We start from the raw sequence: 115,343 nt of genomic DNA on the forward strand, positions 1-115,343 counted from the left end.
GGTGCTCAAGCAGAACCTACAGAAGTGGTAAAATCCGAATGTAGGCTCGACTTTAGTCGGGCGGGCTTGTTTACGACGCCGCAATAATCTTTTTGCGTTTCGAGGGTTTGATTTGGGCCCATTTGTTCATATCAAAGCGGGAGCCGTGCACAAGGAAAGACATGGCCACGTTATCCATATCGATAAGCTCGTCTTCTTTGATATTGTGGAAGTTGGAGTAACGCATTTTTGGGCGTTGAACATGACCACAATACCTAAATCATATGCACTGGACACGTCCGCGTTCCATCAAGTGGTTATCGATTGTGGTTTTAGCAGGTTGTTTGAATAGCTCTGTAAAAATCTGCTCTCACATACAGGTATCCGTTAGGCTTTCGGCAAACTTATAAACAGGGTTGTACCCGTCTCTTCAGAGCTTTCGAAGTCAATTTTACCTTTTTGTACTTCGGCCATCATTTTGGCTGCATAGGTGCCAATGCCTGTACCGTGTTTTTTGCCGGAGGTGACATATTTATCAAAAAATGAAGTCATGATGTCCTCTGGTACTGCACCAAAGTTATGGATCGCTAGAGTGTGGAATTGTTCAGTGCTATGTACTGATATTTTTATAGCAGAACCTCTCGGCGCGGCTTCTACAGCATTCTTAAATAAGTTCGAAATTAACGAGATGGTTAATAGTTCTTCGCCATCAATTTGCAATTTTTCATGTAATTCATTGTGTATTTCAAGCTTTTTACGACCATAAGAAGTGGTGAACATTGTAAGTACATCATCTACCAAGGAGTTCAGCTCGAGCGTAATCGGTTTTAATTGATATGAGCCTTCCTCGATTTTACCCAAGGTAAGCATGTTATCTACCATCTGCGCTAGCTGCGATACCGACGCTTTTATTGCGCCTGTGGATTGTTTGACTCTGCCTGGATCGCGTAAGTGTCTTTCTATAAAAACCAAGCATTGAGATATTTCATCCAGCGGCAGCTTTAAATCGTTTTTCGCGACTCGGTCAAACTCTTCTTTTAATCGCGCCATTTCCATTAGGGTGTCTACCTGATCTCGCATTTGTTTATTGGCTTCGATTACTTTGCTGTGAGTCTTAACGCGGGCCTTCACAATGGCGGGTTGAATGGGTTTTGTGATGTAGTCTACGGCACCTAATTCTAAGCCTTTAACAATGTCTTGAGTTTGGTCTAATGCGGTTAAAAAAATCACGGTAATATGTTGAGTTTTACTACTGGATTTTAAGCGTTTACACACTTCAATTCCGTCCATTTTTGGCATCATAATATCCAAAAGGACTAAATCTGGAGCCTGTTCTGAAGCGCATATTTTCAGCGCTAGTTCACCGTTAGTGGCTGCTTTTACTTTGTAGTCTGCTTTCAGCAATTCGCTGATCACTTCAATGTTATCGGGAATATCATCCACGACCAGGACTTTCAGTTTTTCTGTTTTTTCTGAATCTTGCACACCAGTTTGGGCTTTCACATAACTGGCGGTATGTTTGATGGGATTTAAGATGGCCTTTTTAATGCGTTGGGTCAGAATTTTGGCCGAAAATGGCTTTACCACATATTCTGATACCCCGTTTTTTATGGCCCTGATCACTTCATTTTGTTCAATGGTAGCGGAGGTCATAACAAAGGGCGTTTTTTTGTTTTTCGGATCTAACCGCACTTTACGCAGTAATTCCACACCATCCATTTTGGGGAGTTGTGATTCAGAAAGAATCAGTTGAATAGAGTGTTTTTGAATTATATTCAGGGCCTCTTCGCCATTTGTAGCTTGCACTACTTTTTTAAAGCCCATTTCAATCAACATGGTTACGACCGTTGAACGCAAACTGTCCATGTTGTCCACAACTAAAACACACATGCTTTTGAATTGCGTGTTGTCTGTAACAGATGGGGTTAAAGGGTTCATTTTCTTGTCTCCCTGCGCTCAGCTTAAAGCTCTAAATTTTGAAATGCTTCTGTCAGCTCTTTTACTTTTACTTCGGCATCTTCAAAGTCATAAGCAAAAATTGCCTCACTCAATGGTTTTAACTGATCATTTAAGGATGTGTTTTTGAGCAGCGCTGCTAACGCTTCAATGGTTTCTGCTGCATCAGTATCAAATTCATCCACCTGTTCGCTTAATTTTTCCAGTAATAAGACAACTTGCGTTGCATCAAAACTGGTTGATTCGCACTCGGGTTCTTGCAACGTGCTGAGTACACTCAGTATTTCAGAGAGGCTAATGGTCAACTCCCCTAAAACATTGTCTAATCCTGTCAGGCTATTCTTTGCTTTTATCTCCAGTTCCCTTGCTAATTCAAATACCTGGGTTGCTCCTATGTTACCTGCGGTGCCTTTTAATGTATGAGCCAAACGCACGGCCAGTTCCTGGTCTTGAGTTTCTATTGCCTGATTAAAGTCATTAACAAAGCATTCATTTGAACTATTAAAACGACGTAATAATTTTAGATACAGAGGTTTGTTATTCTGTGTAGTAGCCAGACCCGCTTTGATGTCAATGCCATTTAGCTCTGGGATGTGGACATCTTCATTTGTTTGCGTCTTTTCTATCGATTTCGGATGTATCGGGTTGGCTGGAGTTATCCACTTCGCCATAGTGATAAACATGTCGTTTACTGATATGGGTTTGGCGATATGGTCGTTCATACCTACATCCAATACTTTTTCCCGGTCTCCTGCCATGGCATTGGCTGTCATGGCAAGTATCGGGAGCGACTGGAATTCGGGTTGTTGCCTGATGGCCTTGGTGGCACTGTAGCCGTCCATCACTGGCATCTGACAGTCCATCAATATCCCGTCAAAGGCTTTGCCTTCACGGTGATAAGTCGTAAGCGTATCAATCGCCTCTTGACCATTCTCAGCTAAGGTCACTTTAATATTGTTCAGCGTGAGTAATTCGGTGGCGAGCTCCTGATTCATCTGGTTATCTTCCACCAATAAAATATCAGCGCCAGCTAGATTGTTGACGGCGTCTTCAGCGCGTTTGTCCGATTTGTCTTCATTGCGGTGATTTACCACATCCTTGCCCATCGCCATCAATATCCCATCTAGCATGTGGGAAGGGGTGACAGGTTTGGTTAAAAAGCCTTTTATTTCAACGCCTTCAGAGGCACCGGCTGCCTCTTCCCTACCGTAAGCCGTCACCATAATAATGGTAGGGGGGTGTGCCGTAGAGTCATTTTCCTGAATCTCTTGTGCAGTGCGTACACCGTCTTTTCCCGGCATTTTCCAGTCCATCAACACCAGTTGGAATGGGTCGCTATTGTCAGCTTCGTTCACCATGGCAATAGCTTCATCACCACTGGCGGCCTGATCAACGCGAAAGCCAAATTGTGCAATCATTTGCGATAAGATCTCTCGCGCTGTGCTGTTGTCGTCGACCACCAAAATTCGAAGAACTCCAAGATCACTGACGGCAGGACGACGTTTCGATACTTCTCCCGATTGCACCTCAGTTGTGATGGTGAAGGAAAAGGTACTTCCAATGTCTTTTTCGCTCTCTACCCAAATTTCACCCTGCATCATTTCAGTCAGTTTGCGGGAAATGGTGAGACCCAATCCGGTGCCGCCATATTTACGCGTGGTTGAACTGTCTGCCTGAGAAAATGATTGAAACAGTTTGGCTTGTTGTTCCGGCGTCATGCCAATCCCGGTGTCTTGCACATCAAATTGCAAAGTCACCTTGTCGGATTCAACTCCTTTACTTGTGACTCTGATAATGACTTCACCACCTGATTCCGTAAATTTAACTGCGTTGTTACCCAGGTTTATCAGTATTTGGCCCAATCGAAGCGGATCGCCAATTAACGCCATCGGGGCTTGAGGGTCGATATCGTAGTGCAACTCAATACCTTTTTCTTCCGCCTTTAAACCCACCAGATTGGCCAGGTTATCCATCACATCCTCGAGTCGGAAGGGAATAAATTCAATGTCTAATTTGCCGGCTTCGATTTTGGAAAAGTCCAGAATATCGTTAATAATACCGAGTAAAGATTCTGCGCTTCTGTGTACTTTTTCAATGTAATTCTTCTGTTTCTTGGTGAGGTCTGTCTGAAGTGCCAAGTGGCTCATGCCAATAATGGCATTCATGGGAGTGCGAATTTCATGACTCATATTGGCCAGAAAATCTGACTTTGCCTGATTTGCTGCTTCGGCTGCGCGCTCAGATTTAATTAAATCATTTTCTATATGTCGTTGCCGTGTTACATCCCGTATTCCAGCAATGACAAAGAGCTGCTCATCCACGTGAATCGGACTCAGATTGATTTCTACCCACAACCGTTGGCCGGATTTTGTAACTGCTTCAATATCTCTGCGCTGAGACATGTCCATGCGTTTCGGGCTGTGCATAAAGCTGCTTATGTGATGCTGATGTCCTTGGTGATAGTCTTGTGGAATAAACAGCTCAACCGGCTGATTTAAAACTTCTTTGTAGCTGTATCCAAATACCCGGCATGTGGCTTCGTTGAGCTCAACAATAATGCCTTTATCATTGACCACCAAGATGGGGTCTGGAGTGGCTTCCAGAAGTTTATTAGAACGTTCTTGCGCATCCTTCAACAACTGCTCCGTCTGTTTTAAGGAAGTGACATCCGCTGCGCATCCAATAAATCTCAGAGCTTTACCTTGTTTGTCACGTTTTATTACCCTGCCTCTATCTTCTACCCAGTACTCCTTGCCTAAAGGTGAGATGATACGGTGGGTGCTTCTATAAGGGGTGTCTTCTTTCAGACTACTGATAATTTTTTCATGCACCCTTAGTTTATCGTCATCATGCACTGCCTCGGCAAACTCTGACATTTTGATAAGGAGACTAGCATCTCGGTTTTCTTGGAAGCTTAACCAGTTTTGGTTTAATTGGATTTGGTCAGTGCTGAGATCCCAATCCCAAATAATATCGCCTGATACATCTACGGCATAATCATAACGCTCTTCAGAATCTTTTAGTGCTTGTTCCGCTTCTTGACGTTTTTGCGTCATCAGATTAATTGATTGGGCAAGCATATCCTGTTCGCAACGACTTTTTACTTGTTTGGAAAAGTCGCCTTTTGCAATTGCACCGCAGACATCTGCAATACTGCTAAAGGCATTAGAGACTTGCTGGTGGGCTTGCATTAACTCGCGAAATTCAGAAATGATCAACTTACCATCTGGTTGTGCATCATGGTGTTTGCCCAATGCTAAGGCTTTTGCTGATTCCACGACTCGGGTAATTTGGGAGACTAAACGTGATGAAAATGATGCAATTAAAAATACGATAGCCAGTACACCAAAGAAAGCAAGCAGCATACTGTTACGAATATTATTGATGGGGTTGCTGAGCACCGTTTCATGTGAAACGCTGATGATTATTTTCCAACTACCGGTGGGAATGCGAGATTTGATGTAAAAGTGTGGTTGCTCAGTCTGTGGATCAACATCATCAATGATTTGCAATTCTTCGGTAAGCTTGGATTTGATGGCAGCATAGTCAGTATCGTTTATCGATTTGGTTTTGATATCGGTGCTTTCAAGAGTAGATGCGATAACATTGTCTTGGCGACTCAGAAGGATTATTTCGACATTTTTTTCTTCGGCTATTTCCGCGATCAGACTCTCCAAGCTGTCGAGTGATCTGTCTACGCCTGCAATGCCTTTAAATTGATTATCGATGACAATTGGCCAGGTATATTCGACAATTAGTTTACCCTGATATGTGTAGGGCTCTGTGATCATAAATTGTGGTGTTTGAGTGGCCAGATATTGCTTTTTTTGACCTCCATAATAGAGGCTTGACTCCATGTCTTTCAGTGGCTCCAGTAACAATTGCTGATCGTCTTCAATACTGCGATACCAATAAGGTAAAAACCGGCCATCTTGGTCAATACTGCTCGGAACAACCGATGGCATTAAATCCTTGCCATCTGCGTTTGGCTCGTAGCCAAAATAGACACCGGTAAACGTTGGATTTTCCTGTAATATGCGACGCGCCAGATCGACTGATTTTAGGCGATAACCAAACATTATCTCTTCCTGAGTCAGGGCCATCATCTTTGCTGCTAACACGGCTTCTTGATTTTCCTTCTCAATCTTTTCACCCAATTTTTTCGCTAGCAGCTGTAAATGACGTTTCGATTCAGACAAGGAATGGTGATAATTCACCCAGCCATTGTATGCTACCATCGCAACAACAATGGTCACCAATGGCATTACGAGCAATACAAACATCCGGCCTGAAAATGAACGAGGATTGAGAAACTTATACAAACTCATTGTCATTAATCTCCTTGTTCAGCCATATCGGAATATTGTTGTTGAATTTTACGGATTCTGGGCAGGCACTGGATAAAGAGCGGTACTAAATGGGGATCAAAGTGCTCGCCAGCTTCTTCTTCCAGTAGTTGGATAACTTTTTCTTCTGGCCAAGCTTTTTTGTAGGGTCTTTCGCTAGTTAGCGCGTCGAAGACATCCGCAATGGCGACAATACGCGCTGATAGCGGAATATCATAACCCTCTAAACCATTGGGATAACCTTTTCCATTCCATTTCTCATGGTGGAAGAGGGCCACTTCTCTTGCTAATTGCAGCAGTGGTGAAGGGTGATCACCAATAATCTCTCCGCCATATTCGGCATGTTTTTGCATAACAAGCCATTCTTGCTCATCTAGCTTTCCCGGTTTTAGCAGGATGCGATCAGGGATACCGATTTTACCGATATCATGCATTGGTGCTGCGTTGTATAGTAATTCACACCAGTCTTCTGGTTCACCTATCTCTTCTGCCAAAAAGCGACTAAACCAACTCATGCGAATAACATGCATACCGGTTTCATTGTCTTTGAATTCCGCAGCTCTACCCAAGCGACGAATTATCTCTACACGGGTGTCGTGCAGCTCTTTGGTACGTTGTATCACTAATTGTTCAAGATGGCGTGATTGATCGTATAAAGCTAGTTGGGTTCTAACCCGAGCCAATACCAGAGGCGGACTAACCGGCTTGGTTATGTAGTCCACGGCACCTAAGAGAAAGCCTTTTTTTTCGTCTTCCACTTCTGATTTGGCGGTGACGAAAATCACTGGAATTTTGGCGGCGTATGGGTCAGATTTCAAGCGTTCACAAACCTCGTAACCATCCATTTCAGGCATCATTACATCTAGCAGAATTAAATCTGGGGGCTTATTCCCCATAGCAATTTTTAAGGCGAGGCGACCGTTTAAAGCGGCTTGTACTTTATAGTCTTGGCTCAGGATGCCAGTGAGGACATCAATGTTTTCAGGCGTATCATCTACCACCAATATGCTGGCCTTATTACTGCTGACCATCTTGAGCTCCCCCTATAATTGTTTCAATCTCAGATAAAAGTAACTGGCTTTCGATAGGCTTTTTTACAAAAGCAAGAATTCCTAGTTCTTTTAGTGATTCGATTTGATTTGGATCTGTTTCTCCTGAAACGATAATCACTGGGAGCGCAGTTAATTTAGGATCATTTCGAATTTCGCGTAATGTTTGGAAGCCATCCATGCCTGGCATGACGAGATCAAGAATAACTAAATCGGGTTTACTTTTTTGCAGTTGCTTCAATGCAATTTGGCCGTTAATTGCGGCTTTGCATTTACAGTTATTGGGTAACAGGCCCTTTATCAGTTCGATGTTTGCTGGTTCATCATCAACTATCAATACCACCTTGTTCACATATTTCTCCCATGTAATTCCCTTGCAATTCTCTTTCTGTCCAATCAAGTGGGTACATCAAGTTGAATCCGCGTGTTTTAATTAATGTAGACAAAGTTCTTGGAAAATCACGCTTATCGCGCATTAACATGTTCAATAAATTGGGTAAGTGGGATGTGATGTGGATTACATCAACCATTTCGCGTTGAAGGGTAAATACTTACACGGAAGAATCGTTATTAAGGAGCTTTAAGATGACGAACCCAGAGTGGTCGGGTTCGTCTTTTCAGTAGTTACGAAGCTGCAATAATTTTCTTGCGCTTCGAAGGTTTGATTTGGGCCCATTTGTTCATATCAAAGCGGGAGCCGTGCACAAGGAAAGACATGGCCACGTTATCCATATCGATAAGTTCGTCTTCTTTAATGTTGTGGAAGTTGGAGTAACGCATTTTGTCGGCGTTGAACATCACTACAATGCCGGAACCAAACACTTCCAGTTTGTCATCTGGGGTAATAAAAGCGGCGGTATCTTCACCCACTCCGATGCCGCGTTTGCTGTAACCTGAGGCCATAAAGGCACAAATACGTGGGATGCGGCCGCGCTCCATAAAGTGGGTATCGACCGTGGTACTGGCGGTGATGCCAAAACCCGGTTCAAAGAATACTGCGCCTTTTTGGAAGTCTTTGCCGTCGCCTTCATAAATCAGCGGGTCGCTCATTACCATGGCGCCAGCGCTTGTACCGGCTAAATGCAGGCCCGATAAGAAGTGACGGTTTTTGATGATCTTTAATAATTCTGTATGTAAGAACACATGGGCCAGTTTTACCTGGTCGCCACCAGTAAAGAAGATCAGATCGGCCTCTTTGGCGATTTCCAGAAAACGCTCGTTTTCGGTATCGCGGCGTTCTTTAATATCCAGAATTTCGATTTTTTCTACACCCAGGCGACGAAAGGTGTCTTTGTATTCATCGCCCAGCTCGTAGCCATACATGGAGGCGGTAGGTACCACAGCCACATAACGGGCTTTGGTTTTGTCTACCAGGTTTCGGAGCACGCCACTGTTGCTGTTTCTATCTTCTGCGCCTCCGATTAGGGTTAAAGTACCTTTGTTATTATGCATTACGTTAAACACCAATTTTTCTACCTATACTGCTAAGGATCTGGCGGTCCTTAAAGGGTTGCCGGTTGTAAGATGATTTTTTTGCCAAAGTGGGCTTTGATTTCGTGTAGTACCAGGGAAAAGAATTCATCCTCGAATTCTACTTGCATGGTTTCAGGCTCAGCATCGCCGCGGCGAATTTCTACATCGTTGCCTTTACGGATCATCACTATGGCGCCGGGTTCCATATCTTCTGCCAGAATCATTTCTGTCTCGTTGGGATCTTCGAGCACCAATAAATCCGAGCTATTGTAATACATTCCTTCCGTTTCGTAGACCGCTAATGGCATTTCAGCCATCAACATTTCTACTCTGGGATTTCTCAGCACGTTGCGCATATTGGCGTTGTAATCAGGATTTACTGGAAACTCGTGCTTTTTCAGGAACATACCGTCAGTACAGACGCCTGCCGGGTAACGACAGATATCGTGGTGCATGATGTAATCGATAATGCGCTTCATGCCTGGTTTGCTGAGTTTATTGAAGGTCAGGATAGGAATGCGGGCATCCAGGCTTTCATCAAAGAAGGTTTCGATGATGCGGGTGGGTACATCGATGGAACGTCCATAGGCGGGTTTTAAGTGCATATAAATGCCCGGTGCCGCGTTGATCTCGATGATACCGAAGTTGGCGCGTTTTTGGCCTTTTACTGGTTTCCAGTCGTTAGCGATATCATCGGTGATCACATCCAGGGCGAAAACCGTCAGTTTAAAATGTTGTGCTATAGCACGACTCATGGCGATGATTTCGGGGTGTACGATATCTGTTACATCTTCGCTCACTCCGCCCAACGACAGGTTGGCCACTTTGCGCAGATGGACTTTTTCGCCGCGCTCTAATACTGAGTCACGGGTCAAGCCCGCATCACTTAACGTATTATCCATCACATCATCTGTCAGGATTTTACCTAGTGGTGAGGTGGCTGTATCGGCGCGAATTTCTTTGCCGTTTTCGATATTAATTAGCTCCATGATGGTGGACTCACCATCGCCAATTACATAGGCCGCTTCTCGTTTTAAGGCTGCCACAAACTCGCCATCTACACATAAAATACGATGGTCGTTACCGGTAACGAAGGTTTCCACAATAATAGACTGCGGTTCGCCTTCTGGCACTGCGGCTACGGCATTAATAAAGGCTTTGCGCAGCTGATCTTCGTTTTCAATATTGGCCGTAACACCAATACCCTTGTGTCCCACTACCGGTTTGCACACCACCGGGTAGCCGATATCTTCGGCAACTTCAATAGCTTCTTCTAGTTCATATACCACTTCGCCTTCGGGTACCGGGAAGCCATATTCCGCCAGAAAGGCTTTGCAATCGTCTTTGCGACAGGTGAAGTCAGAGTCGACGTGGCTATCCACATCAAAGGTTGTGGCGATACCGCGGATCATGCTTTTGCCATAGCCGTATTGAAACAGGCCTTCGTCCCATAAATAGGTGACGGGTACGTGTTTTTTGGCGGCAGCTTTAAGCAGGCTATAGGAAGTAGGGCCGCCAAATACCGAACGATTGAAGGACTCCTGCAATTCCGCAAACTGGGCATCGTAATCAAATTCGTTGTTGTCTGGATCGCAGATGTATTCAAACCAATCCCAGACAAAATAAACCACTTTCCAGGACGTGGTTTTGTGGATCACCTGAAAGGCGATACGGGCACCGTGTTCTTTTTCCTGTACTTCCCATTTTTCCATGTGCAGGTTGAGATCCAGGCGGTTAACCACAGACACCGTATGGCCAAACAGTTGTGCGTAGTTTTCACACTCTACCTTGGCCAGTTCTGGTAAACGCTCTGCCACCGCCGAATGGATGTCGTTCAACGGCGCAGGTTTGGGGTGACCAGTAAAGGCAAAATCAAACGCCAACGCTTCGCAGGACAAATCCGGGTTGGGCCCAACATAGTGACGTAAATTAAATACATCAAATGCGTCTGAGTCTTTCGCATTTGTTCGAGAAGTTTGTTCTGCCACGAAGTCAGTCATGAGGTTGTCCTATAGCGTATTAGCTGAGTATTGGATTGCGCAAATTTGAACCCTGTCTGGTTCAAGCTATCAAATGTCTTTAAGCATAGCAATAAAGGAAAAATTACCAATTTTTATCCCGTAAATAGCCATTCATAAGCTGTGAAATCTTATGCGTAAATCATTGCAATTCAGTGATATGAGAGCGATTGCAGAAAAATTGTTGAATAACTATGCAATCGAAATAATTTAGCCATAAAAAGCCCCTAGTCTGGTGGCAATCGTTTTTTCCTGAACTAGGCTAAAAAAGGAGTAGCGCACATTGTCTTACACAGAGGGTTTCATGAGCATCGAGCAGGACTTTAAGCTTTTTTCGGGTAATTCCTTTTCGGAGTTATTCGCCAATGACATTCAGGACGGAAAATACGGCTATTATGTGTCTTATCCCAGTACCGCGGGTTGGAGTCATTTTCCCAATGATCAGAAGTACCTGATCCAGGATGGCAACTCTGAAGAGAGCAAAGTCCCCTACAATAAAACGGCCCAGATGGAACCCTGGCGGGTATTGTCGGTGATGGGGGATGGCATTCCCGCTATCTTGATGGAAAAGCCCTCCGATCCCCTTTTGACTTACTGGCGGGAGCATTTTGGTTTTAAGTACGACAATCTGGATGTTTATCCTCACCAAAACATATTTAATGAACTGAACGAGTCAGATAAATATGACAAGATCCTGTCGTTGTTTCCCTTTGATCATCTCAAAAAAGAAAAGCACGCTATCGACCCCGATGAACACTATCGATTATTGAGCAAAGTAACACTGGCTGAGATGGGAGTGCATTATCCCAAATTTACTCACTACGATTTAACCCAGGTGGATATCAGTCAGGTGAAAGTGCCCGATGAATATCCGTTTTTGGTGAAGGTGTCTCATGGCCTGGCGGGTGAAGGCACTTATATCATTCGCAACCAGGAAGACCTGGATTTTTGCTCAATCGATATCCGTCAGTACATTAAAGCGGGTCTGGTGCGCACGGTATTGGTATCGGAATTTGTACTCAACGAAGTGGGTAACTACTGTGTCCAGTTTTATGTGGATCGAGAGGGCAAAGCCACACTATTAGGTGCAACTAATCAGATGGTCACCGAAGACGGTGAAATGATCGGTGGTGTGATCCGTTATAGCGATACGATGGATAAGTTTCAGCACAAAATAGCTGTACTCAGTCGATTCCTGCATAAACACGGTTATTTTGGTGTAGTGGGCGTAGACGTATTGGAAAATGCCGAAGGCGAAATGTTTGTGATTGATGCCAACATACGCATTAATGGCTCAACGCCTTTATGCGTTTTGCGCCGCAATCTTCAGCAGGAAAAGAAAGAGTACGCTAAGTTTTCCACCGGCTATTCGGTGGATTGCAGTCTGGATGAGGCCATGGTGCGTTTACATCGGGATCTGGAGCACAAAGACTTTGTGATTGTGTCTGCCAATGAGTATATCGAAGATAAAAAATTGAAGACGCATATCTACGGCATTATCGCTGGTGAGACCCTCGATCAGATGTTTGCCATTGAAAATCGGTTGAGAATGTTGGGGGTACACGGGTAGTATCGGAGCTCAATGCAATGCGAAGCGAAACTATTCCAACCCAACAGGAACGATAATGATAAGAAAACTCACATTGGCGCTTAGCGCGATCTTTGCGGTTCATGCCACGGCAGACATCGCCATTCAGGCGGAAAAATTAGAGCCAAAAACGGTTGAATGGCGTCGTCATTTCCATCAAAACCCGGAGTTATCCAACCGCGAGTTTGAAACAGCAAAGTATATTGCTAGCTATATGCGAGAACTGGGCTTTGAGGTACAAACTGGTGTAGCAATTACTGGTGTTGTCGCTGTGTTAGATAGCGGCAAACCCGGTCCGGTTGTGGGGCTTCGAGCCGATATGGATGCCCTGCCAGTGCAGGAAGTTAACGATTTATCCTGGAAGTCCACCGCCCGTGGCGAGTACAACGGCAACGACGTCCCCGTGAGTCATGCTTGTGGCCACGATACCCACATGGCCATGTTGATGGGTGCAGCAACATTATTGGCGCAAAACAAAGATAAATTAAAAGGCAAAGTGAAGTTTATCTTTCAGCCTGCTGAAGAAGGTGCCCCTGCCGGTGAGCGCGGTGGCGCAGAAGTGATGGTAGAAGAGGGTGTGCTAAAAAATCCTGATGTGGATGTGATTTTTGGTTTGCACATCTGGGCTGGCCTGGAAGTGGATACCGTGGCGTATCGCGCTGGAGGCATCATGGCCGCGGTGGACCCCTTCAAAGTGGTGGTTAAAGGTAAACAGGCACACGGTGCTTACCCCTGGATGAGTGTTGACCCCGTGGTGACTTCAGCTCAAATTATTATGGGCCTGCAAACTATTGTCAGCCGCGAACTAGAGCTGGTTGAAGATGGCGCAGTGGTCACTGTAGGTAAAATCCAGGGCGGAGTTCGCTCTAATATCATTCCCAACGAAGTGGAAATGGTGGGTACCATTCGCACTTTAAACGATGCAGCTCGAGAGCATATTTATGAGTCGTTACCGCGCAAGGTAAAAGCCATTGCCGAAAGCATGGGGGCGACAGCTGAGGTGACCTTGCCACTGGATTACAATTATCCGGTGACTTACAACGATCCTGAATTGATGGGCGAGATGCTGGACACGCTAGTGCGTACTGCAGGTAAAGATAATGTGATCAGCCGCAAACCCACTACAGGCGCGGAAGATTTCTCCTTCTTCCAGAAAGAAATTCCTGGTCTGTATCTATTCCTGGGGGGCAAACCCAAAGACGTACCAGACAGCGAAGCCCCAGCTCACCATACACCAGAGTTTTACGTGGATGATGAAGGTATGAATCTAGGGGTTAAATTACTGACGAACCTCACCATGGATTATATGAACAAGCATTAATCCACAAAGCTATTAATCGCTTTTACAAGGCAGCCAATCGGCTGCCCTATTCTTTTGAGAGTGACTATCAGTTCAAATTGTAAACAAATTTTTGTAACCATTGATGTCTGAGAGCGGCGAAATATTCCCGATTGATTAAGCTTGGGGAATGTCTTCCTTTGGAAATGGTTATGAATAAGCTACAAAAAACCTCTGTTTTTGGTTTTGTACTCTTAGTTGTCACTGCGCTGGGTGTGACCAGTTGCGGCGGCGGCTCTTCCACCACAACCAGCAATACGCCCGGTACTCCTTCAACGCCTACCACACCTACTACTCCTGGCGCCCCAACACCACCAGAGCCTGGCATAGCGGCCAGCGAATTTGCAGACTTGATTCAGGATATGGATTTAAATGCCATTCTGGATACGGCGTGGCCGATACTGTCACTGCGAGATCCGGAAAGTGTTTTAGGCTTAGGCCTAGCTGAAGCGTACCAACTAGATACGTTGTCGCTGACGCCTATCGACTTTCCTTATCAGGTGACTACCATTGCCATGTGGCAGGCACTTTTTGAGCGATTACAGGTAATCGACAGAGATAGTTTAGATACGGCACAGCAAGTTAATTACGATAGCCTTTTTTGGCTTGCTCAGCGCAATGCTGAAATGCGGGATTTTATCTATTTTGATTATCAGGCCACTTATTTTCTCACGGGCGTTCCCAGCGGTACGCAATTGTTTTTTTCTGATCTGCATCCCTTGCAAACAGAATCCGATGTGCAAGATTATTTAACGCGACTGACTTTCGTAGATGAAAAGTTCACCCAACTTATTACTAACTTACAGGAAATGGAGGCCTTCGGTGTTGTTGAGCCGCTATTTACATTAGATGTTTCAATTAATGTGCACGGCAATGCCGTCAGTAATATTGATGGGTCGGCGTATTTCGCCAACTTCAGCAGTAAACTGGATGACATCAGCAGTTTAACCAACACTCAAAAAGAGAGCTTTCGCGATACCGCCAGAGCCACCATCAGAGATGAGATTGTGCCAGCCTACAACCAGCTTGTGAGTTTTCTGCAAGCACAACGCAATCGCGCACCCCAGCAGATTGGTGTAGGGCAATTTCCCGGCGGTGATGCTTATTATCAGCAACGCTTGCGTTATCACACCACTACTGATTTAACTGCACTGGAAATTCACGAACTGGGACTGCAGGAGATAGAGAGAATTCACAGCGAATTGCGGCAGCGATTTGATGAGCTGGGCTATCCGGCTACCGAATCGCTACAGCAGCTCTTTTCGCGCGTAGCACAAGATGGCGGTTTTATTGCACCTTCTCAGATCATCAATACCTATGAACAGCTAATTGCCGACGCAGAGACCAGGATGGTGCCGCTATTCAATCGTTTTCCGGTACAACAAGTGAGAGTGGTGGGCGGACCAACGGGTGGTTTTTACGTCAGAGGGTCGTTGGATGGTTCTCGCGATGGGGCGTTTTTTGCTCAGAATGTCAATTCAGAAGCGTATTTTATTATGCCCACCCTGGCCTATCACGAGGCGATGCCTGGTCATCACATGCAAATTGCGCTTGCCCAGGAAACAGCTTTGCCAGATTTTCGTCGTAACTTTCCGGCTACCGGTTATATCGAAGGCTGGGGGTTGTATGCAGAGCGTCTGGCGGGGGATTACAACTGGTATGCCAATGATATCTATGGCGATATCGGCCGGCTTAATTTTGAAGCGTTGAGAGCGGCGCGACTGGTTGTAGATACCGGCATTCACGCATTTGGCTGGAGTCAAACAAGGGCGGTAGCCTGGTTTGAAGAAAACGTCGGAGTAAGTAACAACAGTGCTTTGGGTAACATTGCCCGGTATAGCATCTATACCGGGCAGGCCACGGCCTATATGACTGGCATGTTAAAGATAGTAGAACTGCGCGAGCGCATGCGAGAGGCGCAGGGCGACAGTTTTGATATCAGGGCCTTTCATGACTTGGTACTGGATAATGGTGCCTTGCCGCTGACTGTCCTGGAGGCACAAGTGGACCGAACCATTGCCAATGATTGAAGCGTAGTGACTTTTTCTTAATCAATTACAAACAAAGCTCAACAGGTTCTGACAGATCAGAGCTTTGTTGCGGCTGCTTGTCAGGTATACTGCCGTTAATCAGTAGCTACAACGACAATTAAACTATGCCAGAAATCCAATTACTGCTCGACAATAATGTTAAATGGGCAGAACAGATTGATGAAGAAAAACCCGATTTTTTCGATAAGTTGTCGAAACAGCAAAAACCCAAGTACCTCTGGATTGGTTGTGCTGACAGTCGCGTACCTGCAAATGAAATTGTGGGGCTGCTACCGGGTGAACTCTTTGTGCACCGCAATGTAGCTAACATGGTGGTCCACACCGATCTGAATTGTTTATCGGTTTTACAATTTGCAGTTGATGTCCTGAAAGTAAAACACATCATTGTTTGCGGCCATTATGGTTGTGGAGGCATAACAGCGGCTTTAAAAGGCGAACCGCTGGGACTGATAGACAATTGGCTTGGCCATATTCAGGATGTTGCGGTGAAGTATGCCGATGAACTTGAAGGCCTGGAAGGCGAAGCGAAAGATGATCGCATGTGTGAGCTCAATGTACGCGAGCAAGCCCTGAATGTACTGCGCACTTCTGTAGTTAAATCGGCCAAATCTGCCGGACAGGATATTCAAGTACACAGCTTTATCTACAGTATTAAAAACGGACGTCTGAAAAAACTTGGACAGGATATGACCTTACCCGCCTGAGGTTAGCTGATGTAGTTGCAGGTTTGGTTTGCTGTGCAGCAAACCACTTTTACCGGCCGATAAAGACAAGCTTTTTGCAAGTCCCGCTGCATACAATCGCCGGTAAAAGGGCAGGGTTTCTTCATAGTAAGGTAATAATTCGGCAAACGAGCTGGCGCCATCTACTTTGGTTTGCAGTGCATTAACGAAATCATGCAGCCATGTCAGCGCATGATTGCTCAGGTTTTCTCGTGTTTTGAGTGCTACTTGCCAAGTGAGATCCTCTTGTAGTGCGCAAACGGCGATACATTCCACATCCCTAATTTGGCATTTTTCTTCAGGTATTAAACTGAGCCTTAATTGCCCTTTCCATAAGTACAAGAAATATTCGTTCCCTGTTACGGGTTTGAAAGCAAACTCGGCGCTTAGCACCAGCATAGATAAGGCATAATCGCTGATAATTTCGACATTGGATTTTGAATTAAGCTCGATAGCAGGAAACCAAAGCGTGCTCAATAAATGACCGCCTTTTCCCTGAGGATTTGCAATTTTTGCCACAATAACTACCCCAAATCGCTTGCCAATAGCACCTTAAAAAATCGCCAGGTGCCATTTTCTAATTTTACGCCAAATAATCAAAAATAATTGTAAATCAAATGTTTAACCTGACCACAAGGTCAATCGGATCGTATAAAAATACAACAGTTTTTTAAAAATTTTGTTAAAAAACTTTGATCCAAAAATAGTTTTCACTCATAATTCATTCAACTGGTCGGATGTCAGATGAGTGAATATTATGAGTATACGTACAACCTTTAAGAAAGTTTTACCCCCAATTTCTGTTACAGAGCAGGAAGCGCTGGATGCTGGCGATGTTTGGCTGGAAGCTTCAGTGTATCGCGGTGTACCTGATATGGCGGCATTGAGAAATGTGCCAAAAGCAACATTAAGTGCAGATGAGCAAGCCTTTATCGATGGCCCGCTGCGCGAACTAATTGAAATGGTAGATGACTACCGTCTGCAAGAAGACGGTGTGCATGTACCACAAGAAATTCTGGATTTCTTAGGCAAGAACAAATTCTTCGCTTTGATTATTCCAAAAGCATACGGTGGTCTGGAGTTCAGCCCCTACGCAAATTCGACTATCGTATCAAAAATTGCTTCTCGTAGCTGTGCGGTAGCGGTAACCGTTATGGTACCTAACTCACTGGGTCCGGGTGAGCTGTTAATGCACTATGGTACTAAAGCACAGCAAGAGCAGTGGTTGCCGAAATTGGCTGTTGGTCAAGACATGCCTTGTTTTGCTTTAACAGGTCCAGACGCTGGCTCTGATGCGGGTGCTATCCCTGATGTAGGTGTGGTGACCAAAGGTACATGGGAAGGCAAAGAAGTTTTAGGTCTTTCCGTAACTTGGGACAAGCGTTATATCACCCTTGCACCGATTGCTACTGTATTGGGTTTGGCGTTTAAGTGTTTAGATCCAGATGGTTTGTTGGGTGACAAAGTAGAGCTGGGTATTACCTGTGCCTTGATCCCTAAATCTCACCCTGGCGTGCAGTTGGGTAACCGTCATGACCCAATGGGCATGCGTTTTTACAACGGTACCACGCGTGGTAAGGATGTGTTTATTCCGATGGATTTCATCATCGGTGGACAAAAGAACATCGGACGTGGCTGGCAGATGCTGGTGAGCTGTTTAGGGGCCGGTCGTGGTATATCCCTACCCGCTCTGGGAACCTCTTCAGCGCAGTCGGCGTTCAAGGCGGCTACTGAGTACTCTTTCGTACGTGAACAGTTCGGTGTGCCAATCGGTCGCTTCGAAGGTATTCAGGAAAAATTAGCAGATATGGCAGGTAAAACCTATTTGCTAGAAGCGATGCGTCAGTTGACCACAGAAGGTCTAGGATTAGGTCTGAAGCCTTCAGTTGTGACGGCTATGGCTAAATACCACATGACTGAACTCGGCCGTGAAGTTTTGCAACACGGTATGGACATCACTGCGGGTAAAGCTATCCAGCAAGGTCCGCAAAATACTATGGCAAATGGTTACAAAGCCCAGCCTATTGCTATCACGGTAGAAGGTGCCAACATCCTGACTCGTAGCTTGATGATTTTTGGACAAGGTACGATGCGTTGCCACCCTTATATGAAAGAGTTGGTTGAACAGATTCACAGCAATGAAAAAGGTGCTGATGCCAAGTTCAATTCTCTGTTGCGCAAGACTATTGGCTTCAGTGTTGCTAACGCTTTCCGCAGCTTAGGTAAGAGTTATTTACCTTTCACGCGCGGTAGTTCCAGTAAACTACCTGAGGTTAGAAAGTACGAGAAGCGCCTGAACAAAGTTGCCTCTAATCTGGCTACTATGGCGGACTTGGCACTGTTGGTGTTGGGTGGTGACCTGAAGAAAGCTGAAATGTTATCTGCCCGTTTAGGTGACATGATGAGCTACGGTTACATGTCGATGGCGGCAATCCGCTTTTACGAGCAAAAGGTGAGTGAAACCAATCGCGTTGATGCTAAGCCTTATTTTGAGTACGGTATTCAGTGGGCGTTACAGCAAGCTGAGCAAGCACAGAAAGCCTTTGTGGCGAACTTCCCGAACACTGCTGTTCGTGGATTGATGCGCTTGCTAACCGCAACTTACAGCAATAGCACTCACGCTATTTCTGATGACCTGGTGCGTGAATTATCAGAAGTGAGTTTGCAGAACAATGCGTTCCGCAAAGAGATCACTCATCTGGTAGAAACCAAGCCAGGCGATGGCTACGACATCAACTATCAGGCATTTGTAGCGAAACACGCAGTAATGCCTATGTTGCGCAAAATCCAGAAAGCGTTGCGTGCACAGCCTGTTGCACCTGCAACTGACTTCGCCGGGATCGTAACCGAAATGCAGAAGCGCGGTGTATTGAACCAGACTGAAGCAGACGCAGTATTAGATTATGATGCTAAGCGTCGTGTAGCAGTTCGAGTAGATGAATATGATTTTGATTTGAATCTACTGACTGATGAAGTTCCTGCTGAAGTTGAGCACAAACCTGCTGCTTAATCGAAGCAAAGAAACTTGAAAAGGCGACATTGTGTCGCCTTTTTTGTTTCCGCAAGTTATTGCTAATGGGTAGTAGAGGTATTGATTTTATGTTGGATAAAAGTGCGCTCCAATACAGCAAAAGCGCTAACACTAGTGAGGAAGAAATCGCGCGATTTGATGCGCTCGCTGAGGCCTGGTGGGATCCCAACGGTCAATATCGACGTGTATTGGAGTTTAATGCCTGTCGCTGGCACGTCATAGAGCAGCAAATCCGGCAGCACTTTAAGGAAAAAGCCTTGTCTGAATTAAGTGCCCTGGACGTTGGTTGTGGTGGTGGTCTTTTATGTGAGCCGCTAGCGCAATTGGGCGTTACGGTTACTGGAATTGATGCCAGTGAAATGAGTATTAAGGTGGCTCAGCGTCACGCTAAATCGTATGGTTTGAGCATTAACTATCGACACTGTTTGTCTGAGGTGTTAGTGGATGAGTCACGCCAGTTTGATATCGTAATGAATACCGAAGTGATAGAACATGTCCCGGATCAAGCACAGTTAATCGCGGAATGTTGTGCATTGTTAAAGCCCGGTGGATTACTGGTGCTAGCAACACTGAATCGCACCTTTAAGTCGTTTTTGTTTGGCATCATTGGTGCGGAGTATGTTCTGCGCTTGCTTCCTGTGGGCACTCACAGCTGGAAAGCGTTTGTAAAACCCGCAGAGCTACAGGGTATGATCACCGAAAATGGACTGAGTACAGGTGCGATTTCAGGAATGAGTTTCAATCCTTTCACTAATAGTTGGCGCACCAGTAGAGACACTTCGGTTAATTATCTTCTATTTGCTACTAAATAACGGGAACATCGGTAAAATTTGCTGCGTATTTAGCGACATTTGGGTTACGCTAGGAGTCAATGGATAAAATGACCTCGGATGGTAACTTGATATTTCCTGAGAGGTACGCGTTTGTTCAGATCACGCCGTTGTGCGATTACCAAAACACTATCCTGTATGGTTTGCGCATTTATATCTTCACAAGCTATTGCCCAGTCCACTCCCGCTGAATTTGCCGAGATGAGTCTGCAAGAGTTATTTAGTGCATCAACGGAAGACGCAAAGCCGAATAGTCAAAATTGGACCTGGTCGCTGCGTTATCAGCAAGCCGAATTTGATGGTTATCTCAAAGGGTCCGATAAACTCTCGCTGGACGAGGTGTTGTTCACTCCTGGGGCAGAACCGCGCACTGACAGTAACTTTCCCGTGGTGCCAACCGTCATTAAGCAGCGAGCGTCAATTCTAGGCATTCAATATCAATGGCGTCCAGAGTGGCAATTTAATCTGGTACTGCCTTATATCCAGCAGGAAACCGATCATATTTCTGCTGTACCTGGCTATGAGACGTTTTTGTTAAAAAGTCATGGACCCGGTGACTTATCTCTGGGAGCAAGGTATGTACTAGCACAACAGTTATCACATCAATGGGCCTTGCAGGTTAAGCTGAGTATACCCACTGGCTCTATTGACGAGCGGGGCGATACCCCAAGAGCACCGGGCGATCAGCAGCTTCCTTACACGATGCAATTAGGTTCGGGCACCTGGGATATACCACTGACATTGAGCTATCAATCGCCCGGAGAGCATCAGCTCGAAGTAGATTTATCTGCCACTATTCGCACCGGTAAAAACGACAGGGATTATCGATTGGGAAATCGGTACAGTGTTAAGGGTAAATATAGATACCAAAACAGTGAGTCATTGGATACCATCTTGGGACTTGAATATGTGCATTCTCAATCCATACAGGGGGCAGATACAGCGCTGCTGGTGGCGCAAACTAATCCCTATCCCGCGAGTATCACTAATCCAGATTTATACGGTGGTAAAAAGTTACTGGCCAGTATTGGAATTCGATGGCGCTTTAGTGATACATACAGTCTTGGATTAGAGATGGCCAAGCCTTTGTATCAGTATTTAAATGGTCCACAACCCAAAGAAAACTGGCGAGCTGGTATCGCTTTTTCCAGTTCGATGTAGGGAATTAATCCGGTGTTGTTGCAAACTTTATCAAAGTCTTTTCGCTCTCGATATTTAAATCGGGTGTTACTGACTATGATGTTGGGTTTGGCAGTCAGTGGTAGCTATGCTCAGTCTCAGGATTACCCACAGCTCACTCGACTTGATAAGTTAAAAGCTGCATATATTTTCAACTTCACTAAGTTTATTAGTTGGCAGGACTTAGATACACGTACCCCCAGAGAAACGGTTGTGGTATGCCTGGCTGAAGACGACCCACTATTGGGTTTTTTGCAAGCCTTGGTTGCAAATCGCACAGTTGGCGAACAGCAGCTGCGCGTTGAGGTTAAACTCATAGCTTACAATAATCGCTGCGATCTCGCCTATTTAAGCAAAGCACAGCAACCGATTCTGGATGTCTTGAAAGAAGTATTAATTGTTTCCTCAGATACTTCTATTTTTCAAAATGTCGCCACTTTTTCTTTTTATGAAGAAGGAAAACGGCTACGCTTTGAAATAGACATGCAACGATTAAATGCCCTGGAGCTGGAAATCAGCTCAGAGTTATTAAAACTGGCCCGAATCAAGAAAACATGAAAAAGCTAATTGCCAAATACGAGCAGCTCTCTTTTTTTAAGAAGCAGCTCTTAGTGGCGACTGTCGTTACCAGCATTACCCTGGCGTTGGCCTCAGTGTTACTTTATGGCAAATATGTTTCTGATCACAAAACCCGCTTGTTAGAAAACCTCTACGGTAAAGCACAACTTATGGCAGCGACCTCTCGTTCGGCATTGTTGTTTGGTGATACGCAAGCTGCCAGTGAAGTTTTATCCTCACTGAAATCCTTTCCGGCTACCCAATATGCAATGTTACTGGATAAGGACAATAACCTGTTTGCCAGTTATCAGCGGGATCCTGAAAAGCGTCTGCCGGATTATCAGGAGTTGCAAAACAAGCTTGATAGCAGCACTTACCTGACGGTGCACCACCCTGTACGCATGGACAATGAAGTGATTGGCTATGTGATCATGGAATCCGATAGTGATGCTTTGTCGGATCAACGAGGCAATTATTTATTGATTCTCGCACTGGTATTTATTGTCAGTCTGTCGGTGTCTTTTTTCTTACATTGGCGATTGCAGGCTTTCCTGGCGGCCCCCATGAACAAGCTGGTGGAACTGGTAGGCTATGTGGCCCGGAATCGCCGTTATAACCGTCGTGTCAGGCTAAAAGGCAGTGATGAGCTGGGCACATTGATTACCGGCGTAAATAGCATGCTGGATACGATTGAAGAGCATGAGAAGCAACTGCATGCCCATAGCGAAAGATTGGAATCTTTAGTGGCCTTGCGTACGGAACAACTGTTTAACCGCGCCAATTACGATGCCCTGACACAATTGCCCAATCGCCATTTATTGGTGGACCGACTTAATCATGGTATCGATAACGCCAGCCGCGAAAACTCGCAAATGGCATTGATGTTTCTGGACCTGGACAGGTTTAAGTACGTCAATGATAACCTTGGTCATGCAGTTGGTGATGACTTACTGGTTCAGGTGGCAGAAAAGCTCTCGTCTGTGGTGCGAAAAGCCGATTCCGTGTGTCGTTGGGGCGGTGATGAATTTATTATTTTGTTGGAGCATTTGCACAGTAAAGAAGACATCATCCCGCTGGCTGAACAAATCATTTTTACTCTCAGTGAGCCTATTGAACTGTCCGGCAACCAGTTACATATTTCCACCAGTATCGGTATTGCGCGCTTCCCGGATGATGGCACTGATGCCTCTACTTTGCTGCGTCATGCTGACGTTGCCATGTATCGGGCCAAAGAGAAGGGCTTGAGTCAGTATTGCTTCTTTGAACACGACATGATTGATGGCTCACTGGAACGACTGACTCTTGAGCACAAATTGCGTTTAGCGCTGGAAAACAAGAGCTTTCATCTGGTGTATCAACCGCAAATTTGCACTGAAACTGGCCGGGTTTGTGGCATTGAAGCCCTTATTCGCTGGCAAGATGATGAGCTAGGCTTACTCAATCCTGTGCAGTTTTTGCCCGTGGCTGAAGATGTGGGGCTCATGCATTCTTTGAGTCTTTGGGTGTTGGAAGAGGCGTGTGGCCAGAATGCCAGTTGGCAAGCACTAGGTTGTGAGCAGACTCGTGTGGCGGTTAATTTGCCTGCTTCTTTTATCATGCACCCCAATGCTGTTGAGCAAATCACTCAAATCTTGGAGAAAACCGGCTTATCAGCAAAGAGTCTGGAAATTGAGATCACTGAAAATACCTTTATCTCCAACACCGAACACGCCATCCGGGTTTTAGAACAGTTGCGTCAAATGGGGATCAATATCGCGGTGGACGATTTTGGTACAGGATATTCCAGTATGAGTTACCTTCGGGATTTACCTGTGGGTACCTTAAAAATCGATGGTAGTTTCGTGCGTCAGATGGGAGTGGACAATATTAACGACGGTATCATTCAGTCAATCATCACCTTGGGCAAGAGCTTAGGATTGAGTCTGATTGCAGAGTGCGTGGAAAACCAACAGCAGGCTTCTCAGTTGAAGGATATGGGCTGTGACATGATCCAAGGTTATTATTTTAGCCGTCCTTTGTCGGTGGAAGATACCACCGAGTTTTTACTGGCCAGAGTAGCGCAATAAGTTTACTACCCGCAATGATTACAAGGCTCTCACCGGAGCCTTGAATACTTCATTAAAACCAGGTTAACTGGCAACCAAATCACTGGTTAAAACCAGGTTTTTGACTTTCGCATTTACCTGTTTTTTGCGCTTGAGTTTCCTGATAAAGCTATTGTTGACGCGATTTAAAGCGGAATTCACAGCGGCAATCCAATTACTCTTTTTATCGATAACTACGATCAGCGGCATGTTGTCGGATTTCAGTTTTACCTTCACTTGTTTATCCGGGCCGCCTTTTGGTCCATTGACATCACTGAGGGTGATGGTGAGTGATTGAATGGCGTCTACGGTGCGATGAAAAACACTGCTCACGCGTTTTTTAACCGTTTCTCTGTGAGCTTCTTGCAGGTTTAAGTTTGCAGATTTGACGATGAGTCTCATAACGTTCTCCTGACATAACAAGATGTTGAGTGCCCGACAAATTCGCCTGTTGCATTGCAAGACACCTGTGATGTTGAATTTATAGCCTTAAATTTCAACCTGGTATATTCGAAGATTAAGCGTTTATATATCGAAAAAAGTATATGCATATCTTTTTTGAGTGCTATTTCTTTGCTGATATACAAAGAGTGATTAATATGGTATTTCGAAATATTCGATATAATAGTGGGTGCGATCAGGTTGTTTTACTATGACATTAAGCAGGTGAATAAACTGTACCTTAGTACAGTTTCACATTGCCCACTTATCCGTTTAAATTGACTGACCGAATAACTTCAAGGGAATCATGGATGATGTTCCGATTAGTTTATCAATTCACTTTGGGGCAGATCACGGCTGTCTGTATTGTGTGCTCGGCGCTGCTGTTGTGTAGTTTTATGGGCAGTTACTATTATTTCGAAGCCGGGGTTGCGGAGCAAAATGCCTTGTTAGGTTGCTCCGCTATCTTGTTGTTTATTAGCCAGTGTTTTGCGGTACTGATGGTCAGCTTTGGTAACCCGACACTGGCGAAATTGTTAGAGCGAGGCTAGCTTTTCTTTGATGAGTTGTTCGTGATTGGCTTGCCATTGCTCTAAAGTCAGAGCGGCATCTTTATCCCGGCGTTTTTTACCAATTTCGTAGACCTCTGATGCTAGCGCTTTGGGGATAACAGCAATGCCTTCCTCATCGGCCACCACAATGTCGCCGGGATGTACGGTAACCCCGCCACACTGAATGGTTTGGTTGAGTGGTGATTTGACTTTTTTGGCACCGGGCTTCGGGCAAACGCCTTTAGCAAATACCGGAAACTTCGCTTCCCGTACTTCGGCGACATCCCGGATGACACCGTCAACTATCATGCCCGCAATGCCGCGTTTTTGCGCAATGGCACAGACGTTACCGCCACTCACAGCAAAGCGCTCATCTGCCTGGCAGACAATCACATCGCCAGGATTCGCTTCATAAATCGCAGCGTGCAACATCAGGTGATCTCCTGGGGCGCATTTCACGGTAAATGCAGGGCCAGCAATTCGGGGGATACCCTGCCATAACGGCTTGATATAAAAATCCATAAACTGCTCTCGTGGCAGTCCATCCGCATAATCGCAGGGGGAAACTTCGGCAAAGTTATTAGCTGACATAGGTTGTCCTTCCTTCAATCTTTTTAGACATTTACGCAAATAACTAATCAAGAAGCAATTGCTCTTCTGCTACTTGTTTCTAAACTTAAAGGATGTTTCGCGTGTTTTCATTCAAACAATCCTTTGCAAGCCCCACTCATTTCATGGGTCTTGTACTATTTTTGTGGACTGTTCAGTGTAGCGCAGCAGACGCTGTTGTTCACGAGTTGTGTACCGCTTCGAATTACAAGGTGGTATTTTTCAGACCTGATGCCAAAAGAAACAACTTTTGGATGCAAGCGGATAAGTTTGCCTATGCCGTTGCTGAGGACCTGTCGATATCGCTGGAAATCGTCACCATCAATGATAGCAATGAGCAGTGGAATAGCTTTGATAATCAGATAGAAGCTATTTTAAAGCGACAAGACCCACCTGATGCCATTGTTAGCGTGTTATATGGGGCACGAGAATACGCCCAAATAGCAAAGTTTGATAAGTACAATATACCGCTATTCACCATTAACGTGAGCCTTGAAGAAAAGGTACTCAAATTAACTTCTAAGCCCAGAAATCTTTTTCAAAATTGGCTAGGTCATATGTCACCCGATGAAGTCAGTGCTGGTGCTCAGCTTGTGCAGATACTCCATGAAAGCCGAGCAGGCAACCGAATTGCCTTCGTTTCTGGCTCATCAAGCTCCAGAGTCAATGCACATCGCCTTAAGGGGGCTATACAAAAAGCAGAGCAGTTAGGTTTGGATATTATTCCCGCTATCTATACAGATTGGAGTTCAGGCATTGCTGAACAAGCGGCTACAACCCTGTTAAGGAGAGTTGCAGAGGTCGATATTCTGTGGACAGCGGGCCCTGATATCGCAGTGGGGGTTGATCGCATTTTTTCAAAACAATCTGCCCGTACAAAGTCAGGTAGTTTTGACTGGGCCCCAGTGAATATTGAAATGCTTGAATCAGGCAGGCTGCAGGCGAGTTTAGGCGGTCATTTTATGGAGGCGGGTTGGGCCCTTGTTCTATTGTTTGATTATCTGTCAGGAATGGATTTTAAGGACGATAGAGGATTACTTATGCACTCTAACCTGGAAGTTATGAATGCTGATAATGCGCAACAGGTTTTGCAAATCTTGTCAGCAGAGTATTTGCGTGCAATAAACTTTCGGCGCTATTCCCGTTGTTTAAACCCCGGGCAAAAGTCCTATGATTTAAAACTCCCCATACCTCAATCAGAGGCGCAGTCGAATTGATCAGGAAGCTGAGTTTCGATCTCTGCCAATAGATCATAGTTGTACCAGTTTGCATAAGTTTGGGAAAGCGCGCCATAAAGTTGAAATGAGTAGCCCATGTAGGGCAGTGACTCATTAGACAGGGTGCGATAACCAAATTGTTCTACAAGGCATCCAGGCACATTTAAGGGTAAGATAAGGTGATGATTGTGCACGGCGATAAAGCGAAAATCTCCGTTTTCAATCGTTTGCTTAGCGTCCTGTTTGGGCTGAGCGTTGAATAAAGCATCTAGTTTTTGTTGATGAGGATCTACCGGCTCATCAGAGCAGGCCAGTAATAGCGTGGCAAGAAGGGCAATAATAAGGTTTTTGATGGGCCAATTCTCTTTTTAGGTTTGCTAATTCAAGAGTGAGTTTATAGAAATGACGCTCATTAGAGCGCCATCAAATTGCGTTTTTGCGAGATCAGCTTGTGGTTTTTAAATAGGTGTAACCTTCCAGACAAGCCTCATAAAAGTCGATGAGCTTAACGCCGTCGCGGGGTTTGAGCTCACCATCGGCAATCTTTTTATCGATTACGCGTTTTACATCCTGGGCCATGGATTTGGGATGGTATTGCATGATATTCAGGACATGTTCTACCGAAGAACCACGGACAATTTCTTCAATGTAAAAGTCTTCCGGGTCGTCATCGTAACTGAAGATGTGTACTTCGTTAAGGCGACCGAACAGGTTGTGCATGTCTCCCATAACATCTTGATAAGCCCCGGTCAGGAATAAGCCCACATAATAATGCTCGTTGGGCTTTAACGGATGCATCTTAATCGTGGGGGAAATACCGTCTTCACCGATAAAGTTGTCAATCTTGCCGTCACTATCACAGGTAATATCTGCGATAGAGCAGGTGATAGTGGGTTTTTCGTTCATACGAGTAATAGGCACCACTGGCAGTATCTGATCGATAGCCCAGGTATCGGCTGCCGATTGAAACACCGAAAAATTCCCCAGGTACTGAGAGGCCATTTGTAATTCGATTTCTTTCAGTTCTTCCGGGACAAACTCGTCTTTTTCCAGGCGAGTTTGAATCACCTGCATGATTTGCCAATAGAGAGTTTCGACGGTAGCCAGCTGTTCAAGGTTGAGCACCCCCAATTTAAAAGCATTAAGTGCTTGCTCTTTCCAGTCTCCCGCATCGTTGTAGACTTCTTGCGAGTTAGGGTACTTTTCCAGATTTTCTGACAATTCCCGCATATTGCTGACGATGAAGTGCTCATCGGGATCACTGGTATGAATCGCCTGGCTGCCTTGTGGTTTGATTTCACTGACGACTTCAGTCACCACGCAGCTGTGATGAGCGGTCAGGGCGCGACCGCTTTCGCTGACCAAGTTCGGGTGCGGCACTTCTTCGGCGTCGCAGATTTCCTGCATACCATAAACAATGTCGCCCACGTATTCTTTGATGCTGTAGTTGCGGGAGGATTCGTTGGTGGAGGCACTACCGTCATAGTCAATGCCCAAGCCACCGCCCACATCCACAAATTCCAGATTCGCGCCGAGATGGCGCAGTTCGGCGTAGATGCGCGCACCTTCGGTAATGGCATCCTTGATGGCGCGAATATCAGTTAGCTGACTACCAATGTGAAAGTGCAGCAACTTCAGGCGTTCATCTAAACCTTCGTCTTTCAGGTATTTTACCGCAGCCACCAACTCTGAAGTGGATAAACCAAACTTGGCTCGGTCGCCTGCGGAACCTGCCCATTTGCCTCGGCCCTTAACCGACATTTTAGCTCTTAAGCCGATTTCCGGACTGATGCCTAACTCTTTAGCCAATTTAGCAATGGTATACAATTCGCTGAACTTCTCCACAACGATAATGATGCGGCGGCCCATCAACAAACCCATAAAGGCAAGACGCATAAATTCTTCGTCTTTGTAGCCGTTGAGAATCGTTAAGGCGCCGGGATTGGTGTTGTACGCCATAACGGTTAAAAGCTCTGCTTTTGAACCTGCCTCAAGGCCAAATTGAAAGGGTTCACCAGCATCCACAACTTCTTCGACGACTTCACGCATCTGGTTGACTTTAACCGGATACACGCCCATATAGTTGCCTTGATATTCCGCAGCTGAAATGGTGTCTCTGAATACCTGATTGAGTTTGGCTACTTGCGCGCGCAAAATGTCGTGGAAGCGCACAACCACTGGAAACTGAATACCTTCGGCCCGAATCTCATCAATGACGGATTTGAAATCAATGCGCAGACTTTCGTTATTCTGCGAAGGCGTGATCTTTAGATTACCGTTTTCACCAATTTCAAAGTAACCCGCACCCCAGCGCTTTACCCGGTAAAGCTCTTCGGCATCTTCAATAGTCCAGTTGTTCAAATTCGTTGTCTCTCAATGCGAAAGTGCTCCGATGGGGAGCACTTCGTTTATTCACATAAAATTATTGCTGCAAGTATAGTTTTGTTGTGCTTTAAAGCCAATATCAGGCCAATAGTCTTTTGGCCAAATCCTGCAATAACCACTCGACTCTTTCACTGTCTTCGGATTGCACTACCAGGCTGGCGTAGCCATCAGCTTGATATCGATATTTAATCTCGTCTTCAGCAAAGCTGTCGATGTCGGGTTGAGCTTCGTGCCAGGGGCAAGCCACCAAGCCTGCATAGTCGTTGCGCAAATCCGGCAAGCTATAGTGTTCATTGCGAAAATCAGCCAACTCCATTTTGGCGGCTTCCTGCCAGATTTTCAGGTTAGAAGCACATTCGATGGTATGTTCAATGTTACCACCCGCCACACGAGCGGAAGTTTCCAGGAAGCGGAATTCACCGTCTTCGCCTTTGATGAATTCACTGTGGCTTGGACCGTATTCTCGTCCGAAGGCAGATAATAATTGACGATTGTGTTCGATGAGTTTCAGGCTGTCTTCGCTGTCTCGCGGTAAAACTCTGGTGGAGAAAATGCCTTGTCCCTGCAGCATGGTGAGTGGTGGCGCGCCATAGCGGCTGACTTGCGCAAAGATCACTTCTCCTTTCCAGCACAGTGAATCTACGTGATAGACATCACCACTGACAAACTCTTCCAGCAAAAAATACGACTGGCGGTCACCCAATGCCTCAAGTTTTTGCCAAAGGTCTTCTTGTTGGTAAAACTTTTCAATCCCTTCTGAGCCCGCCAAAGTGCGTGGCTTGAGAATCCAGGGGACAGGTACCGATTCCATAAACTCGTAAACCTGATGATGGTTGAGAATACCGGTGAAGCGCGGTTGTGGTAATTGGTGTTGCAGCGCGGCATCCCGCATGGCCAGTTTATCTCTAAACAGCCGGGCGCTTGTGTGCTTCATGCCAGGTAAACGCGTGTGCTCTCTGAGGTCGGCGCTGTGCTCTACGTCATAATCATCCAACGCTACAATGCGGTCAATTTGATGATGACGCATCAACCAGGCAACGGTGTGAGTAAGGTCCGGCTGTATCCGCAAGTCTTGCATGGTGTGGAAGCGGTCTATGCAGTCCCATGGCCAAGGATGATCTTTGAAGCGCTCATTGGCGATAACAAAGATTTCACAGCCCTGGCGTTTGCATTCGCGGATAAATTCAGCGCCTTTAAATTCACTGGCCAATGCCAGAATGGTTGGATTTTGCTTCATATTTGGATAACCACTTTCCACATTAACAGGTTTGTCATTTGCCATTGAAGGGGTTTTTAAGGTAGAAAGTATCAACAACAGCACAAATTATAAAATCAATAAGATCCTTCAGGACGTTCAAAACCAGCATACAGCATAAAGCGACAGATTGTATTTTTGCCGAGAAATGCAGACAATTTAGCAAATTCTTGTAATTTAATTACAAAATGAGGTAAGTTTAACGGCTTTCTGTGGTGAAATTCCGCAAAAACTGAAATTTTATTAAATTCGGAGAACCTATGTCAGACGCTATGGAAAATCAGCTAAGGGATACTGTTCGTCAATTGGGCAGCACCTTGGGCACCACCATCAAAGATCAGTTGGGTGAAGCATGGCTAGAGCGCATCGAAACTATCCGTAAAGCGGGTCGCAAGTCTAACCAAGGCGAGCAAGAAGCAACAGAACAGCTTCAAGCGCTTTTTTCTGAACTGGAAAACGAGCAGTTACTCACGGTCGCACGCGCTTTTACCCAATTTCTAAATTTAGCCAATATTGTAGAGCAAGAACACAATAGTCATGCTCAGATAGACGATCCCATGGAAGCCTTGTTAGCGCGATTACAAGACATGGATTTCTCACAAAGCTCATTTGCCGATACGGTCGCAAAATTAGACATTGATTTGGTACTCACTGCGCACCCCACTGAAGTCTATCGTCGTACCTTTATTCATAAGTATTCTGAATTAACTCAATGCGTAAAACGCTTGCGTAGTGATGAACTCAGTGCCGTACAGCGCAGATCGCTGGAACTGCGCATTGCTGATCTTATCACTCAGGCCTGGCACTCGGAAGAAGTGCGCGCGGTGCGTCCAACTCCTGTAGATGAAGCGCAATGGGGTTTTGCGGTCATTGAAAACTCCCTTTGGGAGGCTGTCCCCGATTTTATTCGAGAATTAGATGGCAAACTGCAAGCCCAGTTTGCTCAGAGTTTACCGCTGGATGCTTCACCGGTGCACTTTAGTAGCTGGATGGGGGGCGACCGGGATGGTAACCCTAACGTTACCGCTAAGGTTACTCAAAAAGTCTTACTATTGGCCAGAAAGCGCGCTGCGCGATTATTCGCAGATGACATTGAGCGTTTAGTGGTGGAACTATCCATGACCGATTGCGATGACTATGTGCGCAGTATTGTCGGTGACGATGCCCTTGAGCCGTATCGCGCCTTGTTACGCCCGGTGTGGGATCAACTGATCCTGACGCGTGATGGTATTGCCAGCCACCTGGAAGGGTTTCCGGTAGATCAGGAAGACTGGATCCAGTCAGATGAAGAGATTCTGGCGCCACTGATGGCTTGTTACAACTCATTATACGCCTGTGGCATGAGTAACGTTGCCGACAGTTTGTTGCTGGATACCATTCGACGGGCTCATTGTTTTGGCGTGCACCTGTTACGCCTGGACGTTAGACAAGACTCCGAGCGCCACGCTAATGTGTTTGGTGAGCTCACCCGCCATTTGGGTATCGGCGACTATAACCAGTGGACAGAAGCCGACAAGCAAGCGTTTTTATTGCACGAATTAAATTCCAAGCGCCCATTGTTCCCCACTAATTGGCAGCCCAGCGCGGAAGTCAAAGAGGTGATTGATACCTGTAAAGTTATTGCGCAAAACAATCGCGAGGCCTTTGGTATTTACATTATTTCCATGGCTAGTTTGCCCTCTGATGTGATGGCAGTGCAGTTGTTGCTGCAGGAAATGAATGTAGGCTGGGCTATGCCTGTAGCGCCTTTGTTTGAAACCCTGGACGATTTGAACAATGCGCCTAAAGTGATGAGTGATTTGTTGGCCATTGACTGGTATCGCGGTTACATCAAAGGCCAGCAATATGTGATGATTGGATATTCCGATTCTGCCAAAGATGCTGGGGCACTGGCCGCAGGTTGGGCGCAATACGAGTCGCAAGAAGCGCTGGTGGCGATAGCACAAGAAAACGATATCAAGCTCACCTTGTTCCACGGTCGCGGTGGCACAATAGGACGTGGCGGCTTGCCAGCACATTCCGCTATCTTGTCTCAGCCTCCGGGGTCACTGGATGGTGGCTTCAGGGTTACCGAGCAAGGCGAGACCATTCGCTATAAGTTTGGCATGCCGGCGCTGGCCAAGCGCAGTCTGAACTTATACGCCAGTGCTATCCTGGAAGCCTTTATTTTACCGCCTCCCGAGCCAAAACCTGAGTGGCGTCAAGCGATCACAGATATGGCGGCCGATGCCAGAGACAATTATCGTAAAGTGGTGCGCCACGATGCGGATTTTGTACCTTATTTCCGCGTGGCCACACCAGAGCAAGAGTTAGGCAAGTTGCCTTTGGGTAGTCGCCCTGCAAAACGCAAACCCACAGGTGGTATTGAGAGTTTGCGCGCTATTCCCTGGATTTTCGCCTGGGCCCAAACCCGGATGGTATTGCCTTCCTGGCTCGGTGTGATGCCAGCCGTACAAAAAGCGTTAGATAAGGGCAATGAGCCATTATTGCAGGATATGTTGGCCAGTTGGCCATTTTTCCGCTCGCGTTTGTCCATGCTGGACATGGTATTTTACAAGGCCGATACCCGAGTGGGTAAGGCTTATGATGACAAACTCGTTCCTGCGGAATTGCAGCATTTTGGCGATAAACTTCGCGCCGAGTTAAGCGACAGTATTGCCTTGTTGTTGAAATTGTTAGGACAACAAGCAGTGATGGAGTCTGATCCGAAGGGCAAACAGTCTATGTCTATTCGCGCGGATTATTTACAACCGCTACATTATTTGCAAATGGAGCTGTTACAGCGCATCAGGGTGTTGGATGATACCCAGGAAGACAGAACGCTGGAAAAAGCCATGATGGTGACCATTACAGGTATTGCTGTGGGAATGCGTAATACAGGCTAACGGAAAGCCTTGCTGCAGATACAAAAAGAGTCGCTATAGCGACTCTTTTTTTGCCTTGAATTAAGAGTATTTAATTTACTAACTTTTAATTCTTGGCTCTTAATTTTTCCCATACTGCTTTGGGAAATTGAAATTGGGCTTCCAGCCTGGGCTGTGCCTCTTTCATTTTTGAAAGCTTCGGTTGACACTGATAGTGTTCCAGAAGCTCTTGCGTCAGCTCTTGCCGTTTGGGCTGGCGCGTTGTGTCAGGGGTTGTCATTTTTCGAACTCTTGTATTTATAATTTACAGTACGAAAATGTCATTTCACTGATTATATTATTGTTATTATTTAGGCGGCCCTGTACTACATAATCTGGCCCACGAATTTGCTCATTATCCTTGCATTACTACTAACCTTTGGTCAGCAAAATTACCATTCGTAATTTACGCGGGTAACTCTGCCAGATAATTGACGGGAAGGCAATTTATTTTTGACACCCCCGAATCAACAGCGGCTTGAGCTACAGCTGTTGCCACTCTGCGACATAATCTGGGATCCATCGGCTTGGGAATAATGTAGTCCTTGCCGAATTCCAGATGATTTACATGGGCCGCAGCGAGTACCTCATGGGGGACTTCTTCCTTGGCTAGTTGACGAATAGCTTCAACTGCAGCCACTTTCATTGCATCGTTGATAACCGTGGCGCGTACATCCAATGCCCCCCTGAAAATAAAGGGAAAGCACAGCACGTTATTCACCTGGTTGGGATAATCTGAGCGGCCGGTAGCGATTATAAGATCCTCGCGCTCCTCTTTTGCGAGTGCCGGTTTGATTTCCGGATCCGGATTCGCACAGGCAAATACTACCGGGTTGGGAGCCATTTTGCGCAAGGCTTCAACACTTAACAGATTAGCGCCAGACACACCCAAAAAGGCATCAGCGCCGTCAATGGCATCCTCTAAGGTACGCTTGTCTGTTTCGTTAGAGAATTTTTGTTTGTGAGCAGGTAAGTTTTCTCGTTCGGAGTGGATTACGCCTTTGCTGTCTAACATGAAAATGTTGTGTCGTTTGGCACCACAGGTTACCAGCATATCCATACAGGCCACCGCGGCTGCGCCCGCGCCCAAACATACGATTTTAGCATCGGACAGGGTTTTGCCTTGAATTTCCAGCGCGTTCAACATGCCGGCTGCAGTAACAATAGCAGTACCGTGTTGATCATCGTGAAACACTGGAATATCACAGCGCTCGATGAGGGCTTGCTCAATTTCAAAGCACTCGGGTGCTTTGATATCTTCCAGATTGATACCCCCAAAAGATATGGAGATATTGGCAACAGTATCAATAAACTCCTGTACGGAATCGTGCTGCACTTCAATATCGATTGAGTCGATACCCGCGAAGCGCTTAAACAGCAAGGATTTACCCTCCATAACGGGTTTTGAAGCCAAAGGTCCCAGATTTCCTAATCCTAAAATCGCTGTACCATTTGAAATAACAGCAACAAGGTTACCTTTAACTGTGTACTTGTAAGCATTTTCCGGATCGGCGGCAATTTCTTTAACGGGTTCAGCTACGCCTGGGCTGTATGCCAGGGCTAAATGCTCAACGGTTTCAGCTTGCGTGGTAAGTTCTACACTGATTTTTCCGGGTTTCGGGAAGGCGTGATAATCCAGTGCCTTTTGACGTAGATCAGACATAAAGTTGTAGGGCCTCAGTAAAATATCTAATAAATAGGTTTTGTTATGTCGTCGTCGGTACTTGCTGCTTTTAAAGCTTATTTAAATAATTGGGTGATTGTTTAAAACAATTCTTTTTGTGCTGAGAACTGTAACATAACAGGTGGGGTTACAGCTATGGCAAATTTAGGTAGTCGGAGCAGGGTTGGAAGTTTGTACAGAGGTATGATCTGTGGCAGTTATTCTGTGTTTCAAAAACAAAAAACCCGGCATCAGCCGGGTTTTTCACGTAACTTGTGTAACGGACAATCTTATTTTTTGCCCAGTACAGAGAAACGTTTCTTGAAGCGATCAACGCGACCACCAGTATCAAGGATCTTTTGCTTACCAGTGTAGAAAGGGTGGCAAGCTGAACATACGTCAAGAGCCAGGTCTTTTTTCAAAGTAGAACGGATCTTGAAGCTGTTACCGCAAGAGCAGTTAGCGTTGATTTCGTTGTATTCTGGGTGAATACCTTGTTGCATGGGGCACCTCATTATTAAGGCCGTATCGCTAACCAACCCGAAGCTGGCCACCATACGATGTTAATTACAAAAAATCTTTCTCCATTTGCCCCTTGAGGCAAAGAGGCGCGCATATTAATGTATCGCCTTTCGGGGATCAAGCAAAAATGCTTAAAAATTAAGCGTGGTGTTGCATTATTTGTTATGCGACACCTTAACTCCCATTGGAATCAATCCACTCAACCGCGCTGAAATGACCAATAAGATTGCAGAAATTGCGCTTGCGATACCTAAACGGCAGGCCTTCGACTATCAAATACCGGATGAAATGGTAGGTAAACTACTACCCGGTATGCGCGTAAAAGTGCCTTATGCACATGGTGAAAAAATTGGCATTGTGCTTAACACAAAGGCGCAATCACAGTGGCCGATAGAAAAGCTCAAACCCATACTTAGTGCCCCGGATGAGGCACCGCTATTCAGTGCAAGCATGCTTGAGCTACTGTTTTGGGCCGCCGCTTATTATTGTCACCCCATTGGTGATGTCTTGCTCACCGCCATACCCGCCAAATTGCGCAAGGGCGAGCCTGATAGCCGCGCCACCGAACGTTTATGGCGCACAGCAGATGATGTTTGCTTAGACAGCTTAGAAAAGTTGCGTAAAGCACCAAAACAGCAGGCGTTATTGCAAGTGCTATTAGATGGACCAGTCGCGGAAGCAGAGCTTTTGCGCCAATTCAACAAGCCAGTATTACGCGCATTGCACAAACAAGACTTGATCATCTGCGAAGAGCGCATTAGCAAAGTCGATCACAGCTGGACTAAATCTCTAAAGGTAGCATCGCGCCCTTTTGCCAGCACCGAGCAGGCGTTGGCTATCAGTGCCATCAATAGCACCCAAGGATTTCAGCCCTTTTTAATAGAAGGGGTAACAGGTAGCGGTAAGACCGAAGTTTATCTGCAGGCTATTGAGAGTCAGCTACAGCAACAACGTCAGGTGATTGTACTGGTACCTGAAATTAGCTTAACACCGCAGACATTGGCCCGCTTCGAAGAGCGTTTTGCAATCGATATTGGCGTGTGGCACTCAGGTCTTACAGATAATGAGCGTTTGGCTGTATGGCAAAAAGCCCGTGATGGCGAAGTGGGGATTATTATCGGCACTCGTTCTGCGGTGTTTTTACCTCTTAAATGGCCGGGCATGATAGTGGTGGATGAAGAGCATGATAGCTCTTTCAAACAACAAGACGGCTTTCGTTATCACGCCCGAGACCTGGCCATCATGCGCGCCAAGCAGTTGGATATTCCGTTAGTGTTGGGTTCTGCCACACCGTCATTGGAAACACTGAATAATGCCCTGACTTCCCGCTATCGACATTTGCACTTGCGTGAAAAGGTGGTGAAAGGCAGCAAGGTTATTCAGCAATTGTTGGATATTAGAGAGCAATATCTGGATGCCGGGCTAAGCCCTTATCTTATAGAGCGCATTAACTTACATCTCAGGCAACAGCAGCAGGTGATGATATTTATTAATCGTCGCGGTTATTCACCTGCCTTAATGTGCTCCGATTGCGGTTATGTGGATAGCTGCAAACATTGTGATAAACCCTACACTTGGCACAAATCCACACAACAATTGCATTGTCATCATTGCGGCTCTGTAAAAAGACGCCAACCAGGCTGCCAATCCTGTGGTAGCAATAATGTCAGTGCCAGCGGCGTAGGCACTGAGCAATTGGAAGAAGCGCTGTCGAGACTGTTTCCCAATTATCAGGTAGCCAGAGTAGACAGCGACAGTATGTCTGGCAAGCGCTCTTTAAATGAAACGCTCGAAGCCATTAACCAGCGCAAGTATCAGATATTGGTGGGCACCCAAATTCTGGCTAAAGGGCATCATTTTAAACACCTTGCTATGGTGGCAATTTTAGATGTGGATGCGGCGCTGTACAGTGCTGATTTCAGAGCCACTGAGCAGTTGGCACAGTTGATCACTCAGGTAGCTGGTAGGACCGGACGAGCAGGTAGCGAAGGCGAAATGTGGCTGCAATCTTGTCATCCCGACAATGGTTTGTTGTTGGATTTATTGCACAATGGCTACGGCCACTTTGCCCGTACCACATTAAAAGAACGACAAGCGGCGCAATTACCGCCTTTTGAGTTTCAGATATTGCTCAAGTCGGAATCTATTAGTCTTGCTGACAGCCATCAGTTTTTATTGCAGGTGGCAAAAATGTTCCATATGGAACAATCACTTAATGAGCCTGCACTCAAAGTGATTGGCCCGTTTCCTTCGTTAATGGAAAAACGCCAGGGACGTTTCAGAATGCAGCTATTACTGTCTCATTTACAGCGCTTACCCCTACATAGAGCATTAAATAAGCATTTACCTACATTGGAAAATCTTGCAACAAAACACAAAGTGCGCTGGTCTATTGATGTGGATCCTACTGATTTTTATTAACTTTATGTCAATCAGTCGCTAATGGCTTTAGTTTTTAACTTTGAAGTGGTTTTCACCACAGTTTATAAGCGGTAAGATCCGCCAGCGCTAAAAACTAAACAAACACAATACTAATTATTCTATGGCACCTAAAGACTACGTGGCCAGGGACAGAGTTCCCCCAAAGAAAACCACAAAAGCAAAACCTACTCCCAAAAAACGGGCGTCTTCCCCGCGCGCAAAAAGTGGTGGCTCAGCTGCACCTGCTGCGACACAGCAGGCCAGCAATGGCCAGGCAACACCTTGGTTTCGTATTGTATTTACCTTAGCTGTGGTTATAGGCTTTGGGATTTTCCTGTGGAATATAAAGGATGCCTCTGAAGGCAATAAAGCCACGCTGCAAAAGCAGGAAACGCCAGTTAAGAAAGAGGATGAATTGCCAGAAGCACCTAAAGAAGAGTGGGAATTTATGACCACTTTGACGGACCCCGATTACGAAGTTGAAGTGGACCTGCCGGAAGAAACCCAAGCTTCTACCCAGGAATATATTCTGCAATGCGGCTCTTTTCGCAAGCAAGAGCAGGCTGAAAGTATGCGCGCCCGCATCGCTTTCCAGGGGATTGAATCTAATATCAAAGAAAGTAACGGCGAAAATGGTCGTTGGTATCGAGTGGTGATGGGGCCGTATGAGCGCAAGCGCATGGCTGAAAAAGACCGCCATACACTACAGCGTGCCGGCTTTACAACGTGCCGAATCTGGTAAAAATTAGCGCTGTTGTTTTGGCTTTGTTGCTGATTTGGTTTGGTTGGCAGCAATGGGCACAAGACCAATTCTATAGTTCGCAACAATCTTCGGTTGATACTGCAGCTCAGAGCAAACCAGAAAATGTGGTCAATACACCGCTATCTTCGGCGACTGATACTTCGCCCAAATTTGTAGAACCTGAAACCCAGGTTCAAATTATCGACGACCCCGTTATTGACTCAGAAGTTCTATACCAGCAGGCCTCTTTGTTAAAAGGTTGCCAGCGCGCGTTACCTGATGATACCGCATTGCAATCCTGGCTGGACGATGCCAATCAAAACAATGAAAGCCATTTCCTGAACACTGAAAAACTGGCGCAATTCGAGCGCTGTAAAGGTGTGGATCGCTCTATTGATTATGTCGCACTGTTAGAGCAGGCGGCATTGGCCGGCTCTGAACAGGCGTTAACAAAATTCTGGGCAACACGTGATGAAGAATTTTATCGTTTTCAGAATATAGATTTGTCAGACAGGGATGCGATGATTGAGGCACGCTACGGGCTCTCTCAGAAGAAATATCAGGTAGCAGAAACACTCGCCGTTAAAGGCAGTGAAAAAGCCATGATGTGGTTAATGTACGGCTATAAAAATGAAGGACCTCAACCGCAAGGGCAGGATTACATAAGGGCCCTTGCCTATGGTTTAGCACTTAAGGATATTACTGATGACAGTAATACCTACGGCAATGCCAATTGGTTTGTCGAACGCATCGTCGCCACCATGAAGCCGCAGGAAGTACAACAAGCAGAAAGCCTCGCTGAAGAAATCCGCTTACACTTTGAAAGATAGTTGCCCACACAAAAAGCTTGAAATCAAACTAATCACCCCCACAAACTGCAGATAGTCTGAATAAGTGCGGCCCGGATAGGTTTGCCGCGCTACAAAACGCAGGAATCAAAATGACAACGATAGTGTCTGTCCGCCGAGGCAATCAGGTGGTTATGGCCGGTGATGGTCAGGTTTCATTGGGCAATACCGTGATGAAAGGTAATGCCAAAAAAGTACGTCGTTTATACAACGACAAGGTTTTAGCTGGATTCGCTGGTGGTACTGCCGATGCCTTTACCTTATTTGAGCGCTTCGAATCCAAACTGGAAATGCATCAAGGGCACCTTACCAAAGCCGCAGTGGAATTAGCCAAAGACTGGCGTACCGACCGTATGTTGCGCCGTTTAGAAGCGTTATTGGCTGTTGCTGATGAATCTGCCTCGCTAATTATTACCGGTAACGGTGATGTGATTCAGCCGGAGATGGATTTAATTGCCATTGGTTCAGGTGGCAACTACGCTCAAGCTTCGGCAACCGCGCTGTTGGAAAACACTGAACTGTCTGCCAAAGATATCGCTGAGAAGAGCCTGTTCATTGCCGGCAGTATTTGCGTCTTCACCAATCACAGCCAGACTGTGGAAACACTGGATTATTAGATCAGGATTAAATATGTCTGAAATGACCCCTCGTGAAATTGTCCACGAACTAGACAATCATATTATCGGCCAGCAAAACGCCAAGCGCGCAGTGGCCATTGCCTTGCGCAATCGCTGGCGTCGCATGCAACTGGACATGGAGTTGCGCCAGGAAGTTACCCCGAAAAACATCTTAATGATCGGGCCTACAGGTGTGGGTAAAACCGAAATTGCCCGTCGTTTAGCAAAACTTGCCAATGCGCCTTTCATCAAGGTAGAAGCCACTAAATTCACTGAAGTGGGGTATGTGGGCAAAGAAGTTGAGACCATCATCCGCGATTTAGCTGATATCGCAGTGAAAATGACCAAAGAGCAAGAGCTTGCCAAGGTGCGCTACCGCGCTGAAGAAGCGGCTGAAGAGCGAATTCTGGATGCATTGTTACCGCCGGCTGAAAATGTCTGGGGTGAGAAAGAAGCCACTGAAGATAAAGGCTCGCGCCAAATCTTTCGCAAGAAATTACGGGAAGGCCAGCTAGACGATAAAGAAATCGAAATCGACGTGTCTCTACCTCAGGTGGGTGTTGAAATCATGGCCCCTCCGGGCATGGAAGAGATGACCAACCAGCTGCAGGGCATGTTCCAGAACTTATCTGGTTCGCAAAAGAAGAAGAAAAAGCTGAAGGTTAAAGACGCGCTGAAACTGCTGGTGGAAGAAGAAGCCGCCAAGTTAGTGAACCAGGAAGAGCTGAAAGAAAAGGCGCTGGATGCCGTTGAGCAAAATGGCATTGTGTTTATCGACGAGATTGACAAGATTTGTAAGCGGGAAAATGTCAGCAGCGCTGATGTTTCTCGCGAAGGTGTGCAGCGGGACTTATTACCCTTGGTAGAAGGCTCTACCGTGAGCACCAAGCACGGCATGGTGAAAACCGACCACATTCTGTTTATTGCATCCGGTGCGTTCCAGATGGCCAAGCCTAGTGATCTGATCCCGGAACTGCAGGGGCGTTTGCCTATTCGTGTGGAGTTATCGGCACTGACCACCGACGATTTCAAACGCATTTTAACCGAACCTAATGCTTCGCTTACTGAGCAATATCAAGCTCTGATGGCAACTGAAGGCGTTAACCTGACTTTCTCTGAAGATGGTATCGACCGTATCGCCCATGCCGCATGGCAGGTTAACGAAACCACAGAAAATATCGGTGCCCGTCGTTTGCACACAGTGCTGGAGCGTTTGATGGAAGATATCTCTTATGACGCCTCAGAAATGGATGGCGAAGCTGTGGTTATCGATGCTAAGTACGTTGATGATCACCTGGAATCACTGGTAGAGAACGAAGACTTAAGTCGCTTTATTCTATAAGCCAATCGCTTTTATTGCATATAAGAACCCGCCTCTTTACGGCGGGTTTTTTTGTATTTGGGTTAATTATCATTTAGCACCACACCGACATCCGTCTGCCGGTTATGTATTTTACCTGGTTTGCATTCCGCAGGAATATTGATTTGTTGCTACCAGGCGATGGTAAAAACTTACTCAATGGTATAAGTAAACTTATTCAATAGATTCTAAGTAACTGATTTTATTGCTTTGTTAATGGAATATTATGTTTTTATAAAAGTCCTTCCTGTCTTGTTTCAATCGGGCAAAGTTATTACCTGAATGACGACGCACACAGCGACCAATCTCGCTGTGAAACCCTACTGAATAATTACAGGAACAAATCCATGTTGACCAAACTTTCCCTGGTGACCGCTGCAGTAATGGCAGCGACAACCGCAGTCGCTGACGATATTTACATTTCAGAATACGTCGAAGGCAGCAGCTATAACAAAGCCATTGAGTTGCATAATCCAACAGGAGCTACAGTTGATTTATCTCAATACAGTCTCGAGTTTTATTTCAATGGCAACTCAACAGTGGGTTACAGCATAGCGCTTGAAGGCTCTTTGGACGTTGATACTTTGCACGTGGTCGCCCACGGTAGCTCGGCACAAGCTATTTTAGATGTGGCCAACCAGGTAAAGAGCGGTAGCTGGTACAATGGTGATGATGCCATTGTGCTCACTAAAAATGGTGAAGTTATCGATTCTATCGGTCAGGTGGGTGTAGACCCAGGCTCTAGTTGGGAAAGCAATGGGGTAACCACCAAAGATCGCACGTTACGCCGTATCAGCGGCATTGTAAGTGGTGATGTGAACCCCTTCGATGCCTTTTATCCAGATGCGGAATGGCAAGTATTCGAAAAAGATAATTTTGATGATCTCGGCAATTCAGGCGGATCAGATGATGATAACAATAACGTTGATCTGGGGTTGTGCTCTGATGCCGCAACGTTGTTAAGTGCCGTACAGGGTGCGGGCGATGAAAGCCCATTAAAAGGCAACACAGTTGTCGTAGAAGCTATCGTAACAGCCGATTTACAGGAAAGTGACCAATTAAAAGGTTATTTCCTGCAAGAAGAAGATGCTGATAACGATAGCGATGTTAATACTTCAGAAGGTATCTTTGTTTACGACAGCAATAATACTGTCAACGTTGGCGATACAGTGCGTTTGGTGGCAGAAGTTCAGGAATACTACGGTGCAACCCAATTAGGCAACGTTGAGGCGCTGGAAGTGTGTGCCAGTGGTGCAAGCGTAACGCCAGCGACGATTTCCTTGCCGGTGGACAGTGCGTCTGAATTGGAAAGTGTTGAAGGTATGCTGGTTAACATGTCTCAAACCTTAACGGTTTCTGATAACTACAGCCTAAGCCGCTATGGCGAAATCATTGTCTCTAATGGCCGTTTATACAATCCCACGCAAATCGCAACACCAGGTGATGCTGCCAATGTTGTAGCGGCAGCTAACGCGCTGAATCAAATCACTATCGACGATGGTAGCACCCAGCAAAATCCGGATGCCATTCCTTATCCTGCGCCAGAGCTAAGCGCCGCCAACACCTTGCGTGCCGGTACTGAAATTGAAGGCGTGACCGGGGTAGTCACTTACGGTTTCAGCAAATACCGTATCCATCCTACAGAGGCACTCACTTTTGTTGATGCCAATCCGCGTAGCGAAAACCCACAATACAGCTACGAAGGTGAACTGCGAGTAGCCAGCTACAACGTACTTAACTACTTCAATGGCGACGGCCAGGGTGCAGGCTTCCCCACTTCTCGTGGTGCTGATTCGATGGAAGAATTTGTGCGTCAGAGAGATAAAACCATTGCCGCTATCCTGGCGATGGACGCTCACATTGTTGGCTTACTGGAAGTTGAGAACGATGGCTTTGGTGAATTCAGCGCCATTGCGGATCTGGTTAATGGTTTGAACGACAGTGCCTCAGAAGGCGAGTGGGCATTCGTTGATTTTAATGCCGATAACATCGGAACTGACCAAATCACTTCAGCCATCATCTACCGCAAAGATATGGTGGAAGAGTCAGGTATTGCTGCACACACTACTGAAATGCCGTTTGACTATGGTAACCGTGCGCCAGTGGCCCAAACCTTTAAAGACCTGTCTAATAATGACGAGTTAACTTTTGTGGTAACACACCTTCGCTCCAAAGGCAGTTGTAGCAGTGCCGAAGGCGATGATCAGGATCTAGGTGATGGTCAAGGTTGTTGGAATGCCACCCGAGTCTTAGCAGCAAACGAACTGATGGGTTGGTTAGCGGGCAACCCAACAGGTAAAGCGGAATCGGATATCATGATCCTGGGTGATATCAATGCTTATGGCATGGAAGATCCCATCACTGCCTTTAAAGACAATGGCTTAACTGCCCTGAAAGAAGAGTTCTTGGGGAGCCACAACCATTCTTACATTTATCGCGGCGAGTCTGGTAGTTTGGATCACGCTTTTGCCTCAGCCAGCTTAAGCAAAAAAGTGAAGAGCGTTACCGACTGGCACATCAACGCCGATGAGCCTATTGCACTGGATTACAACGTTGAATACCAATCCGATTATCAGCAAGCCAACCTGTATGCACCGGATGCATACCGCGCTTCCGATCACGATCCTGTGATCATCGAGCTGGATACTTATGTGGAATTCGAGCAAAACTGGACAGATCTCAGCGGTCGACGAGGCTGGAAAACCTATCGCATTGATTTACCAGAAGGTTCAAAAGTACTGGAAGTGACCACCTCAGGTGGCGAAGGTGATTTATCTCTGTGGCTTAATCACAATCGCAAACCCAACAAAAAGCGCTTTGAATGTCGCTCCGGGAAAACCGGCACCGAGCAACATTGCACAGTGGAAGCGCCCGAAGCAGGCAAATGGGTGATCCGTTTACGCGGACACAAACGCTATTCAGGGGTGTCCATGAAGGCCTACAGCCACAACTAGTTAAACTCTCAACGCTCCGAGAGTGGAGGCCGGGCTACCTTAGGGGGCCCGGCTTTTTTGTGTTATTTAGAAAATGAGCTGTTATATAGCATTCACATATAGGTTGGTTTAGTATTCTGAATGAAAACTTGTTTTGACGCTGTGGAAATTGCACATGGTGTCTTTTATGACAAATTTAGTTAAGAAAAGGACATGTATGGATAAAGAAACAATAAGTTTCATGGTAGGGATCGTAGGTACTTTAATAGGTATTGCTGGTTTGGCATACGCTGTTTATGAGAATAGAGAAGCGAAGCGCATTAAGGATGTTACTCGATCAGTGGCATGGAATTTGTACAGAGTTACAAACAATGCTGGCGGTGAAACGCAAGGAAGCCTCACTTTATATAAACAAATGCATTCAGACAAAATCAACGCTGAAGTTATTCAGAAAATTTCAATTGCAAGTGAGCTTTCTTTGACTGCATATAATGACTCAATAAGGTTCATTCAACTGGCAGAGCCTCGATTCGATTTAGAAACAATAAAATACTGGCATGAAACCGGAAAAATTAAAGATAGCCATATTGAAAACTTTCAGAGAATAGTCGTCGGAGGGGAACCAAAATCAAAAAATAACCCCAAGTTAAGCGCAGACGCATAAAAATCAGGTGCAATTGAATAATTAGGGGCAGAGCCGATTTAAATTCTTGATCTACTCAATTTACATATTTTCAGTTTTCTTGGGATTACTCATTAACTTGATCAAGCGATCCAGATTGGAGAGCTAACACAAAAATTAATCTTGGAAAAAATCCATTGGCAACTCCTTTTGCTGATTTTGCACCATTTCTATACACACTGTTTTTCAAAATTTGTATGTCTTTTGTTACCAGGATTCTTATACTGTTGGTTAGTGTGTAGGAGATTGTTTATGAAAATCCAAAACCTCTCAACGATAGAGAAAGTGGAACTCGCTCAGCAAATTTGGGATTCTCTCGCCGCAGAGAAAGATTTGATTAGTTTGACAGAGCAGCAGAAGAAACTACTCGATGACAGGCTAAGGGCCTTTGAAGTAGATGGAGACTTTGGCTCAAGTTGGCAAGATGTAAAAAATAGAATCGTGGGCTAATGGCCTATTCTTTATTTGTCCGACCTGAAGCTGAAAATGATGTCAGGGAAGCATACACTTATTATCAACAGTGCCGGGTCGGCTTGGGTAACGATTTTATAGAATCAATAGAAAGCGCATTTGAAAAAATGCTTTCCAATCCAAAGTTATACCGTGAAACTCACAACTCTCTTCGCCGTATATTTATCAAACGCTTTCCATTTGGCGTGTTTTACAAAATTATTGGCAATAAGATACTGGTTATAGCTGTGCTCCATACCAGTAGAGATCCTGCTTTATGGCAACAACGCAGCTCAGAATAACAAGAACCAACAAAACCGGGTCACAGTTGTTAACCCGGTATTGGTTTTTATCACATTCGTTTTTTATTCTGCCAGGTTTTCCAACGGCACATAATCCAAATCAAAGCCAAAACAGCGTGGGCTGACGGCTGCCAGGGCTTTTTCGCTGCGGTAGAAATCTGGGCAGCCGATGGCGAAAATCGCCACCCGTTGGCCATAGCGCAGTCGCTCAGCGTTGATGGGTTGGGTGGATTCGTAATCCACGATCACAATTAAATCGGGTACTGAGGTCAGTACTTTGCCGTTTTCTGTGGCCAGTAAGTACTCGTTTTTGATACTGATTTTAATTTCCCGTTGGGCATCAGCAAAATCCACGATGGTGGCTTCACCCACGTCATAGCCGCCCACAATCTGCGTACTTTTGTCTACTACCTTGCCGCAACCAAGCAGTTCACATTTGCCATACAAAGAGTCTTGAAACAGGGCTTTTAGAGCGGCCAAGTGTTGCTGGGCATTGGCTCTTTGGCTGCGCAAAAGCTTTCCTAGCTCAATGGCGAAACTCAAGGTACCGGGAATGATAGATTGTTTTAACTGGGCGCCAGTCATGGGGTGCTCTGCGGTGGTGAGCATGCCACCCGAAGCCATCGTCAGTGCCCGGATATGGCGCTCATATGTTGCGGTATCTGGGGTACTAAAGGTGGTGATATTGCCCTGGTAATCACACGCGATAGCTGGGGAGGGGCATACGCCTTCAATGGCGTAGCTCATCATTTGTGCTTCAGGCAAGGCGCGGCCCATGCCGTCTCCGTCCACAATAGGAATGCCGGTTGCGGCCGCGGCAATCAACGGCAAGAGGGAATTCGCGCCGCCTATTTCAAAAGCGGCGATGGCATCTACCTTTTTGCCAGTATGGGCTTGCCAGGCGTTCAAGGCATTTTCGGCCTCGGATAACGAGGGTAATAACTCCAGGCTAACCGTTGGTGCGCCAACACCCCCTAAGGTGATAATCGTAGCGTCATATGCCAGTTCTTGTGGTTGTATTAAGCGAACATCACCGTATTTGGCTAATGCCTGTTTGGCCAGTAACAAGGGCACATAAGGATCGCCGCCACCGCCAGTAGCCAAAAATACCGCGCCTAAGGCGAGATCGTCTAACTGCGCTGCTGTAATCTTCATGCTGATACTCCTTTTGCTGCTGACAATGTGATATCACCAATCACTTTGACTCTGAGTTTAATATTGCCATCGTCCATATAAGGGATACTGGTTTCTTCGATATCTGCCAGTTTCAGGCTGTCGGGGATGGCGCCTGCGGCAATGGCATTCTCAACGGCTTGTTGTTTAACTTGTTGGATGGCGGCTTCTCGAGACAGGCTACGGTAATTCAACATAGCTTCGGCTTCACCGCCGATCTGAGCAATTGAGGCGCCGATGGCATTGGCAACGGCGGCGTTTTCCGGTCGTATCACCTGTGAGGCCGATTGCAACTCATCTTGCACCAGAATGGCACCGCCACCCACCAGAATGACAGGTACGGGTTTGCTGCCTGGCTTCATCATATCGATGTGCTGATCCAGCATACTCTTGATTTGCCCTCTGGCATTGTTAACGGTGTCGAGAGACAAGTCTGCCAGTTTTGAGGCATCGCCAATTTCCGCTTTGCCCATGGCCACAATAATGTCTGTTGCGGTAAGGGTATCGCCACCAAAGACTAAGCCTTCATTTACCAGGTTATGGCCTGTGGATTGCGGCCCCAGGCGTTTACCGTTGTCTTGTACAATACTGCCACCGCCCAGGCCTACCGCCTGAATATCCGGCATACGAAAATTAGTACGCACCCCGCCTACTTCTATCACCACATTGGATTCCCGCGGGAAACCATCCTGCAATACACCGATATCCGACGTGGTACCGCCGATATCCACTACAATGGCATCCTTAATTCCCGTGAGCTTACTGGCCCCGCGCAAAGAGTTGGTGGGGCCAGAAGAAAAGGTCAGCGCCGGGTACTTTGTTATAAATTCCGCGTTCATCAAGGTGCCGTCGTTTTGGCTGATAAACATCGGGCAATGCAGACCTTCTTTTTGCAACGCTTGTAAGAACGCTCTTACTACTTTTTGGGCGAAAGGCAGCAGGGCCACGTTGAGTGCCGCGGCATTTTCTCGCTCCAGAATGCCCAGTTTGCCCATCTTGTGAGAAAGGGTTATCTGCGCATCGGGGATGTGCTGTTTAATATAACGTTCCGCGTGGAACTCTGGCTCAGGATTCATAGGAGAGAACGCCGAAGCCAGGGCAATATTGCGAATGCCTTTGGCTTTGATATCGCTAACCACCGACGCTAGCTGCTCAAGGTTTATTTCGCTTAAAGGCCAGCCATCGTAGAGATAACCGCCGTTAACCTGATAGCTTTGCAGTTGCATGGCCTGCACCAGATCTTGAGGCCAGTCACAACCCGGTGGTAGTCCTTCACCGGAAGGCATGCTCAATCGAATGATGGCGGTAGGGGCAAGCTCCCGGCGCTCTACCACGGCATTGGTAAATTGCGTGGTGCCAATCATTACTGACTGGATTTGATGAGCTTTAACCGCAGACTCTTTGATGATTGTACGCAGGGCATTAACGATGCCAGAGATCACATCCTGACTGGTGAGGGCTTTGGTGGCGGCCAGCAAATTGTCACCGTCCATTAAGACGGCGTCGGTATGAGTGCCTCCTACATCGATACCTATACGCATGGGGTTACTCCTGAATCCTGCTCAGATTCTCTAGTTACAAGTTAAACAAATGGGTAAAGTGGGCCACTTCTAAGTTAAAGCGCTAAATTCAGCCCGGTGGCGGATTACTATTAAAAAACATTTTGCCGCAGCCCCAATAAACCAAGCCACATAGCACTATGGCATCCAGCACATTGATGCCGGTTAGCGTAGGTACGGCGTAAAACATATCGGCCACCGCTAAGCTAGCGCCCGCCAGCCAGGCAATTGCGGCAGCCCAGGAAAAGGGAATGCTTTGGTTCAATGTCTTGACGCAATAAAAGGGTTTGTACAACAGAAAATAATCAATCAGGATCACGCCAGCTACGGGCACAAAAATAGCGGACAAGATCACCAGAAAATCGATAAAGTAATCCAGAATATCAAAGGAGGCTGCGACGATACCCACAAGCCCCAATAATCCGGTAAACAGGTGGTTTTGCGCTTTAGGCCAGGTAGCGCCGATACTCAAACAAGTACTGTAGAGGTTCAATGAATTGAGTACCCAACTGCCGCAGATCACGATGGCAAACGCCATCACGCCTAAACCAATGGCCAGCATCAGTTGTAAAATATCGGTATTGCCCGTCGCCGCTCCCGACCAGGCCGCTACCACCATCACCAATAGCTGTACCACCAGATAAGACCAAAAAGCCGTATGCCAGGCGCCTCTGGCTTGTCGACTAAAGCGGGTAATGTCAGGCAGAATAATCGCGCCGATGATAATAGCACCCACGATGGCACTCACCCCCTGACTAATGGCGATGTCTTCGTTATTACCCGATTGCAAAAACTCACTAAAGGGCAATATCTGCAAGGCATTGTAGAGCATGAACAAGGTCACCAAGGCGATAACAGGCACCATCCAGGATGCAATGCGATTGATGGCAGAAAACCCTATGATGGTGGTCATTGTCATCAGGGCTCCGGCGATTAATTCGATGGCAAAACCTGAGATAATCTCCACTTGATACTGCTTGAATAACTCAGCGACTGCCCCAGAGAACAAGTCGATGTTCACCCCAAACCAGCCTAATAGCGACAAAGCAAACGCCAGATTAATGGCCGCGGCCCCTTTATCTCCAAAGGCGATACGCACCAGCTGATAGGAGCTCATCCGGGTTTGCACACCCACAGTGCCCATGGCACCTCCTATTAAGGTGAGAATAACGCAGCCAACAAGCATTGCGATTAAGGCACTTTGTGCGCTCAAGGATTGAGACACTTCCAGCCCGGTGATAAAGGTGGGTAGAGAAAAGGCCACCATGGCAGAGATCGCAGCAATACGCGGCCAGGCTATCCACTCTTTATTTGATGGCAACGTTGTTTCCTGGAGATTTGTTGTTCCCAGTTCTGGTACAGGCATTGGGTTTGCTCATTGTGATGACTTTTTATCAGTCTATAACAAGCTGAAAAAATTATTGTTTGAAGTGCTCTCTGGTAAAAACAGATTGTTTTTTATTTGCCCGCAGATCAAAATCTTCTTTTGTTTACAGGTTCAGAGGCGATATGGCTAAGAAGAACATTAAGCTGGATGCCATTAATAAACGCATACTTGCCACGATTCACAAGCAAGCAGACCTGTCTAATCAGGAGTTAGCCGAGTTGGTAGGTTTGTCCCCCAGCGCTTGCTTCCAGCGCACCAAGGCATTAAAGGAAGCAGGATATTTCTTTAATTTTCACACCGAAATGGACCTTGAGCGGATCTGTGAGCACGTGCTGGCCTATGTCGAAGTGAAACTGCACTCCAATACGCCGCAAGCCAGAAAGCCCTTCGAACAAGCGATACAAGATATCCCCGAATTTATGGATTGTTTGCGAGTGGAAGGAGAATTCCACTACATGATGTTTAGCTGCTTTCCCAATATGCAAGCACTGAATCAGGTATGTGATGATTTTGCAGGCAACAGCAAGCTGGAGGTAAAAGAAATAAAAGTGAAAACCATTCTTGAGCGCACCAAATGGTATCTGGGCTACCCACTGGAAAAGCTTAAATGGATAGAATAGTAGACTAATTTTAAGGGATTATTTACCCGCAGTTAACTGCAGGTTTTCTCGCACTGCGTCAGTCTGGCGGGCCAGATAGCCAGACCAGAAATCTGCGCCTAGTTCGTTCATCAGGTTGGCTTCGGCATTCATCAGCATGGCTACGCCAATACCCAGCTCAGAGCAGAAAGAAACCTCTGCGCGATAGCCCTTAACCCAGCCACTGTGGTAGGCCACTTGCAATCCATCAATTTCGTAAACCCGCCAGCCCAGACCATAATGGGCGTTGTCCAGTAGCTTTCGCCAGGCGCGGCGGCGCAGTTCACGTGTAGTGCGGATTTGCGGTTGGGTGATTTCTTCGATAATGGCCGGTTCAATCACATCGGGATATTCACCGAGCATGGCTTTTAACCAGATGCCCATATCGTGGCTATTAGTATTGATACCGGCTGCAGGAGAAACGCGATAATAAGATTCGTTGATGCGGGTCTTTTTCCAGTTTTTGGCCCGAGTTAACACATGGGGCTTGGCCCAGTCATCGGCTTTTACCAGCGGAGTACTACCCACACTGGTATGGTACATATTCAGTGGCGTTAATAACTCTTGCTCCAGTACCTGACCATAAGAAGTATTTTGTTGCTGGAAATGATATTCCAGTACCCCGAACAGGGCATTTTGATAGGTGTAGCATTTGCCTGGCTGGCACAGGGGCTTTAAGTCTTTTAATTCGTCGATAATTCGCGGCAGGGAATAATTGGCTTCGATTAAGTTATCGTAGGCATTGCGCATTAAACCGCTGCTCTGGCTGAGCAAATGCTCTAGCGTAATAGTGCGATTGTTGCTGCTGAAATTGAAATCCGGAGCGAGTTCTTGCAGGGGTTGTTGCCAGTTCAACTGGCCTTTGTGCACTAATTTGGCGGTGAGGCCACCGGTAAAGGTTTTGGATACTGAAGCCAATCGAAATAGGGTTTGTTCATCAACCGGCTGGCCATTTTTTTCTGTTACACCAGTGCTGAAATAAAGAGGCTCTCGGTTGCGTTCAATATATACCATACTGAAGCCGGGAATATTCTGGCCCTGGATTTTGCTGCGGGTGTCTTGCCAAAATGCGTCGATGAAATGCTCATCTGCCAATCCTTTAGTCGGATTGAGCGCACTGAACAAAACAACAATGACAAGCAGACGCAAAAAACTCAAAAACAACCCCGTTAAACGCAATTTACAAAAACCAAGGGCGTCAAAATAAGCACACCCAAGCGCTGCATTATCCTGATAAACGGTCTGCCTTGCAATGTTGCCTTGTTGAATAACCAGGCGAATGGCACAGAATAAGCATCATTATTGAGTTCCGAATTCATCGCATCTGTTTAGTATTTTTAGCGTAAACTGCCTTTCAGCGATTACTCCAAGGAGCACAATATGAATTACCAGACCTGGCAACAAGCCAGATTAAGTCGGGATCGGCGCTTTGATGGTCGTTTTTTTGTGGCGGTGAAAACCACCGGCATTTTTTGTCGTAATATCTGCCCGGCCAATCTACCTAAAGAAGAAAACGTAGAGTATTACGCTCATGCGGCACAAGCACTGGAGCAAGGTTATCGCCCTTGTTTGCGTTGCCGCCCTGATAGTGCCCCGAGTTCCTATGCCTGGCTAGGGGTGGAAACTACCGTCGTTCGGGCCATGAAGCTATTACGGGATAATCCCGAATCTGGACTGGATGCTATCGCACAGCGCTTGGGGATTTCCGATGGCTATCTGCGCAAGTTGTTTCGCGAGCATTTAGGCGTATCCCCAAAGCAATATCAGTTAAGTGAGCAGCTCTTATTTGCCAAAAAACTCCTGCATGAAACTAACCTGTCGGTGGAGCAAGTGGCTATGACAGCTGGCTTTCAATCTGCCAGACGGTTGCAACAAAACCTGCAAGACTCCCTGCAACTAACGCCGACGCAAATCAGGCAACAGCAAAGCCGGGAAGGTAAGCAGCTGCAACTTTATCTATCCTATACGCCAGACTACTGTTGGCGACAGGTACGGGATTTCTGGCGAGTCAGAGCGGTGCCCGGCATGGAAACCGTTACCGAGGACGCTTATGCCCGCAGTTTTAATTGGCAAGGCGACACAGGTTATTTCAGTGCTGAGATAGAGCCTGAACGCTTTCGATTTAAAGTTACCTTGAGTTTGCAAAACTATCAAAATCTGCGTTTTATTTTGCAAAACATCAAGCGGGTATTGGATATCGAGACGGATTACAGCGTTGTCAGAGAAGGACTGCTGCAATCCGGACTGACAACAGAACAGTTAACGCCGGGGATACGCATTCCAGGCGTATGGAGCTTATTTGAAGCTGGGTGTCGCGCGATTTTAGGACAGCAGGTGTCCGTGAAAGCGGCGGTGAATAAAGTGGCGCAATTGACTGAAGAATTGGGCGAAACATTGTCGGGAGAACATCAACTAACGCACTTGTTTCCCTCACCAGAAGCGGTTGCAAAAAGTGAACTGGCATTTTTAAAAATGCCCGAGGCGCGTAAACGGGCGCTGCGGGCATTAGCACAATACCTTCACGATCATCCAGAGGATAACAACCCCGATGCCTGGCTAGATATTAAAGGCATTGGCCCCTGGACGGTGGCTTATGCCAAAATGCGCGGCTTGTCTGAGCCGGATATCTGGCTGGGAACGGATCTGGTGATCAAAAAGCAAATTGAGCAATTTTCATTACAAACTGATGCCGCTGCACCATGGCGTAGTTATCTGACCTTTCAACTGTGGGATCATGCCTAAATGGAAACTCAACAAAACACCACCTTTACCTATTTGCATACACCAATTGGTTTACTGGAAATCGCCGCTGAACAGGCGCATTTGAAGCATATACTGTTTGTTGAAGATGCTCAGCAGGATGAATCGGAAGAACCTGTATTACAGGAAGCAAAAAAACAATTATCGCAGTACTTTGAAGGTAACCGCACGGCGTTTGATTTACCGTTATCACCACAAGGCACAGCGTTTCAGAACAAGGTGTGGCAGGCACTGCTCAACATCGATTATGGGCAAACCTGTAGCTATGTGGACATAGCGGAAACATTGGGGGATAAAAATGCTGTACGTGCGGTGGGGGCCGCCAATGGTAAAAATCCATTGAGCATTGTGGTGCCTTGTCACCGGGTTATTGGTAAAAACGGTAAATTGACTGGTTATGCTGGTGGACTGTCCAGAAAAGCATGGTTGCTGAATTTAGAATCAGGGCACAATAGCCCTTCGCAATTTGAACTCATCTGAAAATTAATATCACTACTCAGGTTGAGAATAAAAAGGACATTTTATGCAAGCTAAATCTTATCTGGAGCTTATTATTCTGGGTGCCTTGTGGGGCGCATCGTTTCTGTTTATGCGCACCGGCTCACCGGAATTTGGTGCCTTTTCTTTGATTCTTATCAGAGCGTCAGTGGCTGCAATTTTTTTGGTGCTTTTGATGTTGTTTATTCGCCGTCATGAAATGCAGCAAATACGAACCCACTGGAAACACTTGCTAATTCTGGGCCTCACCAATACTGCGATACCCTTTACCTTGTTTGCTTGGGCAACACTCTCTCTGGAAGCAGGGTTAACGGCAACATTGAATTCAACTGCCCCTATGTTCGGTGCTTTGGTGGCCTGGGTGTGGCTAAAAGATAAGATAGCAGCGGGCACTGCTTTGGGATTAATCGTAGGTTTTGGCGGTGTCTTTATTCTGATGTCGGAAAAAATTTCTGAGGATGTTCTACTGCTGTTACCCATTTTAGGTGCGCTGCTGGCATCCACCTGTTATGGCTTTGCAGCCTGTTATTCCAAACTCTATGCTGCGGGAATGAAGCCTTTGGCGGTGGCAACCGGCAGTCAGATCACCGCCAGTATTATGCTCATCATACCGGGGGTGATGACCTGGCCGGAGACGATGCCATCGATAAGTGCCTGGCGAGATGTGATAATGCTTGGTATCGCTTGCACTGGCATTGCCTACATTCTGTATTTTCGCATTCTGGCGCGAGAAGGTGTGAGTAAGGCATTGTCGGTGACTTACCTGGTGCCGCTATTTGCCTTTATCTGGGGTTGGTGGTTTATCAATGAGCAAGTTACCCAAACGATCATGCTTGGAGCTGCCACCATTTTACTGGGTGTAGCCTTGACCACAGGTATGTTGAAGTGGCATTGGTTTCCTAAATTGTGGAATCGTTCTAGAATAAGGGTTAAATAAATCTACAATAGGACAAGCGACGCTCTGATTATTTTGGTTGGAGTGTCGGTATCATGGCCGCTGCGTTATTTAAAAAAGTTACTATTGCCAGTGATAAGGCTTGGATCGTGGGTGATATTCACGGTCAGTACGAGTTGTTGTTGCAGGTATTAAAGCAAAAAGGCTTTGATCCCGAGGCTGGTGATAGATTATTCAGTGTCGGCGACTTAATCGACAGAGGGCCTGATTCGCTTAAAACCTTACAATTGCTAAATAAGCCTTGGTTCCATGCAGTGATGGGGAATCATGAGCAATTGTTACTAAAAGGTCTGGCGGCCATGCAAGGCGAGGGCAGTGTTGCGGATATTCTCAATTGGCAATCCTTTAATGGTGGGGATTGGTATCAACCTAAATCTGATACTGCGTTGCAGGTGGCTGCGCTGCTTGAAAAAGTGCGAACCCTGCCTATTGCTATCGAATTAGAGACTGAGTGTGGCAGGGTAGGTATCGTACATGCTGCGGTGCCGGGTAACATTTGGCTGGATATCAATTTGTTATCTCATGCTGACTCGCAAAAACACATTTTGTGGAATCGCGAAAATGGCTTGAAAGCGCGTGCTATTGAACAAGGTGAGTTATCTTCGGTTGATGCTAATCTGCATCGAGTGGAGGGCATTGATAAATTGGTGGTGGGTCACACCATCATGAATTGCCGTCAGCCGGTTTTGATAGGCAATACCCTTTATCTGGATGTGGGCGCAGCCAACGGCGAGGCTCCTGCGGTGATATCTGCTCGTCAGGCGTTAACTTCAAATAAACAAGGGCGGCTGGATTCTTGAGGTTTGGCTGGCTAGGGGAGTTTGCTTTGCACCTTATTGCGGCCAGCCTGTTTGGCTTGATAAAGTGCCTCATCTGCAATTGCCACTAAATCCAGTAGCTCCCTGCTGCCGTCACTGTAGGTGACGCCGAAACTGGACGTTATACGCAATAGCTCTCCTTCTACGTTTAATGTGGCCCTTTCCATGTTTTTACGCAGCCTTTCGGCAATCTCTTGCGCAATATGGAAGGAAGCTCCTGGCAATAACAAAATAAATTCCTCGCCACCCCAGCGAGCAGCGACATCATTGGTGCGAACCGCGTCTTTCAGCATGTCGCTCACCTGTTGGATCACCACATCGCCAATGTTGTGGCCAAAGTTATCATTAATCGATTTGAAGTGATCGATATCCAATACTATTAAACTGAAGGGCATCTGGCGTTTTTTCAGTCGCTCAAATCGTTTCTCCACATAACGCCTGTTAGGGAGTTGAGAAAGGTGATCGATATTGGCCTGCTGCGCAATTTTGCGACTGACATAATGACTCAGTGTAAACACGGCCAAAATAAATAAAATAATGAGTACTAATATCGCCAGGAAGTTACCCAAAAACAGTTGGCTGATGCGATCCATTTTACCTTGCAGTGGCAATAGCAGAATCATGCGCCAATTGAGGCTTTGCAAACGCACTTCTGAGAGTAAAAAGCTTTGTTGATTTTCTTCAATTAACAAGCTGTTTAATGTGCCATCTGCTTGCTCTGATACTTGTTCATACCAGCTGAGAGATTCAAGTTGCAAAATATTCTCACGCTGATGCATTAGTGCCGTTCTGGAAGACAACATGATCTCATTTTGTTCGTTGACGAAAATAAAGTCATAACCATGCTCTGTTTTAAATTGCTCGAATTGCCGCAAAAAATGCTGCATGCTTTTACCAACGCCTACGATACCCAGAAACTGGCCTTGCTCATCGTAGACTTTGAAATCAAAAAACAGATGCACGTTATTAATGTCACCCAAATCGGCCAAAAAGTCTTTTTCCTGTGCTAGCGCTTGAAAATACCATTCAACTTTACCCTCGATAAGATCTATCTCCCGGCCGCTGGATAAATATTGTTTGCGTTTTTTGTCGCTGGCAGCAAAGAACACCAAATTGAACTTGTCTTCATAGGTTTTAAGGGCTGTGACCAGCTGTTGAGCGTCGAGCTTTTGGTCTTCCAAAAATGGGGTGAATTCGCCACTTTTATAGATGGTTTCAGCGATATGCAGGGGTTTGAGCAGCTCTTCCACAATCAGGGAAAATACTGGAGAGATGGACTCCTGTTGAATTTTGCTGTGCTCCATAAACACCTTGTTTATGGTGGACCAGGCTGTCCATGTCACTATCACTACAAAGGCGATCATGGTAACAATAAACAGCTTTCGAAGAGACGCAAATGAGTTCAAAAGAAGTCCGCTGAGAGTGTCTGACTTTGTCAAAGTTTAGACTGCTACAGGAACTGGCGCAAAACACAATCTTTCTCAAAACTGAGTTCCGCTTTTGATTGCAGGAGAGTTTGTATCCTATACAATACTGCCAGTTTTCAAGATAAGGATTAATTATGTCAGTTTCAGCAGTTGTGTTAGCCGCAGGTAAAGGCACACGTATGAAGTCTAGCCTTCCCAAAGTATTGCATCCTGTAGCCGGTAAATCCATGGTACAGCACATTCTGGATACGTTGGGTGAGGTGGGAGTTCAATCTGTGAATCTGATCTATGGTCATGGTGCTGAGCAATTGCAAAGCGCTTTGGTTAACAATTCATTGAACTGGTGTTTGCAAGCTGAGCAGCTGGGCACTGGACATGCTGTAATGCAAGCGTTACCCAATATACAAGACCAGGATGACGTTCTGATTTTGGTGGGTGATGCGCCACTGATAAAAACTGAGACACTGCGAGCTATGATTTCTGCCAAGCAACAGGCTGATCTGGTGTTGTTAACGGTGGTGGTGGATGACCCAACAGGCATGGGACGCATTATTCGCGAGGGCGAACAAGTTAAAGCCATTGTTGAACACAAAGATGCCACAGATGCGGAACGACAAATCAATGAGATCAATACCGGCATCATGATGATGGCTGGTTCTGACCTGAAGCGTTGGCTAGGGGCGTTGAAGAACGACAATGCGCAGCAGGAATACTATCTGACGGATGTTATCGAAATGGCAGCCAATGAAGGCAAGGTGATCAAAGCCGCACAAGCGAGCTGTGCCATTGAAGTGGAAGGTATTAACAATCGCGTACAACTGGCGAAAATTGAACGAGCCTATCAATTGCAGCAAGCCGAAAAACTGATGTTGAATGGAGTATCACTGGCAGACCCCTCGCGTTTAGACATTCGCGGTGACGTGAGTACAGGCTCTGATGTGAGCATCGACGTGAATGTGATATTGGAAGGTAAAGTTGAGATTGGTAATCAGGTAAAAATTGGCGCCAACTGTATCCTGAAAGATTGCGTCATTGCCGACGGTGCAGTGATAGAGCCCTTTTCCACCGTTGAAGAGGCGAATGTTGGTGCAGAATGCATTGTAGGCCCTTATGCGCGTTTGCGTCCTGGTTCTGTCATGAAAGCGAAATCAAAAGTTGGTAATTTTGTGGAAATGAAAAAAACCGAATTGGGTGAAGGTGCCAAGGCAAATCATCTGACCTATTTGGGTGACACAATTGTCGGCGCGGGTGCCAATATTGGTGCTGGCACCATCACCTGCAATTACGATGGCGTAAATAAGTTTAAAACCGAAATTGGCGCCGGGGCTTTTATTGGTTCCAATAGTTCGCTTGTTGCTCCTGTAAGCATTGGCAACAACAGTACGGTTGGCGCGGGTTCGGTGGTCACCAAAACGGTAGAAGATGAACAATTAGCCATTGCTCGAGGCAAACAACGCAATATTGCCGAGTGGCAGCGACCCCAGAAGAAGTAAAAATAAGTAAATATGAATACACTGGCGAAACAGCTAACCGCTGAGTTTTTGGGTACCTTATTATTGGTGTGCACTGTGGTGGGCTCTGGCATCATGGCTGAGCGGCTTGCTGATGGCAATGTCGCTATTGCATTGCTGGGCAATACCATTCCAACCGGTGCCATACTCTATGTGTTGATCACGGTATTTGGCCCTGTTTCCGGTGCGCATTTTAATCCCGCGGTTTCGATTGTGTTTCGTTTGAAAGGTGAACTAAGCAATCTTTTACTGGTGTTATTTATTGCAGCACAGATCTTTGGTGGGGTCATGGGAACGCTAGTGGCCCACCTGATGTTTGACTTGCCTGCACTGGAAATGGGCATTAAAGCCCGCACTGGCGCATCACAATGGTTTGCCGAAGCGGTTGCGACATTTGGCTTGGTGGCAACCATTTTGGGATTTGTTAAATTTAATAAAAACGCGGTGGCAATGGGTGTTGGCCTGTACATCACCGCGGCCTACTGGTTTACCGCATCTACCAGTTTTGCTAACCCTGCCGTCACTATTGCCCGCAGTTTTACCACCAGTTTCTCCGGTATTGATCCTGCTCATGTAACCGGGTTTGTACTGGCTCAGGTGGCAGGTGCGATACTTGCCCTTGTGCTGTTCAGTTGGCTGCTATCGGAACAAAACACGCCTGCCACACAAAAATAAATACTTGCCTTAAGTTTCGTTATGAATTATAAAGTTTCAAAATGAAACTTAAGTTCATATCTTAACTCAGGGAAGGCTAGTTGAAACGCAATACCCAGCAACGTAGACGTCAGATTGTCTCTATTTTGGAGCTTCATGGAGAACAGTCTGTAGAGTCTTTGGCCAATCAGTTTACCACTTCTGAAGTAACAATTCGAAAAGATCTGGCTGCGCTTGAGCAGAACGGATTGGTTTTGCGTCGTCATGGCGGTGCTATGCTGGCACCTGGCGAAAGCAAAGAAATAATCGAAAAAGTTTCAAAGCGAAAGTTTGCCATTGCGCAAGCGGCTGCAGGATTAATAAAAGACCACGATCGCATCCTTATCGATTCCGGTAGTACTACTCACGCAATGGTTTCCTTTTTAAAAGCAAAACGCGGTTTGGTGGTAATGACCAACTCATTGAGTACAGCTCAAGAGGTATTAGATCTGGAGCCTGAGCCAACTCTGTTGATGACGGGTGGTACCTGGGATGTACACAGCCAGTCTTTTCAGGGCGCGATGGCTGAACAAATGGTGTCTTCCTATAATTTTGATTTGGCTTTTGTTGGGGCTTCAGGCCTGGATTTGGCCAGAGGCACCACCACCTTCAATGAACTAACCCAATTAACCTTGGCCATGACCAAAGTAGCCAGAAAAACCGTGGTGCTTGCAGAGTCTGAAAAGTTTCAGCGAAAGATGCCCAACTTAGAGCTTTCATGGCAACAGATCACGACTTTGATAACCGATGATCAAATCAGTGAGTCTGCCCATAAGACCCTCACTGATATGGGCGTTGCGGTAGAAATAGTAACAATTTAAACCAATTTATAGACGAGAGATAAAACTATGTGCGGAATAGTAGGAGCAATTGCAGAAAGGAATGTCGTTCCCATTTTATTGGAAGGCTTGCAGCGTCTGGAGTATAGAGGCTATGACTCGGCGGGCGTAGCCGTTGTGGATGAGCAGATGCAGTTGGCTCGAGTGCGACGCGTAGGCAAGGTAAAGGCTTTGCAAGATGCGATTGCTGAATCGCCGGTAAAAGGTGTAATCGGCATTGCCCATACCCGCTGGGCTACCCATGGTGGAGTTACCGAAAACAACGCTCACCCGCATTTTTCTACCGGGCGAATTGCCGTGGTCCACAACGGTATTATTGAGAACTACGAGAAGCTCTCAAGCCAGCTTAGTCTTGCTGGCTATAACTACGAAAGCCAAACCGATACTGAAACTATCGCTCACACTATCCATCAGAAAATGATGGTGAGCAGCGATCTGCTCAAAGCTGTGCAGGAAAGCGTTGCAGGTTTTCATGGGGCTTACGGTACTGTGGTAATGGACCAGGAAGATCCAAACAAATTAGTTGTTGCCCGTTCTGGTAGCCCGCTGGTTATCGGTTTAGGTATCGGAGAAAACTTCATTGCTTCTGATCAATTAGCACTGTTACCGGTAACTCGTCGCTTTATCTTCCTTGAGGAAGGTGACGTTGCTGAGGTTTCCCGCACAGAAGTGAGCATTTTTGACAAAGACGGAAATCCGGTAAAACGCAAAGTGCACGACTCTGAAATCGAACATGATGCCGGTGATAAAGGTGGCTACCGCCACTACATGTTAAAAGAAATTTACGAGCAACCCATTGTTACCCGCAATGCGCTGGAAGGTCGTTTATTGGAAAGCGATCTTGCTCCGGGCGTTTTTGGTGAGCGTGCCGATGATGTTTTACAGAAAGTAAAACACGTGCAAATCGTTGCTTGCGGCACCAGCTATCACGCTGGTTTGGTTGCACGCTATTGGCTGGAAGCGTTGGCTAACGTTTCTTGTAACGTAGAAATTGCCTCTGAGTTCCGCTATCGCAAATCCCATGTGCATGAAAATAGTTTGTTATTAACTATTTCTCAGTCAGGTGAAACTGCCGACACTTTGGCGGCGTTGCGCTTATCAAAAGAATTGGGCTACCTCACCAGTTTAACTATCTGCAACGTGCCCGGCTCTTCAATGGTGCGGGAATCTGACCTGGCCTACATGACGAAAGCCGGTGCAGAGATAGGCGTTGCTTCCACCAAAGCCTTTACCACCCAATTAACCGCCTTGTTATTGTTTACTTTGAAGCTTGGCCAGTTAAATGGTTTATCTGCTGACAAACAAAAAGCCATCGTGCAGGCCCTGCACACATTGCCCAGCAAGCTAGAAGAGGTCATGAACCTGGATGAAATTATTGAAAAACTCGCACCTGAGTTTGCCAATAAACATCACTCTTTGTTCCTGGGACGCGGCGAGCATTACCCCATTGCGATGGAAGGTGCCCTGAAACTCAAAGAAATTTCCTACATTCACGCGGAAGCTTATGCTTCGGGCGAGTTAAAACACGGCCCGTTAGCCCTTATCGATGACGAGATGCCGGTGATTGTTGTAGCGCCTAACGATGAATTGTTGGAAAAACTCAAGTCCAACGTGGCTGAAGTACGCGCCCGTGGTGGCATTATGTATGTGTTTGCCGACAAAGACGCCCACTTCGAAAGCGACGACACCATGCGAGTGATCAACGTCCCCCACGTGGATGAAATCATCGCACCTTTGGTATACACAGTACCGTTACAGCTGTTGTCCTATCATGTTGCCATCATCAAAGGCACAGACGTAGACCAACCCAGAAACCTGGCAAAGTCCGTAACAGTAGAATAGAAAAAAGGCCGAAAGGCCTTTTTTTGTGAGAGAGGAATAAAGATTCATACTTAGTATTAAAGTGTCATACTGAAAAATAAAGTATCATACCAAAGGGTAAATAAGCCGTGTGATAAGACGGCTTATTTCTCAGTAAGTCAGAACTTTTTCAAGGTAATGTTCTCTGGTTGGCATTCAAATTCAACTTCACCCCAATCCCCGGCGAGATGCATTTTTTGCATATCAATAACAAACGAATCGATATTGCCCATATCTTCTTCGCCGTTTTTATCTGTATTTGTCATTGGGCATCTATTAAGCCAGCGCAAGTTTTTGATGTCAGTGAAGCTTAAAATTCCATTGGTAAAGCAATATTGTTCCCCATGATTTGGGGGAACATATTCAGGATGTCCATCCAGAACAACTAATTCCATTTCGAACTCAATAGATTTTTCTGACTCGTTTATGTCAATTACATAGGAGTCTTCCAAATATATATTTTGTAAAATAGCAATACTGTCATATCGCAAGGCTTTTCACCGAATTTGTGGCTAATTATTAGTCTTTAGTGGTTGCACGCCTCAATTTAGACAAATCCTCTATCTGTTCGCGTCCAAAAATTTTTGGATTAATTGTTCTACCTTATCCAAAGAGGCAGCTTGCCCAAACAGAAATTCAAAGCTGGATTTATTCTCTTTAATATTAAAGAGTACAAACTGTTGTTCCGTGAGGTAATCTTCAAATTCATCTGCTAACTCGAAGTCCCGAACAATTACAGCAACGCCAGTGTCTTCGTTTTCTGTGATGGCGAAATCGCTGTATCTAATCATGTACATTTGAAAATTTTGAGTTTTGAGCTTTTTTCACAGCCTCAACTAGTTGTGCCAATACATCTGGAGCTAAGCCAATAGCCTCTGATGACTTTTTACTCTCCAACATTTGATTGTAATAAACTTCACCTCCTGACTGAGATATGAACCCTTCGGTGCAGGGAGAAATGATCAAAACAAAATCTAATTCAATACCGATAATGAACGTATTTTCGTTGCAAAAACTTAAAAGAAAAGAATGGAGGCCGGTTTTTGTCATGAATTTTTGAATTAGACTAATACTGAAGTAACCTTCTTGTTCTTCTATAATTTCGGTACCGTTTGGAGTGATATTAATATCGGCAATAGTTACCTTTTTGCCAATCAACTTCCCTTCCATTTGTTTGACGATATAATCAGGTAGCGCACGATATTCTTCACCATATTCAGCCAGCCCCAAAATGATTTCGTATCCTTCCGAAAGTTTTATCAAAAAAGGTAAACTTGAGAGCTGTATTATTTGATTAATATTTACATTAGCTTCCATTGCGAGACTTTTTTACAACCTTGTTTTGGCGTGGCAAGTCACATTGGTCGATCGCCAGACCTTTACCTATGTGTTTTCAATTCCGAGATTGCTATGTTTATCGCCTTAAGTAAAGTGTTCACGTCAATACTGGTAGCAGTAACCTGTCCTTCTGGTATTTCAAACTTCATAGGTTTTTTGGGCTCATTAGTGATCAGGCCAATAAAGTCACTATCGATGAATATTTCTGCGATTAGGTTTTCGAAATCTAAATCACTGCTAATCGTAATCTTTATATCATGATTGCTTTTCATTTCGCGGAGGCTCTAAATATCTTTATTGATCTTTAAATAGATATTCGAAGGATTTCTTTTGACCAATATGTATTTTCAGCAACAGCTTCAGGATCAATTTTCAGAAGCTCATTTCTAAGCTCTTCAATTAATTTGCCCGGTATTTTGTTTTCAGCAACGGCATTTTTATTAATCAACAACGCCTTTTCGACCATCAATGCATATTGCTGTAGAGATTTTCTCATTACATTTAAGCTGCTGTTCATAAAGATGCTTTTGTCTACATATACGGTGCCTGAGCACAAGCATACATAAATGGATCTATCATCTCTATCCTCTCCCAATTTAAGAACACTACCTGAGGGAGTCATTGACTCAAAATGCATATTGGGTGACACCCAGCTGGGGATTCCTAAATCACACAGTGCAGAAATGTCCTCATCTTCTAACACCGAATTTTCGAAAAGAGACCTGTCCCAATACACATAGTTAGTATTTCCCCAATAATCTTTCTCGTTATAGCTTTTCATCTTTTTTCATGTCAGTTGGCCAAAAAATGCTTCTCTTTATGGGTCGATGAAGGATTATCAATTCACCCAGATTAAAAAGCTAGCTTTACAATAGGTGGCGGTTACTCGTTGAACAATCAACTTTAACCCACATAAATTGGTACAATTTCTTGCACAAGCAGACGAGAAAGTAAAAGATGATGAGCGTAGGCTTTCTATACTTTCTGAATCAGTTAAACATGCACAAGGATACCGATTGACAAACTTTGAGACAGCTCCCTTGCAAACACGTCACATCCCGCTGTTTTTGGGGTTGGTGCTGGGCTTTTTAGGCAGCATTTTCTTTCTCAGTGGCGACCAATATGGGCAGGTGAACATCCTGGTTTTACTGGGGCTATTTGTGGGAGTGCCGGTACTGGGTGGTCTGCTATCGCTATTGCCGTTAGTCAATTTGGAGCCGTCGGCGGTTCAGCAATTCAAAGCTCGTCTATTTGCCTTCTGGGGACGCCCCATCCATCATACCAATGAGCGATTAGACAAACTTAGTGTGCTTTATCACGGTCAATATGCGGGTGTTGGATTTGGGCTAGGCAGTGTAGTGGCGCTGCTGTTGCTGCTGGTTTTTACCGATATGCATTTTGTATGGCGAAGCACCTTGTTAACGCCGCAACTACTATTGCCTGTATTGCAAGCGCTGTCGCTACCTTGGTTTTTTTGGCAGTCAGCGCAACCCACAATGGAATTGTTAACAGCAACTCAGGATTCGCGTTTGACGATTGATGCCGCCAGAGCCCTGGATTTCAAAAAATGGTGGCCATTTGTGATGGCCTGTCAGCTTTGTTATGGCTTTATTTTGCGTCTGGTGATGATGGCGATTATCCGTTGGCGTATCACTGCAGTAATTAAGAAGAGCAACAAGCGTGAAGCAAAGCGAAATCGCTATGTAGCCAAAAAGAGTACGTTTTCAAATACCACTCACCAGTTGCCTGAAAAGGTCGTGGTTTTGAACTGGGCAAGCTTCCCAGAAGCCACGCTAACGCAACTAAACGATGTGATTAAAAATCATCCAGTTATCAATAACGGACCATTTTCTTCCAACCAATCAAAGCAATCCAGCTTGGATACATCAAGCCATTATCTGGTACTGGTGAAAGCCTGGGAGCCACCACTACAGGAGTTAAAGGACTATTTGCAACAGTGCAAAGGGGTGATCTATCCGGTGGAACTGCAACGGGAAATGGTGAGCAAGCCTAAGTCTCATCACCTGCAAGAATGGCAACGATTTACTGAGACGCTGCAGGATTGGACGGTATACGTTGAGGAGGAAAACTGTGAGTAATCCATCATTCCCAAGGTTTACTGTTGTCGGGCACCCCAACAAGGGCAAGTCGAGTATTGTATCAACTCTCACTCAGACAGACCAAATCGATATTAGTCAGCAAAGCGGCACTACTGAAAACGCCACGGAATATGAGATAGCCATGCCAAGCAGCAAGATTGTTTTGGTGGATACGCCGGGGTTTCAGCGACCCTCCAGCGCCCTTGATTGGCTCAAATCCCACGTTAAGGATGCCAGTCAACGTAAAGGTGCGGTAGAACAGTTTGTTGCCTCTACTGAATGTGCAACTCGCTTTCCTGATGAGGTGAAGCTACTGCGGCCCATTGTGGCAGGCTCCGCCATTATTTATGTGGTAGATGGTTCACGTCCCTATGGACCAGAGTATGAGTTTGAAATGGAAATCTTGCGCTGGAGCGGTCAACCGAGAATGGCCATAATCAATCCCATTGAAAACAGCGATTATGTTGAGCAATGGCAAGATGCGCTGCATCAGTATTTTAACTCCGTTAAAGTATTCAACCCCATTACCGCCGAGTTTGAAAAGCAGCAGGAATTGTTCCGGTCTTTTGCCCATCTCAATGAGAAATGGCAGGCACAGCTACATCGTTTTTGTGAGGATTTAAGTGCTTTAAGACAAAAACAATTTGAACACTCGGTGATGATATTAGAGCAGTTATTGAAGGATGTTTGCCGCTATTCAGTATCCCAAAAAGTATTGTCAAAATCCCAAGCTCAGTTGTTATCAGAGCCGTTAAAGCGTCAGTATGAACATTGGGTACAGCAACGTGAGCAGCAGGCATTTGATGAGTTGTTGCAGGTGTTTAAACATCAAACAACCTTGCTTGAGAGTGAGGAGCTAATGTTTCCACCAGACTTGTTCGACACCGAACAATGGTATTTCTGGGGCTTGAACAAGCGTCAGCTTATCGTTGCCGCCAGTCTCACGGGTGCGATGGGTGGAGCTTCGTTGGATATCTTTACTGGAGGAAGTACTTTGCTTGTGGGCACGTTGGGAGGTGGTACTGTGGGTGCGGCAAGCGCGGTATTGTTTCCCAAAAAAATTGCCAAGATAAAGGTGAAAGGCGTCTCTTCAGGTGGCTGGACAGCGGCCTATGGACCGATTCAAAACGAAAACTTCCCTTACGTGATCATGGGGCGATTTATCTACTTTTACCGACAGGTGTGTAACTTAAGTCATGCCAATCGCAAAACACTCAATGTGTCATCCCGGGACCTTCAGGAATCTTTAGGCAGCATGCCAAAAGACCAGAAAAAAGAACTCAATGTCGCATTGCATGGGTTGATTAAACAGCGCCAGCCGAAAAATCTCCGAGCGCAGTTGGCTGTGGTTATGCAGTTACTACCAGGGGCAATATCCGAGTAAGCTAAACCTTGATATTTCTCGGTTCTTTTGTTGTTTACTCAGCGCCTGAGTATCGCCGCCAAATCTTGCGCAAAACCCTGTGCACTTTGTTCATCAATATGCTGAATACTAACCCGTAAGGCATTGGATTTTGCAGTTATGTCAAAACTGTGACCGGGTCGTACTAGCCAGCCTTTACGTGCCAGTTCATAGGTTACACTTTGGCAATCTCTGCCTAGCGGCACCCAGACATTCAAACCGTCTTTAATAGCGCCTGTTTGGATGTTGTGTTCAGCCAGTGCTTTGAGCAAGGTTTCACGTCTTTGTGCACACTGCTGTTTCGATGAATGCAAAAACGAAGTGAATTTTTCATGGGTAAGGCAGGTCATCACTAAAGATTGCAATACCCGGCTAACCCAGGACATGCCGGGGGCAAGACGAGTATTGATACGCTTTATGGATTCGTGATCGGCGGCTACAAAAGCCATGCGCAGATCGGGTCCCAATCCTTTGGATACCGAGCGAAATATAGCCCAATGGTTACTGGTGTCTGGTATTACTGAGTGGTGGGGGGTAGCCGCCATCAGGGCAAAATGGTCATCTTCCATTACCAGCACGCCCGGATAATCTTTCAGTACGGCTTTGAGTGCTGTAGCACGCTCCTCGGAAATACATACTCCCGTGGGGTTGTGGGCTCTTGGGGTAAACAAAACGGCGCGTGCACCTTGTTGTAACTTTTCTTGCAGCGCATCGGGTAACATGCCCTGCTCATCCACTGCGGTGCCCAGGACCTGCATGCCCGCCAGGCGAATGGCATTGGCGGAGCTGATATAACAGGGATCCTCCACCACCACTTTATCTCCTGGTACCAGGTGTGCCGCCAGTAGTCGCTCCAGAGTATCAATGGCACCATTACACAGTGTGATAGCAAAATCCTCAGGACAACTGCCTGCAAACCAGCTCTGTGCATAGTCTTGTATTTGCGGAAGAATGGTGGCTTCACCATACAAATATTGGTTTATGGTGGACAAACGGGCAACGTCATTCAGGTTCGGCAACCAGTCTCTGGATGGGCTGCCATCGGCAAGGTCGAATAAGGCGGTGTCGCTTTTACCCTCTTGCTCTCCAGCATCCGGTGTTTGGCAAATCCGGGTTCCCAGTCTGCCTTGAGTAATGGCGATACCCGCCTGTGTTAGCCGCTGGTATGCCGCAGAGACCGTATTGCGATTAACCCCTAATTGCTCTGCCAGTTCCCTGACAGAGGGCAGGTTATCGCCCGGTCTGAGCTCACCCTGATGACTTAATTCTCGAACGGATTCGAAAATACTTTGCGCTGAATCGCCTGATATCTTGACTTTCATTTATTGTCCTATGACAATGTTTATCATGGTCTAGGACAAAGTCCCGGCCCGGTATGTGGGTTGCCCCCATTTATTTATCCCATTCTATCTAACAGGAGTTCAAATGTTTACTGGTCTGTCGGCATTTCCCTTAACCCCGTTTAAAAATACTTCACTAACAAGTGAATGTATTGATTTTACCGCGTTTGAACGCCTTATTACCCGCTTAACTGAGGCGAAGGTGGATTCAATCTGTGCGATGGGATCGACGGGTTTGTATTCTTATCTTTCTCTGGAACAAAAGCGCTCTGTGGCGAGAGCGACAGTGGAGCTAGCGGGTGATATTCCTGTTATGGCGGGCATTGGTGCCTTGCGTACCGCTGATGTACTCAAAAATGCGGAAGCGATGCAACTGGCAGGGGTAAAGGCTGTTTTGCTGGCACCCGTTTCTTATCACCCATTACAAGAGCAGGAAGTTTATGCATTGTATGAAACCGTCTGTAACAACCTTTCGGTACCACTTTGTATCTATGAAAACCCCAGAGTAACGCAATTTTCATTTAGTGATGATCTGTATCAGGCAATTGCTCGACTGCCTAATGTGGCTGCGGTTAAAATTCCGGGAACGCCATTTGCGGATCAATCAGGCAGTGAGCGCCTGCAAAGCTTGCGTACATTGTTACCCGAAGGTACTGCAATTGGTGTCAGTGGCGATAAGTTTGGCATTGCGGGCATGGCGGCAGGTTGTGATCTTTGGTTATCCGTAGTGGGGGGATTGTTCCCAAAAACGGTGATGCGTTTGATATCTTCGGTGAATGCCAACAATAGTGCTGAAGCCCAGTTAAAATCGCAGCAACTGCAAGGTTTGTGGTCGCTCTTTGAGAGAAACAATGGCGGTTTGCGCGTCATGGCTACGGCAGCGGATATTTTAGGGCTATGCGAAGGGAGTTGTTTACCTGCGCCCCTGCAACCCCTTGCGGAGCATGATCGCGCAGAGCTTGAACAGCTTTTAAAACAATTGGCGCTGGACTGAGTTACTCATGGCTTTACGGGAAACAGAGCCAACAGCCAGACTGTTATCGGGTCGCTTGGTTCGTTATGTGATTGCGGCCATATTGGCTCGCATGGCAACGGGCGGCTCTGCGGTGGCCATTATTCTGCTGGCGCGATCTTATGGGGAGCAGGGCATGATGGCTGGGGCAATGGCGGCGTGCTTGACGGCTCCCCATCTTTTAGGACCTGTTTATGGCAAAACCATCGAAAAATCCCCCAGGCCCTTACACGTTATAGGGCTTGCCTGTGTGCTATTTAGTGGCTGTTTTCAGTTGGCCATTTGGGGGTTTGAATGGCAGTGGCGTGGGCTGGTTTTCATAGCTCTATTAGTCTGTGGTTGTTGCAGCTCTTTTCTAATGGGAGGACTGAGCACCCAGTTGTTAACGCTTGTCGATAAGCAACTTACTGTCAGGCGACGGGCACAAAGCTGGGATACGCTTAGCTATGGTATTGGCCTCACCTTGGGGCCCTTCTTTATCGCACTGTTAACTGCCCATTATTCTTATCAGCTGGTGATTGGTGTCATCATGGCTCTGCCACTGGTGACCGCGTTCATTATTTTGAGATTATCCCGCAGCACAAAGGTAATAGAGAAACATGGAGCTGAGCATCCTGGAATTCGTCAAATTCTGGGGATCGTATTTTCTTCAGGCCCCCTGAAACGCACGTTATTGATGACCTCCTCGGCGGCATTTTGTGTTGCGGCTTTACCCATCGTTGCCATTTATTTTGCCGCCTCCTGGCAACAAAGCCACACCAGCGGTGCCTATCTGGTAACTTGTTATGGTGTGGGGTGCATTTTAGGCGGGCTCTTAATCATGCTCAAACCCTTGCGAGATGAAGCCATGTCGCTGTTATTCAAAGTGGGAGTCATGTTGCTGATAACCTTGCTGGTGGTGGGAGTAAGTCAGAACTTCACTTGGGCTGTGGTGGGCTATTTACTGTGCGGTGTTGTGAATTCGATATTTTTTGCGGTTACTTTGGCGGCGCGCAGCGAGTATTCCCCGGAGAAAGGAGCAGCACAAATCTATATGTGGGTGGCTGCTGCTAAAATCGGCGCGGCGTCTCTGGGCACGCTTGTGGCGGGTTTTTTGGTGGATAAAGCGCTCTATCTTCCCCTTGTCATGGCTATCGTTGTATTAACATTTTCGTTGGTGTTGTGTTTTGGGCGTCGACAATTTCAAACGCCTTCAATTGGCAAATGGGGGCTTTCTTGGTTAAATAGGTTTACTCATAAACGGAATTAATCGCATGAAATCATTAATCTTCACTGGCCTTTTGGCATTTTCAACATCGGTTTTTGCCAGCCCTGCACCGCTGGTGTCCACCGCGAATCAGGCCGCATACTGGCAAAATCTGAGCGCTTTGTGTGGCAAGGCGTTCGAGGGAAAAATAGTCAAAGAGACAGAAGATGACGGCTTTGGCGTTGGCCAGAAGCTGGTGATGCATGTGCGAAAATGCAGTGATACGGAGATTCAAATTCCGTTTCACATAGGTGAAGATGCCTCTCGCACCTGGATTATCACCAATACCGGAGCGGGATTGATGTTAAAACACGACCATCGCAACAAGGATGGTAGCTACCATGCGTCTACCATGTATGGTGGCCATACAGTGGATAGCGGTTGGCCGCAGCTGCAATCTTTTCCGGCGGATGCCTATTCTAAAGAACTCTTCGTAAAACAAGGTATACCTGCTTCTATTGATAACACCTGGCAGATGATGATTTATCCACAAACCTTCAGCTATCGACTGATAAGACCAGCGCGTGAGTTTCAGGTGGATTTTGATTTAACCAAGCCAGTAGAGCCGCCAGAAGCCCCATGGGGTTACAACGAGCAATAATAATTGCTTTACCCCTGTCTATTTCTGTCACAGTGATTCGTTACTATACTAGAGTGTGTTGCGCTTTGTTGTACTACAAAAAGTAACACGCTCAGATTGAATAGTAACAACAGGTTACAGATTGCTTTTCACATACGTTGCAAGCCAGCGTAGAATGGCGCCTCTGGAAGTTTTCCTGCCCTTTAGCAAGCACAAACAATGAATTATCAAGGAGATAGCGCGTGAGGACCTCATTACATCGTCACCTGGTTATAGGATTTATCACAGGGAGTCTGATCATCTTCAGTACGCTATCCAACGCGCAGTTTGGTCCTACGCCTGTAAACGTTGAAGCTGCACAGCAGAGAATGCTGGCGCCACTAAGCTCCGTATCCGGGGCTATCGTCAGCCAGAATGACTCACAGGTGGCTGCTCGGGTTGCCGGGCAACTCATCGAAGTGGCCAAAGTGGGCACTAAGGTCAGTGTGGGTGATACCTTCGCTGTGATACGCGACCCTTCACTTGTATTTCGTCACGCCGAGCACCAGGCCCGACTAAAATCTTCTCAAGCGAATCTGGCCTTCCTCAACAGTGAAGTAAAACGCCTTCGCTCACTGGCAGAGCGAGATTTAAGCTCTAAAACAGAGCTGGATCGCACTCTCGCTTCCCGTGATCAGGCGGAAGCCGAAGTAGAAGAAAACAAAGCCTTATTGGATGGCATTGAGTTAAGTCAGTCCTATCAGAATATGCAGGCCCCATTCGATGGCATCATTATGGAACGGTTGGCGGATGTGGGCGAACTAGTGGCACCGGGCACAGCAGTGGTGCGTTTAGTACAAACAACTGACCTTGAAGTGAGCGCTCGCATTCCTGTGGCGTCACTGGCCCATGTGGTGCCGGGTAAAACCATTAGCTTTACCTCTTCTGTGGGTACAGGTAATGCCATAGTGCGCACCGCTGTGCCAGTGGCAGACAATCGCACCCGACTGGTGGAAGTACGCGCTGAAGTGATGGAAGACAAGTGGCCAGTGGGACTGGATGTTACGGTTAAGGTGCCTTCGGGTGCGGAAAAAGAAGTCTTGGCAGTGCGCCGGGATGCATTGGTATTGCGTCGCGATGGTGCCCGCGTGTTTCGCATAGGCGCTGAAGATAAAGCCGAGCAAGTGATGGTTCAAACCGGTATTGCCACTGAGCAGTGGATTGAAATCAATGGTGACGTTCAGCCAGGCGATAAGATAGTTATTCGCGGCGCTGAACGCTTGCAACCAGGACAACAAGTTATGGTGCGAGACAACAATGCGAGTTTGATTAGCCAATGAAATTAACAGCAGCCTCCCTTCATAACCCTACCGCTGTGGTGGTAGGGATATTATTAATACTCTTGTTTGGCGTGTTGAGCTTAACGCGTCTGCCTATCCAATTAACGCCTGATGTGGAACAGCCTCAAATTGTCATCAATACCAGCTGGCGCGCGTCGGCCCCGGAAGAGATTGAGTCGGAGATCATTGAACCCCAAGAGGATGTGCTCAAGAGTCTGCAGGGCGTGGTAACCATGGAGTCCAATGCCTCGCAAGGTAATGGCACCATTGTACTGCGCTATAAAACCGGCACCGATCTGAACCGCGCATTGATTGATGTTATGAATGCCCTTAATCAGGTGCCTTTTTATCCTCCCGATGCCAACGAGCCAATCTTGGCGGTGGGTGGTGATTCGGTTTTTGATGCGATTGCCTGGTTTGGTTTGCACGTATTACCCGGCAACGACAGGCCCATCGAAAGCTATCAGGATTTTGTGGAAGATGTAATTCAGTCCAGACTAGAGCGAGTGCCCGGTGTTTCTCAAACCAATGCTTTTGGTGGTTTGCCCACTGAAGTAAGAGTCACCTTCGACCCATACAAGGTGGCCGCTCTGGGTCTTAATATTCCTGAAATCGCCGCTAAAGTTGGCGGTAACACCGATTCATCAGGTGGTTTTAAAAACGTAGGTCGACGTAAATACACCCTGCGTTTTGATGGCAAGTACGACATTCCTGATCTGGAAGGTATGATCCTCGAATGGCGAGGCGATACCCCGATTTTATTGCGTGATGTCGCCAGGGTTGAAGCCATGCTAGGTGAGCGCTTTGGGGTACTCACCCTGGACGGTGTACCCGCTATTGCCATGAACGCTCAAGCGGAAGTAGGCGTAAATGTCATGGAGGTAGATGAAGGGCTTAAGGAGGTCTTGAGAGAACTCAATGAGGGGCCGCTTGCTCGTGCTGGCCTGGAAATGGTGCAGATGTACGACCAAACCATCTATATCGAAGACTCCATGGCCCTTGTGCGCAATAACCTGTTGTTGGGCTTTATTCTGGCGGTGTCTATCTTGTGGTGGTTTTTGCGCAAGTTTAAAGCCACGTTGGCGGTAGCCTTGTCCATTCCTATCTCGTTAACCGTCACCTTTGTGGCTCTGGATATTATGGGGCGCAGCTTAAATATCATCTCCATGGCGGGCCTGGCCTTTGCCGTGGGCATGGTACTGGATGCAGCCATTGTGGTGCTGGAAAACATTGTGCGTATGCGGGAGCACGGCGCAAAAACCGGTGATGCTGCGTTTAAAGGCACCACCCAAGTGTGGGGCGCATTATTGGCTTCCACCACAACAACTGTAGCTATCTTCTTACCGATTGCCTTTTTGGAAGATGTGGCCGGACAGCTTTTTGCCGACCTGGCTATTGCGATTTCTGTGGCGGTGGTGGCGTCTTTACTGGTGGCGGTATCGGTGATCCCAGCAGCCTCTACCAAGCTGCTCAAAACCATTAATTCCGAGGATCCCCACGACCATTGGTGGGACAATATTACCAAAGGCGTGATGCGTCTTACCGGTACTAATCGCAAGCGCTTTGGCTGGGTTTTTGGTTTGTTGGGATTTGCCATTGTGGCCAGTTACCTGTTATTCCCGAAAATGGATTATCTGCCTAAGGGTAACGAGAATCAGTTTGGTGCCTTTATGTTGCCGCCTCCGGGCCTCAGCATTGAAGCGGGCAAACACGAGATGGTGGATGTCATCAATGAGCGCATGGATCCTTATCTCACAGGGGAAAAAGAGCCCAAGGTGGCCCACGACTGGTTAGGCATATTTGGTACCTTTGGTTTTATGGGCGGACGCGCGGAAGATCCGGATGATATTCAGGAGTTACTGGGTATTCTTAACTCTGAAATTCTGTCGGGCTTCCCCGATACCATTGCCTTTGCCCAACAATCGCAAATATTCCAGGGCTTGGGTGGTGGTCGCCGCATCGATATTGATATTCAGGCCAACGATGAAGAGCAACTGCTTACCGCCGCGCGAGTGGGCTTTGGTGCTGTTATGCAGGCATTGCCAAGCGCGCAAGCGCAACCCGTGCCTGGGCTTAATCTGGCGGAGCCTGAGCTGCGTTTATTGCCTTACGAGCGCAAACTGGCGGAATCTGGCTGGAGCCGTAAGGAAATGTCGCAAATAAGCCGTTCCCTGGGCAATGGGCTTTATGTCGGAGACTATTTTGATGGCCAAAAACGCTTGGATATTTTCTTGCGGGCTGAAGAGTGGAGTACGCCAGAAGAGTTGGCGTCTATGCCTTTGTTCACGCCAACAGGTGGGGTGCAGCCTGTTGGGGCGTTAGCAGAAGTGACCCGTACTGCTGGTCCGGGGCAAATTCGTCGCGTCGACAGAAAACGCACAATTACCTTGCAGGTAACGCCACCGGATGATTTGTCGCTGGAAGAGGCCATTGCCACCTTAAAAACCGAGGTAGACGATAAAGTGTTGGCGCTATTAGGGGATGAAGGGGCCGTAACCTATCGTGGTACTGCAGAGGCATTAACCGAAGCCATTACCAACATGAGTCAGAGTTTCTTGCTGGCGTTGGTGATCCTGTATTTGTTAATGTCAGCCTTGTTCCGTTCCTTCAAAGATAGTTTGCTGGTAGTGATGACCATCCCGCTGGCCACGGTAGGTGGAATTGCCTCACTGCGTTTAACGGACCTGCTTACCGGCTTCCAGCCACTGGACTTGCTCACCATGATCGGCTTTATCATCCTGTTAGGTTTAGTGGTGAACAACGCTATCCTGCTGGTATATCAAACCCGTGTTGCGGAGCGGGAAGGTATGGCCAGGGTGGCCGCGGTGGAACAAGCGGTACGCTTGCGCTTGCGTCCCATTTTGATGAGTACGCTTACCAGTTTATTCGGCATGTTGCCGCTGCTGCTTATTCCTGGGGCGGGTGCCGAGCTGTATCGAGGTATTGCTGCAGTAATTGTCGGCGGTATGAGTGTTAGCACTTTCTTTACTCTGATCTTCTTACCCAGCTTGTTACAGTTGGGCAAAAGTAAAGCAGAACAACAAAGCATCACAAACGCCGAGCCTGCTACCGCTTCTTGATATGATTATTTAATCGGCTCGCTCGATACGTTGAGCGAGCTTTTATGATCCAGATCAAACTTTGTGAGACTTTGCTCACTCTGGCATTGAGCCCCACAAGCGAACTCCCTAAAATGCGCGCCCTTGTTTAATTTTTGGGCGGATTTCTGCATTGCAAAGTTCTTCTTTTTCTCCTGAATTATTGTTGCCTGCGGGCAGTTTGCGCAACATGCGTTATGCTTTTGCTTATGGCGCGGATGCGGTGTATGCCGGTCAGCCCCGCTACTCACTTCGGGTGCGCAATAACGAATTCAATGCCCAGAATCTTGCCTTAGGCATTCAGGAAGCCCACGACTTAGGTAAAAAGTTTTATGTGGTGAGCAATATCGCGCCCCACAACAGCAAGGTGGCGAGCTATCTGAAAGACATTGAGCCTGTCATTGCCATGCAGCCAGATGCGTTGATCATGTCTGATCCGGGCCTCATCATGTTAGTGCGCGAAGCGTTTCCCGATATGGCCATTCATCTCTCGGTGCAGGCCAATGCGGTGAACTATGCCAGTGTCCAGTTTTGGGCCAAACAAGGCATAGAGCGAGTGATCCTGTCTCGAGAATTATCCCTTGAAGAAATCGCTGAGATCCGACAAAAAGTGCCTGATACTGAATTGGAAGTATTCGTTCATGGTGCCCTGTGTATGGCTTATTCTGGGCGCTGTTTGCTCTCCGGTTATATGAACAAGCGTGACCCCAATCAAGGCACCTGCACCAATGCGTGCCGCTGGCAATACGATGTACAGCCAGGGCAAGAAACCGAAAGCGGCGACATCGTGCATCAACACAAGCCCGATGCTGTAGAGCCTACCCTGGGTGCAGGCGAGCCTGTAAAAGAGGTGTATCTGTTGGAAGAAAAAGAAAAGCCGGGTGTGTTTATGCCGGCCTTTGAAGATGAGCACGGCACTTACATCATGAACAGCAAAGATTTGAGAGCCGTGCAGCACGTTCCCCGGCTGATGGAAATGGGGGTACATTCTCTAAAGATTGAAGGGCGCACTAAATCCCACTATTACTGTGCTCGTACGGCTCAGGTTTATCGTCAGGCTATTGATAATGCAATTGCGGGCAAGCCTTTCGATAATGCCCTGATGGCGAGCCTGGAAACCTTAGCCCACCGCGGTTACACCGAAGGCTTTTTGCGTCGTCATACCCATAGTGAATATCAAAATTATCACACCGGCAGCTCTGTTAGCGACAAACAGCAGTTTGTTGGGGAAATCTTCGGACGCTGCGAGCAGACGGGATTTGCCATTGTTGAGGTGAAAAACAAGTTCGCTCTGGGGCACTCATTAGAGCTAATGACACCCCAAGGCAATCATACCTTCTGTTTGCAAAAGATACTGGATAAATCTGGTGCAGAAGTGCCGGTGGCGCCAGGTAGTGGCCATCAGGTGCGTATTCCGGTGCCAGTTGATGGTCCGCTGGATTTTGCGTTGTTGTTACGAAATCTGGATGAAGGCACGAATACCCGTAACCCGTTTAAATCCGAATCGTTGGTAGAGGTGTGAAATGGCATTAAAAATCAAAGAAACCTGCATCAATTGCGACATGTGCATGCCAGAGTGCCCCAATCAGGCTATAAGCATGGGGGCCGAAATTTTTGAAATCGACCCGGCGAAGTGCACCGAATGCATTGGTCATTACGATGCACCTACCTGTGTCAGTGTTTGCCCGATACGTTGCATTGGCGTGGACCCGAATAATCAGGAAACTCTTGATGAGTTAGCCATTAAATACGTGGCGCTTACAGCTTAATACTGGCGTTTAAATGTCAGTACCTTCTCTATATAGCGGCGGCTCTCTGCTTTGGGGTGTTGATGGCGCAGCTTTTGGTACACTTGGCTGGCGCTGAGTTTGTTGATGGCATTGGTTGCCTGATCCCGCTGACTGCTAAAGGTTTTAAATACATTGCCCGCGCCGCCATTATAAGCGGAGATGGTGGCGTATTCACGGCTAAGTGTATTACTGATGTTCTTCAGATAAATATCATCCAAAATATGTAGATAGGCGGTGCCAATATCGATGTTATCTTCAGGACGAAACAACACCGACTGAGTAGGTTGGTCATTGCGTTTTTTGATGCGGGTGTAAACATCTTTGCCGGCAGACTCGGGAATAATTTGCATTAAGCCATAGGCATTGGCAGAACTTACCGCAAATGGGTTAAAGCTGCTTTCTGTTTCGATAATGGCGTAGATTAAATCGGCGGGTACCTGGTAGCGCGACGCTGCCGCCAGCACATATTTGGCATATTGTTTTTTGCGTAAAGTGTGATGGTCAGATATCAGAGGAAAGGTGACAAAGTGGTGCAGACCTGCTTCGGTGGTATCGGTTTTTAGCTGGGTAGCCAATAAGTACTCGGCAAAGCGGCCTGCCCGCCAGGGAAATCGAATCGCCACCCCTTCTTGATCCAGCACCTGGCCATGTAAAAAGGGTTCGCCTGTAAACTGCGGTGTTTCGTCGCTGAAGATATCCGTAGAATTGGGATCATCAGTAGTTAGCAGGGTGGTAATAATGGCTTCTCTGAGTTGAGTTTTATAGTCCTCAGCATTGATGGTTTCTACCGTCACGTAACCTGCGCGAAAATCAATAATGGCTCTGGCCTGGTAATCTTGGGTGTATTTAACGTAGGTATCATTATCGGGTATTTCAGTATCTTGTTCGCCCCACTTATCTTTAGCCTTACCACGCAATTCATCCAGCAGTTCTTTTAAGTTTTTTAAATCGTAAATGAGGGCTTGCGGATTGTTCTGGTACTGAACGGCTTTTTGCCTGGCGTAAGATTCTGCCACCTGACGGATATCGCCTGTTTGTGCGGCCTTTAATAGCATCGTGCGGTCCGTGTGAGTACAGGAGCTGAGTAGTAGAGACAGGAGAAAGCCGAGAGTGCTGTATTGGATTCGGTGCATTTGGGTTTTTTGAAATAAGTGGAATTGTTATTAGAACAATAAAAAAGGCACCAGATCAATGCGATTATCCGGTGCCTTTGTTTTCCCCATACCCAACATGAGAAAACTGGTGGCTCAGGCTCACTCAGGGAGTACTTTAGTGAGCTATCAAAGCAATGGATTAATAATGTTATATCATAACAAAAGATGCAAGTTTTTTTTGAGACACTGTGCAAATGATGCTTTGAAACTGCAGATTTTGATGATGAGAATTGCGTATTTTTCAACAAACCAGAAATGATGGCTGGAAATAAAAAAGGCACCAGAATATTGGTGCCTTAGAGCGTGTTGAACTCAACACGCTCTGGCGCGCTCACCAGGGAATAAGCGCTTCACTGTTTTTTAGTTGAGCGATATTAAAACTCCGCTCTAACACCTACTGCGAAACTGCGACCAGGTAGTGGAGCAAGGTCCTTCAAGAATGAAGTATGCACACGGGCTTCTTCATCTGTCAGGTTTTTACCGCGCAGGTAAAATACCCAATCAGCACCTTGCCAGGCTTTGCGATAGTTAACACTGAAGTTAAGCAGAGTGTAGCCATCGGTGGCTGTTTCGAAATTAGAAACACGAGTCTGGTCGTCATACCAGGTAACGCCGACATCGCCGTACCAATTGTTCCAGTCGAAATCCAGTTCTGCACCAATGCGCATGGGTGGAATACGCGGTAAGTCACGGGAACCGTTTACAGCGTGATCTAAACTGCCGCGAATGTAATCACCGTACACTTTCAGCGTCAGGTTGTCGTTGAACTTGTTGTGTAGCTCGGCTTCGATACCGTAAAACGTCGCGTCTTGCTGCTGGAATGCGAACACGGGCGTGCCTTCTTCCTCATCGTGCTCATCACCGTGATCGTCATCATGGTCGTCACCTTCATGATCATCGTGCTCATCATGTTCTTCTTCCTCGTGATGCTCTTCTTCTTCATGATCGTGAGCATCTTCGGCAAACAGTCCTGTTTCCACCTGATACAGATAGTCATCTACCTGGTTGTAAAACAAACTAACTGTGTAACCCCAATCGCCATCAAATTTGCGGAAGGTCAAGTCCAGGTTGGTAGAAACTTCTTCTTCAGTTTGCTGTAAGGCTGGACCAAACTCTCCATCTTCATCAATGCTATAAAGAGTACCTACATCAAAGGTGCGAGTGGCAATGTGATTACCTGCGGAAAATAGCTCCTGATGACTAGGGGCGCGCTCTGAGTGGCTTAAAGAGATTGCCACAGTACGTCCTTCTTGATATTGCCAGTTGGCACCCGCAGACAAAGATAACGATTCATAAGACTGTTCAAACAGATTTAGCGTAACGGTCTCTTCATGCTCTTCGTCGTGATGTTCTTCTTCGACGTGCAGGTTTTCAAGGGTGATGGAATCAATTGGGTCGATATCGGTTTGATCATAGCGCATACCCAATTGCACGGCGACATCACCGAACTGTTTCTCTTCGATTAGAAATAGCCCCAGGCTGTCGGTTTCACTGGGCGGTGTAAAGGCTTCTGCGCCAACGGCGGCATAATCAGTGTTACTGTAATGCAAACCCAATACACCGTGCCAGCCAGCAATACCTTCGTGCTCCAGGCTGATGCGATGCTCATCGGTTTCATTGATAAAGGTGGTACCGATTTCGCCAGCTTCAATTTCTACGTGTTCATAATCAGTAAAACCGCTGGCAAACTTGATTTTGCTAACGCCTGCAAAGGGCGATAAGAACTCACCTGCGATTTGATAGCGGCGCATGTCCACGTCGAGATTAACGATTTCTTCTTCACCGTGCTCGTCAGCGTGATCGTCTTCATGCTCTTCTTCGTGCTCGTGTTCATCTTCGTGACCGTGAGCGTGTCCCGGCACGCCGTAGAGATTATTTAGCTGTTGCACTGAAAAGCCCACATAACCCTTTTCATTCACCCAAGACAAGCCTGCGGTATAAGTCGTGGTATCGATGGACGAATTAGGGAGTGTACCTGGTTCTTCGCCTTCATGGGGTTCGCTTTCGGCATAACCGGGAATATCATAGTTATCCGTTTGGCGATCAAAGGCGTCAAAATGAAATGCAACATTGCCGGTTCCGGCATTTAAATCAATGCGGGCAAACTCTTCGTCAGATACCGAGTCGTAACGCAGTTCGGCTTCCCCTTCGACACTGTCTGGCACATAACGCGGGATACGGTTATCTACTACGTTGATCACGCCGCCAATTGCGCCATTACCATATTGTAATGTGGCTGGGCCGCGTAATACTTCAATCTGTGTGGCACTGGTACCATCTGCAGAAACATTGTGATCAGGACCCACACGGGAAGCATCGGAGCTGTCCAGACCATTTTGGATAATTTTAACTCTCGGACCATCCGCACCGCGGATCACCGGGCTGGAAGATACCGGACCAAAATACGTACTGTGCACGCCTGGCAGGTTTTTCAGGGTATCCCCCAATGTTGCAGCCTGATTGCGTTTTAACTCTTCACCACCCAATACCGATACCGGCATAGTGGATTCCAGCACTGAGCGCTCTAGCGCATTCGCGGTAACAATAACGTTTTCTATAATGGCTGGGCGTAATACAAAATCCGCAGTATGGCTGGCATCAGGATTCAGGATCTCTTGATCGCCGTGAACGTGCTTAGAAGAATATACATGCACATGAGCACGAGCATCGGAAACATTATTGAGTGTGTAACGGCCATTAGCATCTGTGGTGGCCCTAACGGAGCTGCCCTCAACCAGAACAGTGGCACCCGCGACAGGATTGCCATTGGTATCTGTGACTGTGCCGGAAACGGTTGCAGCAATAGATGGCAAACTGCAGGCCATCGCAACGAGTGAAAGTGTGGTTCTCAAGCCAGTTTTCATGGTTTTGTTTAACCTTATGATTGCTTAATTGTTGGGTATTTCGAATGATGGCTGCAAATAATGTTATATTATAACGTTCAGATCAAGGTGTTTTTGTGACGTGATAATGTAACGGTAGGTTTTGAGGGCAAGTTTCTACCAATTAGTGCGGCTGTGAATGGATATGTAAAACAGAAAACCTATTTTCGACTTAATACGAAACGCTCTTAACCTCTGAAATAAATTCATTTAAGGTGAGTATTTGAGGTCGTATCTCAAGGGGAAACTTGCTGTGTATTTCCTCTGGGACAACCAAGGTTACGCCTTCTGCTTGCATCTCATTAAATTGATTTACAGATACGCCTTCCTGGAGCGTGAATAAATGCTTTTGAGAGACCCTGTTTGCTTCATTCAAAATTTGTCGCCAACGATCTTTGCATGTGGTTTTTACGGCTAACATTCGTAGTTTTGAATCAGGAAAACTCGCTTTTTTATAAGCAGCACAGCAGGGGAAAATAAAGTCTGGCTTCTTGTTACCTTCAGTCGTGCACTGGGTACCAAATTCAGCTATTCCTGATTCTCGAAATATCCTTTCAAGATGGATTTCCAATGAACGGCCAGATCGGGATTTGCGACGATTACTGACTGAGTTTGCCAAAAAAATAAAGTCATCCACGGATTCGAATCCTGTTTGTATTTTTTCTAAAACGTGGAGGCTTTCAACTTCCAGAAAGAGTTTATATTCTTCCCTTCTTCGCTTCATTATTTGCTTGTCAGGATGCTCTGTTCCGAAGGAAGAGTTATTAATCAGGTAGTCAATGATTTCTTCGCCTGAGGGAAAGCTGTTTTTCCACGCTTGTGGAATGGTTAATGTAGTTTTGGCTGCTTTTTTCTGGGGGATGTATCCAGTGAGTAACTTGTCTGCCTGACCATCAACAAACTCACCAGGAATGACTTCTCCCTGGTGGGCTTCCAACACGCTCTCCTCTTGCACATCACGACATATCCACACACTGATATGACATGCGGTTTTCGTATCGGGATCCAATTCAAAAGCAAATACGGTGAGGGCCCCAGTATTTTCGACATCTTGCAGGGGACTATTGGAGATGTCCGAATTCCAACGGGTCAGGCGCTGCTCATCCCTTCCTTTTGGTTTCTTCTCTGACTTTTTGGAGTTGTAGTAAATTGCCCTAATTCTTTGCTCTGCGGTATTGTGGGAGGCAATCTGGGCAGTTAGAAAAAGATCGGGGTTCTTTATATCCGTTCGGGTTATTGGTGAGAGAATGGCGCTGGCCAAGCTTTTAGGAATGTAAATACCAACCTGATGGCCACCCGTTAAGCCTGTGTCATTGGCAGATAACCTTTTCACAAACAGCCAGTGAAGCTGTGAATTCTTGTCATTTAACCAAGCTGAAAATTCCATTTCCATAAATCCCTATTAAATTGGACTATTGCATCTACGCGGCGTTATTGCAGCCTTCATCAACCTCAATGGCTCTCATGATGCGCTCTTTCATCAACCTGGCTACCGCCTCAAAAACCGGCACGACGACTGAATTGCCAAATTGTTTATAGGCTTGAGTATCCGAAACGGGAATGACAAATTTATCTTTACCCTTTTGAGCGAAGCCCATTAATCTCGCACACTCGTATGGTGTTAGCCTACGAGGTCGATTAAGTTCGTTTTTAGGGTCGTCAAATTCCAGAGAGAAATCCCAACCTCTGTCGACTAATATCTCGGAGCCATCTTTGTAGTATCGGGCAGATAAAGTTCTGGCGATACTGTTCTCGTTGACTAATCCATATCCAAAGCCATTGCCTTTGGCTTTGTGTTTTTTGGCATAGTCGAACAAATACTTCCAAAGCTTTGGGGTGAGCACATATTTGGGATCGACATGGTTTTCCAGAATATCTCCCATTTTCGGACCCTGTTCGGGGAAGTATTGTGAAATATTATTAAGGGTAAATCCTTCGTGGACATGTAAATCTCTTCTGAATCCTACAAGTACAATTCGTTCTCGATGTTGCGGAGTGAAATGTTGACCGTCCAGTATCTTTGGATCTTTATTGCCTTGATAGTCACTGTCCGCTATTTCGTAGCCCAGCTCATCCAATGTTTTCATGATAACTTTAAAGGTTCTACCCTTATCATGAGACTTCAGGTTTTTTACATTTTCCAGAACAAATGCCTTTGGTTTGCGAGCCGCTATGATGCGGGCAACATCAAAAAACAATGTGCCTTGAGTGGTACATTCGAAGCCATGAGCTTTGCCCATGGCATTTTTTTTAGAAACGCCGGCAATAGAAAATGGCTGGCAGGGAAAACCCGCTAACAGCACATCATGTTCTGGAATTTCGTTTCGAATGTTTTTGTATGCCTCTTCTTCAGAAACAGTTTCATCACCTGACAGGGTTACTGAACGAATATCCTCATTAAACTTGTGAGTTGAGCTGTTGCCGTAGTTTGCTTTATAGGTTCGAACCGCATACTTGTTCCATTCGCTGGTAAAAACACAGAGGCCGTTTTGAGCTTCAAAGCCTTTTCTGATCCCTCCGATCCCAGCGAAGAGATCGATAAAGGTAAAATCAGCATTCTCTGGCTGAACTTTTGCTTGCGGTAAAAGAGATTGAAGAGCGTCATATTCAGAAACGGTCAGGCTTAATTCCCCTTTCCCTTTGACATAACGATTGATGGTTTCCCGGCAAAGGTTACTTTTTGTATTTTCTTTCAGAAAGTTGGCTAAGAATTTTTGATCATAAATATCAAGTAACTGATTAATTAGTTCTTTATCGTCAAGCATGGAAAACCATCAAAAAGGGACAAACGTGTGATTTAAGATCACACATTATTCCCTGATAGTCAACATTTCACTGATTTTATATACAGTGTTTTTGGTTTGCTACATTGACTGATTCATGAGGTATCATGTGATGGAAATTACCATCGACAGGAAAATCATGGACTGGAAAATCTTCTTCACTATTTTTGCATCAGTGTTTATTGCTGAGCTAGGGGATAAAACTCAGTTGGCCACCATGCTGTTTGCTGCTGACAAAGCTGTGAGCAAGTACACTGTATTTTTAGCCGCCTCTGCAGCATTAATTGTCGCCTCTGCCATTGGCGTGCTTGCAGGAACGCTGTTAAGTGAATACATCAATCCTAAGTATTTGCAGTATGTTGCAGGTGTTGGTTTTATTTTGATTGGTGTTTATACCCTATATAGCGCCGGGTAGGTATGGCGAGCCATGACACCTTAATGTTGTTAAAAGGGATATCTGTCTGATAAATCAAACTCTTTAAACATACGTAGTAACTCTCCGTTGCTTTTGAGTTGCGCTAATCTTTGGTTCCATTGCTGTATCAGGGTTGCATTGCGAGGGGTTCGCGCAAAGGCGGGATACAGGTACAAAACGCCAAATTTTATCCAGCTTAAACCCTCATTTTTAATACCCTCGGCAGCCATTAAATCCAGCATTTCCGAATCATCACTGAGGATAAAGCGGATCTTTTCTGCCCTGAGTAAGCGAAAGGCAGTTTTAACATCGTTCACTTCGTAACCTTGCAGATTGTATTGCGGGAAATACTGATCGTAGAGGTAATCTGTAAGCCATACTGCAGGTGCATTTTGATACTCGGGAGGTTGCTTTGGGTATCGGCTGGTAAGGTATATGGCATAGACAAAGTCGGCATCCATGGCCTCATGAGGAGTAATAGCGTAATCCTCTTCGTCTTTATAGGCACCTAACCACAGATCAGCTTTGCCTTGCACTAACAGCGCTTTAGTGCGCGCGTAATCACTGTAAACAAACTGCACCTCTAATTCCGGGTACACCTTTTTGAACAGCGCTTCGTATAGACCATTACTTTGCTCTGTTGTGTAAGGAGGCCACACATCTGTCGCTACCACAAGGGTTTCCGCTTTGCAGAAAAAAGAAAATAGCAACAAAAAACAGAGCTGTTTTTTCATCTATGGGCTCCAGGGTACATCAGTAAATTGTCGTACACTGAAACTAAATTGCCAGTTTCTTTTACATAGAATTATTGATTCAAACCACTATGTAAGCCGCGTCGATAGGCTCCGATGGCGGGAATACAAGCAACAAGGAAAGTAGCCACAATGACTATCGTTGCAATAAGCAAGGAATCGCTATTCCATACATTGCTACTGATAAATAAGCCGTAGTGTTCGCTCAACCATGCGCTGGAAAAATGCAGCGTAAGCCAAACCAATACCAATGACATTAGGGTGGCACAAAGAGATATCAAAACAGCCTCTGTTTGAATGAGCAAAAATAACAGTCCCGGTCCAGCACCTATGGCTCGCAATACTGCGATTTCTTTGTGTCGCTCCCGCATTGAGGCAAGTAGCATAGTGGTCAATCCAAACAGCGAAGATAGTAAAATCAGCAAGGAGATAAAGCGCAGTAGATTTTCTACGGTGCCCAGCATCTGCCAAAGCTCTGATAAGGCGACTCCAGGTAAAATAGCTAAGAGCGGTTCAACGCGATAATTATTGATGCTGCGCTGCACACTAAAGGTGGCAAATTTGGAATTTAAGCCCAGTAAAAAAGCAGTAATGCTCTTGGGTTGCAGCTGCACTATTGCTTCTGGGCTGTCGGGATCGGCCAATATGGCTGCTATTTTGGGGCCTGACAGGTGTACTAGCTCCAGTGATTCAAGGCTAACGTGCACGGTTTGATCTACGGGAGTGCCTGTGGCTTTCAAAATGCCTGTTACCACAAATGGTGCATCGTCATGGTTGCTGAAACTAACGCTGCCCACACCGTGAGCAATGGTGATCTTATCGCCTACCTTGTAACCCAGTTTTTGTGCGACTTCAGCGCCCAGAACGGTTTCGGTTAAGCCAATATTTGGCTCGCCATCTCGCAGTTCTAGTGTTTGTTTGTTGCCGTAGCGGAAATGAGTAAAGTAGTCAGTGTTGGTACCCATCACACGGTAACCTCGGTGGGAGTCGCCCAAGGAAATGGGAATGGCCCATTTGACCTGTTTGTCTTTCTGGATGCGTTCATAGGTGGCCCAATCGATATTATTGGTGGCATTGCCAATGCGAAATACCGAATACAGCAAAAGGTTGAGCTGTCCGGTTCTGGCACCCACAATGAGATCTACACCCGATACCGTGCGCCCGAAGCTGTCTTTGGCTTCTTTGCGAATATGTTCGACGCTGAGCAATAGACTGATACTTACCAGTAGTGATAGCAGGGTCAAGATAACCGAGCTTTTACGGCTTTTCAGGCTTGAAGAGGCAATACTGAAAATCATGCGTTAGCTCCTGCTAATGCGGCCTGATTTATCTCAGTTAAGCTCACACTGGTATCGAAGTAGCTCTTTAAGCCAGGATCATGGCTGACAAAAATCAGAGTACTTTGTGCCTGCTCACAGCTGGCCAGTAATAACTGCATAAAGCTATCCCGTGCTGTGGTGTCCAAGGCTGATGTGGGCTCATCCACAATCATCAGCTCAGGCTGGTTGATCAGCGCCCGTGCGATGGCAACTCGCTGTTGCTGACCAACGCTTAGCTGGGTGGCCTGCTGTGATAATACGCTAAGAGGAAGCTGCAGTTGCGTGACAATAGACTGAATTTTGTTATCCATATGGTTATTAATGTTGTTGCCTAACCAGGCTGCAGCGCGAATGTTTTGCTCGACGCTCAAATAAGGGATCAAATTAAACTGCTGAAACACCACACCAATGTGTTGTGCGCGAAACTTGTCTCTTTTGCGGGAGGATAAAGCGCTCACTTCTTGCCCGAGTATATGGATTGTTCCGGAATCGGGTTTTAAGGTGCCGGCTAAAAGATTTAACAAGGTACTTTTACCTGAACCAGAAGGCCCATAAAGAAACACTTTTTGGCCTGCGTCGATACGCCAGAGGGGGATATCAATGAGTTTGTTATCCCTGGACTTATCGTATTGAAAACACAGATTTTCGATACGGATTTGTTGTTCTTTTGCCGTTTCAGTCATGATGGGTATTTAGCTTAATCTGGTTTTCAGGGTTGTGCTGAGTTCAAGCTTGCCCTGTTGTGCAAATTCAGAGGTGTCTGGATAGATCAGCTCTAATCGCGAGTCATCGCTTTCATCTATTTCCACGCAGCTTAGTATGTCTTCCGCTTTATTGAAACCAAAGATACCCCGTTCAGTAATAAATACCCCTTTCAAGCGCTCTACCGAAACGGAACTCAACAGGCTAAATACCAGATTAAAATCAAAGATGTGGCTTCCATCATAGATCCACCCCTCAGTAATAAATCCATCTTTTTGATGCTGCGTATACGCCGCCCCCTCTTTGACTAAGCTGTCCTGCCAGGCTGGAGTAGCAGAGCTGCTGTGACCATGATGGTGATGCGATGGTGGTGGTACTTGTCGAGCGGTGGGCTTTGCAAGGTGAGCAAAATCAATTTTGCCTTGTTCAGTAATCAGCAGTTCTTTGTCGTTCAAGTGCAGCTCTCGCAGGGTATTCGTCATGGTAGATATATCGTCTTCTACGTACAAGTCTGCTTTATTGGCCACTAAAATATCTGCAATTTGCAATTGCTGCTTAAAAACTGGATGTTGGTAATACTTTTTTTGATTGAGTTTACGGGCATCAAACAAGGTCATCACAGCCATCAGTTGCATCACCTCGCGATTGTGCTCGCTTTGCAGCTCAGCGATGACTTCTTCCGGGTGACCTAACCCTGTAGGTTCAATGATGATACGGTGCGGTCGACTGCGACTAATTAGCTGTGCCAGTGCAATTTGCATCGGCAGTCCTGATGTGCAACACATGCAGCCGCCGGGGATTTCTTTGATAAAGACCTGTTGCGCTTCGTTACTCTCAGAGCCAAGTAATTTGCCATCAATACCAATTTCACCAAATTCATTAACCAGTATTGCCCAGATTTCATGTTCAGGCTTTTGGGCCATTAAATGGCATATCAAGGTGGTTTTACCTGATCCTAAAAAACCAGTAATGATATGGGTAGGAATAGGGGAGGAGATGGCTTGTTTCACAATGACCTGAACTCGTTTTGGATAATGTGATATTGTAACAATTACTTGGAAAAGATACAGTGCTTTTGTTTTATTGTGTGGCCTGACAAAAGCGTATTGTTTGAATAAGAGTATTACTTGTGGTTTCACCTTTTTCTGATAATTCAGTTTCTTTAAAGCGCTTATTACCAACCTTCGTTGTAGTCTTGTTGTTTTTTGGTATGGGCCTTACGGTCGCACTTCACAAACCGTGGGATTGGTTTGCACTGGATAATAATACTCTTTATCAATCGGATGATTTCGACTCGACGGTCGTTTCGGTCGCCATCAGCTGGCAGTCTTTGCTCGGCAATACTGACCGACAGTTGCTTCAAAATCTACGTGACAAGAAAACTCAATTAAAGCAACAGTTTCCCCAAGGTACGGATCTCGCTATGGAATCTGAGCTATTAGCCTCAGCCTTAACAGCGCAAACCTGGCAATCACTGGATGGGTATCAAATCAACGCTGAGGTGGTGGGGCAGTATGTCAGTTTACCCGGTTTTTTGGTGCCGCTTGAGCTGAACGAGGGTAGGGTAAAAAGCTTTTTCATCGTTCCCTATTACGGGGCGTGCCTGCACTATCCACCACCGCCACCCAATCAAATTGTGTATGTGCAGTTGCCAGACTATATTCCCTTACCCGATATGCAAGTGGCTTGGCAATTCACCGGTAAGCTCAACGAAACATTGTTTGAAGACCCGTTAGGAACGTCCGCTTGGGGTATGGATGTGGCAGTTATTTCAGCCTATTCTGCCCCCGCAGATGATGTGCGAATTCACTGAGAACTGAACCGACAATTCCTGCTAAACACTGATATGCTCCAGTTTGTATTGCAATATCGGACGATACAAATCCACGCATTCTTCACCAATTTTGATAAGGGCTTCTGCTTTGTCGAAGTCCATAATGCCGTAGTCTGATAGCTTGGGTTGGATAACAAGGTCAGGTGGATCGCCTGCCAACTGTGAACGGGTAATCCTGTCTTGCATAATATCGATACAGCCCGACATCACCGCAAATACATCAGGCGTTCTGGCCTTCTCCTGTTTGCGGTTTTTCATCTGTTGTAGGTAGTTTTTACCGGACAGCAATAATTTATCGAACTGATTCATCTCATTGCCGGGTTGGGCTACGTAATCCAGCGGCTTTTCGGGGATATCAAGCTCTGCTTCTGGTTCTGCATTGGGCAGTACCTTTTCCTGGTTTTTGGCACCTAAGTTGGATTTATCTGAGTTGAGATCAATGGCGATTACAAAATCTGCCCCCATGGCTTTACACAACGAAACTGGCACAGGGTTAACGGTAGCGCCATCCACCATCCAGCGGCCCTCATATTCATAAGGAGCCAAAATGCCGGGAATAGCACAAGAGCAGCGCAGTGCTTGTTTCAACGAGCCCTGGGTAAGCCAGGTTTCTCGTCCTGTGAAGAGATCTGTGGCGACTGCACCAAATGGCATGCTGAGATCTTCAAAGTTAACATCACCAATGGTTTCGGTGACTTTATCAAAGACTTTTTCACCGCTGATAAGCCCGCCATAGCCCAGTCCCCAATCCAGCAGGCTGAACACTTGCCAGTTATCGAGACTTTGTACCCATTCTTGCAGTTCATTGAGTTTGCCACTGGCCAGCGCCGCGCCAACCAGTGCACCGATTGAACTGCCAGTGACAATATCCGGCTCAAACCCAATTTCTTTCAGGCGGTTAATAATACCAATATGGGCCCAGCCTCTGGCGGCACCACTTCCCAAAACCAAACCGAGTTTCATATAAATCCCCTGTACAAACTGACTACTCCATAGTTGTGGATTATTTGTTGAATTTAAAGGTTAATACCCAAACTATCTCAAAATACTCGACTTCAGCGGGAGAATAAAAGGATTTAGGCAAGGCAAATTGGAGAATGCATGGTTGTTCTCACGTCGAACCAATTTAACACATCATAAATTCTTTTAAGCCTCGCCCTTCGGGAGCTTCACAGCGCTTCCATTACTGTGTTGCACTTGTTTGAAAGGTAGCCGACATTCCTTCTCAAGTGCGCCTTGTACTGAAAGCGCTGTGATAGCTCTGAAGCAAGCATCTTGAGGTAGCTTGGGTATGAGTTAAATTTTTATTGAGCAAAAAACAGCAATGGCGCACTATTGGGCCTGAATTTTTTTGAGTCTCACCTGACTTAAGGATAAATAATGAGAAAACAAATACTTGCTTCTTTAGTTGTACTGCTGGCGCTCACTGGCTGCAGTAAGAATGAAAACTCAGAGACGTTGACCACGCAATCCTCTGAAACAGCAAAAGTGGAACAACAAAAATCCGCTAAAACCGATATTCAAGTGGGCAAAGATTACCATTCGCTATCTAATCCGGATGAAATCAAAGTGACTCATGTGTCATTGGATTTGACTGTGGATTTTGAGCGTAAGGTATTAGCGGGCACTGCGGAGTTAACAGTAGAAAAGATAAAAGCCAATGTTAAAAGGTTAGTTTTGGATACCCGTGATTTGACTATAAAGTCGGTTACAGCTGGTGATAAAACCGTGGCTTTTTCCCTGTTAGAAGAGGATCCTTATTTGGGCACGCCGCTTTTGATCAGTGTGCCTAAAGATGTAAATAAAGTGACAGTAGCCTATGAAACCTCGCCTGATGCGTCTGGCGTGCAGTGGTTAACACCACAGCAAACCGCAGGCAAACAGCAGCCATTTTTATTTACTCAGGCGCAAGCGATTCATGCGCGTAGCTTTATTCCTTTACAAGATACGCCAAAAGCGCGTGTGACCTATGATGCCGTGATCAGAACGCCGAAAGAATTACTGGCGGTGATGAGTGCAGCGAACGATCCCGATACCGAGCGAGACGGTGTGTATGAGTTTAATATGCCGCAACCTATCCCCTCGTATTTAATCGCGTTGGCCGTGGGAGATCTTGAATTTCAGGCCATGGGGGAGCGCACTGGCGTCTATGCGGAAGCCAGCTGGTTAGATCGTGCTGCTGCTGAGTTTGAAGACACCGAAAACATGCTGATCGAAACCGAAAAGCGCTATGGGGAATATAGCTGGGGTCGTTACGACTTGCTGATATTGCCACCTTCATTTCCGTTTGGTGGTATGGAAAACCCGCGCCTTTCATTTATCACACCAACGGTTATTGCTGGGGATAAGTCGCTGGTAGCGTTGATTGCTCACGAGCTGGCTCACTCTTGGTCAGGCAACACTATCACCAATGCCACCTGGCGTGATTTGTGGTTAAACGAGGGATTTACCACCTATCTGACTTATCGCATTATGGAATTCATTTATGGCACTGATCGCTACAACATGGAGTTAGTGTTGGGGGCGCAAGACCTCGCTGCCGATATTTCCGGACTGCCAGAGAAAGATCAAATCCTGGCCATTGATTTGCGCGGTCGTGATGCTGACGATGTATTTAGCAACATCCCGTACGAAAAAGGTGCGCTGTTTTTACGCGAACTGGAAGGCAAAATTGGTCGCGATAATTTCGACCAGTTCTTACTGAATTATTTCGAACACTTTGCATTTCAGAGTATTACCACAGAACAGTTTATCGCTTATCTGGATGAAACCTTGTTAGCGCAATATCCACAGCAGCTGGACAAAACCCGAATTCTGGAATGGATCTTTGAGCCGGGCATTCCAGCAGGGGCACCAACTGCCAGCTCAGATGCCTTTACGGTAGTGGATAGTGCTCATAAAGCCTGGTTGTCGGGTGAGGTGAAGGCCGCAGATATCGATACGGCCAACTGGAACTATCATCAGTGGAAGTATTTTGTTGATAATCTGCCTGAGACCATGACGGTTGAGCAAATGTCTGAGTTGGATGCAGTGTTTAATTTTACTGGTCATCAAAACAATGAAATTGCTCATAGCTGGTTGTTGCACGCGATTAATAATGAATACAAAGTGGCTTGGGACAGGCTCTATGACTATCTCACCACAATAGGGCGTAATAAGTTGGTAAAACCACTTTATGCGGCTCTGTCTAAAACACCAGAGGGTAAAGCCTTCGCTAAAAAAGCCTTTGATGTAGCGAAAGTGGGCTATCACCCGTTAACCATTAGTGCTAACGAAGGTTACGTGCAGTAACCTTCAATTATTTCGAAGGCACATTTAAATCTGATTTGTCCGATTGGCCGTTTAAATGTGCCCGACATAAACGGCATTCACTGCATCCCTGTAGTGTAGGTCCTGCTTTAGCTGGACAGCATAAATTGAATCAACCACCGTTGTCCGCATAAATGCGAACCTACAATCGAACCTAAACATACCTGTAGGTTCTGCTTGAGCGCCATGGATGGCGTGAATGTCTTTTTGGCAGGGAGCAAAAAAAGACCAGCTGGACACGACTATTAGTTTTAACCTCCATGTTCCAACCATCCGTCTAAATGTGGTCGGCAAAAACGATCAAATACAGCGAATTTCAGTTTGCTCATGAGGTTTGCTGTTGTTTTAATGAAAGCTCACTCCAATTGTACAAAGTATCGATTGGAGGTGTTTCGGGGAAATCCTGATAAAACCGGGCAATAGCCTGTTGTTCATGAGCGAGTAGCTGTTGCATTTCCTTGTCAGGAACCGATGTCTCAGAGGGAGCGGGAATCAGGCTGACTTGAGGGCTAAAATGCCGTAACCACAAATACCCTCGCTGTATGTGAAAATCAGACGTCACCAGATAGACGGTTTTTGCCTTAAATAAACGCATGATATCGGCACAGAGTTTGCCATCTTCATAGGTATTACGGCTGGCGGCGTAAGGTAAAAACTGTTCTGGTGTCACACCATTGGATTGCAGCCATTTTTGTACATGCAGAGCATGCGGGAAGACATGTTGATTGAACCTTGGACCCCAGCCGCCAGTACACACTATCGGTGTCCCAAATTTTTGCGCGGTTTCTAGCCCTTTACGGGCGCGTTGCTGCATGATGGGGTGCAATTGCCCTTCAGGCGAATTCTTGTAACCCAACAGTACAGTAACGGCCTCACACTGAAAGTGACATGCGCCAGAGGTTGTGATCTTAGTCATTGTCTATCCGTAAAGTCAGGCGCGGCCAGCGCGCCAGCCATTGTTTGCTTTCCACTCGTTGTTGAAAAAGCGACAAGGGTCTTTTGTTGTTCCATGTTATACAGCAATCAAATAAAAAGCAGAGTCCCCATGGTGCGATGAATTCACACTGCTGTTTTGAGTCCAATCTAACACCCACGGCGGTCTCTTTTTCTGGCCAACAAGACATCGCCTCCGCACAGCCTGAGTAGGGCGCATGTTGATGTTTTAAATGCATTCTGGCCTGGTTCTTTACATCCCAAGAAACTGCTGGAAATTGTTGCAGCAAATTGCGTTCGGCGTTCTTTTCATCATCTGAGTGCTCGGCATTGAAGTACAGTATGTCAATATCATTAAGTTCTGATGACGCTTTGTGATGTAGTTTATCCCACACCAAATTGCGTAAAAAACCCGCTGCCACGTAGCACTCAGGCAAAGCCAGTGCTCGAACGGCGTGAAGTACCTGCATGCGAAAGTGATCAGCCTGTAACCATGCACTAATTTTTTGCTGCGCTTCGAACTCTGTCATACTCAGAATTGTTTGCTTAAGGCGTTAATAAGGGCAAAACCCGCTGAAAGACTACATACGGTTAATAGAATAGGTCGAAAGCGGTTATCAACAAGGTGTTGTAATTGTTTACCAGCCCAAAAGCCCAGAAGGGAGATTGGCACCATAGTTAAACTGACCAGCAAGGTGGAGGCGTTTAACAACCCAGCCAGTTGATAGCCTATGAGACTGATCACACAACTATAAACAAAATAAACGGATAAGTTTGCACGGGCGCTAACCGCACTGCCATGTTGCATTACCAATGCCATCGGCGGACCTCCAATACTGGTGGTGGTGCCGGTTATACCCGAGACAAATCCTGCAATGCCCAAATTGGTGGCGTTGGCGGGAAAGGGTTTTAACCACAGCGACACAATAACCGTAAGCAGTACCATGGCAGCGACAGTCATTTGCAGAACGCTAACTGACATGATTAATAGCAACCAGGTACCCGCGATTGTACCGGGCAGGCGGGTGATAAAAGCAGGAGCCATGGCTCGCCATTGGATAGCTGCTCGTTGTTGCCAGGCACCGCTCAAGCTCACAACAAAGGCTGAGACTGCCAAAATGTAGGGCACCCATTCAGGTTTGAGAATAACTATCACTGGCGCAGCAACAATTGCCATGCCAAATCCAACCGCGGCTTGAATGGTACAGCCTAAAAACAATACCAGAGCGCAAATCAGCCAGGCTGTATCAAGATCGGAAAACATAGAACTTTTGCTACCAATATAGTGAAATGAAGCTGACCAGGAGTATATGATTTTATATCTCTTGAATACACCAATAGTATCATTGATGGAATATTAGGTGGTTGTTGTATTTATTAAATCAGGTAGCTATATTTACCTGAATTTTTGCTTGGATTACTTCTTATGAAAATTAATACTTTTATTCTACTACTTTTATGTTCCTTACTCTCCGTTAAAGCAGTCTACGCCGAAACCTGTAATAGCTCCGGAACAGCGCTGATCCCTCATTGGTTTAAAAATTCTGCTAATCAAACACGGTTCTGGGTAAGCAATGTTTCAGATGCAGATGTTTATGTCACGGTAAACCTGTTCAATAATGATGGTTCGCTTTACACGGAACAATCTGAAAGTGGAGATAACATTTTGATTAGCAACTTTCCAGTTGAACCAACAGATTCCCCTGCTCTTTTGTTACCAAAAGCCGCTGGAAATTTTGTTTTAACTAATCGCGGTAGTAGTAAGTATGGGCATGGTGAAATAACTTGGAATTCACAAACTTGTTTACCTCATGCATTAATCGTCACCTTCGAAAATAACTGGGTAGGAAGCAGTGCTTACGGTAGAGGAATGTTTACCATTAATAATGGTGTTCCTTTCTAAAAATTGTTCTTGTTACTTCTGTTTTTGGGAGGTCAAGAAACTTCGACAATATTTACAGGTAAAGCATCCCCAATTAACGGAACCTTACAACGATGAAAAAACACGCAGTCTGCGTGTTTTTTCATGTGTTTAAAGTGATTAAACTTGTATGATTTTTTAACCACGTTTTTGACGTAATCGCCAATTCTTATGAGTTTTTTTAATTGTCAGAACATCCAACTAGATTTCAAAATACCAAATCCCTCTGAATTTAATGCTTTGAGGGCAGCGCAGGGATGGCGCTGTATGACAGAACTGCAGACTACCCAGGCGCTGAATAATTCACTTTATGTTGTGTGCGCCAGAGTCGACGGACAACTGCAGGGCTTTGCCAGAGTAATTGGTGATGGCTGTATGTATTTTTACATTCAGGATGTGATGGTCCATCCTGATATGCAGGGGCAAGGAATAGGTCATTCTCTTATGATTGAAGTTGAAACCTGGTTAAATAGACAAGTGAGTTATGGTAGTACCATTGGATTGTTGGCAGCCAAAGACAAAGAGGGATTTAATCGTCGCTATGGTTATATAACTCGTCCGGGAGAGAATACCGGTGCGGGCATGTACCGATTTATTGATTAATACGAGAATCCTCAAGTATGACAATAGAACACAAATTTAATGGTTTGGTTTTAGCCGGAGGGCGATCCTCTCGTATGGGACAGGATAAAGCGCTGCTCACTTTCCCAAACGGCAACACCCTGATGCAAAATGCCGCGCAGTTGTTATCTTCTATAGGCGCTGAGCAGGTATTTATCAATCATGCCGATGCACCTCAAGGAACTGGTTTTAAAGAGGACTTCCCTGGACGCGGGCCGGTATCGGGAATACAAGGGTCTCTCAAGCGATGTGTTAATTACCCCTTGTTGATCTTGCCTGTTGATATGCCCCTGATGACGGCAGAAATGCTAAAGCTGATGGTTGCAGAGGCTAGCATTCGACAATCCAGTGTTTATTTTTCTGAGCAATGTTTGCCCCTGTTAATTTATCAGCCACAGCAGGCTCTCAACTTCACTACCGAGTTGCTGCGATCAGGTGAAAATCCCTCAATCTGGAAAGTGGTGCATGCAGTTAAGGCACAGGCTATTGAATTTGAGCATCAAAGCGCATTTCACAACGCCAATAACCCAGCACAATGGCTAGAGTGTTTGCAAACATTAAAAGGCTAGTGCTCCTCAATCTTGTACCTGTTTTATGAATGTATGCCCCAAAATTGTGCGCTTGCTGCTATACCATTGAACCTGAACTTACTTTAAGTAACTGAATTGAATAGATAAAAATGAATGGCTCAGGAGTTGCTTAAGCAAACACCTGATGTGTTTGCAATTGTTCATTTGTCTCTTTTAAGTCATGTCCGAATCTGAATCGCACCAACCTTTACGGGTACTGCTCATTGATGATGATCCACAGCGCGCTGTGGCGCTATCTGCCGCCTTGGACAAATCCCGATATCTGGTGGAGCACATGATTGGTGCTGATGTGTCATTGCTAAAGCAGGTGGATGCGTTACAACCGGATGTGATCATCATCGATATTGAATCGCCCAGTCGCGACATCCTGGATTCTTTGCACACCCTGAATAGCTTTAATCCCAAGCCCATCGTGATGTTTTCTGAACAGGAAGACACCAATACCATTAATCAATCTGTGCATTGCGGAGTCAGTGCCTATGTTACCCGTGAAGTGAATACTAGCCGCGTGCGCTCTATCCTGGATGCTGCGGTCGCGCGCTTTCAGCAAATGCAATCATTGCGCAATCAGTTGCACGAAACACAACAAGAACTCGCCTCTCGTAAGGTGATTGAAAGAGCCAAGGTTTTGTTGATGGAAACCCGAAATCTCTCTGAAAACGAGGCCTATCAAATGATCCGTAAAATGGCCATGGATAATGGCCAACGCATGGAGCAAGTCGCAAAAAACATGATCGATATTATTACCACTCTCTCAATGTAGGCGAAACTATGGTACAGGCAGAAATAACAATGGCGCAGCCAGATAAAACAGAAGTTACCATCGGATTTATGCCATTAAGTGATTGCGCGCCGCTGGTGGTGGCTCAGAAGCTTGGTCTGTTTGAACGGCAAGGGCTTATAGTCAAATTGGAACGGCAAAATTCCTGGGCAACATTGCGAGATAAGTTATTGGCTGGCTATCTGGATATGGCTCAGATGCTGGCACCCATGCCGCTGGCAATCCATTTGGGCTTGGGTAATGTTGCAGAAGGGATGTCGGTGCCTATGGTGTTAAGCTATAACGGCAATGGTATTACGCTGTCAACGCAACTGTTTTCTGAAGTATTGGCGGCCAACAGTGCCCAAGCACAAACCGTGCTCTCAGAGCCCATGTCAGCGAGTATGTTAAAGCCCATTGTGGAACACAGAAAATCGACAGGCGTTGATAAGTTGTGTTTTGCTACCGTATTTCCCTATAGTTGCCATTATTATCAACTTGCTGCCTGGTTACATCAGGGCGGGATCTCGCTTGAAGATGTTGATATTCGCATCATTCCGCCTTCCGGGATGGTGCAGGCCATGGGCAATAATGAAATCGATGGCTTCTGTGTTGGCAGTCCCTGGAATGCCGTGGCAGTGCGGGCGGGCATTGGTGTTACCGTCATTGCGTCCCGAGAAATTTGGCATAACACCCCGGAAAAGGTCTTGGGGGTGACGCGTAACTGGCAATTACAACATCCGCAAACTCTGTTAGCGGTCACTCGTGCACTAAGACAAGCTTGCCAATGGTTAACCGGGGGGCCAAATCGCTTTGAAGCCGCAAGGTGGTTATCTGAAGCAGGCTATGTGGGTGCAGAACTGGAAAACATTGCTCCAGCGCTACTTGATAGCTGTTTGACTCAGCAAGGCGCAGTACCGCGCGAAGTACCGGGACATACGATATTCCATCAAGCTCAACAACAAAATCAAATGGCGCAGGAGCAAGGGATATGGTTGTTACAACAGATGCAGCGTTGTGCGCATCTCGATGCAAGCATCGATGTGCAGCAAGTGGTTTCTCAAGTGTACTAATTGGTATTAATTTGCACCGCAGTAGTGCCTGATTGCACAAAAAGGATCTCATAACCGAGGCGCTCGGTCGTAACGTTCTCATTAACTATCTGAAAATAAAGGTTTTTTAAAGTTGGCACTAAGTGTGCAATCTGAAAGTTGGAACTATCAGAGTCTGATAAGAATAATAATAAACTCGTAAACAACATACTTCGATGCACTTTCAACGTGTGATAGCGCATCGAACAGGCAAAGCAGCCCACAGAACAATCTTCATCTTGAAGCTTGCGCTGTGGGCTTTTTTTTGGCTTTTTAAAAAGAGGACAAATGATGTTAAGCACACATTGGTTAAAGTACTTTAAGCGCACACTGTGCGTGGCAATGTCATCAATAACATTGCTGTCGACTGCGGTATTCGCAGATGGGGATTGGCCAGAAAAAGAAGAGCTTAAGCTGGGTTTTATTAAGCTGACCGATATGGCACCACTGGCCATTGCCTACGAAAAAGGCTATTTCGAAGATGAAGGCTTGTACGTTACCCTGGAAGCACAGGCCAACTGGAAAGTGCTGTTAGACAGAGTGATCGACGGGCAGCTGGATGGCGCTCATATGCTAGCCGGGCAACCACTGGGTGCAACAATTGGTTTTGGTACTCAGTCTCATATCGTTACTGCTTTCAGCATGGACTTAAACGGCAACGGTATCACGGTATCAAACGATATCTGGGCACAGATGAAACAGCACATCCCCCACGAAAATGGCAAGCCGGTGCACCCTATTAAAGCTGACGCCCTCAAGCCAGTGGTGGATTCCTATATCGCACAAGGCAAGCCGTTTAACATGGGCATGGTATTTCCGGTGTCTACCCACAACTATGAGCTTCGTTATTGGTTAGCGGCTGGCAACATTCATCCGGGTTTCTATGCGCCCCATAAAGGTGATATTAGTGGTCAGATCGATGCACAGGCGCTGTTATCAGTCACTCCACCACCGCAAATGCCTGCGACAATGGAAGCGGGAACCATCTATGGTTACTGTGTGGGCGAACCCTGGAATCAACAAGCGGTGTTTAAAGGTATTGGTGTGCCGGTGATCACTGACTATGAAATCTGGAAAGACAACCCGGAAAAAGTGTTCGGTGTCAGTAAGGAGTGGGCAGATAAAAATCCCAACACTCACAAGCGTTTAGTTAAAGCGCTGATCCGCGCGGCGATGTGGTTGGATGCCAATGACAACGCGAACCGTCCTGAGGCGGTAAAAATTCTGGCTAAGCCACAATATGTAGGCGCAGATGCAGACGTGATTGCTAACAGCATGACCGGCACCTTTGAATACGAAAAAGGTGATAAGCGCCTGGTTCCGGACTTCAATGTCTTTTTCCGTTATAACGCGACTTATCCCTACTATTCCGATGCTATCTGGTATCTGACACAAATGCGCCGTTGGGGCCAAATCAGTGAGCAGAAGCCCGATGAATGGTATTTCGATATCGCAGAGAAGGTCTATCGCCCGGACATCTATGCCCAGGCAGCACAAGATCTGATCAAAGAAGGCCTAGCTAGCGCAGACGGTTTCCCGGATTTTTCTAGCGAAGACGGCTTCCGTGCACCGCAAACCCATTTTATTGACAACATCACCTACAACGGTAAAGCACCGAACGCCTATCTGGAGAAGTTCTCCATTGGCCTTAAAGGTGAGCAAACCCTCTGACCCCGGCTTCGTGTCTCTGTAAATGAGCATGTGAGTTGAAGCGGAGCAATCCACACAAGGACGTGTACTTTTTTAGAACCAGACAGAAGTGGAATCTGTCTTTGAACAATGATTAACAACACCCCGGAGTATTGTCATGAGTAAAACGGCAACCTTGCAAAAAGTGACATTCCTGAAACTACCTGAGCCGCTGGTGAATAGCATCTGGCTGCTGAAACTCAAAGGCGCATTGTTGCCATTAATTGGTCTGGCCATTTTTTTGGTCATGTGGAATATCACCGCCAAGAATATTGATACCTCGCTGGGACAATTCCCGGGGCCTGTGCAAGTGTACGAGCAGAGCATCAACCTCTGGAACGAACACCAAGCTGAACAAGAAAAAGCGGCGGCGTTTTACCAACGCCAGGAGCAGCGCAATGCCAAGCGAATGGCGGCAGATCCGAGCTATCAACCTAAGATCCGTCCCTATACCGGTGCGCCCACCTTTTTCCAGCAAATCTGGACCAGTCTATACACAGTGTCGGTGGGCTTTTTAATCGCGTCTTTAATTGCGGTACCTGTGGGCATCTTATGTGGCTTAAGTAAGTCGGCCTATGCGGCCATTAACCCACTCATTCAACTGTTTAAGCCAGTTTCGCCACTGGCCTGGTTACCGCTGGTAACAATGGTGGTGAGCGCGGTGTATGTCAGTGATGACCCGATGTTTTCCAAGTCTTTTTTAACCTCGGCATTTACCGTGGCCCTGTGCTGTTTGTGGCCAACTCTGATTAACACGGCTGTGGGCGTGTCCAGCATTCCTGAAGATTTGGTTAACGTCAGCAAAGTATTGCGCCTCAGCGCCATGTCTCATGTGCTGAAAATCGTATTGCCTTCATCCATTCCCATGATTTTCACCGGACTGCGTTTATCGCTTGGCATTGGCTGGATGGTGCTGATTGCTGCTGAAATGCTGGCGCAAAATCCGGGACTAGGGAAATTCGTTTGGGACGAATTTCAAAACGGCAGCTCGGAATCTCTGGCCCGCATTATGGTGGCGGTATTGGTGATTGGCGCTATCGGCTTTTTCCTGGATCGCCTGATGTTGCTGGTGCAGCGCAAGGTGAGCTGGGACAAATCACAAAATTTACGATAACCCTGCCTGAAAAAGTGGAGAGATAACATGAGAAAGCATTTAGAACTGACCCAGGTGGGCATTGAATTTCCGACCCCGAAAGGCCCTTTTGTGGCGCTGGAGGATGTCAATCTGAACATTGAAAAAGGCGAGTTCATCTCCCTGATAGGTCACTCTGGTTGTGGTAAGTCTACGGTATTGAATATTGTGGCGGGCTTATATCAGGCCACCACTGGCGGCGCCATTTTAGAAGGCAAAGAAGTCACCGAACCTGGTCCCGAGCGAGCGGTAGTGTTTCAGAATCACTCCTTATTGCCCTGGTTAACGGCTTACCAAAATGTTGAGCTAGCGGTGAAACAAACCTGCAAGCACATGAACAAGCAAGAAAAGCAGGAATGGATATTACACAACCTTGAGCTGGTACACATGAGCCATGCCAAGGACAAGTTACCAGGGGAAATTTCCGGCGGTATGAAACAGCGTGTGGGGATTGCCCGGGCGCTATCGATGGAACCACAAGTGTTACTGATGGATGAACCCTTTGGTGCACTGGATGCACTGACCCGTGCCCACCTGCAAGACTCGTTGATGGAAATCCACGCTGAGCTGGGCAATACCGTGATCATGATCACTCACGATGTTGACGAAGCTGTGTTGTTATCCGACCGCATTGTCATGATGACTAACGGACCTGCTGCCACCATCGGTGAAGTACTGGACATTTCGCTGGAACGACCTCGTAATCGCATCGCACTCGCCGATGACAAGCAATACAACCATTATCGCCATGAAGTATTGAGCTTCTTATATGAAAAGCAGCGCAAAGTAGAACCTGTCGCCAGCAAAAAATCCCAACAAAAGCCGGTTGAAAAACCGGACGCAGCGTGAACAGGAGAACCACTATGAGCGAACATATAAACATCGTTGTGGTAGGTAATGGCATGGTAGGCCATCATTTTGTGGAGCAAATGGTGCAAGCATCACCCTATGCCAGGATCACGGTATTAAGTGGTGAGCCACGACTTGCCTACGACCGCGTGCATCTTTCTGAGTTTTTCAGCGGTAAAAGTGCAAAGGAACTAGCACTGACCGACGAAGCCCATTACCAATCCTTAGGCGTTGATTTTCATGTGAATGCCAAGGTGGTAGAAATTGATAAATCTGCTAAAACCGTCACCACTGAATCCGGACAGTGTTTTAGCTGGGATAAGCTGGTACTGGCTACGGGCTCGTTTCCTTTTGTGCCGCCAATCCCGGGTCACGAACAGCCTCATTGTCTGGTATACCGAACCATTGAAGACCTGGAAGCCATTCAATCCTCTGCCGGCCAAAGCAAAGTAGGCGTAGTCGTGGGCGGTGGTTTATTGGGGTTGGAAGCGGCCAATGCTTTGAAAGAAGCGGGCCTTGAAACCCACGTAGTGGAATTTGCACCGCAATTAATGGGGGTGCAGTTAGACGAAGGCGGCGGTGCTTTACTCAAGCGAAAAATCGAAGAGCTTGGGGTAACAGTACACACCAGCAAAGCCACCGAAATTATTGAAGCGGGTGACAATACTCGCTATCAACTGCGCTTTAAAGATGGTGCTGTACTTGGCACTGACATGGTGCTTTTCTCTGCGGGAATTCGCCCACAAGATGCCTTAGCCCGCAGTTTTGAGCTGGAAATCGGTCCGCGTGGCGGCATTGTGGTAAACAACCAATGCCAGACGTCTGAGACTGACATTTATGCCATCGGCGAATGCGCACTTTGGAACAACTTTATCTTTGGTTTAGTGGCACCCGGCTATCAAATGGCACGAGTAGCAGCAAGTCATATCGCAGGAGGCGATTTGGCGTTCACTGGTGCAGATATGAGTACCAAACTTAAACTCCTGGGTGTGGAGGTTGGGTCAATTGGCGATGCTCATGCCAGGACACCGGGTGCCCTTACTTACATTTTTGAAAATCAACCGCAGCAGATTTACAAAAAAATTGTGGTGGATGCCAAACAAGAAACCTTGCTTGGCGCTGTGCTGGTGGGTGATACCAGTGACTACGACACCTTGCTGCAATTTGCACTCAATGGCATGACCTTGCCAGAACAACCTGAGTCCTTGATTTTACCGGTTTCAGACGGTGCGGTACCTGCCATTGGTGCGGGTAGCTTGCCCGAAACCGCTACCGTGTGCTCCTGCCACAATGTATCAAAAGGCGACATTATCGGTGCTATGGATGGAGGTGCTTGTGATCTCGGCAGCATCAAGAGTTGCACCAAAGCCAGTACCGGTTGTGGTGGTTGTGCTGCACTGTTAAAGAACGTGGTGGAGACTGAACTGGAAGCCCGAGGCGTCGAGGTCAAAAAAGACGTTTGTGAGCACTTCGCTTTCAGTCGTCAGGAGCTTTACCACATGATTCGGGTGGAGCAAATAAAGTCTTTTGATGACTTGCTGGCGATACATGGCAAAGGCCATGGTTGTGACATTTGTAAGCCCACTGTGGCGTCAATTTTGGCCACTGCCTGGAACGACTACGTATTGAAAAAGCCCCACATTGGTTTGCAAGATACCAATGACCGTTATCTGGGCAATATGCAAAAAGATGGCACCTACTCGGTTGTGCCGCGTATTGCAGGTGGGGAAGTGACGCCGGACAAGCTTATTGTTTTAGGAGAAGTCGCCAAAGAGTTCAACTTGTACTGCAAAATCACCGGTGGGCAGCGCATTGATTTATTTGGCGCACGCCTGGAAGAGTTGCCCGTTATCTGGCGCAAGCTCATCGACGCGGGGTTTGAAACCGGCCATGCCTACGGTAAATCTCTGCGCACCGTTAAATCTTGCGTTGGCAGTACCTGGTGTCGTTACGGCGTGCAGGACAGTGTTGGTACCGCCATCAATATTGAAGATCGCTACAAAGGACTGCGCTCACCCCACAAAATCAAAATGGCCGTGTCAGGCTGTACCCGCGAATGTGCTGAGGCACAGAGCAAAGATGTGGGGGTTATTGCCACCGAAAACGGCTGGAATTTATACGTGTGCGGCAACGGTGGCATGAAACCTCGCCATGCTGACTTGTTTGCTACCGACCTGGATACCGAAACTCTGGTGAAATACATCGACAGATTTTTGATGTTTTATTGTCAGACTGCGGATCGCCTGCAGCGCACCTCGGTGTGGCTGGAAAATCTGGAAGGCGGATTGGATTATCTGAAACAGGTGATTATCCAAGATAGCCTGGGCATCGCACAAGAGCTTGAAAGTCAGATGGTCGCTGTGGTGGGCACTTATCAGTGTGAGTGGAAAACCACCGTGGAAGACCCCGAAGCGTTGAGGCGCTTCCGACAGTTTGTGAACAGTCCAGACCAGGATGACAACGTGGTATTTGTGCAAGAGCGCACCCAAATTCGCCCAGCCACTAAAGCCGAAAAACAGGCCTATTGGACGGAGCAAAAAATTGCGGTGCTGGATGCCGCCAGCACCGATAGTGTCAGTGTCGAAACCACTGATAAAACCCCAGCGTAACAGGAGAAATAAGATGAACTGGTTACCCTTATGTCACCTCAACGATCTTATCGATAACGCAGGGGTTTGCGCCAAAGTTAATGATTTACAAGTGGCCTTGTTTAAATTCCAGATCGATGGTGAAGCTCAGTACTTTGCTACCGGGAACTGGGATCCCATTGGCGAAGCTAATGTCATGAGCCGCGGTATTCTCGGCTCATTACAAGAAGAACTGGTGGTAGCATCGCCCTTGTACAAACAACATTACTCTTTGAAAACCGGCAAGTGCCTGGAAGATGAGAGTAAACAGATCCCGGTTTATTCATTGCGCGTCGTGGGCGAGCAACTGGAAATTCAGGCCTAACCCAGCAATAGCGAGCGTAGTCAGTTGATGAATTTGCCGGTGAACAATCCAACCATGCTGGAATCATTTCCCAACCTGCGACGCACAACGTGCCCCTATTGTGGGGTAGGTTGCGGTGTTGATGCCCAGCTGACGGTGGCCAATGATGAAAAGGGCAAGCTGTGCCAGCAACTTGTGAGTGTCAGTGGTACGCCTGAGCACCCGGCTAACTTTGGACGCTTGTGCGTCAAAGGCAGCAAGCTGGCTGAAAGCAACACCCTGAGCAATCGCATGTTACATCCCACCATTAAAGGTGAAAAAGCCAGTTGGGAAAAGGCGATAGCGACAGTGGCCAGTCGATTCACTGACATCATTGCTGAGCACGGCCCCGATGCGGTGGCCTTTTATGTGTCAGGACAATTACTGACGGAAGATTATTACGTTGCCAATAAGCTTATGAAGGGTTACTTCGGCAGCGGTAATATCGATACCAACTCCAGGTTGTGCATGTCTTCGGCCGTTGCTGGCTACAAACGCGCTTTTGGTGCCGATGCCGTGCCCTGTTGTTATGAAGACCTGGAGCAAACCCAGTTATTGGTATTCACTGGCAGTAATGCTGCCTGGACCCACCCGGTGTTATATCAGCGCATTGAGCGAGCCAGGCAAATTAATCCCGCTCTCAAGATAGTAGTAATTGACCCTCGTGAAACCGCTACCTGTGACTTGGCCGATTTGCACCTGGCCATCAAACCCGGCTCAGATGCTGCGATTTTCAACGGATTACTGCACTATTTGAACAGTCAAAATGCCCTGGATACGGATTTCATTAAACGCCACACCGAAGGTTTTGCGCCTTGCCTGGAAGAAGCCGCACAATGGTGTATTGAGCGAGTCAGTGAGTTTAGCGATGTACCAGCAGTGCAACTGCGTCAATTTTATCAGTGGTTTATGCAGACTCGCCGCAGTGTGACGTTCTATTCTATGGGCGTTAATCAGTCCACCAGTGGCGTGGATAAATCCAATGCCATTATTAATTGTCATCTGGCTACAGGAAAAATCGGCAAACCTGGCTGTGGGCCGTTCTCTATCACCGGGCAACCCAATGCTATGGGGGGGCGCGAGGTTGGTGGGCTGGCAAATATGCTTGCGGCCCACATGGATATTGAAAACCCCGCTCATCGCGCTTTGGTTCAAAGCTTTTGGCAATCCCCTACAATCGCTAAAAGGCCTGGTTTGAAAGCTATGGATTTGTTTAGCCAGATTCAACAAGGCAAAGTGAAAGCCGTTTGGATCATGGCTACTAACCCCATCGTGAGTATGCCGGATAAAGATGCCGTTGCCGCAGCTCTGAAACAATGCGAAATGGTGGTAGTGTCTGATTGTGTGGCCAGCAATGACACCTTATCCTTTGCCGATGTGTGTTTGCCTGCCACAGGTTGGTCTGAGAAAAATGGCACGGTGACCAATTCAGAGCGTCGCATCTCCAGACAGCGCGGTTTATTGGCTCCCGCCGGCGAAGCCCGCCACGACTGGCAAATCATTTGTGACGTGGCAAAACAGATGGGCTTCAGTGGTTTTGACTTTCAGTCCAGTTGCGACATTTTTAACGAACATGCTGCGCTATCTGGTTTTGAAAACAATGGCCGTCGTGATTTTGATATTTCAGGACTGGGTCACTTGTCACTGCGCCAGTACGACAACCTGGCACCCATCCAATGGCCCATTACCCAATTTAGTCCCGAGGGCATGAAACGCCTGTTTACTGATGGCCACTTTTACACCGCTAGCGGCAAAGCGCAGTTTATTGCCATCAAGCCGGTATTGCCTCAGCAGCAAACTGATGATGCCTTTCCTTTGGTCTTAAATACTGGCCGTATTCGGGATCAGTGGCACACCATGACTCGCACCGGGAAAGTGGCGCAATTAAGTCAACACATCGACAAACCCACGCTGCATATTCATCCCAAAGATGCCCAAATGTACCTTATTGAAGAGGGACAACTGGTCAAACTGCGGGGTAAACATCAAAGTGAGCAAGGTAATGAGGAATTTTGTTTATTGACCGCTGTGCTCGATAAAAAGCAGCGCCGCGGTGAACTGTTTGCACCAATGCACTGGAATCAAGAATATGCATCCCATGCCAATGTTAACCGCTTGGTGGCGGCGGTGGGTGACCCAATTTCCGGCCAGCCTGAACTCAAAGCCGCTGCGGTGGCGATAGAGCCGTGGCACGCAGCACAGTGGGTGAGCATTGTCAGTCGAGAATACATTGAGCCACAAGTTCTTTCACAAACCCAGGCCTACTGGCACAAGCAGGTGCTGCAGCAGGGCGTCTGTTATCAAATTGCATTCGATAAATTCGATGAAAGCCAGCGTCAATGGTTAAAAACATTGATTCACGTGGAACATCAGCAACTTAGGCTGCAGCAGCCAGATAAAACCGGATACCTGATATTGAAGGATAAAAAACAGCTGCAAATGCTGCTTTGGCATGGAACTCAACCATTAAATCATAATCCTGCCTGGTTCGAGCATTTGTTGTCCCAAGAGGAATACAGCGACGAAACACTGGTGGATGTGCTGAAGAATCAGGCATCTGTGGAATATCAGCAAGGCAAACTGGTATGTAGCTGCTTCCAGGTTAGAGAAAAAACCATAACCGATGCCATTGCTGCCGGTGCTCAAACCGTTACGCAATTGGGTGAACAATTACAATGTGGTACCAATTGCGGCTCCTGTAAATCGGAATTGGGCACCTTACTAAAACAACATCAATCAGAATTAAGTCTGAATGCCGCGCCATCGCTTGAGTTGGCTCAGGAGGTGATATGAGTTTTGCTACTGCCATTCTAAGTGCGCTTGATAAGATGCAACGGCGCAATAGTCAATCGGGTTGGTCCCTTAAAAAGTGGTGGCACCGAGGTGCTCAGCATAACGCTAACCAGTGTCACAATTGGCACTCAGGAACCGGTGAAGTCTTTATCGTAGGTGCAGGACCTGGGGATGCTGAGTTACTAACACTCAAGGCTTATCGCTTACTACAAACCGCAGATGTGGTGTTGTTCGATTGGTTGGTGTCTGAAGAGCTATTACGCCTGATCCCGACTTGTGCCATTCGTCAGTTTGTGGGTAAGCGCTGTGGACAGCATTCTTTTGAGCAACAAACCATATGTAATTTGATGGTGGAGCACGCTCGGTTGGGCCGCAAAGTGGTGCGCCTGAAGGGAGGCGACCCATCGGTATTTGGTCGGGTGAGCGAAGAGTGTGAAGCGCTGCAACAGGCAGATATTCCCTTTGCCATTGTGCCAGGTATTACCGCTGCCTCTGGTATGGCTGCGTATTCTGGTATGCCATTAACCGACCGCCGCTACGCACAAAGCGTTCGCTTTATTACGGCAACGCTGAAAAACCCTGAAGATGAACCAGACTGGTCAGGCATGGTGGCGCAAAACGCCAGCCATAAAACTCAAGACACTTTGGTTTTTTATATGGGGTTAAAGCGTATCGCTGTTATAGCCCAGCGTTTGATGAGCCACGGCATGGCCGCAGATATGCCTTGCGCTATCGTGGACCAGGCTACACAGCAATCTCAAAAAGTGATTCACGGAAAACTGAATTCCATCTCGGAAAAGCTGGCTCAACAGCCAATTGAAGGTCCCGCGCTGCTGGTTGTAGGCAGAGTCACTGAAACGCCATGGACTGTAAATCTAAATTTGTTGCGCGAGGAGGCCAGTCTTTTCAGCTAATTTTTTAAACGCAAAAACGTTCCCGACAAAACACCCAAGCTAAACGGCAGTCCGGATGATCGCCTGCTAGCCATAACAACACACAACCAGAGCAACAAGCTCTAGCAAGAGGAACACACAATGCGTACTCATTTGAAATTATTATCTATCGCGGTTGGTTTGGCTTGTACTCCGGTACTGGTTCAGGCGAACGAATCAGGTGTCAGCTCCGTGGCTGAGGCAATCACAGAAAGTAGCGTGAAAACCATGTTGCGTTATCGCTACGAGGGTGTCGATCAGGATGGGCTGGATGAAGATGCTAGCGCCAACACCTTGTTGGGACGCTTAACTGCCAGCACGGCAAAATACAATGGCTGGCAAGCGCTAGTGGAGTTTGACTATGTTACCGAGCTACTGGATAAGGATTACAACAATACCATCAATGGCAACACCACGTATCCGGTAGTGGCAGACCCTTCGGGTTCGGACCTCAATCAGTCTTATTTAAAATATACCTCTCAAGCGGGGACTTCAGCCACTTTCGGTCGGCAACGTATTAACCACAACAATCAGCGTTTCGTTGGTGGCGTGGCCTGGCGTCAAAACGAGCAAACCTTCGATGGTGTGCGCGTTGAGTCAGAGGTGGCTGAAAATTTTACGCTGGACTATGCGTATTCTTACCGGGTGAATCGAATTTTTGGTTCGAAAAACCCCAATGGCGATCTGGATGTCGATTTGCATATGTTTAACGTCGTTTATCAACCTGCAAAAGGTCACAAAATTGCGGGCTTTTACTACAGTATGGAGTTTGACGATGCCCTGGCACTGTCTAATAGCACCGCGGGCTTTGATTATAACTTCAATGGCAAATCCGGTGATATTGGCTACGGCTTGCATTTAAGCTATGCCAGCCAAAAGGATACCGGTGACAATCCGGTGGATTATTCTACTGATTATTATGCCATTGACGGTAGTGTTAAGGTTTCTGGAGTTACGTTTGCGGCTGGTATTGAAGTACTCGGTGCGGATAACGGTAAAGGTTTTCAGACGCCGTTGGCCACCCTGCACAAGTTTCAGGGCTGGACGGATAAATTTCTCGGTACGCCGGGTACAGGTGTTGAAGATACCTGGTTTAAAGTGGCTACTAAACTCGGTGGCGTATCTGTTGCGGCCATCTATCATCAGTTTGATGCTGAAGAAGGTAGCGCGGATCTCGGTAGCGAATTGGGACTAGTGGCAAATTATGGCTTTGCCAAACATTACAAACTGACGGCCAAATACGCCAGTTATGATGCCGATACCCATGCCACAGACACTGATAAAGTGTGGATACAGTTGCTGGCCAAGTATTAGTACTCTATTGAGAAGACCAGAGCACGATGTTTTAGCGTGCTTATTTATTTGCCCGGTATTATTGCTCTGCTGCTGAGGAGTGATATCGGGCGTAAATCTTCTGTTTATCTATTTTTTGGGTTTCCTGCAGAATCTTTCGCGCCAGAAGCGGCTGCTGTGCAGCAAACTGTTGGCTAAAAATCACATAGGCTGGGTTGGACTGATAAGGCGGCTGCAGGGTGATGAAGTCTTTATAACCGAAAGTTTCGGCCTTAGTGTCGATGGGAAAATTGTCCATAGAGCATACCTGCACGATGGCATCCACTCGGCCCATTTTGAGTAATCGGTATTTTTCCAAGTGGTTGTACATTACTACCCAGGTTGGAGAAATATCGGGTCCATGGGATTGTGAAAACCCTGCCTCAATACCCACTAAAAACTCGGTATGATCACGCATGCCTGCTTGGGTTTTTTGCAGTTGCACACCGGGCAAACTGAGAAAACAGATATCGGCTGTTGATACCACCATGTCTTCTAATGCATAACCTAATTCATTGGGGTAAACGCCGACATCGTCACGTTCTTTACTGTATGAACCTATAACCATATCAATTTCACCAGAGAACAGCTCTTTATTGCAGCGCTTCCAGGGTCTTGGAATAAGTTCTAATTTGGCTTGTTGTAGCGGTTTGTGGTTAAAAGCAGCGCGGATAAGGTCGGGGTTAATTCCACTTATGGTCTGATTATCAAACATGAAGAAGGGATAAACATCTGCATTGGGTATGCAAAAGCGAACATTGATAACGGAGTCATCAGCATCTGCGCTATCGCCGCTTTGGGAGTTGTTAGCATGCACCGTAGCAACAAGAAACAATGCGCTGAGGAGTGAATAACTCAGCGCTTTCACCTGGCGGAGAACGCTGCGATATGAATTGCTCAATAAAATACGTGCCATAGCCACGAGTTTATGGGTGATCCCAAATGTTGATAGTTGCTTTAGTTAATAATGCGCTGATGACACTGCGGTGTCAAAATTAGCACAAAGGTAAAATAAAGGTCTAGGCTGGTGCGTTGTTTTACTTTTGCGCCAGAATGCGATCTAGTTGATTAGCGAAAGCTTGTTTGTCTTTTTGCCCATAGGCGGCGGTTTTTCCTGTTTGTTCACCGCTGGCACGCATAGTATCCATAAAATCACGCATGTTCAGGCGCTGTCGTATGTTATCTGGCGTGTACAGTTCCCCCCGTGGATTAAGTGCCTGCGCTTTTTTATCTATGACTTCTGAAGCCAATGGAATATCAGAGGTGATGACTAAATCGTTTTTTGAGCAATCGTTAACGATGCGATGGTCAGCAATATCAAAGCCTTTTTCCACAACCACTGAATGCAGGTATTCGGAACCTGGTAGTTTGGTATAGCGATTAGCTACGAAATAACAGTGTGTTTTAGTGCGGTCAGCGGCCTTACACAGGATATCTTTAACTACTACCGGACAGGCGTCTGCATCTACCCAAATTTTCATCATTTATATAACCAATTCTGCATCTTGAATGTCTTTGCCTCGTGGTAGCGCATTTCCGGCAACTAACACTTCTTCATTGTTGAAGGATTCTATGGCATTTCTATTGATGAGGTAAGAGCGATGTAACCTTAAAAATTGCTGTGGCAGGTTTTCCTGGGTGTCTTTTAAGGAACTGTAAACGATCCTTTTCTCGTCATTAACCAGGTGATAAGTCACGTAATTGCCCAGTCCTTCTACATACAGGATATCGCGGAAGAACAGCTTGCAGGTACGCCTTTCTGATTTTACCAAGATGAAGTCTTGGGCGTTGTCTTGCGGGATGTCATTGTGGCTTTGTTTTTCCTGTAGTCCAATGTACAAGATAAAGACTTTGGCGGTACCTAATAACAATACAGTGGTGTTGATTAATATGCAGTTTCTTACCCAGCCTGCCAGATTGAAGCTAAAACCACTATTAGTGCCGGGCAGCAGTGTTTCATAAAAGAAGTAGCCAAAGCACAATTGCAGAAATCCAGACACCGCAATCAGCAGCCCATAACCGCTAAAAAAGCGTCGATATCGACGTTGAACCAGGTAACCCGGTATCAACAGATATAACATGCAATATGCGGCCATAATGCGCACTGGCATGAGGATGAATTCAAGGTAAAAGGAAGCAAACAATCCTTGCTCTGGTTTTGCCCAGATGAAACTGAACAGCACATAGTAGCCAACCCAAAATAGCGTGTGGGTAAAAATACGGGAGCCAAACAGGTAACAGCCACTGTAATTGGGCGACCAGTTCCAAATCGCCATCATGACTTTCCTTGTTTTAACATCATAAACCCCAGAGTTGACATAAAACCTCCCAATAAAGCTGTTCAGCTGCTTAGTATGAAGCTCTGTCGAAACACTCACAAGCGCCGTGGGCGCATACTGGTAAGGAAATATTAATGATGTCTATGAATTCGCTTTTGGCTTTGCTTTATTTCTTGTCTCTAATGCTTACAAGTCAATCCGTACAGGCTTTGGAAGAAGATCAGCGGCGAGCTAAGTGGCACGCAACTTTTAAGGACGCTCAGCCGGTAGGACGAGAAGTTGTCTCAATTGAACCTCAGTCAGTTCTGCAAACTGCGGGTGTGCAGCCTGGAGATGTGTTATTGGCGGTGAATAATGAAGTTATCCGCAATGGCGATCAGTGGTGGGATATTATTTATGGCTTGCGAGCAGGCTCCGACACCAAACTGACATTTCGCCGGGGGACACAAGTAAGTGAACAAAACGTGGTTTTCCAACCCGTTGCCAAAGAGCAGTATGAGAATCTGGTGACTGAATACGGCACCATTGTCTCAGACTATAACCTGCGCCAACGCACAATAATCACTTACCCCGAAAGAGACCAACCACAACCGGCCATCTTTGTTGTTGGGGGCTTAAGTTGTTCCAGCATTGAATACACGCCTGGGCGCCAGTCTAACTTTATTCGCTCCTTACAATACCTGGTGCGCAATTCTGACATGTTGGTGATGCGGGTAGAAAAGCCCGGCGTTGGCGATAGCGAGGGGCGTTGCTCTGAAACCGATTTTCATACTGAACTCAATGGTTACGAGGTCGCGTTGCAAACCCTGATGGCAGACAAGCGCGTGGATAGTAGTCGAATTATTGTTTATGGCAGCAGTATGGGCAGTGCACTTGCTCCTTATTTAGTAAATAAATACCAACTTAGTGGAGTGATATCCGACGGCACCTTTTACCGTTCATGGTTTGAGCACATGCTGGAAATTGAGCGCCGTATTCTCACTATGAAGGGCGACGACCAGACAACGGTGAATGACAAAATCAATCGTGCTTACATCCCACTTTATTATGGTATGTTGATCGAAAAGAAAAGTTATCAGCAGGTGATTGAGCAAAATCCCTTACTGGCAGAATACAACTATCACAGTCCTGCTCACATGTACGGTAGACCTGTAAGTTTCTACCACCAGATGCAGGATTTTAATTTTGCGGGTGAGTGGGCCAAACTCAAGGCGCCGGTGCGTATTCGCTATGGTTTGAATGATTGGATAATGTCGGAATACGACATTGATATAATTGAACAGGTGCTTATAGCTAATCAACACCCCGATTTTGAGGTGTTAAAGGTGCCGGGACTGGATCATTGGGATACTTTTCACGATAGCGCATTGGAATCGTTTCAGGGCAAGCCAGGAAAGTGGCAGGAGTCATTGCCTCAACAACTTGTAGACTGGGTACAAGCCATTCACAAAGAATAAAAAATTTGCTGCCGCGCTGGTATTTGTGTGGTTAATTTGCCTTAATAAACACTAAGCAAATTTGTTTTGAGAAGGCACACATGCATTTATCCCATTTCCGTCGGTTGCGCGGCGCATTTCAACCTTTTGTCTTAGCAACCTGCACATTGCTGGCGGTACAAAGTAATGCGGTTACCCTGGAAGTTAAACAAAAAAGTGGTGAGCCAGCGGCAGGGGTAGTGGTGTTGTTAGAAGGCGACAGCATCAGCGGAGAGAATAAAAGTATGGCGGAAATGGGGCAACGAGATCGTCAATTCGATCCCCATGTGCTTGTTGTGCAGAAAGGCTCCACCGTCAACTTCCCAAATTATGATGATATAAAGCATCACATATACTCCTTTTCATCAGTAAAAACCTTCGAGCAGGAGCTTTATGAGGGCACCGCCAGTACGCCCGTAACCTTCGACAAAACCGGCATTGTAGAGCTAGGTTGCAACGTCCACGATTGGATGTTGGGTTATATTTATATTACCGAAACCCCCTATTTTGGCATGACGGATGAACAAGGGACGTTGGTTATTGCCAATGCTCCGGCTGGTGAATATGACGTTACCGTGTGGCATCCCAGGATGGAAAATGATAGTCACAGCTACACTGCAAAAAAGACAATATCTGATTCCGTTGCCTTAACCTTGCCTGTTAACGTTGCAGAAGCTGAGGAATCTGATTTTGATTTAGATTTCGACGACTACGAGTAGTGAGAAGAAATCAGGTTTATCCGTCACTTGGGATTAATAAGCTTGTTGGCAAACTCAAACAAGTGCAGTGCTGCCGGGTGTTTGAGTTTTCGCTCTGGCGAAATTAAATAGAAATCTTCAGAAATATCAGTAGTAGTGCCTACTACTTCTACGCCATATTGCTTGGTAACGTGATCAGCAATCGGGGTGGGGGCACAAAAAACACCATAACCACCTTGACCAAAGAGCTTCATCAGAGCACTGTCTTCGAACTCTGCAACAATATCGGGCACAATCGCCAGGCGATCGAACCAAGCATTGAGCTCAACGCATTGTGTGGATTTTTCTCCCGGTAATAAAAACGGTTGTTGATGTAAAGAGAGCGGAAAGCCGTTTTTTAAAGGTTCCGCTATCTTGGCATCTGCGAAAAATGCCATGCCCGTCTCACCAACATAATGGTTGTAGGCTTTTACATTGCCCCCGGGAGGAAGGGGTTGATCGGAGAAGATCAGATCCACCTTGTTTATCGCCATTTCCGCTAGCAAGTTACTTAAATCCCCCTCTTTGCAAACCAGTTTGAGATTGTCGTCGTAGTCTAAACAGGTGCGAAACAGATCAAACGCCAGCACTTTAGGGATAATATCGGTTACCCCGATGGTAAATTGCAAGTGATGGCCGGAGT

The 115,343-nt window shown here is 46.5% G+C and carries 99 protein-coding genes (1 of these 99 only partly in view); 57 read left to right on the plus strand and 42 right to left on the minus strand.

Going from position 1 to position 115,343, the window contains the following annotated elements:
- Window positions 1-70: 70 nt before the first annotated feature.
- From ACXAGP_RS17905 to ACXAGP_RS17935, 7 genes are all read right to left on the minus strand, one after another.
- A complete protein-coding gene (locus ACXAGP_RS17905; RefSeq protein ID WP_475262919.1) occupies window positions 71-226 on the minus strand; it encodes a hypothetical protein in 156 nt (51 codons plus the stop codon).
- Window positions 227-366: 140 nt separating this feature from the next.
- Window positions 367-1,917, minus strand: a complete 1,551-nt coding sequence (locus tag ACXAGP_RS17910) for a response regulator (protein ID WP_475262920.1) — start codon at window positions 1,915-1,917, stop codon at window positions 367-369.
- A gap of 23 nt (window positions 1,918-1,940) precedes the next feature.
- Window positions 1,941-6,263 carry a response regulator gene (locus tag ACXAGP_RS17915; RefSeq protein ID WP_475262921.1) on the minus strand — a complete coding sequence of 1,441 codons (4,323 nt, stop codon included), beginning with the start codon at window positions 6,261-6,263 and terminating at the stop codon, window positions 1,941-1,943.
- 5 nt (window positions 6,264-6,268) lie between these two features.
- Complete coding sequence (locus ACXAGP_RS17920) at window positions 6,269-7,312, minus strand: HD domain-containing phosphohydrolase (protein ID WP_475262922.1); 1,044 nt, start codon at window positions 7,310-7,312, stop codon at window positions 6,269-6,271.
- Complete coding sequence (locus ACXAGP_RS17925) at window positions 7,299-7,682, minus strand: response regulator (RefSeq protein WP_475262923.1); 384 nt, start codon at window positions 7,680-7,682, stop codon at window positions 7,299-7,301. The genes ACXAGP_RS17920 and ACXAGP_RS17925 overlap by 14 nt, the downstream gene beginning before the upstream one ends.
- A 272-nt stretch (window positions 7,683-7,954) precedes the next feature.
- The gene (locus tag ACXAGP_RS17930; protein WP_475262924.1) at window positions 7,955-8,782 is read right to left on the minus strand and encodes a cyanophycinase; all 828 of its coding nucleotides are present in this window, start codon (window positions 8,780-8,782) and stop codon (window positions 7,955-7,957) included.
- A gap of 50 nt (window positions 8,783-8,832) precedes the next feature.
- Window positions 8,833-10,803 carry an acetate--CoA ligase family protein gene (locus tag ACXAGP_RS17935; protein WP_475262925.1) on the minus strand — a complete coding sequence of 657 codons (1,971 nt, stop codon included), beginning with the start codon at window positions 10,801-10,803 and terminating at the stop codon, window positions 8,833-8,835.
- Window positions 10,804-11,125: 322 nt separating this feature from the next.
- On the opposite strand from ACXAGP_RS17935, the gene ACXAGP_RS17940 reads away from it, so the two are divergent.
- From ACXAGP_RS17940 to can, 4 genes are all read left to right on the plus strand, one after another.
- A complete protein-coding gene (locus ACXAGP_RS17940) occupies window positions 11,126-12,391 on the plus strand; it encodes an ATP-grasp domain-containing protein (protein ID WP_475262926.1) in 1,266 nt (421 codons plus the stop codon).
- A 55-nt stretch (window positions 12,392-12,446) separates the two neighbouring features.
- Entirely contained in the window at window positions 12,447-13,730 is a 1,284-nt protein-coding gene (locus ACXAGP_RS17945; protein WP_475262927.1) for an amidohydrolase, read from the plus strand.
- 170 nt (window positions 13,731-13,900) lie between these two features.
- Entirely contained in the window at window positions 13,901-15,778 is a 1,878-nt protein-coding gene (locus tag ACXAGP_RS17950) for a DUF885 domain-containing protein (protein ID WP_475262928.1), read from the plus strand.
- A 125-nt stretch (window positions 15,779-15,903) separates the two neighbouring features.
- The gene (gene can, locus ACXAGP_RS17955) at window positions 15,904-16,503 is read left to right on the plus strand and encodes a carbonate dehydratase (RefSeq protein WP_475262929.1); all 600 of its coding nucleotides are present in this window, start codon (window positions 15,904-15,906) and stop codon (window positions 16,501-16,503) included.
- Here can and ACXAGP_RS17960 read toward each other — a convergent pair.
- On the minus strand, window positions 16,492-17,040 hold the full coding sequence (locus ACXAGP_RS17960) for a hypothetical protein (protein ID WP_475262930.1): 549 nt from the start codon (window positions 17,038-17,040) through the stop codon (window positions 16,492-16,494). The genes can and ACXAGP_RS17960 overlap by 12 nt on opposite strands.
- Before the next feature lie 238 nt (window positions 17,041-17,278).
- On the opposite strand from ACXAGP_RS17960, the gene ACXAGP_RS17965 reads away from it, so the two are divergent.
- From ACXAGP_RS17965 to ACXAGP_RS17985, 5 genes are all read left to right on the plus strand, one after another.
- The gene (locus tag ACXAGP_RS17965) at window positions 17,279-19,531 is read left to right on the plus strand and encodes an acyl-CoA dehydrogenase (RefSeq protein ID WP_475262931.1); all 2,253 of its coding nucleotides are present in this window, start codon (window positions 17,279-17,281) and stop codon (window positions 19,529-19,531) included.
- A gap of 89 nt (window positions 19,532-19,620) precedes the next feature.
- Entirely contained in the window at window positions 19,621-20,364 is a 744-nt protein-coding gene (gene ubiG, locus ACXAGP_RS17970; protein ID WP_475262932.1) for a bifunctional 2-polyprenyl-6-hydroxyphenol methylase/3-demethylubiquinol 3-O-methyltransferase UbiG, read from the plus strand.
- 156 nt (window positions 20,365-20,520) lie between these two features.
- Complete coding sequence (locus ACXAGP_RS17975; protein ID WP_475262933.1) at window positions 20,521-21,543, plus strand: hypothetical protein; 1,023 nt, start codon at window positions 20,521-20,523, stop codon at window positions 21,541-21,543.
- Between the two features lie 12 nt (window positions 21,544-21,555).
- Window positions 21,556-22,119, plus strand: a complete 564-nt coding sequence (locus ACXAGP_RS17980; protein ID WP_475262934.1) for a YfiR family protein — start codon at window positions 21,556-21,558, stop codon at window positions 22,117-22,119.
- A complete protein-coding gene (locus ACXAGP_RS17985) occupies window positions 22,116-24,185 on the plus strand; it encodes a putative bifunctional diguanylate cyclase/phosphodiesterase (RefSeq protein WP_475262935.1) in 2,070 nt (689 codons plus the stop codon). The genes ACXAGP_RS17980 and ACXAGP_RS17985 overlap by 4 nt, the downstream gene beginning before the upstream one ends.
- A gap of 63 nt (window positions 24,186-24,248) precedes the next feature.
- Here the strand turns inward: ACXAGP_RS17985 and ACXAGP_RS17990 are convergent, their stop codons facing one another.
- Entirely contained in the window at window positions 24,249-24,605 is a 357-nt protein-coding gene (locus ACXAGP_RS17990) for a hypothetical protein (protein ID WP_475262936.1), read from the minus strand.
- Between the two features lie 350 nt (window positions 24,606-24,955).
- Between ACXAGP_RS17990 and ACXAGP_RS17995 the strand changes: the two genes are divergently transcribed.
- Window positions 24,956-25,195, plus strand: a complete 240-nt coding sequence (locus ACXAGP_RS17995; protein WP_475262937.1) for a hypothetical protein — start codon at window positions 24,956-24,958, stop codon at window positions 25,193-25,195.
- Here the strand turns inward: ACXAGP_RS17995 and ACXAGP_RS18000 are convergent.
- The gene (locus ACXAGP_RS18000) at window positions 25,181-25,786 is read right to left on the minus strand and encodes an RraA family protein (protein WP_475262938.1); all 606 of its coding nucleotides are present in this window, start codon (window positions 25,784-25,786) and stop codon (window positions 25,181-25,183) included. The genes ACXAGP_RS17995 and ACXAGP_RS18000 overlap by 15 nt on opposite strands.
- Before the next feature lie 101 nt (window positions 25,787-25,887).
- Between ACXAGP_RS18000 and ACXAGP_RS18005 the strand changes: the two genes are divergently transcribed.
- The gene (locus tag ACXAGP_RS18005) at window positions 25,888-27,021 is read left to right on the plus strand and encodes a substrate-binding domain-containing protein (RefSeq protein ID WP_475262939.1); all 1,134 of its coding nucleotides are present in this window, start codon (window positions 25,888-25,890) and stop codon (window positions 27,019-27,021) included.
- Here ACXAGP_RS18005 and ACXAGP_RS18010 read toward each other — a convergent pair.
- The 3 genes from ACXAGP_RS18010 to ACXAGP_RS18020 all read right to left on the minus strand — a co-directional run bounded on the left by ACXAGP_RS18010 (window position 26,997) and on the right by ACXAGP_RS18020 (window position 30,643).
- Window positions 26,997-27,215, minus strand: a complete 219-nt coding sequence (locus tag ACXAGP_RS18010) for a hypothetical protein (protein WP_475262940.1) — start codon at window positions 27,213-27,215, stop codon at window positions 26,997-26,999. The genes ACXAGP_RS18005 and ACXAGP_RS18010 overlap by 25 nt on opposite strands.
- A 250-nt stretch (window positions 27,216-27,465) precedes the next feature.
- Entirely contained in the window at window positions 27,466-29,382 is a 1,917-nt protein-coding gene (speA, locus tag ACXAGP_RS18015; RefSeq protein WP_338294727.1) for a biosynthetic arginine decarboxylase, read from the minus strand.
- Window positions 29,383-29,485: 103 nt separating this feature from the next.
- Entirely contained in the window at window positions 29,486-30,643 is a 1,158-nt protein-coding gene (locus tag ACXAGP_RS18020) for an ATP-grasp domain-containing protein (RefSeq protein ID WP_475262941.1), read from the minus strand.
- Between the two features lie 278 nt (window positions 30,644-30,921).
- Here ACXAGP_RS18020 and ppc point away from each other — a divergent pair, with 278 nt between their 5' ends.
- Window positions 30,922-33,546: a phosphoenolpyruvate carboxylase gene (gene ppc, locus ACXAGP_RS18025; protein WP_475262942.1), complete on the plus strand. Its 2,625-nt coding sequence runs from the start codon at window positions 30,922-30,924 to the stop codon at window positions 33,544-33,546.
- An 85-nt stretch (window positions 33,547-33,631) separates the two neighbouring features.
- Here ppc and ACXAGP_RS18030 read toward each other — a convergent pair whose 3' ends face one another.
- From ACXAGP_RS18030 to rpmE, 3 genes are all read right to left on the minus strand, one after another.
- Window positions 33,632-33,805 (minus strand): hypothetical protein, encoded by a 174-nt coding sequence (locus ACXAGP_RS18030; RefSeq protein WP_475262943.1) that lies wholly within the window; start codon window positions 33,803-33,805, stop codon window positions 33,632-33,634.
- Between the two features lie 165 nt (window positions 33,806-33,970).
- Window positions 33,971-35,227 carry a malic enzyme-like NAD(P)-binding protein gene (locus tag ACXAGP_RS18035; protein ID WP_475262944.1) on the minus strand — a complete coding sequence of 419 codons (1,257 nt, stop codon included), beginning with the start codon at window positions 35,225-35,227 and terminating at the stop codon, window positions 33,971-33,973.
- Window positions 35,228-35,517: 290 nt separating this feature from the next.
- Complete coding sequence (rpmE, locus tag ACXAGP_RS18040; protein ID WP_475262945.1) at window positions 35,518-35,730, minus strand: 50S ribosomal protein L31; 213 nt, start codon at window positions 35,728-35,730, stop codon at window positions 35,518-35,520.
- Window positions 35,731-35,962: 232 nt separating this feature from the next.
- Here rpmE and priA point away from each other — a divergent pair, with 232 nt between their 5' ends.
- The 9 genes from priA to ACXAGP_RS18085 all read left to right on the plus strand — a co-directional run bounded on the left by priA (window position 35,963) and on the right by ACXAGP_RS18085 (window position 46,104).
- A complete protein-coding gene (priA, locus tag ACXAGP_RS18045) occupies window positions 35,963-38,170 on the plus strand; it encodes a primosomal protein N' (RefSeq protein ID WP_475262946.1) in 2,208 nt (735 codons plus the stop codon).
- Between the two features lie 121 nt (window positions 38,171-38,291).
- Window positions 38,292-38,912 (plus strand): SPOR domain-containing protein, encoded by a 621-nt coding sequence (locus ACXAGP_RS18050; protein ID WP_475262947.1) that lies wholly within the window; start codon window positions 38,292-38,294, stop codon window positions 38,910-38,912.
- The gene (locus ACXAGP_RS18055; protein ID WP_475262948.1) at window positions 38,897-39,742 is read left to right on the plus strand and encodes a hypothetical protein; all 846 of its coding nucleotides are present in this window, start codon (window positions 38,897-38,899) and stop codon (window positions 39,740-39,742) included. The genes ACXAGP_RS18050 and ACXAGP_RS18055 overlap by 16 nt, the downstream gene beginning before the upstream one ends.
- 110 nt (window positions 39,743-39,852) lie before the next feature.
- Window positions 39,853-40,377: an ATP-dependent protease subunit HslV gene (gene hslV / locus ACXAGP_RS18060; RefSeq protein WP_475262949.1), complete on the plus strand. Its 525-nt coding sequence runs from the start codon at window positions 39,853-39,855 to the stop codon at window positions 40,375-40,377.
- 13 nt (window positions 40,378-40,390) lie between these two features.
- Window positions 40,391-41,719, plus strand: a complete 1,329-nt coding sequence (hslU, locus tag ACXAGP_RS18065) for an HslU--HslV peptidase ATPase subunit (protein ID WP_475262950.1) — start codon at window positions 40,391-40,393, stop codon at window positions 41,717-41,719.
- A 365-nt stretch (window positions 41,720-42,084) separates the two neighbouring features.
- On the plus strand, window positions 42,085-44,691 hold the full coding sequence (locus ACXAGP_RS18070; RefSeq protein WP_475262951.1) for an ExeM/NucH family extracellular endonuclease: 2,607 nt from the start codon (window positions 42,085-42,087) through the stop codon (window positions 44,689-44,691).
- Between the two features lie 196 nt (window positions 44,692-44,887).
- Window positions 44,888-45,334: a hypothetical protein gene (locus tag ACXAGP_RS18075; RefSeq protein ID WP_475262952.1), complete on the plus strand. Its 447-nt coding sequence runs from the start codon at window positions 44,888-44,890 to the stop codon at window positions 45,332-45,334.
- 270 nt (window positions 45,335-45,604) lie between these two features.
- Window positions 45,605-45,802, plus strand: coding sequence for an addiction module protein (locus tag ACXAGP_RS18080; protein ID WP_475262953.1), 198 nt, complete (start codon window positions 45,605-45,607; stop codon window positions 45,800-45,802).
- On the plus strand, window positions 45,802-46,104 hold the full coding sequence (locus ACXAGP_RS18085; protein WP_475262954.1) for a type II toxin-antitoxin system RelE/ParE family toxin: 303 nt from the start codon (window positions 45,802-45,804) through the stop codon (window positions 46,102-46,104). The genes ACXAGP_RS18080 and ACXAGP_RS18085 overlap by 1 nt, the downstream gene beginning before the upstream one ends.
- A 63-nt stretch (window positions 46,105-46,167) precedes the next feature.
- On the opposite strand, the gene ACXAGP_RS18090 is transcribed toward ACXAGP_RS18085, so the two are convergent.
- The 3 genes from ACXAGP_RS18090 to ACXAGP_RS18100 all read right to left on the minus strand — a co-directional run bounded on the left by ACXAGP_RS18090 (window position 46,168) and on the right by ACXAGP_RS18100 (window position 50,157).
- Entirely contained in the window at window positions 46,168-47,259 is a 1,092-nt protein-coding gene (locus ACXAGP_RS18090; protein WP_475262955.1) for a DUF917 domain-containing protein, read from the minus strand.
- Complete coding sequence (locus ACXAGP_RS18095; RefSeq protein ID WP_475262956.1) at window positions 47,256-48,818, minus strand: hydantoinase/oxoprolinase N-terminal domain-containing protein; 1,563 nt, start codon at window positions 48,816-48,818, stop codon at window positions 47,256-47,258. Before ACXAGP_RS18095 ends, ACXAGP_RS18090 begins: the two co-directional genes overlap by 4 nt.
- An 88-nt stretch (window positions 48,819-48,906) precedes the next feature.
- The gene (locus ACXAGP_RS18100; protein WP_475262957.1) at window positions 48,907-50,157 is read right to left on the minus strand and encodes a purine-cytosine permease family protein; all 1,251 of its coding nucleotides are present in this window, start codon (window positions 50,155-50,157) and stop codon (window positions 48,907-48,909) included.
- Window positions 50,158-50,345: 188 nt separating this feature from the next.
- Here ACXAGP_RS18100 and ACXAGP_RS18105 point away from each other — a divergent pair, with 188 nt between their 5' ends.
- Window positions 50,346-50,843 carry an Lrp/AsnC family transcriptional regulator gene (locus ACXAGP_RS18105; protein ID WP_475262958.1) on the plus strand — a complete coding sequence of 166 codons (498 nt, stop codon included), beginning with the start codon at window positions 50,346-50,348 and terminating at the stop codon, window positions 50,841-50,843.
- Between the two features lie 18 nt (window positions 50,844-50,861).
- Here ACXAGP_RS18105 and ACXAGP_RS18110 read toward each other — a convergent pair whose 3' ends face one another.
- The gene (locus ACXAGP_RS18110; protein WP_475262959.1) at window positions 50,862-52,019 is read right to left on the minus strand and encodes a serine hydrolase domain-containing protein; all 1,158 of its coding nucleotides are present in this window, start codon (window positions 52,017-52,019) and stop codon (window positions 50,862-50,864) included.
- A 222-nt stretch (window positions 52,020-52,241) separates the two neighbouring features.
- Here ACXAGP_RS18110 and ACXAGP_RS18115 point away from each other — a divergent pair, with 222 nt between their 5' ends.
- The 4 genes from ACXAGP_RS18115 to ACXAGP_RS18130 are packed head-to-tail and all read left to right on the plus strand — an operon-like array spanning window position 52,242 to window position 55,874.
- Window positions 52,242-53,603: a DNA-3-methyladenine glycosylase 2 family protein gene (locus tag ACXAGP_RS18115; protein ID WP_475262960.1), complete on the plus strand. Its 1,362-nt coding sequence runs from the start codon at window positions 52,242-52,244 to the stop codon at window positions 53,601-53,603.
- A complete protein-coding gene (locus ACXAGP_RS18120; RefSeq protein WP_475262961.1) occupies window positions 53,604-54,101 on the plus strand; it encodes a methylated-DNA--[protein]-cysteine S-methyltransferase in 498 nt (165 codons plus the stop codon).
- A gap of 43 nt (window positions 54,102-54,144) precedes the next feature.
- On the plus strand, window positions 54,145-55,056 hold the full coding sequence (locus ACXAGP_RS18125) for a DMT family transporter (protein WP_475262962.1): 912 nt from the start codon (window positions 54,145-54,147) through the stop codon (window positions 55,054-55,056).
- A 53-nt stretch (window positions 55,057-55,109) separates the two neighbouring features.
- Window positions 55,110-55,874, plus strand: coding sequence for a metallophosphoesterase (locus ACXAGP_RS18130; RefSeq protein WP_475262963.1), 765 nt, complete (start codon window positions 55,110-55,112; stop codon window positions 55,872-55,874).
- Window positions 55,875-55,885: 11 nt separating this feature from the next.
- On the opposite strand, the gene ACXAGP_RS18135 is transcribed toward ACXAGP_RS18130, so the two are convergent.
- Window positions 55,886-57,298, minus strand: coding sequence for a sensor domain-containing diguanylate cyclase (locus ACXAGP_RS18135; protein WP_475262964.1), 1,413 nt, complete (start codon window positions 57,296-57,298; stop codon window positions 55,886-55,888).
- A 155-nt stretch (window positions 57,299-57,453) separates the two neighbouring features.
- Here ACXAGP_RS18135 and glmU point away from each other — a divergent pair, with 155 nt between their 5' ends.
- The 4 genes from glmU (at window position 57,454) to glmS (ending at window position 62,204) form a co-directional block, all read left to right on the plus strand.
- Window positions 57,454-58,812, plus strand: coding sequence for a bifunctional UDP-N-acetylglucosamine diphosphorylase/glucosamine-1-phosphate N-acetyltransferase GlmU (glmU, locus tag ACXAGP_RS18140; protein ID WP_475262965.1), 1,359 nt, complete (start codon window positions 57,454-57,456; stop codon window positions 58,810-58,812).
- Between the two features lie 12 nt (window positions 58,813-58,824).
- Window positions 58,825-59,505, plus strand: a complete 681-nt coding sequence (locus ACXAGP_RS18145) for an aquaporin (RefSeq protein ID WP_475262966.1) — start codon at window positions 58,825-58,827, stop codon at window positions 59,503-59,505.
- Between the two features lie 80 nt (window positions 59,506-59,585).
- Window positions 59,586-60,344 carry a DeoR/GlpR family DNA-binding transcription regulator gene (locus tag ACXAGP_RS18150; RefSeq protein ID WP_475262967.1) on the plus strand — a complete coding sequence of 253 codons (759 nt, stop codon included), beginning with the start codon at window positions 59,586-59,588 and terminating at the stop codon, window positions 60,342-60,344.
- 27 nt (window positions 60,345-60,371) lie between these two features.
- On the plus strand, window positions 60,372-62,204 hold the full coding sequence (glmS, locus tag ACXAGP_RS18155; RefSeq protein WP_475262968.1) for a glutamine--fructose-6-phosphate transaminase (isomerizing): 1,833 nt from the start codon (window positions 60,372-60,374) through the stop codon (window positions 62,202-62,204).
- Window positions 62,205-62,341: 137 nt separating this feature from the next.
- Here the strand turns inward: glmS and ACXAGP_RS18160 are convergent, their stop codons facing one another.
- From ACXAGP_RS18160 to ACXAGP_RS18175, 4 genes are all read right to left on the minus strand, one after another.
- The gene (locus ACXAGP_RS18160) at window positions 62,342-62,617 is read right to left on the minus strand and encodes a hypothetical protein (RefSeq protein WP_475262969.1); all 276 of its coding nucleotides are present in this window, start codon (window positions 62,615-62,617) and stop codon (window positions 62,342-62,344) included.
- 165 nt (window positions 62,618-62,782) lie between these two features.
- Window positions 62,783-63,019, minus strand: a complete 237-nt coding sequence (locus ACXAGP_RS18165; RefSeq protein WP_475262970.1) for a hypothetical protein — start codon at window positions 63,017-63,019, stop codon at window positions 62,783-62,785.
- Complete coding sequence (locus ACXAGP_RS18170) at window positions 63,006-63,539, minus strand: hypothetical protein (RefSeq protein ID WP_475262971.1); 534 nt, start codon at window positions 63,537-63,539, stop codon at window positions 63,006-63,008. Before ACXAGP_RS18170 ends, ACXAGP_RS18165 begins: the two co-directional genes overlap by 14 nt.
- Before the next feature lie 325 nt (window positions 63,540-63,864).
- Window positions 63,865-64,341: a hypothetical protein gene (locus ACXAGP_RS18175; RefSeq protein ID WP_475262972.1), complete on the minus strand. Its 477-nt coding sequence runs from the start codon at window positions 64,339-64,341 to the stop codon at window positions 63,865-63,867.
- Between the two features lie 235 nt (window positions 64,342-64,576).
- Between ACXAGP_RS18175 and ACXAGP_RS18180 the strand changes: the two genes are divergently transcribed.
- Together ACXAGP_RS18180 and ACXAGP_RS18185 are read left to right on the plus strand one after the other, a co-directional pair.
- Window positions 64,577-65,659, plus strand: coding sequence for a DUF2868 domain-containing protein (locus ACXAGP_RS18180; protein ID WP_475262973.1), 1,083 nt, complete (start codon window positions 64,577-64,579; stop codon window positions 65,657-65,659).
- A complete protein-coding gene (locus ACXAGP_RS18185; RefSeq protein WP_475262974.1) occupies window positions 65,652-67,043 on the plus strand; it encodes a GTPase/DUF3482 domain-containing protein in 1,392 nt (463 codons plus the stop codon). Before ACXAGP_RS18180 ends, ACXAGP_RS18185 begins: the two co-directional genes overlap by 8 nt.
- Before the next feature lie 38 nt (window positions 67,044-67,081).
- Here the strand turns inward: ACXAGP_RS18185 and ACXAGP_RS18190 are convergent, their stop codons facing one another.
- On the minus strand, window positions 67,082-68,383 hold the full coding sequence (locus ACXAGP_RS18190) for an aminotransferase class I/II-fold pyridoxal phosphate-dependent enzyme (protein WP_475262975.1): 1,302 nt from the start codon (window positions 68,381-68,383) through the stop codon (window positions 67,082-67,084).
- 103 nt (window positions 68,384-68,486) lie between these two features.
- Between ACXAGP_RS18190 and ACXAGP_RS18195 the strand changes: the two genes are divergently transcribed.
- The 7 genes from ACXAGP_RS18195 to ACXAGP_RS18225 all read left to right on the plus strand — a co-directional run bounded on the left by ACXAGP_RS18195 (window position 68,487) and on the right by ACXAGP_RS18225 (window position 77,425).
- On the plus strand, window positions 68,487-69,395 hold the full coding sequence (locus ACXAGP_RS18195; RefSeq protein WP_475262976.1) for a dihydrodipicolinate synthase family protein: 909 nt from the start codon (window positions 68,487-68,489) through the stop codon (window positions 69,393-69,395).
- Between the two features lie 7 nt (window positions 69,396-69,402).
- Window positions 69,403-70,662: an MFS transporter gene (locus tag ACXAGP_RS18200; RefSeq protein ID WP_475262977.1), complete on the plus strand. Its 1,260-nt coding sequence runs from the start codon at window positions 69,403-69,405 to the stop codon at window positions 70,660-70,662.
- 4 nt (window positions 70,663-70,666) lie between these two features.
- Entirely contained in the window at window positions 70,667-71,260 is a 594-nt protein-coding gene (locus tag ACXAGP_RS18205; protein ID WP_475262978.1) for a hypothetical protein, read from the plus strand.
- A gap of 221 nt (window positions 71,261-71,481) precedes the next feature.
- Window positions 71,482-72,558 (plus strand): efflux RND transporter periplasmic adaptor subunit, encoded by a 1,077-nt coding sequence (locus ACXAGP_RS18210; protein ID WP_475262979.1) that lies wholly within the window; start codon window positions 71,482-71,484, stop codon window positions 72,556-72,558.
- On the plus strand, window positions 72,555-75,638 hold the full coding sequence (locus ACXAGP_RS18215) for an efflux RND transporter permease subunit (RefSeq protein ID WP_475262980.1): 3,084 nt from the start codon (window positions 72,555-72,557) through the stop codon (window positions 75,636-75,638). Before ACXAGP_RS18210 ends, ACXAGP_RS18215 begins: the two co-directional genes overlap by 4 nt.
- Window positions 75,639-75,780: 142 nt before the next feature.
- A complete protein-coding gene (trhP, locus tag ACXAGP_RS18220) occupies window positions 75,781-77,178 on the plus strand; it encodes a prephenate-dependent tRNA uridine(34) hydroxylase TrhP (protein WP_475263093.1) in 1,398 nt (465 codons plus the stop codon).
- A gap of 1 nt (window position 77,179) precedes the next feature.
- Window positions 77,180-77,425 carry a YfhL family 4Fe-4S dicluster ferredoxin gene (locus ACXAGP_RS18225; protein WP_475262981.1) on the plus strand — a complete coding sequence of 82 codons (246 nt, stop codon included), beginning with the start codon at window positions 77,180-77,182 and terminating at the stop codon, window positions 77,423-77,425.
- Here ACXAGP_RS18225 and ACXAGP_RS18230 read toward each other — a convergent pair.
- From ACXAGP_RS18230 to dcm, 4 genes are all read right to left on the minus strand, one after another.
- The gene (locus ACXAGP_RS18230; protein ID WP_475262982.1) at window positions 77,422-78,501 is read right to left on the minus strand and encodes a murein transglycosylase domain-containing protein; all 1,080 of its coding nucleotides are present in this window, start codon (window positions 78,499-78,501) and stop codon (window positions 77,422-77,424) included. The genes ACXAGP_RS18225 and ACXAGP_RS18230 overlap by 4 nt on opposite strands.
- A gap of 473 nt (window positions 78,502-78,974) precedes the next feature.
- Window positions 78,975-81,464 carry a TonB-dependent receptor gene (locus tag ACXAGP_RS18235; RefSeq protein WP_475262983.1) on the minus strand — a complete coding sequence of 830 codons (2,490 nt, stop codon included), beginning with the start codon at window positions 81,462-81,464 and terminating at the stop codon, window positions 78,975-78,977.
- Between the two features lie 190 nt (window positions 81,465-81,654).
- Window positions 81,655-82,869, minus strand: a complete 1,215-nt coding sequence (locus tag ACXAGP_RS18240; RefSeq protein ID WP_475262984.1) for a type II restriction endonuclease — start codon at window positions 82,867-82,869, stop codon at window positions 81,655-81,657.
- Between the two features lie 34 nt (window positions 82,870-82,903).
- Window positions 82,904-84,247: a DNA (cytosine-5-)-methyltransferase gene (gene dcm / locus ACXAGP_RS18245; RefSeq protein ID WP_475262985.1), complete on the minus strand. Its 1,344-nt coding sequence runs from the start codon at window positions 84,245-84,247 to the stop codon at window positions 82,904-82,906.
- Between the two features lie 157 nt (window positions 84,248-84,404).
- Between dcm and ACXAGP_RS18250 the strand changes: the two genes are divergently transcribed.
- On the plus strand, window positions 84,405-84,680 hold the full coding sequence (locus ACXAGP_RS18250; protein ID WP_475262986.1) for a TMEM165/GDT1 family protein: 276 nt from the start codon (window positions 84,405-84,407) through the stop codon (window positions 84,678-84,680).
- Between the two features lie 29 nt (window positions 84,681-84,709).
- Here ACXAGP_RS18250 and ACXAGP_RS18255 read toward each other — a convergent pair whose 3' ends face one another.
- The 4 genes from ACXAGP_RS18255 to ACXAGP_RS18270 form a co-directional block, all read right to left on the minus strand.
- Complete coding sequence (locus tag ACXAGP_RS18255) at window positions 84,710-85,414, minus strand: substrate-binding periplasmic protein (protein WP_475262987.1); 705 nt, start codon at window positions 85,412-85,414, stop codon at window positions 84,710-84,712.
- A gap of 71 nt (window positions 85,415-85,485) precedes the next feature.
- The gene (locus ACXAGP_RS18260) at window positions 85,486-86,730 is read right to left on the minus strand and encodes an ABC transporter permease (protein ID WP_475262988.1); all 1,245 of its coding nucleotides are present in this window, start codon (window positions 86,728-86,730) and stop codon (window positions 85,486-85,488) included.
- Complete coding sequence (locus ACXAGP_RS18265) at window positions 86,727-87,434, minus strand: ABC transporter ATP-binding protein (RefSeq protein ID WP_475262989.1); 708 nt, start codon at window positions 87,432-87,434, stop codon at window positions 86,727-86,729. The genes ACXAGP_RS18260 and ACXAGP_RS18265 overlap by 4 nt, the downstream gene beginning before the upstream one ends.
- 9 nt (window positions 87,435-87,443) lie before the next feature.
- A complete protein-coding gene (locus ACXAGP_RS18270) occupies window positions 87,444-88,463 on the minus strand; it encodes a CobW family GTP-binding protein (protein ID WP_475262990.1) in 1,020 nt (339 codons plus the stop codon).
- Between the two features lie 119 nt (window positions 88,464-88,582).
- Between ACXAGP_RS18270 and ACXAGP_RS18275 the strand changes: the two genes are divergently transcribed.
- Window positions 88,583-89,266 (plus strand): DUF3299 domain-containing protein, encoded by a 684-nt coding sequence (locus tag ACXAGP_RS18275; protein ID WP_475262991.1) that lies wholly within the window; start codon window positions 88,583-88,585, stop codon window positions 89,264-89,266.
- 21 nt (window positions 89,267-89,287) lie between these two features.
- Here ACXAGP_RS18275 and rssA read toward each other — a convergent pair whose 3' ends face one another.
- Window positions 89,288-90,250, minus strand: a complete 963-nt coding sequence (gene rssA / locus ACXAGP_RS18280) for a patatin-like phospholipase RssA (protein WP_475262992.1) — start codon at window positions 90,248-90,250, stop codon at window positions 89,288-89,290.
- Window positions 90,251-90,667: 417 nt separating this feature from the next.
- Between rssA and ACXAGP_RS18285 the strand changes: the two genes are divergently transcribed.
- A complete protein-coding gene (locus tag ACXAGP_RS18285) occupies window positions 90,668-92,578 on the plus strand; it encodes a M1 family metallopeptidase (protein WP_475262993.1) in 1,911 nt (636 codons plus the stop codon).
- 343 nt (window positions 92,579-92,921) lie between these two features.
- Here the strand turns inward: ACXAGP_RS18285 and ACXAGP_RS18290 are convergent, their stop codons facing one another.
- Genes ACXAGP_RS18290 through ACXAGP_RS18300 form a run of 3 tightly spaced genes read right to left on the minus strand, consistent with a single transcriptional unit; the run spans window position 92,922 to window position 94,793 of the window.
- Window positions 92,922-93,512 (minus strand): YdcF family protein, encoded by a 591-nt coding sequence (locus ACXAGP_RS18290; RefSeq protein ID WP_475262994.1) that lies wholly within the window; start codon window positions 93,510-93,512, stop codon window positions 92,922-92,924.
- Window positions 93,505-94,059, minus strand: coding sequence for a nucleotidyltransferase family protein (locus ACXAGP_RS18295; protein WP_475262995.1), 555 nt, complete (start codon window positions 94,057-94,059; stop codon window positions 93,505-93,507). Before ACXAGP_RS18295 ends, ACXAGP_RS18290 begins: the two co-directional genes overlap by 8 nt.
- A gap of 2 nt (window positions 94,060-94,061) precedes the next feature.
- Window positions 94,062-94,793: a sulfite exporter TauE/SafE family protein gene (locus tag ACXAGP_RS18300; RefSeq protein ID WP_475262996.1), complete on the minus strand. Its 732-nt coding sequence runs from the start codon at window positions 94,791-94,793 to the stop codon at window positions 94,062-94,064.
- A 162-nt stretch (window positions 94,794-94,955) separates the two neighbouring features.
- On the opposite strand from ACXAGP_RS18300, the gene ACXAGP_RS18305 reads away from it, so the two are divergent.
- From ACXAGP_RS18305 to ACXAGP_RS18365, 13 genes are all read left to right on the plus strand, one after another.
- Entirely contained in the window at window positions 94,956-95,432 is a 477-nt protein-coding gene (locus ACXAGP_RS18305) for a hypothetical protein (RefSeq protein WP_475262997.1), read from the plus strand.
- Window positions 95,433-95,717: 285 nt separating this feature from the next.
- Window positions 95,718-96,053: a GNAT family N-acetyltransferase gene (locus ACXAGP_RS18310; RefSeq protein WP_475262998.1), complete on the plus strand. Its 336-nt coding sequence runs from the start codon at window positions 95,718-95,720 to the stop codon at window positions 96,051-96,053.
- A 17-nt stretch (window positions 96,054-96,070) separates the two neighbouring features.
- Window positions 96,071-96,640 carry a molybdenum cofactor guanylyltransferase gene (mobA, locus tag ACXAGP_RS18315; RefSeq protein WP_475262999.1) on the plus strand — a complete coding sequence of 190 codons (570 nt, stop codon included), beginning with the start codon at window positions 96,071-96,073 and terminating at the stop codon, window positions 96,638-96,640.
- 181 nt (window positions 96,641-96,821) lie between these two features.
- A complete protein-coding gene (locus ACXAGP_RS18320; RefSeq protein WP_475263000.1) occupies window positions 96,822-97,424 on the plus strand; it encodes an ANTAR domain-containing response regulator in 603 nt (200 codons plus the stop codon).
- A gap of 8 nt (window positions 97,425-97,432) precedes the next feature.
- Complete coding sequence (locus ACXAGP_RS18325) at window positions 97,433-98,494, plus strand: CmpA/NrtA family ABC transporter substrate-binding protein (RefSeq protein ID WP_475263001.1); 1,062 nt, start codon at window positions 97,433-97,435, stop codon at window positions 98,492-98,494.
- Between the two features lie 360 nt (window positions 98,495-98,854).
- Complete coding sequence (locus ACXAGP_RS18330; protein WP_475263094.1) at window positions 98,855-100,183, plus strand: CmpA/NrtA family ABC transporter substrate-binding protein; 1,329 nt, start codon at window positions 98,855-98,857, stop codon at window positions 100,181-100,183.
- A 136-nt stretch (window positions 100,184-100,319) separates the two neighbouring features.
- On the plus strand, window positions 100,320-101,315 hold the full coding sequence (locus ACXAGP_RS18335; RefSeq protein WP_475263002.1) for an ABC transporter permease: 996 nt from the start codon (window positions 100,320-100,322) through the stop codon (window positions 101,313-101,315).
- A gap of 27 nt (window positions 101,316-101,342) precedes the next feature.
- Complete coding sequence (locus ACXAGP_RS18340) at window positions 101,343-102,182, plus strand: ABC transporter ATP-binding protein (protein WP_475263003.1); 840 nt, start codon at window positions 101,343-101,345, stop codon at window positions 102,180-102,182.
- Window positions 102,183-102,196: 14 nt separating this feature from the next.
- Complete coding sequence (gene nirB, locus ACXAGP_RS18345) at window positions 102,197-104,791, plus strand: nitrite reductase large subunit NirB (protein ID WP_475263004.1); 2,595 nt, start codon at window positions 102,197-102,199, stop codon at window positions 104,789-104,791.
- A gap of 13 nt (window positions 104,792-104,804) precedes the next feature.
- Window positions 104,805-105,134, plus strand: coding sequence for a nitrite reductase small subunit NirD (nirD, locus tag ACXAGP_RS18350; RefSeq protein WP_475263005.1), 330 nt, complete (start codon window positions 104,805-104,807; stop codon window positions 105,132-105,134).
- A 39-nt stretch (window positions 105,135-105,173) separates the two neighbouring features.
- The gene (locus tag ACXAGP_RS18355; protein WP_475263007.1) at window positions 105,174-107,945 is read left to right on the plus strand and encodes a nitrate reductase; all 2,772 of its coding nucleotides are present in this window, start codon (window positions 105,174-105,176) and stop codon (window positions 107,943-107,945) included.
- Window positions 107,942-108,859, plus strand: a complete 918-nt coding sequence (gene cobA, locus ACXAGP_RS18360) for a uroporphyrinogen-III C-methyltransferase (protein WP_475263008.1) — start codon at window positions 107,942-107,944, stop codon at window positions 108,857-108,859. The genes ACXAGP_RS18355 and cobA overlap by 4 nt, the downstream gene beginning before the upstream one ends.
- 120 nt (window positions 108,860-108,979) lie before the next feature.
- Window positions 108,980-110,191, plus strand: coding sequence for an alginate export family protein (locus ACXAGP_RS18365; RefSeq protein WP_475263009.1), 1,212 nt, complete (start codon window positions 108,980-108,982; stop codon window positions 110,189-110,191).
- Window positions 110,192-110,249: 58 nt separating this feature from the next.
- On the opposite strand, the gene ACXAGP_RS18370 is transcribed toward ACXAGP_RS18365, so the two are convergent.
- From ACXAGP_RS18370 to ACXAGP_RS18380, 3 genes are all read right to left on the minus strand, one after another.
- On the minus strand, window positions 110,250-111,125 hold the full coding sequence (locus ACXAGP_RS18370) for a substrate-binding periplasmic protein (RefSeq protein ID WP_475263010.1): 876 nt from the start codon (window positions 111,123-111,125) through the stop codon (window positions 110,250-110,252).
- A gap of 121 nt (window positions 111,126-111,246) precedes the next feature.
- The gene (locus ACXAGP_RS18375) at window positions 111,247-111,690 is read right to left on the minus strand and encodes a YaiI/YqxD family protein (RefSeq protein WP_475263095.1); all 444 of its coding nucleotides are present in this window, start codon (window positions 111,688-111,690) and stop codon (window positions 111,247-111,249) included.
- Between the two features lie 3 nt (window positions 111,691-111,693).
- Window positions 111,694-112,488, minus strand: coding sequence for a LytR/AlgR family response regulator transcription factor (locus ACXAGP_RS18380; RefSeq protein WP_475263012.1), 795 nt, complete (start codon window positions 112,486-112,488; stop codon window positions 111,694-111,696).
- Window positions 112,489-112,622: 134 nt separating this feature from the next.
- Between ACXAGP_RS18380 and ACXAGP_RS18385 the strand changes: the two genes are divergently transcribed.
- Both ACXAGP_RS18385 and ACXAGP_RS18390 read left to right on the plus strand, forming a co-directional pair.
- Complete coding sequence (locus ACXAGP_RS18385; RefSeq protein WP_475263013.1) at window positions 112,623-113,945, plus strand: alpha/beta hydrolase family protein; 1,323 nt, start codon at window positions 112,623-112,625, stop codon at window positions 113,943-113,945.
- Between the two features lie 80 nt (window positions 113,946-114,025).
- Window positions 114,026-114,682 (plus strand): methylamine utilization protein, encoded by a 657-nt coding sequence (locus ACXAGP_RS18390; protein ID WP_475263014.1) that lies wholly within the window; start codon window positions 114,026-114,028, stop codon window positions 114,680-114,682.
- Between the two features lie 23 nt (window positions 114,683-114,705).
- On the opposite strand, the gene nhaR is transcribed toward ACXAGP_RS18390, so the two are convergent.
- Window positions 114,706-115,343, minus strand: partial view of a transcriptional activator NhaR gene (gene nhaR / locus ACXAGP_RS18395; protein WP_475263015.1) — the 3' portion only. Its footprint extends 265 nt past the window's final position; the window shows 638 of its 903 coding nt (coding positions 266-903); its start codon lies beyond the right edge, outside the window; it ends in the stop codon at window positions 114,706-114,708.

It is taken from the genome of Planctobacterium sp. AWM4_229, assembly GCF_056160305.1.

What these genes read in the sequence shown, in the direction of transcription:
- ACXAGP_RS17905 (WP_475262919.1), bottom strand. Translation starts at nt 226, where the DNA reads ATGCGTTACTCCAACTTCCACAATATCAAAGAAGACGAGCTTATCGAT.
- ACXAGP_RS17910 (WP_475262920.1), bottom strand. Translation starts at nt 1,917, where the DNA reads ATGAACCCTTTAACCCCATCTGTTACAGACAACACGCAATTCAAAAGC.
- ACXAGP_RS17915 (WP_475262921.1), bottom strand. Translation starts at nt 6,263, where the DNA reads ATGAGTTTGTATAAGTTTCTCAATCCTCGTTCATTTTCAGGCCGGATG.
- ACXAGP_RS17920 (WP_475262922.1), bottom strand. Translation starts at nt 7,312, where the DNA reads ATGGTCAGCAGTAATAAGGCCAGCATATTGGTGGTAGATGATACGCCT.
- ACXAGP_RS17930 (WP_475262924.1), bottom strand. Translation starts at nt 8,782, where the DNA reads ATGCATAATAACAAAGGTACTTTAACCCTAATCGGAGGCGCAGAAGAT.
- ACXAGP_RS17935 (WP_475262925.1), bottom strand. Translation starts at nt 10,803, where the DNA reads ATGACTGACTTCGTGGCAGAACAAACTTCTCGAACAAATGCGAAAGAC.
- ACXAGP_RS17940 (WP_475262926.1), top strand. Translation starts at nt 11,126, where the DNA reads ATGAGCATCGAGCAGGACTTTAAGCTTTTTTCGGGTAATTCCTTTTCG.
- ACXAGP_RS17945 (WP_475262927.1), top strand. Translation starts at nt 12,447, where the DNA reads ATGATAAGAAAACTCACATTGGCGCTTAGCGCGATCTTTGCGGTTCAT.
- ACXAGP_RS17950 (WP_475262928.1), top strand. Translation starts at nt 13,901, where the DNA reads ATGAATAAGCTACAAAAAACCTCTGTTTTTGGTTTTGTACTCTTAGTT.
- can (WP_475262929.1), top strand. Translation starts at nt 15,904, where the DNA reads ATGCCAGAAATCCAATTACTGCTCGACAATAATGTTAAATGGGCAGAA.
- ACXAGP_RS17965 (WP_475262931.1), top strand. Translation starts at nt 17,279, where the DNA reads ATGAGTATACGTACAACCTTTAAGAAAGTTTTACCCCCAATTTCTGTT.
- ubiG (WP_475262932.1), top strand. Translation starts at nt 19,621, where the DNA reads ATGTTGGATAAAAGTGCGCTCCAATACAGCAAAAGCGCTAACACTAGT.
- ACXAGP_RS17975 (WP_475262933.1), top strand. Translation starts at nt 20,521, where the DNA reads ATGGTTTGCGCATTTATATCTTCACAAGCTATTGCCCAGTCCACTCCC.
- ACXAGP_RS17985 (WP_475262935.1), top strand. Translation starts at nt 22,116, where the DNA reads ATGAAAAAGCTAATTGCCAAATACGAGCAGCTCTCTTTTTTTAAGAAG.
- ACXAGP_RS17990 (WP_475262936.1), bottom strand. Translation starts at nt 24,605, where the DNA reads ATGAGACTCATCGTCAAATCTGCAAACTTAAACCTGCAAGAAGCTCAC.
- ACXAGP_RS17995 (WP_475262937.1), top strand. Translation starts at nt 24,956, where the DNA reads ATGATGTTCCGATTAGTTTATCAATTCACTTTGGGGCAGATCACGGCT.
- ACXAGP_RS18000 (WP_475262938.1), bottom strand. Translation starts at nt 25,786, where the DNA reads ATGTCAGCTAATAACTTTGCCGAAGTTTCCCCCTGCGATTATGCGGAT.
- ACXAGP_RS18020 (WP_475262941.1), bottom strand. Translation starts at nt 30,643, where the DNA reads ATGAAGCAAAATCCAACCATTCTGGCATTGGCCAGTGAATTTAAAGGC.
- ppc (WP_475262942.1), top strand. Translation starts at nt 30,922, where the DNA reads ATGTCAGACGCTATGGAAAATCAGCTAAGGGATACTGTTCGTCAATTG.
- ACXAGP_RS18030 (WP_475262943.1), bottom strand. Translation starts at nt 33,805, where the DNA reads ATGACAACCCCTGACACAACGCGCCAGCCCAAACGGCAAGAGCTGACG.
- ACXAGP_RS18035 (WP_475262944.1), bottom strand. Translation starts at nt 35,227, where the DNA reads ATGTCTGATCTACGTCAAAAGGCACTGGATTATCACGCCTTCCCGAAA.
- rpmE (WP_475262945.1), bottom strand. Translation starts at nt 35,730, where the DNA reads ATGCAACAAGGTATTCACCCAGAATACAACGAAATCAACGCTAACTGC.
- priA (WP_475262946.1), top strand. Translation starts at nt 35,963, where the DNA reads ATGACCAATAAGATTGCAGAAATTGCGCTTGCGATACCTAAACGGCAG.
- ACXAGP_RS18050 (WP_475262947.1), top strand. Translation starts at nt 38,292, where the DNA reads ATGGCACCTAAAGACTACGTGGCCAGGGACAGAGTTCCCCCAAAGAAA.
- hslV (WP_475262949.1), top strand. Translation starts at nt 39,853, where the DNA reads ATGACAACGATAGTGTCTGTCCGCCGAGGCAATCAGGTGGTTATGGCC.
- hslU (WP_475262950.1), top strand. Translation starts at nt 40,391, where the DNA reads ATGTCTGAAATGACCCCTCGTGAAATTGTCCACGAACTAGACAATCAT.
- ACXAGP_RS18070 (WP_475262951.1), top strand. Translation starts at nt 42,085, where the DNA reads ATGTTGACCAAACTTTCCCTGGTGACCGCTGCAGTAATGGCAGCGACA.
- ACXAGP_RS18075 (WP_475262952.1), top strand. Translation starts at nt 44,888, where the DNA reads ATGGATAAAGAAACAATAAGTTTCATGGTAGGGATCGTAGGTACTTTA.
- ACXAGP_RS18080 (WP_475262953.1), top strand. Translation starts at nt 45,605, where the DNA reads ATGAAAATCCAAAACCTCTCAACGATAGAGAAAGTGGAACTCGCTCAG.
- ACXAGP_RS18085 (WP_475262954.1), top strand. Translation starts at nt 45,802, where the DNA reads ATGGCCTATTCTTTATTTGTCCGACCTGAAGCTGAAAATGATGTCAGG.
- ACXAGP_RS18090 (WP_475262955.1), bottom strand. Translation starts at nt 47,259, where the DNA reads ATGAAGATTACAGCAGCGCAGTTAGACGATCTCGCCTTAGGCGCGGTA.
- ACXAGP_RS18095 (WP_475262956.1), bottom strand. Translation starts at nt 48,818, where the DNA reads ATGCGTATAGGTATCGATGTAGGAGGCACTCATACCGACGCCGTCTTA.
- ACXAGP_RS18105 (WP_475262958.1), top strand. Translation starts at nt 50,346, where the DNA reads ATGGCTAAGAAGAACATTAAGCTGGATGCCATTAATAAACGCATACTT.
- ACXAGP_RS18115 (WP_475262960.1), top strand. Translation starts at nt 52,242, where the DNA reads ATGAATTACCAGACCTGGCAACAAGCCAGATTAAGTCGGGATCGGCGC.
- ACXAGP_RS18120 (WP_475262961.1), top strand. Translation starts at nt 53,604, where the DNA reads ATGGAAACTCAACAAAACACCACCTTTACCTATTTGCATACACCAATT.
- ACXAGP_RS18125 (WP_475262962.1), top strand. Translation starts at nt 54,145, where the DNA reads ATGCAAGCTAAATCTTATCTGGAGCTTATTATTCTGGGTGCCTTGTGG.
- ACXAGP_RS18130 (WP_475262963.1), top strand. Translation starts at nt 55,110, where the DNA reads ATGGCCGCTGCGTTATTTAAAAAAGTTACTATTGCCAGTGATAAGGCT.
- glmU (WP_475262965.1), top strand. Translation starts at nt 57,454, where the DNA reads ATGTCAGTTTCAGCAGTTGTGTTAGCCGCAGGTAAAGGCACACGTATG.
- ACXAGP_RS18145 (WP_475262966.1), top strand. Translation starts at nt 58,825, where the DNA reads ATGAATACACTGGCGAAACAGCTAACCGCTGAGTTTTTGGGTACCTTA.
- glmS (WP_475262968.1), top strand. Translation starts at nt 60,372, where the DNA reads ATGTGCGGAATAGTAGGAGCAATTGCAGAAAGGAATGTCGTTCCCATT.
- ACXAGP_RS18160 (WP_475262969.1), bottom strand. Translation starts at nt 62,617, where the DNA reads ATGGAATTAGTTGTTCTGGATGGACATCCTGAATATGTTCCCCCAAAT.
- ACXAGP_RS18165 (WP_475262970.1), bottom strand. Translation starts at nt 63,019, where the DNA reads ATGTACATGATTAGATACAGCGATTTCGCCATCACAGAAAACGAAGAC.
- ACXAGP_RS18170 (WP_475262971.1), bottom strand. Translation starts at nt 63,539, where the DNA reads ATGGAAGCTAATGTAAATATTAATCAAATAATACAGCTCTCAAGTTTA.
- ACXAGP_RS18175 (WP_475262972.1), bottom strand. Translation starts at nt 64,341, where the DNA reads ATGAAAAGCTATAACGAGAAAGATTATTGGGGAAATACTAACTATGTG.
- ACXAGP_RS18190 (WP_475262975.1), bottom strand. Translation starts at nt 68,383, where the DNA reads ATGAAAGTCAAGATATCAGGCGATTCAGCGCAAAGTATTTTCGAATCC.
- ACXAGP_RS18195 (WP_475262976.1), top strand. Translation starts at nt 68,487, where the DNA reads ATGTTTACTGGTCTGTCGGCATTTCCCTTAACCCCGTTTAAAAATACT.
- ACXAGP_RS18200 (WP_475262977.1), top strand. Translation starts at nt 69,403, where the DNA reads ATGGCTTTACGGGAAACAGAGCCAACAGCCAGACTGTTATCGGGTCGC.
- ACXAGP_RS18205 (WP_475262978.1), top strand. Translation starts at nt 70,667, where the DNA reads ATGAAATCATTAATCTTCACTGGCCTTTTGGCATTTTCAACATCGGTT.
- ACXAGP_RS18215 (WP_475262980.1), top strand. Translation starts at nt 72,555, where the DNA reads ATGAAATTAACAGCAGCCTCCCTTCATAACCCTACCGCTGTGGTGGTA.
- ACXAGP_RS18225 (WP_475262981.1), top strand. Translation starts at nt 77,180, where the DNA reads ATGGCATTAAAAATCAAAGAAACCTGCATCAATTGCGACATGTGCATG.
- ACXAGP_RS18230 (WP_475262982.1), bottom strand. Translation starts at nt 78,501, where the DNA reads ATGCTATTAAAGGCCGCACAAACAGGCGATATCCGTCAGGTGGCAGAA.
- ACXAGP_RS18235 (WP_475262983.1), bottom strand. Translation starts at nt 81,464, where the DNA reads ATGAAAACTGGCTTGAGAACCACACTTTCACTCGTTGCGATGGCCTGC.
- ACXAGP_RS18240 (WP_475262984.1), bottom strand. Translation starts at nt 82,869, where the DNA reads ATGGAATTTTCAGCTTGGTTAAATGACAAGAATTCACAGCTTCACTGG.
- dcm (WP_475262985.1), bottom strand. Translation starts at nt 84,247, where the DNA reads ATGCTTGACGATAAAGAACTAATTAATCAGTTACTTGATATTTATGAT.
- ACXAGP_RS18250 (WP_475262986.1), top strand. Translation starts at nt 84,405, where the DNA reads ATGGACTGGAAAATCTTCTTCACTATTTTTGCATCAGTGTTTATTGCT.
- ACXAGP_RS18255 (WP_475262987.1), bottom strand. Translation starts at nt 85,414, where the DNA reads ATGAAAAAACAGCTCTGTTTTTTGTTGCTATTTTCTTTTTTCTGCAAA.
- ACXAGP_RS18260 (WP_475262988.1), bottom strand. Translation starts at nt 86,730, where the DNA reads ATGATTTTCAGTATTGCCTCTTCAAGCCTGAAAAGCCGTAAAAGCTCG.
- ACXAGP_RS18265 (WP_475262989.1), bottom strand. Translation starts at nt 87,434, where the DNA reads ATGACTGAAACGGCAAAAGAACAACAAATCCGTATCGAAAATCTGTGT.
- rssA (WP_475262992.1), bottom strand. Translation starts at nt 90,250, where the DNA reads ATGAAACTCGGTTTGGTTTTGGGAAGTGGTGCCGCCAGAGGCTGGGCC.
- ACXAGP_RS18285 (WP_475262993.1), top strand. Translation starts at nt 90,668, where the DNA reads ATGAGAAAACAAATACTTGCTTCTTTAGTTGTACTGCTGGCGCTCACT.
- ACXAGP_RS18290 (WP_475262994.1), bottom strand. Translation starts at nt 93,512, where the DNA reads ATGACTAAGATCACAACCTCTGGCGCATGTCACTTTCAGTGTGAGGCC.
- ACXAGP_RS18295 (WP_475262995.1), bottom strand. Translation starts at nt 94,059, where the DNA reads ATGACAGAGTTCGAAGCGCAGCAAAAAATTAGTGCATGGTTACAGGCT.
- ACXAGP_RS18300 (WP_475262996.1), bottom strand. Translation starts at nt 94,793, where the DNA reads ATGTTTTCCGATCTTGATACAGCCTGGCTGATTTGCGCTCTGGTATTG.
- ACXAGP_RS18305 (WP_475262997.1), top strand. Translation starts at nt 94,956, where the DNA reads ATGAAAATTAATACTTTTATTCTACTACTTTTATGTTCCTTACTCTCC.
- ACXAGP_RS18310 (WP_475262998.1), top strand. Translation starts at nt 95,718, where the DNA reads ATGACAGAACTGCAGACTACCCAGGCGCTGAATAATTCACTTTATGTT.
- mobA (WP_475262999.1), top strand. Translation starts at nt 96,071, where the DNA reads ATGACAATAGAACACAAATTTAATGGTTTGGTTTTAGCCGGAGGGCGA.
- ACXAGP_RS18320 (WP_475263000.1), top strand. Translation starts at nt 96,822, where the DNA reads ATGTCCGAATCTGAATCGCACCAACCTTTACGGGTACTGCTCATTGAT.
- ACXAGP_RS18325 (WP_475263001.1), top strand. Translation starts at nt 97,433, where the DNA reads ATGGTACAGGCAGAAATAACAATGGCGCAGCCAGATAAAACAGAAGTT.
- ACXAGP_RS18330 (WP_475263094.1), top strand. Translation starts at nt 98,855, where the DNA reads ATGTCATCAATAACATTGCTGTCGACTGCGGTATTCGCAGATGGGGAT.
- ACXAGP_RS18335 (WP_475263002.1), top strand. Translation starts at nt 100,320, where the DNA reads ATGAGTAAAACGGCAACCTTGCAAAAAGTGACATTCCTGAAACTACCT.
- ACXAGP_RS18340 (WP_475263003.1), top strand. Translation starts at nt 101,343, where the DNA reads ATGAGAAAGCATTTAGAACTGACCCAGGTGGGCATTGAATTTCCGACC.
- nirB (WP_475263004.1), top strand. Translation starts at nt 102,197, where the DNA reads ATGAGCGAACATATAAACATCGTTGTGGTAGGTAATGGCATGGTAGGC.
- nirD (WP_475263005.1), top strand. Translation starts at nt 104,805, where the DNA reads ATGAACTGGTTACCCTTATGTCACCTCAACGATCTTATCGATAACGCA.
- cobA (WP_475263008.1), top strand. Translation starts at nt 107,942, where the DNA reads ATGAGTTTTGCTACTGCCATTCTAAGTGCGCTTGATAAGATGCAACGG.
- ACXAGP_RS18365 (WP_475263009.1), top strand. Translation starts at nt 108,980, where the DNA reads ATGCGTACTCATTTGAAATTATTATCTATCGCGGTTGGTTTGGCTTGT.
- ACXAGP_RS18370 (WP_475263010.1), bottom strand. Translation starts at nt 111,125, where the DNA reads ATGGCACGTATTTTATTGAGCAATTCATATCGCAGCGTTCTCCGCCAG.
- ACXAGP_RS18375 (WP_475263095.1), bottom strand. Translation starts at nt 111,690, where the DNA reads ATGAAAATTTGGGTAGATGCAGACGCCTGTCCGGTAGTAGTTAAAGAT.
- ACXAGP_RS18380 (WP_475263012.1), bottom strand. Translation starts at nt 112,488, where the DNA reads ATGATGGCGATTTGGAACTGGTCGCCCAATTACAGTGGCTGTTACCTG.
- ACXAGP_RS18385 (WP_475263013.1), top strand. Translation starts at nt 112,623, where the DNA reads ATGATGTCTATGAATTCGCTTTTGGCTTTGCTTTATTTCTTGTCTCTA.
- ACXAGP_RS18390 (WP_475263014.1), top strand. Translation starts at nt 114,026, where the DNA reads ATGCATTTATCCCATTTCCGTCGGTTGCGCGGCGCATTTCAACCTTTT.